Genomic DNA, 112,050 nt, shown 5'->3' on the forward strand with positions numbered 1-112,050 from the left:
CCTTGCCGTCGACGAGGAAGGCTTGGCGGCCGGCGTCATCCTCGATCCAGTAGTCCTCGCCGATGGCGAAGATCTTGTCGCGCACGAGGTATTTCATGGCTGGAATGACTACCCCGCTCCGTGCTGTTGGATGGAGGTATGGCTACACGTGCACGCGTTCGGGCCCCCGAGCTGGTCGGCAAGGGCGGCTGGCTCAACACAGGCGGGAAGCAGTACACCCTTGCTGACCTGCGAGGACGTATTGTCATTGTTGATTTTTGGACATTTTGCTGTATTAACTGCCTGCATGTCCTGGACGAGCTGCGGGAGCTCGAGGAGAAGCATCGAGACACCGTCGTGATCATCGGGGTCCACTCGCCGAAGTTCGTGCACGAGGCCGAGCACCAGGCCGTCGTCGACGCCGTCGAGCGCTACCAGGTGCATCACCCGGTACTCGACGACCCCGAGCTCGCCACCTGGAAGCAGTACGCCGTCCGGGCCTGGCCCACGCTCGTCGTCATCGACCCCGAGGGCTATATCGTCGCCCAGCACGCCGGCGAGGGGCATGCCCACGCCATCGAGCAGCTTGTCGAGGAGCTCGAAGCCGAGCACGCCGCGAAGGGAACGCTGCGGCGCGGGGACGGGCCGTATGTCGCGCCCGAGCCGGTCGCCAGCGATCTGCGCTTCCCCGGCAAGGCCCTTTTGCTGCCCTCCGGGAACTTCCTCGTCTCCGACTCGACCCGGAATCAGCTGGTCGAGCTGGAGCCGGACGGTGAGAGCGTTGTACGGCGCATCAGCGGCACCGGCACCAGCGGCGGCGGCGAGTTCAACGAGCCGCAGGGCCTCGCGCTGCTGCCCGACGGCCGGGTCGCGGTCGCGGACACCGTGAATCACACCATCCGTGCGTACGACCCGGAAACGGGCGCGGTCGAGACTCTCGCAGGCACCGGCAAGCAGTGGTGGCAGGGCTCGCCGACGAGCGGCCCGGCACTCGATGTGTCGCTCTCCTCGCCGTGGGACGTGGCCTGGTGGGGCGGGCAGCTGTGGATCGCGATGGCGGGCGTCCACCAGCTGTGGACGTACGACCCGGCGGCCGGGACCGTGCAGGTCGGGGCCGGTACCACCAACGAAGGCCTCGTCGACGGGCCGGCGGCCGAGGCGTGGTTCGCGCAGCCGTCCGGGCTCGCGGCGACCGAGGACCGGCTGTGGATCGCCGACTCCGAGACCTCAGCGGTGCGCTGGATCGACCGCGATCTGGTGGTGCACACGGCAGTCGGTACCGGCCTCTTCGACTTCGGGCACCGGGACGGCGCCGCCGGGCAGGCGCTGCTGCAGCACCCGCTGGGTGTCACCGCGCTGCCCGACGGGTCGGTCGCCATCAGCGACACGTACAACCACGCGCTGCGCCGCTTCGACCCCGCGAGCGGCGAAGTGACCACGCTCGCCACCGATCTGCGGGAGCCGAGCGGCGCCGTGCTGGCCGGCGACGACATCGTGGTGGTGGAGTCCGCCAGGCACCGGCTGACCCGGCTGCGGCTGCCGGAGGAGGCGGTACGCGTCGAGGCCGTCGCCCACCGCACCCAGCGCGCCGCCACCGACGTCGCCCCGGGCAGGCTCCGGCTGGACGTGGTCTTCCAGGCCCCGGCCGGCCAGAAGCTCGACACCCGGTACGGCCCTTCGACCCGGCTGCTCGTCTCCTCGACCCCACCCGAGCTGCTGAGGGGCGGGGAGGGAACGGGCACCGATCTCTCGCGCGAGCTGGAGATCGACCCGGCGGTGACCGAGGGCGTACTGCATGTCTCGGCGATGGCGGCGTCCTGTGACGACGACCCCGAGAACGAGTACCCGGCCTGCCATATGCACCAGCAGGACTGGGGTGTCCCGGTCCGGGTGAGCGCCGGGGGGACGACGCGGCTGCCGCTCGTACTGGCCGGGATGGACCAGGGGTAGGAGCGTGGGCCTGTTCCACCAGGGCGTGTTTGAGAAGTCCCGCCCTAGTGGAACAGGCCCTGCTTCTCGAGCTGCCGCCCTGCCGCGCCGTCCAGACAGCCGACCACCCACAGCCCGGGGTCGTACGTCGCCTTCAGTCCGCCCCGGCCCTCCGCCCGGAACCGCTCGCACCCGCCGGCCAGCAGGTCCTTCGCCTGCCGGCCGGTCGGGTCGTAGTGCCTGATGCGGTTGCCCTGGATGAAGCCCGCCTCGTACGAGATGTCCTGTGCCCAGGGCGGCCGTTCGTTGTACTGCTGGATCACCAGCCAGCAGCCCGCGAGCAGGACCGCGGCCGCCGAGGCGAACGCGAGGGACAGGGTGCGGCGCGACGGGCCCCGGTGGGGCGTCGCGCCGGCTGTCTGATGACCGAGCAGAACCATGGGCACCACCGTGCCCCGCCGGCCCTTTCCCGGATGTTTCGCGAATAGGCGCGCCAACGCGCCAACACCCGTCCCGGCAGGGTTACTTGACGTCGACGCTGCCCGTGACCTTCGGGTTCATCAGGTGATTCGAGTCCGTGTCGATGTGCAGTGCGAAGATCGTGCCGTCGCCCCGCTCCTTGAAGCTCTTCTTGAACGTGCCGTTGGCCGCGGTCTTCACCTCGCCCAGCAGGTACGACTCCTTCGGCTTGCCCTTGGGCGAGAAGAAGATCATCACCTTCCTGCCGCCGTACGCCTTCCAGGCCGGCGCGGCGTGCTGCAGCGTGCCGGAGACGGCGATCGCGCCGCGCTTCTTCACCTTCGACGTGACCTTGTAGTCCTTGATGCGAGTCTGGATGAGGCTCGCCTTGAGGACCGGGCTCACCGACCCCTGCACATTCGCGGAGCCGGAGTAGACCGCGCGGTAGTAGCCGGACGCGGGTGCGGGGATGTCCGCCAGGAAGTACCTGCCCTTGGTGAGCGTCAGCGTCTTGAGCTTCGCCCAGCCGTCCTTGCCGTTCTTGGACACCTGAATGTCGAGCTTGTTGTGCGGTCGCGGGGCGCCCTCGACTCGAGCAGACCGGACACGGTCAGCTGGAAATGCTGCGCTTCACGTGTGCGTCCCCCCGGACGATTCGAGGGGCGCGTGGGAGAGAGAAACAACAAAGTGGTCAATGAGACGCGCCCCGAGCCTCCCATGGTAATCGGGCCCGGGGCGTGTCGGACAATTGGATCTGTCAGTCCGTCAGGAATGAGACCAGCGCGTTGGCCAGCAGATACGGGTCCTCCGCGCCGCACAGCTCACGCGCGCTGTGCATCGACAGGATCGCGACGCCGATGTCGACGGTCCGGATGCCGTGGCGGGCGGCGGTGATCGGGCCGATGGTCGTGCCGCACGGCATCGCGTTGTTCGACACGAACGTCTGCCACGGCACGCCCGCCTTCTCGCAGGCCGCGGCGAACACGGCCCGGCCGCTGCCGTCGGTGGCGTACCGCTGGTTCACATTGACCTTGAGGATCGGGCCGCCGTTGACACGCGGGTGGTGCGTCGGGTCGTGGCGCTCCGCGTAGTTGGGGTGGACGGCGTGGCCGGTGTCGGAGGACAGACACACCGTGCCCGCGAAGGCGCGCGCCTTGTCCTCGTACGTACCGCCGCGCGCGAACACCGAACGCTCCAGCACATTGCCGAGCAGCGGGCCGTCGGCGCCGCTGTCCGCCTGGGAGCCGTTCTCCTCGTGGTCGAAGGCGGCGAGCACCGGGATGTACGGAAGCTCCGGCAACGCGGAGACCGCGGCGAGCGCTGCCGTACAGGCGTGCACGGACAGCAGGTTGTCCATCCGCGGTCCGGCGACCAGCTCGCGGTCGCGGCCCAGATAGGCCGGCGCCTCCAGGGCGTGCGTCATCAGGTCCCAGCCGGTGACCTCCCCGGCCGCGAGCCCGAGCTCCTCCTCCAGGAAGGAGATCAGATCGCCCTCGTCGGTGACGTCGCCCAGGCCCCAGATGGGCTGCATGTGCCGCTGCTTGTCGAGTTGCAGACCCTTCTCGTGGATCGAGCGGTCCATGTGAATGGCCAGCTGCGGCACGCGCAGCAGGGGCCGGTCGATGTTGACCAGCCGCGTCGTGCCGTCGCGCAGGGAGAGCCGGCCGGCCAGGCCCAGATCACGGTCGAGCCAGGAGTTCAGCAGCGGCCCGCCGTAGATCTCGACGGCGACCTGACGCCAGCCGTGCGCGCCCATGTCGGGCTGCGGCTTGACGCGCAGATTCGGGGAGTCGGTGTGGGCGCCGACGATCCGGAACGGGGTGTGCGGCGCGGCGCCCTCCGGCACGTACCAGGCGACGATCGCGCCGCCGCGCAGTACGTACTTGCCGCCACTCGTGCCGTCCCAGGCGTCCGTCTCCAGCACCTGCCGGAAGCCGGCCTTCTCCAGTCGCTCGGCGGCGGCGGCCACGGCGTGGTACGGGGTCGGGCCGGCCGCGAGGAAGGACATCAGGTCGTCGGTGTGTCCGCGATCGAAGCGGGAGGATGTGCTGCTGCTCATGGGCTCACCTTAACGAGGGGCGCGCGCCGGGTGCGTGGAGATGTGAAGCGGCCCGCCCCGGCAGGGGGCGGGCCGCTTCACACAAGCGCGGGACGGGCCGGGACGGCTAGAACGCCGCCTCGTCCAGCTCCATCAGGGAGTTGTCGACGGTCTCGGCGAGCGCGCGCTCGACCGAGACGCCCGGCAGGATGTTGGCGGCGAAGAACTTCGCGGCCGCGATCTTGCCCTGGTAGAACGGCACATCCTTGGCGGACGCGGTCTCGAGCTTCTCCGCCGCGACGGCCGCGCCGCGCAGCAGCAGGTAGCCGACGACCACATCGCCGGAGGCGAGCAGCAGGCGGGTGGTGTTGAGGCCCACCTTGTAGATGTTCTTGACGTCCTCGCCGGTGGCGATGAGGTCGTTCGTCATCGTGCCGACGATCGCCTCCAGGTCCACCGCGGCCTTGGCGAGCGCGTCGCGGGCCGGGGCCAGCTCCTCGCCGCCGGTGCCGACCGTCAGGAACTTCTTGATCTCCTCGGAGAGGGTGTTCAGCGCCTGGCCCTGGTCGCGGACGATCTTCCGGAAGAAGTAGTCCTGGCCCTGGATGGCCGTGGTGCCCTCGTAGAGGGTGTCGATCTTGGCGTCCCGGATGTACTGCTCGACCGGGTACTCCTGGAGGTAACCGGAGCCGCCGAAGGTCTGCAGCGACTGGGCCAGCTGCTCGTACGACTTCTCGGAGCCGTAGCCCTTCACGATCGGCAGCAGCAGGTCGTTCAGGGTGACGAGGGCCTTGGCATCCTCGCCCGCGGCCTCCTTGACGGCGATCTCGTCCTGGACCGAGGCGGTGTACAGCACCAGGGCGCGCATGCCCTCGGCGTACGCCTTCTGCGTCATCAGCGAACGGCGCACGTCGGGGTGGTGGGTGATGGTGACCTTGGGCGCGCTCTTGTCCGCGAAGTTCACCAGGTCCTGGCCCTGGACGCGCTCCTTGGCGTACTCCAGCGCGTTGAGGTAGCCGGTCGACAGGGTCGCGATGGCCTTTGTGCCGACCATCATCCGGGCGAACTCGATGATCATGAACATCTGGCGGATGCCGTCGTGCTTGTCGCCGATCAGCCAGCCCTTGGCGGGGTGCTGGTCACCGAAGGTGATCTCGCAGGTGTTGGAGGCCTTGAGGCCCATCTTGTGCTCGACGTTCGTGGCGTAGACGCCGTTGCGCTCGCCCAGCTCGCCGGTCTCCCAGTCGAAGTGGAACTTCGGCACGAGGAAGAGCGACAGGCCCTTGGTGCCGGGGCCGTGGCCCTCGGGGCGGGCCAGCACGTAGTGAAGGATGTTCTCCTCCATGTCGTGTTCACCGGAGGTGATGAAGCGCTTCACGCCCTCGATGTGCCAGGAGCCGTCCGCCTGCTCGACGGCCTTGGTGCGGCCGGCGCCGACGTCCGAGCCGGCGTCCGGCTCGGTGAGCACCATGGTGGAGCCCCAGCGCTTCTCGACGGCTATCTCGGCGACCTTCTTCTGCGCCTCGTTGCCCTCCTCGAAGAGGATGCCGGCGAAGGCCGGGCCCGAGGAGTACATCCAGATGGCCGGGTTCGAGCCGAGCAGCAGCTCCGCGTACGACCAGATCAGGGAGCGCGGCGAGGTGGTGCCACCGATCTCCTCGGGCAGGCCGAGGCGCCAGTACTCGGAGTCCATGAAGGCCTGGTAGCTCTTCTTGAAGGACGCCGGGACGGGCGCGGTGTTGGTGGCGGGGTCGAAGACCGGCGGGTTGCGGTCGGCGTCCGCGAAGGATTCGGCCAGCTCGTTCTCGGCGAGGCGGGCGATCTCTTCGAGGATCGACTTGGCGGTGTCGACATCCATCTCCGCGAACGGGCCGGTGCCGTACAGCTTGTCGCGCCCGAGGACCTCGAAGAGGTTGAACTCGATGTCGCGGAGATTCGACTTGTAGTGCCCCATGGCGACGGCTCCGTAAAGATCGGGAGGCGGATTGATCATCCACGTACCAGTAAGTAGCTACGATGATGCTACCCGTCGGTAATAAGAAGCAACCCCTAGTGGGTCATCTGTGACACGGCTCGCTACCGGGCCCTGTCCGAGGATGCCGGGAGACGGCGGTCCGTGTCCCTGATTCGCGGGCGATCGGCGGGCGATCAGGGGTGCGGTGGCGGGGGTGCGGAGGGTGTCGGGGGGCTCAGGTCAGGCACCTCGACGCCGACCGTGTCCTCAGTAGTGCTCTACGGTCTGGCCTTCGGGTACCTGGTAGCAGCCGGACACCACGGTGACGACCAGCGCGGGCGGGTTCTTGTCTCCGCCGCTGTTCTTCTTCCAGAAGCTGATGTTGAGGCCGAACTTCTTCTCGTCGTGGTCCGCGATCAGCTCCAGGTTCTTGGACGCGCTCTTGTCCGGGCCGAACCTGGTGATCTTCCAGCCCTGCTTCGGGAGTCCGTCCTTCAAGCGAGTCATGGCCCGGGCGAGCTCGTCGTCGAAACGGAGCCGAGTGATCGCCGGGGCCCTTCGTCGGTGCGCTCGAGGCGGGCCGGGTCGCACCGTGTGCCCCGGCCCGGCCCATAGGGCCCGGCCGCCTCGGTACTCTTGCGGACATGTACGGCTACGACCAGAACCCGGGTGCCCAGCAGCAGTACGTGCCCCAGCAGCCCTCCTACGGGGAGCAGCCGCTGTACCCCGAGCCGTCGCCGCCCTCGCTCGCCGACGCGGTGCGGGCCTTCACCACCGCGTCGCTGTCCGCGGAGGACTTCCAGCAGATCTTCGCGACCTCGAAGGTCTACTGCCCGCGCGGTGACAACCCCGGCTTCCTGGCGCTGCACAACACCCAGCAGCCCGTCATCCCGATGTTCACCTCGCTCAAGGAACTGCGCAGATACGCGGGCAAGGAGTCCAAGTACTTCGTGATCACGGGCGCCGAGGTGATCGACCTGCTGCCGACCGGGTACGGCTTCGTCCTGGACATGGAGGGTGATCACCGGATGGTCTTCGACGCGAAGGCCGTGGAGCAGATGGTGGACTTCGCGATGCGGCGGATGTACGGCTGACGGTCCGATGTGTGGCTGATGTGCCGCTGACGGGTCTGGATCTCTGGGCGCCCGGGAGGAATTCCTCCCGGGCGTCGCGCGTTCCGGATGACAAGAAGTTCAGTCTTCAACTAAACTGGACGCACAAGGAGGTCCCGTCATGCCTGCAGTGACTGTCGAGAACCCGCTCACCCTGCCGCGCGTCTCCGCGCCGGCCGAGGCCGTGCCGCGCCCCGTGCTCGCCGTGACCACGGCGCCGGGGGGCTTCGAGGGGGAGGGATTCCCGGTGCGACGCGCGTTCGCCGGGATCAACTACCAGTACCTCGACCCGTTCATCATGATGGACCAGATGGGCGAGGTGGAGTACGCGCCGGGCGAGCCGAAGGGGACGCCGTGGCATCCGCACCGGGGCTTCGAGACGGTCACGTACCTGATCGACGGAACCTTCGTCCACCAGGACAGCAACGGCGGCGGCGGAACCATCCAGAACGGCGACACCCAGTGGATGACGGCGGGCTCGGGCCTGCTGCACATCGAGGCGCCGCCGGAGTCGCTGGTCACGTCGGGCGGGCTGTTCCACGGGCTCCAGCTCTGGGTGAACCTGCCGGCGAGCGACAAGATGATGGACCCCAGGTACCAGGACATCCGCGGCGGCCAGGTCCAGCTGCTGACCTCGCCGGACGGGGGCGCGCTGCTGCGGGTCATCGCGGGTGAGCTCGACGGGCACGAGGGTCCGGGCATCACGCACACACCGATCACGATGATCCACGCGACGCTGCGGCCGGGTGCCGAGGTCACGCTGCCGTGGCGCGAGGACTTCAACGGCCTGGCGTATGTGCTTGCGGGGCGCGGTGCGGTGGGTACGGACCGGCGCCCGGTGCACAAGGGCCAGACGGCGGTGTTCGGGGCGGGCGGGTCGCTGACGGTCCGCGCGGACGAGTCCCAGGACTCGAACAGCCCGGACCTGGAGGTCGTGCTGCTGGGCGGGCGCCCGATCCGGGAGCCGATGGCGCACTACGGTCCGTTCGTGATGAACAACCGCGCGGAGCTGCAGCAGGCCATGGACGACTTCCAGGCGGGCCGCCTGGGCACGGTCCCGGTGAACCGCCACTGAGCCCGCGTGGGGCCCGCGTTGCCTCCGGCGGGGGCGCGGGCCGCCGTCCGGTGCGGGCTCCCGCGCCCCTGGCCCGGTGCGCTGGCCCGCGCCCGGTGCGGGTTCCTGTGCCCCCCGGCCCGGTGCGCTGGCCCGCGCCCGGTGCGGGCTCCTGTGCCCCCGGGCCCGACTCCTCGGGCCCGGCGCCGTGGTCCCGCGTTGCCTCCCGCGGAGGGCGCGGGCTTCCTGTGCCCCTCACGGTTCGCCGGTGGAAACCACCCACCGCAGAGCAACCGACAACGCCCCCGGCCCACGGCCACCACATGACCGGGTGACCAACGCCCCCCGGCCCACGGCCACCACATGACCGGGTGACCAACGCCCCCCGGCCCACGGCCACCACATGGCCGGGTGACCAACGCCCCCGGCCCACGGCCACCACATGGCCGGGTGACCAACGCCACCGGCCCACGGCCACCACATGACCGGGCAACTGACCCGGGTGGGTCCCCCAGCAGGCCCATCCCCATGGCCCGTGGTCACGTGGGAGCGTGCAGACTCCGAAGCCGTTTCTGCCCGACGGCGCCCGGCGGGTCGCCGCCTGGTGTGTCGTCGTGCTGCTCGTCAGCGCCGTGGCCGGCGTCGGGATCTGGCTCTGCGCCACCCTCAAGGCCGCCGTCACGCCCGTGCTCCTCGCGCTGCTCGCGACCGCCCTTCTCGGGCCCCTGCAGCGGCGGCTCATCAAGATGGGGGTGAATCGCTCGCTCGCTGCCGCGCTGACCTGTGCCGCCGTCGTCGCCGTCGTCGGCGGGGCCATGTACATCATCGTCACCGCGCTGATCGGGACCGGCGACCAGATCATCTCCGCGCTGCGGCGGGCCGCCAAGGATCTCACCAAGTACTTCGGGGCCGCCGGGACCTCGCTCGACGACGTCGCCGCCAACTCGAAGGATCTGCTGGGGAAGTTCGGCGGGACCGCCGCGTCCGAGGTGATCAGTGGGCTGAGTGTGGTGGGCGAGCTGATCGCCACCGCCGTGCTGGCGCTGCTGTTCAGCTTCTTCTTTCTGCGGGACTCGGACAGGGTCGCGGGCGCTCTGCGGTCCCTCGTGCCCGGTACGAGCGGGGACGTCGTCGAGGCCATGGCGCGGCGGGCCTTCGAGGCCGTCGAGGGGTTCATGCGCGGGACGACGTTCATCGCGCTCATCGACGCGATCTGCATCACCGTCGGGCTGCTGATCCTGCGCGTCCCCGGCGCCGTCGGGCTCGGCGCGCTGGTCTTCGTCGGGGCGTACATCCCCTACCTCGGCGCCTTCATCTCCGGCGCCGTCGCCGTCCTTGTCGCGCTCGCCGACCGCGGATTCGTGATCGCGCTCTGGGCGCTGGGGGTGGTCCTTTCCGTGCAGGTGCTGGAGGGGCATGTGCTCCAGCCGGTGATCCAGAGCCGGATGGTGCGGATGCACCCGGTTGTCGTGATGCTGGCGATCACCGCGGGGGCGACCGTCGCCGGGATTCTCGGGATGCTGCTCGCCGTACCGGTCACCGCCGCCGCGTTCGGCGTGATCCGCGAGCTGCGGACGCGTTACGCGGCCGGGTCGGGGACCGGCTCCGGCACCGCCGACTCGTAGAGCTCGAACCAGATCGACTTGCCCTCGCCCCGCGGATCCACACCCCACGCGTCCGCGAGCATCTCCATATCGAGCGCTGCAGGCCCAGCGCGAGCTCGCGCTCCGACTCGGCGACCCCGGCCCGGGCGAGCGCCTGCGCCAGCATCCGCGCGACCGTCGTCAGTACGGACCGTTCGTCGGGCGTGAAGGCGACCGGGTGCTTGAACGCCGCCATCCAGGCGCCCATGGTGCGTCCGGCGACGATCAGCGGCAGGAAGGCCCAGGACTGCCGGCCGAAGCGCTGCGCGAGCGGCCAGGTGGCGGGATAGCGGCGGCGGTACTCCGCCGGCGTCGGCAGGCAGCTGGCCCGGCCGGTACGCACCACCTCGGCGGCCGGATATTCGGTGTCCAGTGACATGTCCGTGAACGGATTGTCGTCGCCCGCGTTGTGCCCGTGGTGTCCGATGATCGTGAGCCGGTCGCCCGCCGCCCCGAAGACGGCAAGCCCGTCCGGAGAGAAGCCGGGCATGGTCAGGGACGCGGCGACCCGCAGCACCTCCGCGGTGGAGCGGGCCTCGGCCAGCGCCCGGCCCGCGTCCAGCAGGAACGCCTCGCGGGAGCGGCGCCAGTCACCGGTGACGGGGGTGTGCGCAGCGGTGCCCGGCTGTGGCTCGGCGACCTCCTGGAGCATGGCCGGTCGCCCGCCGCCCCGAAGACGGCAAGCCCGTCCGGAGAGAAGCCGGGCATGGTCAGGGACGCGGCGACCCGCAGCACCTCCGCGGTGGAGCGGGCCTCGGCCAGCGCCCGGCCCGCGTCCAGCAGGAACGCCTCGCGGGAGCGGCGCCAGTCACCGGTGACGGGGGTGTGCGCAGCGGTGCCCGGCTGTGGCTCGGCGACCTCCTGGAGCATGCCGGTCAGTTCGTAGTCGCCTTCCCGGAGGACCGGTTTGGAGCGGCTTCGGACGATACGGAGCACATGGCCGACCTCGTTGACGACCCGCAGTCTGGCCTCGGCGATGGTCCCTTCGGCGGCCGCGAGACTGACGATCCCGTTGATCTCGTTCCAGTCGACGGGGTGGAAACGGGAGCGCACGATGGACTCGGGATACTCTCCGGCTTCGGCGGGCAGCTCCAGCAGCCGGGCGGCCTCGGCGTCGAGGGTGACCGTCCCGGATGCGTTCTCCCACCGCCACAGGCCGGTCGCGATCGCGGCCAGAACGTCCTCGGTGCGCATCGCCTCACTTTATTCCGATCTTCACGACGATCACCTGCCGGGGTCCTGGCATGCGTATGTCAATAAGGCGAACGGGGCCCGGGCGGTAACCTTGACGCGGCCCACCCCTCTCGAATCGCTAAGACTGGATGAACGACGATGCATCGGTACAGGTCCCACACCTGCGGCGAGCTCCGCGCCTCTGACGTCTCCGCCGACGTCCGGCTGAGCGGCTGGCTGCACAATCGCCGAGACCTGGGCGGCATCCTCTTCATCGATCTGCGCGACCACTACGGCATCACGCAGCTTGTCGCCCGGCCCGGCACCCCCGCCTACGAGGCCCTCGACAAGATCAACAAGGAGTCGGTCGTCCGCGTCGACGGCAAGGTCGTCTCGCGCGGCGCCGAGAACATCAACTCCGAGCTGCCCACCGGCGAGGTCGAGGTCGAGGTCTCCTCGGTCGAACTGCTCGGTGCGGCGCAGCAGCTGCCGTTCCAGATCAACACCGACGACGGGGTGGGCGAGGAGCGGCGTCTGGAGTACCGCTTCCTCGACCTGCGCCGCGAGCGCATGCACCGCAACATCATGCTGCGTACGGCCGTCATCTCCGCGATCCGGCACAAGATGACCGCCCTCGGCTTCAACGAGATGGCGACCCCGATCCTGACCGCGACCTCCCCCGAGGGCGCGCGCGACTTCGTGGTGCCGTCCCGGCTGAACCCCGGCAAGTTCTACGCGCTGCCGCAGGCCCCGCAGCAGTTCAAGCAGCTGCTGATGATCTCCGGCTTCGACCGCTACTTCCAGATCGCGCCCTGCTTCCGCGACGAGGACGCCCGCGCCGACCGCTCGCCGGGCGAGTTCTACCAGCTCGACGTCGAGATGAGCTTCGTCGAGCAGGAGGACGTCTTCCAGCCGATCGAGAAGCTGATGACCGAGCTCTTCGAGGAGTTCGGCGGCGGTCGGCACGTCACCTCGCCGTTCCCGCGGATCCCGTTCCGCGAGGCGATGGTGAAGTACGGCAACGACAAGCCGGACCTGCGCGCCCAGCTGGAGCTCGTCGACATCTCGGACGTCTTCGAGGGCTCGGAGTTCAAGGCCTTCGCGGGCAAGCATGTGCGTGCGCTGCCGGTGCCGGACACGGCCGGCCAGTCGCGGAAGTTCTTCGACGGCCTCGGCGACTTCGCGGTCGAGCACGGCGCGAAGGGCCTGGCCTGGGTGCGCGTCGGCGAGGACGGCTCGCTGACCGGCCCGATCGCGAAGTTCCTCACCGAGGAGAACATCAAGGTCCTCACCGAGCGTCTCTCGCTCGCGCCGGGCCACGCGATCTTCTTCGGTGCGGGTGAGTTCGACGAGGTCTCCAAGATCATGGGCGCGGTTCGCGTCGAGGCCGCCAAGCGTGCCGGCCACTTCGAGGAGGGCGTGTTCCGGTTCTGCTGGATCGTCGACTTCCCGATGTACGAGAAGGACGAGGAGACCGGCAAGATCGACTTCTCGCACAACCCGTTCTCGATGCCGCAGGGCGGCCTCGAGGCCCTGGAGACCCAGGACCCGCTGGACATTCTGGGCTGGCAGTACGACATCGTCTGCAACGGCGTCGAGCTGTCCTCGGGCGCGATCCGTAACCACGAGCCCGAGATCATGTTCAAGGCCTTCGAGATCGCCGGCTACTCCAAGGAGACCGTCGAGCACGAGTTCTCCGGCATGCTCCGCGCCTTCCAGTTCGGCGCCCCGCCGCACGGCGGCATCGCCCCGGGCGTCGACCGCATCGTGATGCTGCTGGCCGACGAGCCGAACATCCGCGAGACGATCGCCTTCCCGCTCAACGGCAACGCGCAGGACCTGATGATGGGCGCGCCGACCGAGCTGGACGAGTCGCGTCTGCGCGAGCTGAACATCGCGCTGCGCAAGCCGGTCGCCAAGTCCGGCGAGTAGCCGACGGATCGAGTCGTACGCGTCGTAGGCGAGTAATGGGGTCCGGGACCGACAGGTTCCGGGCCCCTTTCCTGTCTCACAGCGACTGACAGTCGCTTCCCATGCCCCTGCCAGGTCCGGTCTCCGGCGTCCTGGCCCATGACGGAAACCCAGGGACGCGCCGGGGAGACGGCACCAGCTGACACGCCCGCCTGCAGGGCCATCCGCGGCACCAACGAGTACTCCGCGCTGCTCGAATGGCGTCCCGGTCCTGGACTCCGCGGTCTTTGCCAGCCGCTGTGTCTCCGGCGACGCCTCCCGCGCTCTGGTCGAAACACGACAGATGATCCTATATGTCCGCTTCAATGCCGCCGGGGCCGAGGTCGCTCCCACCCCGCCTCCGAAGCAGCACATCCAGCTCTCGAACTGAAAGGCCCGCACATGTCCCTCCGCACAGGACCGTTCCCGGCGGTCGCGTTTGCCGTCGCCGGTCTGCTGCTCACCGGCTGCGCGGGCGATCCCGGCGACACAGCGCCCGCGGCCGCGAAGAGGTCCACGGGCGACGCCGCCAAGTTGGGCCCCAACGCGCGCTCCGGCGCCCAGGCGCAGCTCTCCCGGGCGCAGGTCATCCCCGCCCTCGGACCGAAGATCCGCGCCAAGATCACCGCAGCGAACAAGCAGGCGGTCGTGGTGGTCGGCGACGACCCCGACTCCAACAAGTCCGTCGTCACGCTCTACGAGCGTGATCCTGTGCGGGGCTGGAAGCCCGTTTCAGAGCCGTGGCCGGCGCACAACGCGCTCCTCGGCTGGACCGACGACCATCACACGGCCGACCATCGCTCGCCGATCGGGGTCTTCGGCCTCACGGACGCGGGCGGCATGCTGCCCAACCCGGGCACGAAGCTCCCGTACGACGAAGGGCCCGCCTTCGACGCGCCCGGCACCGGCTTCGAGGGGGAGCCGCTCGAGGGGTCGTTCGACTATGTCGTGGCCATCAACTACAACCGCGAGCCGGGGAACACCCCGCTGGACTGGACCCGGCCGCTGGGCTCGGAGAAGGGCGGCGGCATCTGGATCCACGTCGACCACGGCGGGCCCACGCAGGGCTGTGTCGCGCTGCCGAGGGCCCGCATGAAGGAGCTGCTGCAGTGGCTGGACCCGGCGAAGCGGCCGGTGGTGGTGATGGGTGACCTGACGGGGTTGGGCCGCTGAGGCGTACGTGCACCGGGGCTCCGCCCTCCCGAACCCCGGTTGCGGGCGGGGCTGGAGTGCGGCCGCCGGGCGACTGGGGGCAGAAACGGGAAAGGACGGGCCCGGGGATGATCTCCCGGGCCCGCCCTTCACGCACTACGCCTTCTTCGGCTCCTCCAGACGCGGGAACAGCACCGCGCCCTTCGTCACCGTCGCGCCCGCCGACAGCTTGCCCCACTCGCCCGCGTGCTGGACCTGCTGGTCCGCGAGGGCGCCCAGCGGGGCCTCCGCGCCGAGCGAGTCCCACAGGCGCTGCGAGGTCTCCGGCATGACCGGGTTGAGCAGCACCGCGACCCCGCGCAGCGACTCGGCGGCCATGTACAGGATCGTCGCGAGGCGGGCCTGGCCCTCCTCGGACTCGTCCTTGGCGACCTTCCACGGCTCCTGCTCCGTGATGTAGCCGTTGACCTGCTTCACGAAGTCGAAGACAGCCAGGATGCCGCCCTGGAAGTCCAGCTCGTCGCCGATCTTCCGGTCGGCCTCGGCGACCGCCTTGGCCAGGCCCTCCTGGACCGCCTTCTCCGCCTCGCCGGCCGCCGTCGCCTCCGGCAGCACGCCGTCGAAGTACTTGCCGACCATGGCCGCGACGCGCGAGGCGAGGTTGCCGTAGTCGTTGGCGAGCTCCGAGGTGTAGCGGGCGGTGAAGTCCTCCCAGGAGAACGAGCCGTCCTGGCCGAACGCGATCGCGCGGAGGAAGTACCAGCGGTACGCGTCCACGCCGAAGTGCGAGGTCAGATCCTGCGGCTTGATGCCCGTGAGGTTCGACTTCGACATCTTCTCGCCGCCGACCATCAGCCAGCCGTTCGCGGCGACGCGACCCGGCACCGGCAGGCCGTTCGCCATCAGCATCGCCGGCCAGATGATCGCGTGGAAGCGCAGGATGTCCTTGCCGACCAGGTGCACATCGGCGGGGAAGGTCTCTTCGAACTTCGCCGGGTTCTCGTTGTAGCCGACAGCCGTGGCGTAGTTCAGCAGCGCGTCGATCCACACGTAGATCACGTGCTTCTCGTCCCACGGCACCGGGACGCCCCAGTCGAACGTCGAGCGCGAGATGGAGAGGTCCTGCAGTCCCTGCTTCACGAAGTTCACGACCTCGTTGCGCGCGGACTCGGGCTGGATGAAGCCTGGGTTGGCCTCGTAGAACTCCAGCAGCTTCGGTCCGTACTCGCTGAGCTTGAAGAAGTAGTTCTCCTCCTTGAGGATCTCCACCGGCTTCTTGTGGATCGGGCAGAGCTTCTGCCCGGCGAAGTCGCCCTCGCCGTCGATCAGGTCACCGGGGAGCTTGTACTCCTCGCAGCCCACGCAGTACGGGCCTTCGTACCCGCCCTTGTAGATCTCGTCCTTGTCGTACAGATCCTGCACGAACTCCTGCACACGGTCCGTATGCCGCTTCTCCGTCGTACGGATGAAGTCGTCGTTCGCGATGTTCAGGTGCTCCCAGAGGGGCTTCCAGGCCTCCTCCACGAGCTTGTCGCACCACTCCTGGGGCGTGACGTTGTTCGCCTCGGCAGTACGCATGATCTTCTGACCGTGCTCGTCCGTGCCGGTGAGGTACCACACCTTCTCGCCGCGCTGACGGTGCCAGCGTGTGAGCACGTCGCCTGCGACGGTCGTGTAGGCGTGGCCCAGGTGAGGAGCGTCGTTGACGTAGTAAATGGGGGTCGAGACGTAGTACGCCTTCGCCCCCTGCTTCTCGGATCCAGTGGCCGCCATGGTCGAAATCCTATCGGCCCGCGGAAGGTCCACTCACCTCGATAGGCGGGCGGGCCCGTGGGCGGAGACGTCTGCGAAACATCTCGTCCCGTAAAAAGGCGCATCCTGGGAGGAGAGGCGGGCGCAGCGGGTGCAGGGGGAAGAGCAAGGGGACGGGCAAGGGGACGGGCGGGGGGACGGCAATATGCGGGTACTGGTCGCCGAGGACGAGGAGGTCCTGGCCGAGCTGGTCGCCATCGGGCTGCGTCGGGCCGGATTCGCCGTCGACACCGTGTACAGCGGTGACGCCGCGCTCGCGTATCTCGGACTGCACGACTACGACGTCGTGGTCCTGGACCGCGATCTGCCGCGGGTGCACGGGGACGAAGTGGCGCGTGAGCTGGTCGCCACCGCCTCCCGCACCCGGATCCTGATGCTGACCGCGTCCGCGTCCATGGAGGACCGGGTGGAGGGTCTGGACCTCGGCGCGGACGACTATCTGGGCAAGCCCTTCGAGTTTCCCGAACTGGTCTCGCGGGTGCGCGCGCTGCGGCGGCGCAGCGCGCGGCCGGTGCCGCCGCAGCTGGAGCGGCACGGGGTACGGGTGGACACCGTGCGCAGGACGGCCGAGCGGGACGGGCGGGATCTCGATCTGTCGCCGAAGGAGTTCTCCGTACTGCAGATCCTGCTGGAGGCGGACGGGGCGACGGTCTCGGCGGAAGAGCTGCTGGAGCGCGCGTGGGACGCCCACACGGATCCGTTCACGGGCGCGGTCCGGGTCTGTATGAGCAAGCTGCGGGCCAAGCTCGGGGAGCCGGCCCTGATCCGTACGGTGCAGGGTGTGGGGTACGGGCTGTGAGCGACGCACGCGAGGCGGCCGGGGGCGTCAGCGCCGGGGGAGAACGGAACAGCGCGGCGATCGGTCCCGGCTCGACGATCCGTACGCGGATCGCGCTCGTCTACGGCGCTGTCTTCCTGGTCCTCGGCGGCTGTCTGCTGGGGATCGTGAATCTGCTCTCCCGCGCCGGTACGGAGAACGAGGTCGCGGCGATCAGGCAGCGCGCCGTTCCCGCGCTGCCGGTGACGGACGTGCGCGGGGTGACGGTCTACCAGCTGACCGACAGCGTCCGGGACGCGGCGGGGCAGCAGATGCTGATCTGGTCGGTGTTCGCGCTGCTGGGGACGGCGCTGTGCGCGGTCGTGGTGGGGTGGTGGACGGCGGGGCGGGTGCTGCGGCCCGTGCACGCGATGACGGCGAAGGCGCGGCGGCTGTCGGAGCGGACGCTGCACGAGCGGATCGGGGCGAGCGGTCCCGACGACGAGCTGAAGGAGCTCGGCGACACGCTGGACGCGCTGCTGGCGCGACTGGAGAGGGCGTTCGACAGCCAGCGGAGGTTCATCGCGAACGCCTCGCACGAGCTGCGGACGCCGCTGGCGACGCAGCGCACGGCGATCCAGGTGGGCCTCGACGAGTCCGCCTCGGCGGAGGAGCTGGCCCGTACGAAGACGGTGTTGCTCGACAACAACCGGCGCAGCGAGCGGCTCATCGAGGGGCTGCTCACGCTGGCGCGGAGCGAGCGGGGGCTGGCGGAGCGGGAGGACGTCGACCTGGGGGAGGTCGTGGCGGAGGAGGCGGCGCGGCACGAGGTGAAGGCGGCGGTGTCCTCGGGTGGAGCGGGTGGAGCGGCCGGAGCGGGCGGGGTCGTACGGGGGAACCGGATGCTCCTGGCGCAGCTGGCGGGCAACCTGCTGGCCAACGCCGTCGCGTACAACGTGCCGGACGGGACGGTCGACGTGTCCGTCGAGGACGGGGTGCTGACGGTGCGGAACACCGGTCCCGTCATCGCGGAGGCGGACGTCCCGGCGCTCTTCGAGCCCTTCCGGCGGGGCGAGGGCCGCGACCGGATGGGGCCGGGGGCGGGGCTGGGGCTGTCGATCGTACGGTCGATAGCGGAGGCCCACGGCGGCACGGTGACGGCCGAGCCGGGCCCTGAGGGCGGCCTGGCCGTCACCGTGACGCTGCCGACGACTTAGTCGCGCCAGGTGGCGAGGAGCCCCTGGTAGAGGTCGGCGTCGGGGAGCTCGCGGGGTGCGGGCCCGGCGTGGAAGAACGAGGCGTTCTCGGACTGGAGCTTGCGGAGGTAGTCGAAGGCCTTCGCGTCGTGCTCGCCGAACGCGACGAACTGCCAGAAGACCGGCTTGTCGGCGGCCTCGGCGAGGGCGGCGGTGGCGGCCGTCTTGGACTCGGGCGCGCCGTCGGTCTGGAAGATCACGAACGCGGGTGCGTCGGTGTCCGCCTTGGCATGCAGGGCGAGGACCTCTTCCACGGCGAGGTGGTAGTTCGTACGCCCCATCCGGCCGAGAGAGCTGTGGAGCTCGTCGACCCTTCCTTCGTACGCGTCGAGCGTGAGCTCACCGGTGCCGTCGATCTCGGTCGAGAAGAAGACGACGCTGACGGTGGCGTCGCCGTTCAGGTGCGCGGCGAGCGCGAGAGCCTGCTCCCCGAGCCGCTGTGCGCTGCCGTCCTTGTAGTACGGCCGCATGGACCCGGACCGGTCCAGCACGAGATACACCCGCGCCCGGGCCCCGGCGAGTCCCTGCTTCTTGAGCACGGCACCGGCGGCCTTGTACGCCTCGACGAGTTCGGGGGCGCGGGCCTTGACCTGGGCGAGGGAGTGGGCGGGTGCCTTCGGGGAGTTGGTGGTGTCGGGCACGGTGCCCGCCTGCGGCGCGGCGTCGGCGGTCGCGGCGACGGGCTCCGGGGCGACGGCGGCCTTGTCGTCCGCCGGGGCCTTGGCGGGCTCCGCCGCCTCGGGCTCGGCCGGAGCCTCTGCCTGTGCGACGGGCTCGGTCACCGTTACCGGCTCTGCCGGAGTCTCGGTGCCGACCTCGGGCTCGACGGCAGCCGCCGCCTTCGGCGCAGGCGCGGTGTCGGCTCCCAGCTCGGCCGCAGCGGCGGCCTTGTCGTCTGACGGGGCCTTGGCGGGTTCCGCCGCCTCGGCGGACTCGGGCTCGGCGTCGGCGGTGAGCTCGGGCGCGGTCCCCGGGTCGGCCGGGGCCTTGGCGTCGTCCGCCTCGGGCTCGGCCGACGTGGCTGCCTCCGGCGCCGTCTCGGCTTCCGGCTCTGCGGAAGCCGAGATGTCCTCGGCGGCTGCGGGCTCGTTGTCGGCCTTGGGAGCCGCTGCCGCCACGGGCTCGGCGGGAGCCGGGATCTCCGCGGCTGCGCTCTTCGCCGGGGCGCCGGCAGGGGCCTCGATCTCGCGCTCGGCCGGAGCGGTCTCCGCCTCTGCGGATGCGGGAGCCGCGGTCTCCTCGGCCGGGGCAGCGGCCTCCGCGCATGCGGCCTCGGGCTCGGCCTGCGGCTCGCTCACGGGCTCCGTCGCCACGACAGGCTCGGCGGCCGACTCCGCCGCGGCGGTCGCCGAATCCGACTCCGCCGGAGCGCCCTCCGCCGCGGCGGACGCGGGCTCCACCACGGCCGACTCCGCAGCCGCGGGCTCCGGCTCGGCAGCCGCCGGTACCGGCGGCTGTTCCGGAGCGGACTGGGCCGGGACCGACGTACGGCCCCGCGAGGACTGGTTGTCGAAGGCCGCCGAGACCAGGTCCGCCGCGCGCTCCGCCGGCGACGGGGCCGGCACCGTCGCGGTGGCCGGTTCCGTACGCTCGGTCTGGGGCGGGACGGAGGCTGTCGTCGACTCGTTACGCTCCGAACGGTCGCGTCCAAACACCTTGCGCAGCAAGCTCCGAATGCCCATGGGCGAGGCCTTTCGCATGAGTTGAGTGCGGTGATTGTCCGCGCTTGGGCCGGGGGTCCACGGGGTGTCCTGGCCAGGGCGGACACGTAAGGTTAGCCGCCGCCCGCGGCGATCTACGGCAGGGGCGGCTCAGCGCTCCGAGTCCACCGCCAACGCCGCCCGCCCGGCCCCCGTCCGCCCGCCCAACCGGGCCTCGGCCGCGCCGGATTCATCCCCCGTTCACTTCACGGCTGCCGGGTTGCACACACGCGCACCTAGTGTCACGGCCGGACATATTCCGACACCATGTCGGCGCAGGGTGCGCCGTAGGAGGACGAAGTGCGCAAACTGCTGCCGCTGTTGAACACCAACCCCCACGCGGGCGGGCGTTCCGCTCTCACCTGCCGGTACCGCTGCGGCGACGCCTGTTTCCACGAGGTGCCGAACACCAGCGACAACGAGTATGTCGGCGATGTCATAGCGAGCGCGCTCTCGAGACGTTCGATGATGCGCGCCGCCGCCGTCGTGACCGTCGCCGCTGCCGCCGGCACCGCGACCGTCATCGGGACGGGTGGCGGGGCCCAGGCCACCGCCGCGCCCCTCGGCGCCGACGAACGCCTCGGGAACGGACACGGCTCCAAGACCGACGGCGCCCGCGGTCTCCGCTTCGCCGCCGTCGCGCCCAACAAGGACGACCAGGTAACCGTCCCCGACGGCTACTCCCAGAACGTCGTCATCCGCTGGGGCGAGCCGATCCTCCGCGGCGCCCCCGCCTTCGACGCCGACAAGCAGACCGCCAAGGCGCAGGCGGGCCAGTTCGGCTACAACAACGACTTCCTGAGCCTGCTCCCCCTCCGCGGCGAGCGCGGTCGCCAGGTCCTCGTCGCCAACCACGAGTACACCGACGAGATCCTGATGTTCCGGGGCTACGACCCGCTGAACCCGACCCGCGAGCAGGCCGAGATCGCCTGGGCCGCGCACGGCCTGTCCGTCGTCGTGGTCCAGGAGGAGCACCGCAGCGGCAAGCTCACCCCGGTCACCCGCCACCCGCTCAACCGCCGCCTCACCGCGACCAGCGAGTTCAAGGTCACCGGACCGGCCGCCGGCAGCCCCCTGCTGCGTACGAGCGCCGACCGGACCGGCACCAAGGTGCTCGGCACGCTCAACAACTGCGCCGGCGGCACCACGCCGTGGGGCACCACGCTGCACGGCGAGGAGAACTTCAACCAGTACTTCGCCAACGGGTCGAGCGCCACGGACAAGCGGTACGGCATCGCAGCCGGCGCCACCGAGCGCAAGTGGGAGCGTTTCGACAAGCGCTTCGACGTGGCGCAGGAGCCCAACGAGCCGCACCGCTTCGGCTGGGTCGTCGAGCTCGATCCGTACGACCCCGATTTCACGCCCCGCAAGCGCACCGCGCTGGGCCGCTTCAAGCACGAGGCCGCGCAGCCGCGGCTGACCGACGACGGCCGCCCCGTCGTCTACATGGGTGACGACGAGCGCTTCGACTACTTCTACAAGTTCGTGTCGTCGAAGCGGATGAAGAAGGGTTCGAGCCGGGCCGCGCGCGAGCACAACCTCACCCTGCTCGACGAGGGCACGCTCTACGTGGCCAAGCTGACCGGCGACAGCCCGGCCGCGGAGATCGACGGCACCGGCAAGCTCCCGAACGACGGCGAGTTCGACGGCGGCGGACAGTGGATTCCGCTGGCCACCGGCGACACGTCCCACGTTCCCGGGATGACCGCCGAGGAGGTGTACGTCTTCACCCGCCTCGCCGGCGACAAGGTGGGCGCGACCAAGATGGACCGCCCCGAGGACGTCGAGCCGTCCCCGCGCACCGGCCGTGTCTACATCGCGCTGACCAACAACGTCGACCGCGGCAAGCCCGGCAAGGCCGCCGCTGACGAGGCCAACCCGCGCAACCTCAACAAGCACGGCCAGATCCTGGAGCTCGCCGAGCACTGGGACGACCCGGCCGGCGACAGTTTCTCCTGGCGGCTCTTTCTGGTCGCGGGCGACCCCAATGACCCCGCCACCTACTTCTCGGGCTTCCCGAAGGAGAAGGTCAGCCCCATCTCCTGCCCGGACAATGTCGCCTTCGACCCGCACGGCAATCTGTGGATCTCCACGGACGGCAACCAACTGGGCTCCCACGACGGCCTGTTCGCCGTCGCGACCCGGGGCGAGCGGCGCGGTGAGCTCAAGCAGTTCCTGACCGTGCCGACCGGCGCCGAGACCTGTGGACCGCTCGTCCAGGACCGTCGTGTCCTGGTCGCGGTCCAGCACCCGGGCGAGGTCGACGGTGCGTCCGTCGAGAAGCCCGCGAGCGTGTGGCCCGACGGACCGGGCAAGATCGTCCGTCCGTCGGTCGTCGCCGTCTGGCGCAAGGACGGCCGGGACATCGGCGTCTGACCGTAGGCCCGGAACTTGATCACGAGGTGGTGCGCACCTGTGCGCGCCACCTCGTGCTCCTTTACCCCTCGGCTTTACCCCTCGGCTTTACCCCTCGGCTTCACCCCTCGGCTTCACCTCTCGGCTGTCACGCGCCCGGCTTTCGCCCCGCGGCGGCCCGTCAGTGCACGCCCGCCCCGCGCCGGAACCGGGTGAACTGCTCCTCCGCGTCTCCCGTGTACGACCACGGCACCCGCGCCGCCCGCCTCCCCAGTAGTTCGAACAGCTGCCGGGCCTCGTCGTTCAGCCCCGCGTAACAGGCCGCGTGCGTCAGACAGTTCAGCTCACCGATCTCCTCCGGCGCCGCCGGGCCCAGTGCCCGCCCGACGATCCAGCGGTCCCAGGTGCGCCGTACCTCCGTCACCGCCAGCTCGTGGTGCCAGTGCCGCCCGAAGTCCCGCACCGGCGCCCGGCCGCGCGCGCCCTCGGCGACATAGCGGTACTCCTCCACCCGCGCGATCTGCACCAGCACCGGCAGCGGCGACCCGGGAGGCGCCGCGCCCGCCGCGTCCCTGGCGAAGTCGTACATCGTGCCGTGCGTGCCGTGCCAGCGTGCCGAGTAGTAGCGCAGCAGCTGCACATGGCCCTCGATGTTGTACGGGTCGCGGCGGCGCAACTCGTCCCACCAGCGCCGCAGTTCGCGCCGCTGAATGCCCTCCTCGTACAGCCGCGCCACCGTAAGCAGCGACACCCACGGCATGGGGTCGGCCGGGCGGGCGTCGGCCGCGCCCAGGCAGGCCATCACCGCCACATCGAGCCGTGCCTGGTCGAGACCGGCGCCGCGGCCCTGCTCGATCGCGTGGTGGAAGACCCGTACGACCTCCGTCGCCGCCCGCAGCACCGCCACGTCCGGGTCGCCGGGCTCCGCCGCCCGCCAGTTCTCCACGGCCGATGAGTCGGCCGCCGCGTGTGCGAGCAGCCGCAGCCGGTGCGTACGCAGCGGCCAGTCGTCGCCGGTGGCGCGCAGCAGGTCACGTACGCCCTGCCAGCGGCCGATGACCATGTCGTGCAGGGCCTCGGTGAGTGGGCGGTCCCCGAACGCGGGGTCGAAATCGGGGACGAAGCGGCGGCGTGCAGCCATCTGCGGCACTTCCCTACTGCTCAGAAGTCCGTGGCCAGCGACTTGTCGGCGTAGTCGGGGTGCCGGGAGGCGGAGCCGGCGTCACTCTCCCGTGTCTCCATGGCCAGCGCCGCGTCCAGCCGGGCGGGACGGTAGTACGCACTGCCCTGCCGCCAGTACACGATCATCGGCACCAGACCGACGGCGAGACCACCGAGGCCGATCCCTGTCGACGCCGCGCTCAGCTCGCCCAGCGACTCGAAGAAGATCCAGAGCATGAAGAGCGCGCCGAGCAGCGGCCAGGCGCCGCCGAGGACGAAGTCCCGTACCGACGTCAGGAGTGTTCTGCGGTACGCGACGACGGCCGCGATTCCCGCAAGACCGTAGTAGAACGCGATTTGCAGGCCGATGGCGGCGACGGCAGCGGCCAGTACATCGCCGACCGAGCCGAGCGCGGTGGAGGCCACGAACATGGCGAGAGCCACCGCTCCCACGACGGCGATCGCCACCCACGGGGTGTTCCACCGGTGGTGCACCGTGCCGAGCGCGGCCGGCATGGAACGGTCCCTGCCCATCGCGAACAGCGAGCGCGTGACCTGGATCAGAGTGGTCTCGAGCGTGGCGACTGTGGACAGCAGCACCGCCACGACCAGCAGTTTCCCGCCGACGCCCGGCCAGATCGCCTCGCCGAGTGCGCCCAGCACATTGGAGCCGCCGGCCCGGATGTCCTCGGCGGTCAGGGTCACGTTCACCGCGACCGTGTACGCCTCGAAGAGGAGGAAGACGACGCCGACTCCGACAAGCGCCGCGAGACCGGCCGTACGGCGGCTGTTGCGGGTCTCCTCGCTGAGGTTGCTGGTGACGTCCCAGCCCCAGTAGTAGAAGGTCGCGATCAGCGCGCCCGACGCGAAGCCGGAGGCTCCGTCGAAGTGCGAGAAGCCGAGCCAGGACCAGTCGAAGGCGGCCGCGGTGCCGTTGTGCAGCAGCGCGGCGAGGATGAAGAACAGCAGGATCGCCAGCTCGACGCCGGACATCAGCAGCTGCGCGCGTACGGTCAGCCGCGCGCCGCCCAGGACGACCAGCAGCATCGCCAGGAACCAGGCCGCACCGACGGCCGTCGCGAGGACGGTGTTCTCGGCGAGGGACGGATCGAAGAGCGCGAGCGTCATCGCGCCGGCCGGCAGCGAACCGGCCACCATGAATATCGTCGCGGAGACGACCAGCGCCCAGCCGGACAGGAACCCGAGGAAGGGGTGGAGGGTGCGGCCCACCCAGGAGTAGCTGGCGCCGGCGTTGATGTCGATCCGGCCGAGCCTGCGGAAGGCCAGGACGATGCCGAGCATCGGTATGGCGCAGTACAGCAGCGCGGCAGGTCCGGCGAGACCGACGGAGGCGACGAGTACGGCGGTGGTGGCGGCGATCGAGTAGGCGGGAGCGCTGCCCGCGACGGCCATCACGATGGTGTCGAACGTGTTGAGGACGTTGGGCTGAAGCCCTCTGCCGGAGCTGCTGCGCATGGAATTCTCCCAGTGCCCATGGGGCGAATGCCCTTGTGCCGCACGACATATGTCGGCAGGTAAGAAACGAACGCCCGCTCCGGAGTGAAGGCCTCCGTAATGGGAGAACGTGCGCATCGTAGTCGGATGTACGCGGTGTGGTGAGGGGGTGGGGCTGCCCCCATCCACAAGAGGCTGGGGTGACGTCATGGGCCGGTACTCTCGCGCTCCGTAGCGTCAAGCCATGGACATGATGAGGCTCGCGCTCCGCACGCTGCGGTTCCGGAAAGGTGGCTTCCTCGCCACCTTCGTCGCGCTCTTCTTCGGAACGGTGATCGTGCTGGCCTGCGGAGGACTGCTGGAGACCGGCATCCGCAACAACGTCCCGCCGGAGCGGCTGGCCGGTGCCTCACTGGTCGTGGTCGGCGACCGGTCGTACGAACTGCACCCCGGCGACCCGGAGAAGAAGAGCGAGCGGGTCGTCCTGGCGGAGAGGGTGCCGCTGGACGCCGCGCTGGTCGGGGTGCTGCTCGGCACGGTGGCCACGGCAACGACTCTCGTGCCCTTCGCGCACGCGGCAGCGGACAGCTGGCTGCCGTCGGGACCGCTGTGGATCTACGGCACGGTGGTGGGCACGGCGCTGACGCCGGCGCTTTCGGCGACGCTGGTCCCGGCGTGGCGGGCGCTCAAGGTATTGCCGGTGCGGGCGGCGCGGGCGGAATCGTAGAGTCGGTACATGGCTGCAGAGGTTTCGGACGAGGGCACCGTACGGGTCGACGCGTGGATCTGGTCGGTCCGGCTCACGAAGACCCGCTCCCAGGCGGCGTCGGCGTGCCGGGCCGGCCATGTCCGCGTGAACGGTGAACGGGTCAAGCCGGCGCACCTGGTGCGTTCCGGTGACCAGGTGCGGCTGTTTCATGCGGGCCGGGAGCGGCTGGTGGTGATCTCGAAGATCATCCGCAAGCGGGTGGGCCCACCGGTGGCGGCCCAGTGCTACGTGGACAACAGCCCGCCGCCACCGCCGAGGGAGTTCGTGGCGCCGGTGGCGGTGCGGGAGAGGGGCGCGGGCCGCCCGACCAAGCGAGACCGCCGCGAAATGGAACGCCTCCAGGGCGGTCTCCCGAAGCCGTAGGTCAAGGGGGTGTCCACAATGATCTCGGCGGCAAGCCCGTCAGGCACTCTCGGGTGCTGGCCAAGAACTGTGATCCTGACGCTGTTCCCCTCATCGTCGGCGAGCAGCACAAGATCCATCGGATTCATACCGGTCACAACGCCCCCTCAGCCAAAGTACGGGTGATAGTCGAGCACCGCCGCCCACGGCGCCAGCGCTTTTCGGCAGGTCAAGCTCAGCACGCAGTGGCCCGAGCCAGAGGGCCCCGGCGCCCGAAACGAATCCCCGCACCCCGACCTGGCCCGCTAACGTCCCCCCATGCCCCAGCCGCGCCCGCCCGCGCTCCTCGCGCCCGTGCCCTGCGCCCGCATCAGTGCACACGACCGAGCCTTTCTGCGCTGAACTGCGCGAACTCGTGCGCGTCGTGCGACGAGAAGATCCGGATCAGCCTCGGGTCCGCACGTCGCAGCTCCCGCAGCCGCTCCAGCTGCGTCAGCCGCTCGGCGTGGTTCTCCGCGACCAGCCGCTGATGCAGCGTCATCGCGCGCGGGCAGCGAGGCCGGCGCTGGTCGATCTCGCCGTGGAAGAAGTACGCGTCGCCCGCGTGCAGCAGCCACCGCGCCGGCTCCTGCACGGCCACCGCGCAGTGGCCCCGGGTGTGCCCCGGCAGCGGCACCATCAGGATGTCCGGCGAGCGCAGCACCCGCGCCGCGGCGAAGCCGTGCCAGTTGGAGTCCGCCGTGTCGTGGACAACCCACTGCGGACCGTGCGCCCACTGCGCCGGGACATAGCGGCTGGAGTCGAGACGTGTCTCGCGGCGCATCGCCGCCCGGTACTCGTCGGCCATCACATGGACCCGCGCGTGGGGGAAGTCCGCGAGACCTCCGGCGTGGTCCTGGTCGAGATGGGTGATGACGATGTCCTGTACGTCGTACGGGTCGTAGCCCAGCGCCCGGATCTGGTGGACCGCCGTACGCGACAGATCCAGCGTCGGCCGCATGGTCCGCCGGAAGAACGGTCCGAGCCGCCGCGGGTCCGAGACATCCGCGGCGCCCAGACCCGTGTCGACCAGCACGAGGCCGCTGCCCGTCACCACCAGCAGGCAGTGGGCGACCAGTGGGGCGCCGCCGACCGGGTGCATCGGGGCGCAGTCGAGGTGGTGGACGATGGGCTGAGACATGCGAGGCTCCGGCTACGCGGGGAGGGGAAGGGTCGTCGCGAGGCCGAGCTGGGTGAGGATCGTCGCGGTGTCGAAGCAGACGCGCTCGCAGACCAGTTGCTCGTCCTCGAAGAGGGACATCGCCGGTGTCCGTCAGCGTAAGGCGCGTCCGGCGGGCGGGAAGCCGTACTGCTCGCCGTTGCGCCCGTGGAAGACCTGGCCGGTGGCGAGGATCGCGTACCGCGGATGCCCGAAGGTCCTCAGTGTGTCGCCGACCTCGGGCCGGTTCTCGCTCTCCCTGTGCTCGAGGACGAGAGCCTCGCGCGCTTCCTTCGTCATCTTGCGGGCGCCCCCCAGGCCGGATATCCCGTACTTACGCCGTAAGTACGGGACCGAGCGAAGCACTTACGCTGTAAGTCGTCAAGGAGTACGGCAAGAGTCCGCGAAACCCACTCAGGAGCCCCCCGATGTCTGACGGAAGAACCCGTCAACAACCCACGGAGCGCGGCACATCGGCTCACCGGCCGTCATCCCGCGAGCCGTTGTGCCGCGAGCCGTTGTCCCGCGAACGGATCGTCAGCGCCGCGCTCCAGATCATCGACAACGAGGGTGTGGACGCGCTCTCCATGCGCCGGATCGCCGCCACCCTGGGCGTCCAGGCGATGTCGCTCTACAACCATGTGGGCGGCAAGTCGGACGTCCTCGACGGGGTCACGGAGTTCATCACCACGGACATGCAGCTGTCCCGGCGGTCCCCCGGCGGCTGGGAGGAGGGCATCCGCTCGGTCGCGCACGCCTTCCGTCGCTCGTCACTGCGCCACCCGCGCGCCTGCGAGCTGGTTCTCACCCGCCAGCTCTCGTCCCCCGGAGCGCTCCCGACCATCAACTGCTCTCTCTCCGTCCTGCTCGACCACGGCTTCGACGAGGCAGCCGCCGTGCACGCCCTGCGGCTGCTCATCGCCTTCCAGGTCGGCTCACTGCTGCGGGAGTTCCATTCGCCCGGCTTCAAGGGGGACGAGGAGTCGGTCGTACGGGCGCGCGCGGCGTATCTCGAGGGCTCTGGGTTCCCGGCGGTGGCGAAGCTCGCGCCGAAGCTGGCGGTGATCGACCACGAGGCGGAGTTCACCTTCGGGCTCGAGCTGCTGATCAACGCGCTGCGCCAGTACGCCCCCGAGCAGCCCAGGAAGCCCGAGCAGTCCAGGAGGTCCGAGCAGTCCGGGAAGTCGGAGCGACCCGAGGTCCCCAGGTGACTTGCGGCGAATCGCCGCGACAGCCGCAACAAAATCGCCGAGACTGACGTCCTTGACCAGTGGAGTGACTCGACCGTCGGAACATCCCGCGCCGGGAGGCCGGTTTGGACAGCGCCATCTCGACGGCGGCTCCGGCCGCCGAGCCGGACGCCCCCTTCCGCCCCTCCGGCGCACGGCGCGCCGCCGCCTGGCTGGCGGCCCTGCTGCTGATCGTTCCGAGCGTGGTGGCCGGCTACCGCGTCGCGGACGCCGACGGCATCACCCCGGTGCCGCAGCTGCTCGCCTTCCTGCCCTGGCTGCTGCTGCCGGCCGGGGCCGCCCTGCTGCTGGCCCTCCTCGCGCGGTGGCGCACCGGCATGGTCTGGGCGGCCGCGGTGCTCGCCGTCACCGGCTGGTTCGTCAGGCCGTACGACACCGGGCTGACCGACGATCCGCCGGGGCCCGTCGTCGCGCGCCTCGAAGTACTCACGTCCAACGTCGAGTTCGGCAACGCCACCGAGGGACTGCTGGCCGCCATCCGCCGCGAGCGGCCCGACCTGGTGTTCGTCCAGGAATGCGATCCCAGCTGCACGGACGCGCTCGCGGCGAGGGTCTCCCGCGGCGACTATCCGTACCGCAAGGTCGTCGAGGGCTACGCGGCCAGTGGCTCGGCCATCCTCAGCAAGCTCCCGCTGCGCGCCGCTCCGGGCATCGACGGCACGCTCGCCATGCCCGGTGCGGTCGCCGTCGTCGGCGACCGCACCGTGAACCTCCAGCTCGCCCACCCGCTGCCGCCCATCCCCAGCGGCGTCGCCGACTGGCAGCGGGAGCTCGGCCTGCTGCGTACGTACGCCGCCGGGGTGAAGGGACGGCCGGCCCTCGTCGCCGGTGACTTCAACGCCACCCAGGACCACGCCGCCTTCCGCCGGATCCTCGACGCCGGAGATCTGCGCGACAGCGCCACCCTCGTGGGCGCCGCCCGCACCCCGTCCTGGCCGACCGCCGTCCGCCGGCCGCTGGGCGCCCAGATCGACCATGTGCTGATCAGCGAGGACTTCTCGGTGCGCAAGGCCCGCTTCCTGGACCTGGCCGACACCGACCACCGGTCGCTGCTCGTCCAGCTCGAACTGCACGACGTGCGCTGACCGGCCGCCCGGGTGAGAGTGGGACGTGGTGATACCGGGGGGCCGTCCATCAGGAGGCGTTCCCGATGCGCGCTGTCGCCGTCAAGGCGTTCAAGGCCGAGCCCGAGCTGATCCAGGTTCCCAAGCCGGAGCCCGGCGTGGGCGAGGTGCTGGTGAAGGTCGAGTACGCGGCGCTCAACCCGTACGACCGGCAGGCCGCCGACGGAATGCTTCAGGGCCGGGCACCGCATGTGTTCCCGCTGGTCATGGGCGTGGACTTCGCGGGCAAGGTGGATGTCGTGGGCCCCGGCGACAGCCGCTTCCGGGTGGGCGACGCCGTCTTCGGGCAGGCCGCGCGCCCGCCCGTCGGGACCGGGACGTATGCGGAGTACGTGACCATGCCGCAGGACGCCCCCATCGCCTTCGTACCGGACGGACTGCCGCTGAAGACCGCGGCGCTGCTGCCCACCTCCGGGATGACCGCCGCGCAGATCCTTGAGGCGGCGGGTGCAGGGACCGGGCAGAGTCTGCTGGTCGTCGGCGCGGCGGGCGGCGTCGGCAGCTATCTGACGCAATTGGCCGCAGCGGGTGGCGTACGGGTGCTGGCGGCTGTGCGCGGCGACCAACAGCGGCGGATGAGCGCGCTCGGTGCCACCGTCACCGTCGACACCACCGCGCACGATCTGGCCGCCGCGGTACGGTACGCGAGCCCGGACGGCGTCGACGCCCTGGTCGACCTGGTCTCCGGCGACCCGGCCTCCTTCGCCGCGAACGCCGCCTTCGTGCGTCCCGGAGGCCGGGCCCTCACCACTCGTTTCGCCGCCGGACCCGCGCGGCTCCCGGCCGGTGTCGAGGGCGCCGACTTCCGGCTGAACGCGTCGGCGGCGCTGCTCGACATCCTCGCCGCGGCAGTCGCCGACGGTTCACTGAAGGCACCGGTCGACGCCGAATTCCCGCTCGAGAAGGCTCCGGAAGCGCTTGCGCAGAGCCGGGCGGGCGGCGCGCGCGGCAAGACCGTATTCGTCCTCTGAGACTCGTCCTCCGAGAGCAGGTGTCATGGACAACGACCAGATACTCGGCAACATCACCGCGCTCGTCGCGGAGGAACGCTCGCTGCGCGAGCGCTCCGGCCGGCAGCAAGGCCTCGACACCGACGAACAGGCAAGGCTGAACGCCGTCGAGGTCCAGCTCGACCAGTGCTGGGACCTGTTGCGCCAGCGCCGCGCCAAATCGGAGTTCGGCAACGACCCGGACACGGCCAGGGTCCGGCCCGCCGACGAGGTGGAGGACTACCGCGGCTGACCGCCCGGCCCGGCCACCGTGCAGAGGCCCGGCCACCGTGCGGAGGAGTTGCGCCGGACGGCCTCTTCGGGGTCTTTTGATGACCATGGGCGAAGACAAGGGCGGGACGGGGACGCGGGCGGGCCGGCTGACGCCGCCCGACTGGCTGCTGAAGGGCCTGCTGCCGCAGACCGCGCCCATACCCTGGGCCGCCGTCGCCCGCGCCGCCGTCGCGCTGTCCGCGCCGCTCGCGGTCGGGCTCGCCGCCGGGCAGCCCATGTACGGCGCGCTGGTGTCGATGGGCGCACTCTCGGGCGTCATCGGCGACACCGCCGACGCCTACCGGATGCGTATCTTCAACATCGCCGTCCCGCAGTTCTTCGGCGCGGTGGGCGTCACCCTCGGCACCGTCGTGTACGGAGAGGGCTGGCTCGCGGTTGTCGCGCTGACCTTCGTCGCGCTGGTCTCCGGGATGATCTCGTCGATCGGCGCGGTGGCGTCCGTGTCCGGGCTGCTGCTTCTGCTCAACGCGGTGGTGGGCGCCGGGCTGCCGATGCCGGAGCCGTGGTGGAAGCCCCCGCTGCTGCTGAGCCTCGGCGGGCTCTTCGTCCTTGTACTGACGCTGCTGGCCTGGCCGTTGCGCGGCCAGGAGCCGGAACGGGCCGCGGTCGCCGCGGCCTACGAAAGCGTCGCCGAACTCTTCGCGACGGCGGGCACCGCGGCGTACGACGAAAAGCGCCAGGCCGTCACCCAGTCACTCAACACCTCCTACGATCTGATCCTTGCCCGCCGGGCCCGGGACCACGGGCGCAGCAGCCCGATGGTCCGGCTGCTCGCCCAGCTCAATGCGCTCATCCCGCTGGTCGAGGGTGGCGCGGCGGCGCATCGGTACGGCCGGGCCTCCCGGCGGCCCGAAATCGCCGCCGCCGTACGGGATTTGGCGGACGCGGTCGCCGAGGGCCGCAGCGAGGCGCCGGAACTGGTGCTGCCCGAGCCGGAGGGCCCGGCCGACCGCGCCGTCGACGCCGCGCTGCGGTACGCGGCCGCCGTCGTGCACAAGACCGACCCCGACCCGTACAACGTGGACGACCGGCTGGGCCGGCCCGCGGCGCTGGGCGTCCGGGCCCGGCGTGTGGCCCGCAATGTGCTGCTCTCCGAGCCGTCCTGGCGGTACGGGCTGCGGCTCGCGCTCTGCATCGGGCTGGCCCAGTCCCTGGTGTCCCTGGTGCCCGTGTCCCGCTCGTACTGGGTCGGGCTCACCGTCACCTTCGTCCTCAAGCCGGACTTCGGCTCGGTCTTCTCCCGCGCGGTGCTGCGCGCGCTCGGCACGGCGGCGGGCCTGGTCGTCGCGGCGGCGGTGCTCTCACAGGTGCCGCGCGGCTGGTGGGACGTACCGGTGATGATGGTGCTCGCGGCGCTCATCCCCGCGTTCTCCGCGAAGGGGTACGCCTTCCAGACGGCGGCCATCACACCCGTGATCCTGCTGCTCTCCGACGTCCTCAACCACCAGGGCTTCAACCTCGTCGTGCCGCGTCTGGTGGACAGCCTCATCGGCTGCGCGATCGCGCTGGTGGCGGGCTATCTGCTCTGGCCGGAGAGCTGGCACACCCGGATCGGCGACCGGCTGGCGACGGCGGTGGAGGACACCGCGCGCTATGTGGGGCGCGCGTTCGGGGAGGACGAGGATCAGGGGGAGAGGGTGCGCAGGCGCCGCCGGATCTATCGCGATCTGTCGTCCGTACGGTCGGAGTTCCAGCGGGCCCTGACCGAACCGCCGCCGGTGGGGGCGCGGGCGGCGGCGTGGTGGCCGCTGGTCGTCGCGGTCGAACGGATCGTGGACGCGACGACGGCGGCGCGGGTCCGGGTCGACCACGGGGCGGAGCCGCCGACGCCGGTCGAGGTGGCGGCCATCGAGCATCAGCTGCAGGAACTGTCGGAGGGGCTGCGGTCGAACGTGGTCCTGGTTGAGGTGCGGGCGGAACTGGAGGGCGACGATCAGGGGGTGCTGGCGCCGCTGCGTCAGGAGGTAAAGGCGGCGAGGGCGATCGCCTCACCCGAGCGGCCCGCCTGACCCGGCCAGGGCCTGGGCCGGCACCTTGGGCGTCGCCGGCACCCTCTTGCCGGGTCCGGTCCGTGCAGCGGACCCACTCGTCTGCCAACGCGGCGATCAGAGCCGGCCCTTGCCCGGTCTCCTCGTGGAGCGCGGCGGCCCAACACGACGACGGCGTTCCCGCTGCGGACGACATCATCCTGCTCGGCAGTCCCGGCACCGGCACCGGCACCGGCGCCGACAAGCCCGGCACCGGCAAGCCCGGCACCGGCACCGGCACCGGCACTGGCACTGGCACCGGCACCGGCACTGGCGCTGACAAGCCCGGCGCCGGGCACCGGGCGCGTGATCAGAGGGCTGCCAGCACCTCGCCGGCCGCCCGCTCGCCCGAGCGCACGGCCCCCTCCATCAGCCCGTGCATCAGCGTTGCCGTCTCCGTGCTCGCCCAGTGGATCCGGCCCACCGGCCGGCGCAGTGCCGGGCCGTAGTTGGTCAGTACGCCCGTGGGGAAGTAGCCCACCATCCCGCCCAGCGACCACGGCTCGGCGGACCAGTCGGTTTCCAAGTAGCCACTGGGGGTGTGAGCCTGCGGGCCGAACCGCTCGGCGAGCGCGTTCAGCCACACGTCCCGCCGCTCCTTGGGCTCCAGGCGGCCCAACTGCACGGCGCCGGGTCCGAACGCGTAGCTGCTGAGTACCCCCGGCCGGCCCGAGCGCGGCGTCTGGTCGATGGTGACCATGACCGGTGACTGGGGTGCCAGCGTCTGTCCTGACAGGTGCTGCTCCCGCCAGAACGGCTCCGGGTATGTCGTGAGCACCCGGATGATCGCGCCGGGCGCCAGCCGCTGCCGCAGATGGCTGTGGTCGGGGGGCAGCGGCGGGTCGAAGGCGATCCGGCCGGCCAGCACGGGCGGGGTCGCCACGATCACCCGCCGTGCCCGCACGGTGAGCGCGTCGGAGTGGACCTGAACATCGGTGCCGTTGTACGTGATCTGCCGGACCGGGGACGACAGGTGCACCGCCTCACCCAGCCGCTCGGCGATCCGCCGGGCCAGCTCCGGCGCCCCGCCGTCCACCAGGTGGGTCTCGGTCTTCCGGCTGTCGGTGTAGTAGTTGAAGCTGCCGCCGCCACGGGCCAGCACCAGCGCCCCCAGCAGCGAAACTTCCGCCGGATCGGCGCAGAACAACAGGTTCATCGATGACGTGAGCAGGGTGCGGGCCTTGTCCGATGGCACGTTGTGCGGCTGGGAGATCCACTCCCCGAGCGTGCGGGCGTCCAGCCTGCGGGCGCCCCGGGCCTACCAGGGGGCGTCGGCCGGAAGCCGCCGCGCCATCTGGTTCAGGCGCAGGAACGCGAGGCCCAGGGAGGCGACCGCCACCGGTCCGATCTTGGGGATCAACCCCCGGTAGCGGTGGTTGACGCCGTTCAGGCACAGGACCTGATCCCCCTGCTCGTACTGGGGGTACACCTCCATGCCGAGCTCCCGGCAGAGCTGGAACATCCGGTCCTGGCCCTTGCCCAGCCAGGTGCCGCCTGCCGAGACGACCGTGCCGTCCGGCATCTCCCGGTTCCACGCTCGCCCACCGACCCGGTCCCGGGCCTCGAGCACCACCACGTCGCGGCCGGCGTGTGCCAGTTCCCGCGCGGCGGCCAGACCAGCGAAACCCGCACCCACCACGCACACGTCCGCTTCCAGGCGTTCCATGGCTCACCTCCAGCGTGCAGTTTTCCCGCCCCCGGCCTGTCGCGCCCGGCGGGGTCACCCGTCCGAGGAGCATGGCGGGCCCGATGGGCTCAGGCCGCTCGTGCCACTCGTGCCGCCCGTTCCGCTCGGGCGGGGCGGCGGTGGTCCGCCAGCCAGGCCGCCAGCGCCAGCGCGAGCCCTGCCGCCAGGACCCACCACGCCGTCGTGCGCAGCGTCGCCGTCAGCGCGTCGTACACCGCGGCCGCCGCCGGGCGGTCCACATCCGGCGGCAGATCGTTGAGGGCGAGCCCGCGCCAGACCGAGACCGCGATGCGCAGCAGCACCGCGCCCGCCGCGAGCGCGAGGCCGAGTCCGACGAGAGCGCGCATTCTGCGTACGGCGAGAAGCACCCCGCCCGCCGCGATCAGCACCGTCGCCACCGGCAGCCACAGCCCGGCGATCCGCAGCCCGTGGAAGACGTCGCGCACCGTGCCGAGCTTGCCCGACTCCAGGATCGTGATCCGGGTGTGCTCGACGGGGATCTGGTCCACGAACGGCACGTTCTCGTCGGCGAGCTGTTGCTTCACCCGCTCGGTGACGGGCGCCAGATCGATGCTGACCGCACTGTCGCCACCCTCGGCCAGAGCGTCTTCGACGGCGGTGTGGGCGGCGCGGTTGACGGTGTTCCAGACGGTTTCGAAGGCGGCGGTGCCGGCGAAGGAGAGCACGGCGTCCCGCACCAGGCTCTCGACGCCCCCCTGGAACGGGCCGGCGTCGATCCGCTTCTTGACCTCGTCGGTGATCCGGACGGCGACGGCGTTCTGCACACGGGAGTCCGAGGCGAGCGGCTCCATCGTGGCGACGTAGCTGTCGGTGTCGCCGATCTCCCGGTCGACCCAGACGGCGAGCGCGCTCAGCGGAGTCAGGACGGCGACGAGGACGATCAGCAGCGCTGACGCCGTTGAGAGGAAGCTCCGCACTCCTCAAGGGAACGCGGGCGGCGGCGCGGGCGCGAGCGGTGCGCCGCCGACCGGGGGCCGGAGGTTCAGCGCCTTCCAGCCCGGTCCGCCGAATGGGCCCGCCGACCCGGTCCGCCGAATCCGGGGCGGTCTTCCGACTTGCCAGGCGGCAGGTGCGGGTGTGCTCTGAGAGGAGGACGCGGGGGACGAGAGGGAAGGAGCTCTCTGCCATGGCCGCACATGCAGCGGTGCCCGCACGGCACCACGGTTCTCTCGGCTGGGCGATGCCCGCCACCCTGGGCGTGGTCTACGGCTTCTACGCGGCGTTCGTCCAGCGCGACGGCGGTGCCATCACCGGTGGTGACGTCCTACTCGGCGTGGTCGCCGGCGTGGTCTTCGGGGCGCTCGCGTACGCGCTGGGCCGGTTCCAGCATTCGCTGCCGCGCGAACTGCGGGCAGCCGCGTACGGGGCGCTGTGCGCTGCATCCATGGGCTACCTGATCAGCCTCGCCGGGGGGAGTGTGCTCAGGTCGTCGGCCATCGCGCTGGCGACCGGCGCGGGGATGGCCGTCGCCGCCTTCTACATCTTCTACGAGCGGGAGTAGGACCGGCAGAACCGCTGTCCTCTTACCCGTCCTCCTGCCCCCGTCCCTCCTGCGCGCCGCGCGGCCGCCGACTCAGATCCGGCGGCCGCGCGGCATGTCTGTGCTGTCTACCGTGAGCCTCTGCCTTGACCTTCTCCCTCGGGGAAGCCCCAGCATCGGTGGGGCCGGGCGAAGTGCCTGGTACGAGGAGGAAAGAAAGCATGGGATTGCTGACGATCGGGGCGTTCGCCCGCGCTTCCCGGCTGTCCGCGAAGGCGCTGCGCCGTTATGACGAGCTGGGGCTGCTCCCGCCGGCCCGCGTCGACTCGTTCACCGGATACCGGTACTACGACGAGACGCAGCTGGAGCGGGCCCGGCTGGTGGCGTGGCTGCGGCGGATCGGGATGCCGCTGGCCCGTATCCGGGACGTCTGCGACCTGTGCGCGTCGGACACGGCCGCGGCCGCCCGGGACATCCGGGCGTACTGGGCACAGGTGGAGGCGGAGACCTCCGCGCGGCGTGATCTGGCGGCCTTCCTCGTCGAACAGCTGTCAGGGAAGGACACCGACATGATGTCTCAGCTCAGCACGCCTCTGGGGATCCGTTACGCCGCACGGTCGGACCGCGGCCTCGTCCGGGAGACCAACCAGGATGCCGCGTACGCCGGTTCCCGGTTGTTTGCCGTCGCCGACGGCTTCGGGGACGAGGGCGCGCCCGCCAGTGCTGCGGCGATCGATGCGCTCAAGCCCCTGGAGTCCGGGGGGCCGCAGGCCGGGGGGCCCGCGTCCTCCCGGGTCGGAGATCTGCTCAACGCCCTTGAGGATGCCGTCCATCGGGCCAACGCTGCCGTGAACGCCTTCGCCGACTCCGGTACGACACTGACCGCGATGGTGTGGACCGGCTCGCAGCTGGCACTCGTTCATATCGGTGACACTCGCGCCTATCTGCTGCGCGGCGGTGAGTTCTTCCAGATCACGCACGACCACACCGTCGTGCAGTCGATGATCGACGAGGGCGGCCTCAGCCCCGAGGAGGCGGCATCCCACCCTCAGCGGGCGATGCTGCTGCGGGCGCTGGACGGGAGTGAAGGGCTCGCCCGCCCCGATCTGAAGCTGCACGAGGCGCGGGCCGGCGACCGTTATCTCCTCTGCTCCGACGGCCTGTTCACGGCGGTGCGGGACGAGGATGTGCGGCGGACCGCCGGCGTGATCGCCGACCCGGACGAGGCCGTCCGTGAACTGGTGGCACTCGCCCACGGCGCGGGCGGCCCCGACAACGTCGCCTGTGTCGTCGCCGATGTGGTGGCGCTGTGACGGCGGTCGCTGCCGCCCTCCATCTCACTCTGCACCAGCTGCGGGCCCGGCGGTTCGAGGGTGAGGCGGCGGCGCACTGTCTCGCCCGTGCGGCTCGCGGTCCTCGTCGGAGCGGTCGTCGCAGCCGCCGGTCGACCGGACGAGGGGGGCGGTAACGCGGGGCCCGGACTCCGGCCCGTGCCGCGGCTCCCCGGCCTCAGTCCGTCCCGGAGTCCGCCTCGCCCCGCACCACGACCACCGAGCACGGCGCATGCTGGGTGACGTGCAGGCCGACCGAGCCGAGCAGCGTCGCCTTGAAGCCGCTGTAGCCGCGGTGGCCGACCACCAGCAGCGAGGCGCCGTCGGCCTGCTCGATCAGGGCCTGTGCGGCGTTCCCGATCATGACCTTCTGGGTGATGGCGGCGGCCCTCTCCGCGCCGAGGGTCTCCATCAGCGAGTCGGCGAGGATCTGGGTCGCCAGTGCCTCCGGGTCGAAATCCGGGGACACGCCGGGCACCATCGACGCCCAGCCCGCCGCCGGGTACTCCCAGCTGATCACGGCCTCGACCGGGTCGCCGGTCAGCTCTGACTGCCGTACGGCCCAGCGCAGCGCCCTGATCGACGGCGCGGAGCCGTCCACGCCCACGACGATCCTGCCTGCGTCTGCCATACCTGCCACCTCCGGTGCGTAGCTCTGTGTAAACCCTACGCAAAATAAGACAAACTGTGTCACCGATGAGCGGCCGTTCGGCGCACCGGCGGGCACTCCGAGGCTGCGCCGAAAGGCACACCCGCGGTCATCAGCCCGGCGAGCTCGCGCCCCGCGCGCCCGATTCCGGGCGTCGCGCTCCGCGCGCCCGATTCCGGGCGCTCGTACCCTGGTGCGGGGACCACTCGAGGTACCGACCGGCCGGAGGACTGCGGTGAGCGAGAGCGAGAGCGAAAGCTGGAAGGAGCGGGGCGTCGCTCTGCGTGTCTTCGTCTATGTCTTCGCCACTCACCTCTTCGCCGGCTTCGTGTGGATCCTCTTCTACGTGGGGGAGCACGCGCAGAAGTGAGCCGGAGTGACGGCGAGCAGCACCCTGTGCCCGGGCCTCCTGTTCGTGGTCGGCACCGTGCGGCTGCCGGGCAGTCCGGCTCGGCTCAGCTCCGCCCCGTCGCGCTCGTGAACAGCTGCTGGAAGGCATCCGCTGACTCCTGGCCCGACCGCCCGAACGGAGCGTCGAAGTCCCAGACCAGGAAGAGGAGAAACGCGATCAGGGCGCTGAACAGCCCGGCGAGCAGCAGTTCCCGCGGTGTACCGCCGATCTGCAGCGCGAAGATCAGCCCGACCGTGACCAGCGCCCCCGTGATCAGGCCGAACCACACGACGCCCGGCAGTGTCTCCCCGGCGTTCTGCGCACGGGCGTTGCGCGCGTCGTCGGCGACGGCGATCTGATCGACGAGCGGCTGGTACGCCTGCGCCTCCAGCTCATTGGCCGGCTTCCGCTCGGCGATGTCCGTGCGCACGACGCCGAGCAGCTCCGCGCCCCGGCCGGAGAGCTCGTTGTGGTCGATCATCCGCGGCCATTCCTGGTCGACGACATGGGAGACGTAACGGTCGATGTCGCTGCGGAGCTTGTCCTGTACGCCGGCCGGATAGACCTGCGCCCGCTGAGTGATCTCGTGCAGCGCCTGTGCCTCGCGGCGTACGTCGTCCTGTGCGGCGCCGCGCGCCTCCCAGACGCCCGCGATGGCCAGACCGAGCACGATCGCGTACACGACGCCGACCATCATCGTCATGTACTCGAGGACGTCGGGGGTTTCGGCCGGATCGTTCTCCTCCGTGTCCCCGGCCCTGCTGAGCCTGCGCTGCCTGAGCACCGTGATGACAAGGACGACGGCGCAGGCGACGGCCATCGCGCCGGTCAGGACCAGCCATTCCGACATGAGGGTTCTCCGATCGGGTGGGGGCGAGGGCGAAGGCGGTGCGTGGTCAGGCGCGGCCGCGCCGGGATGCGGCGGACCGTGAGCGGGGCCGTAGTACCGCTGCCGCGAGCACGGCCGGAGTGGTGATCACCAGAATCAGGATCACCAGCGGCGTCCCGGTGGCGGCCCGCTTTCCGGCCGCCCGTCGGTGGTTGCGTACGGCGAGGGCGCGCGGTCGCTCGGGACGCGTGCGGGCGACGGGAGCGCGCGGGGGTGCGGAAGACGTCCTGGGCGCGGGCTCCGGGGGCTGCGGCGCCGGCGGCAGTGCCGCGGTCGGCCCCGGAGGGAGCGGGGGCGTCGAGGGCGGCGGGGGCACGACCGGACGCGTCACGGTCGGACCGGGCGCGGGCGGCTCCGGTTCGGGCGGCGGCGGTGTACTGGTCGGTGGAGTGCCGGGCGGTGAGGGTGTCGGCGGCACAGGCGGTGAGGGTGCCGGCGGAACGGTCGGAGTCGGTGTCGGTGTCGGCGTGCAGTCGTCGAAGTAGATCGACACCGATACGGACACCGATATCGACACGGACACCGACACATCGGCCACACCCGGCACTCGGTCGGCGATCCCGGCCCCGACCCCGATCCCCTGCGAGCCGAGAATCGCCGCGATCCCCAGTGCGCTCAACTGTCCATATCCCGCCACAGGGGCACGTTATGTCCGCGGAGCCCGGACCGGCGTCCAGTTTCACCCGTACGACTGATCAGCACATTTGTCGGACCGTCAGGCCAAAGGACGACCCGCCGGTCGGACCGGTCCGCGTGGCGGCAGCCTGTGCGACGCCGGCGGCACTCTTTTGCACTTTGTTGCATAATCGCTCGCGGCCCGCTAGAACTGGACTGACGAACCCTGCGCGAGGAGGCGCCCCGATGAGCCCGACCCCGAGCCCGAGCCCGCTGAGCCCGTACCCCCATCTGCTGAGCCCGCTCGACCTCGGGTTCACGACCCTGCCCAACCGGGTCCTCATGGGCTCGATGCACGTCGGCCTCGAGGAGGCCGAGCGCGGCTTCGAGCGGATGGCCGCCTTCTACGCCGCCCGTGCCCGCGGCGGCGTCGGCCTCATCGTCACGGGCGGCATCGCCCCGAACGACCGGGGCCGTCCGTACGAGGGCGGCGCCAAGCTCACCAACGAGGCCGAGGCGGAGCAGCACCGGGCCGTCACCGCTGCCGTGCACGCGGAGGGCGGCAGGATCGCGATGCAGATCCTGCACTTCGGCCGGTACGCGTACCACGCGGACCTGGTCGCGCCGAGCGCCATCCAGGCCCCCATCAGCCCGTTCGTCCCGCACGCCCTGACCGACGCCGAGGTCGAGGAGACCATCGAGGACTTCGTACGGACGGCAGAGCTGGCGAAGTCCGCCGGGTACGACGGTGTCGAGATCATGGGCTCCGAGGGCTACTTCATCAACGAGTTCATCGCGAGCGCCACCAACCACCGCACCGACCGCTGGGGCGGCTCGTACGAGAACCGGATACGGCTCCCGCTGGAGATCGTCCGCCGCACCCGTGAGCGCGTCGGCCCGGACTTCATCCTGATCTACCGGCTCTCCATGCTGGACCTGGTGCCCGGCGGCTCCTCGCTGCAGGAGGTGATCACGCTCGCCAAGGAGATCGAGGCGGCCGGCGTGACGATCATCAACACCGGGATCGGCTGGCACGAGGCCCGTATCCCGACCATCGCGACCTCGGTGCCGCGCGGCGCCTACACCTGGGTGACCAAGAAGCTGATGGGGTCCGTCTCCGTCCCGCTGATCACCAGCAACCGCATCAACACCCCCGAGGTCGCGGAGCAGTTGCTCGCCGAGGGGCGCGCGGACATGGTGTCGCTGGCCCGGCCGTTCCTCGCCGACCCCGAATTCGTCGCCAAGGCGAAGGCGGACCGCGCGGAGGCCATCAACACCTGCATCGGCTGCAACCAGGCCTGCCTGGACCACACCTTCAGCGGGAAGATCACCTCCTGCCTGGTCAACCCGCGCGCCTGCCACGAGACCGAACTCGTCCTCTCGCCGACCCGGCTGCGCAAGCGCGTCGCCGTGATCGGCGCCGGCCCCGCCGGGCTCGCCTGCGCCGTCTCGACGGCCGAGCGCGGACACGAGGTGACGCTCTTCGACGCGGCGGCCGAGATCGGCGGCCAGCTGAACATCGCCAAGCGGATCCCGGGCAAGGAAGAGTTCAACGAGACGCTGCGGTACTTCCGTACGCAGCTCGAACTGCACGGCGTGGAGGTCCGGTTGGGCACCCGCGTCACCGCGGACGACCTCGCGTCGGCCGCGTACGACGAGATCGTCGTCGCCACCGGAGTCACGCCCAGGACCCCCGAGATCCCGGGCGTCGACCACCCGAGCGTCCTCAGCTACCTCGACGTCCTGCGCGACGGCGCGCCCGTCGGCGAGCGCGTCGCGGTCATCGGCGCGGGCGGTATCGGCTTCGACGTGGCGGAGTTCCTCACCGACGGCGGGGAGGGCGCGAGCCTGGACGCCGGTACGTACTTCCGCCAGTGGGGCGTGGACACCGACTACAGCGCGCCGGGCGGCCTGACCGCCCCCGAGCGGCCCGCGCCGCCGCGCTCCGTTCACCTCCTCCAGCGCAAGGCCAGCAAGGTCGGCGCGGGTCTCGGCAAGACGACGGGCTGGATCCACCGCACGGAGCTCAAGCACCGCGGGGTCCGGATGACCGCCGGGGCGACGTACGAGCGGATCGACGACGAGGGCCTGCACCTGAGCGTCGACGGCGCGGCCAGGGTCCTCCCCGTGGACACGGTGGTGCTGTGCACAGGACAGGAGCCGCAGCGCGCGCTGTACGAGGAGCTGAGCGCCGCCGGCCACTCCGTGCACCTCATCGGCGGGGCGGACGTGGCGGCCGAGCTCGACGCGAAGCGCGCCATCGACCAGGGCACACGGCTCGCGGCCACGCTCTGAGGCGCCGGCGCCGCGTACCTAGGATCGAGCCATGTCCCTCCCGCACGCGATCCTCACGGCCCTGCTCGAAAAGCCCTCGTCGGGGCTGGAGCTGACCCGCCGCTTCGACAAGTCGATCGGCTACTTCTGGTCGGCCACGCACCAGCAGATCTACCGCGAGCTGGGAAAACTGGAGCAGGCGGGCCATATCCGCGCACTGCCGTCGGCGCAGCCGACCCGCGGGCAGAAGAAGGACTACGAGGTCCTGCCCGCGGGCCGCGAGGAATTGACGGCGTGGGTCGCCAGGTCCGAGGACCCGAAGCCCGTCCGTGACCCGCTGTTGCTCCGGCTGCGTGCGGCGGGCGTGGTCGGCAGCGAGGGGCTCGAGGCGGAGCTGGAACGTCATCTCGCGCTGCACCGGCGGCAGTTGGAGGAGTACTCGGCCATCGAGGAGCGCGACTTTCCGCCGGAGCGGCAGTCGAGTGAGCAGGACAGGCTGCGGCATGTGGTGCTGCGCGGGGGCATCGAGCTGGAGACGTTCTGGACGAAGTGGCTCACCGATGCGCTGAAGGAGTTCGGGCGGCGGCCGTGACGTTCGCCGTGGCGGCGGCTGTGACGGTCGCTGTGACGTTCGCCGTAACGAGCGCCGCCTCACCGGACCGGCCGATCGCCGAAATGCGGCATCTGACGACCCATGAGATTGTCGCAAGATGATCGACTCCTTGATCGCCGCCTTCTGTGCGGCCGCGCTCGGCCTGCTCGTGACCTCTGTCCTCGGCCTCTCCCGAGCCGGCGGCGGCGACCCGTCGGCCGAGGCGCGCTCCGTGACGCTCGCGCTGTACGGCGCCGTCGTCGCCTTGGTGACACTCGGCCTGTTCATCGCCCTGACGTGAGGTGACTGCAGACGTCCGAAGTGAGCGGCCGTTGTCAGTGGCTGCTGAGAGGCTCTGTGTCATGACCGACCCCACTGCTGCGATCACCGACTACTGGGACGCCGCCGCGCCCGGCTTCGACGACGAACCGGACCACGGACTCCGCGCCGGACTGACGCGTGCCGCATGGGACCGGCTGCTGCGCTCCTGGCTGCCGTCAGACCCGGTGGACGTTCTCGATGCCGGCTGCGGCACCGGCTCCCTGTCCCTGCTGCTCGCCGAGGCCGGACACCGGGTGACCGGCGTCGACCTGGCGCCACGCATGGTCGACCAGGCGCGTGCGAAGCTCGCGGCCGCCGGCCTCACGGCCCGTTTCCTGGTCGGGGACGCGGCGATTCCGCCGACGGGCGACCGGCGCTTCGACGTCCTCCTCTCCCGGCACCTGGTGTGGACGCTGCCCGACCCCGAGGCCGCGTTGCGCGAGTGGGTAAGCCGCTTGCGGCCCGGCGGCCGGCTGGTGCTGGTCGAGGGCCGGTGGCGCGAGGCCGGGCAGAAGGGAGTGCCTTACGTGCCGGAAGCCGCGTCGCTGCCGTGGAACGGTGGAATCGGTGCGGCGGAACTGGCCGCCGCCGTACGCCCACTCGTGGCGGAGGTGCGCGTCGAACCGCTCAGCGGTGACCCGCAGTTGTGGGGCGGCCCGGTGACCGACGAACGGTACGCGCTGATCGCCGAGGTCTGACAGGCACGTAGCGCGGTTCGTCAGTCGTCGCGGTCGTCCTGGTCGGTGAGGTCGGTGAGGTCGGTGAGGTCGCTGAGGTCGCTGAGGTCGAGCCCGCGGAGGCGCTCGGGGTCGGCGAGGATGTCGATTTCCACGATCTTCCCGTGCGTGAGCGTGAAGCCCATGACCGAGAGCAGCTGTCCCGCGGGAGCCGCGACGATACCCGCGGCTCCGTTGACCAGAGCCGGCTGTGCGTACTGGGCGAACCGCGAGAACGTGATCGCCTGCTCGACCACGGCCAGCGCACCGCGAACCACCTCCGACACGCCCACAGCCGACACACCGCTGTCGGCCCGGAGCACCACATCCGGGTCCAGCAGCGTGAGGAGCGCCTCGAAGTCACCGCCGCGCGAGGCGGCGAGGAAGGCGTCGACCACCTCTCGCTGACGGGCGAGATCGGTGTCGGCAACCGGCGCCGCGCCCTGCACCCGGCGGCGGGCACGGCTGGCGAGCTGCCGGGTCGCGGCCGGAGTGCGTTCCACGATGGAGGCGATCTCGTCGAAGGAGACGGCGAACATGTCGTGCAGGACGAAGGCGAGCCGCTCGGCGGGCGCCAGCGTGTCGAGGACCACGAGCAGGGCGAGACCGACCGAGTCGGCCTGCAGCGCCTCGTGTTCGGGGTCGACCGCCTCCGCGCGGCCGACGACCGGGTCCGGCACATACACGTCCAGCGGGTCCTCGCGCCGTGATGTGCGCGTACGCAGCATGTCCAGGCACACCCGTCCCACGACCGTCGTCAGCCATCCGGCGAGGTTGCCGATGTCGCTGGTGTCGGAGCGGCTGAGCCGTAACCAGGCTTCCTGGACCGCGTCTTCCGCCTCGCTGAGCGATCCGAGCATCCGGTAGGCGACCGCCCGCAGATGGGGCCGCTCGGCTTCGAATCTCTCCGCCAGAAAAACCTTCTCGTCCATCGGTCACATTCTTCCGTCGAGATCCGTCAGAGGAGTGAGGAACGAAACCAGGTGGATACGAGGAGAGCAATCATGGAAGCACGTATGAGCAACCCCGCGGTGGTCATTCCCGAGGCCATGCCCGCCATCCTGAACGTGCTCAAGGCCACGAGGAAGGGTGGCGTGCCGGAGACGACGCTCGAGCTGGTGCACCTGCGCGCCAGCCAGATAAACGGCTGCGGCGTCTGTGTCGACGGGGGCGTGCGCAGCGCCAGGAAGGCGGGCGAAACGGACGAGCGGCTGTTCGCGGTGGCGGCCTGGCGCGAGACGCCGTACTTCACCGACGCCGAACGCGCCGCTCTCGCGCTCACCGAGGCCGCCACCCGGCTGAGCGACCGCTCCGACCCGGTACCGGACGCCGTCTGGGACGACGCCGCCGACCACTACGACGAGCAGCAGCTCGCCGCGCTGATCCTGATGATCGGCGTCACCAATCTCTTCAACCGCCTCAACGCCACCACCAAGCAGGTCGCCGGCGCATCCTGGTAGCTGAGCCGCACGCCGTCACGCCGGGGGCATGCTCCGTCAGCGCAGGAGTATTGCCCCCTATGACGGCCGGTCAGTGTCTGTCGAGTGCCTGACGAACCAGGAGCGGGCGAGATCCGCGACCTGGTCCAGGGCCCCGGGTTCCTCGAAGAGATGCGTGGCACCGGGGACGATCTCGAGCCGGTTCTCGCAGCGCAGCTCCGCCTGCGCGTGCCGGTTGAGATCGAGCACCAAGGTGTCGTGGCCGCCCACGATGAGCAGGGTGGGCGCCCGTACGTCCGCGAGGTGCGGTCCGGCGAGGTCGGGCCGACCGCCGCGGGAGACCACGGCACCGATGTCCGAGTCGGCCGAAGCGGCGGCCCGCAGTGCCGCCGCGGCTCCGGTGCTCGCCCCGAAGTAGCCGATCGGGAGGGACTCGCGGCTCCGCAGCCAGCGGGTCGCGTCCGCCAGCCGCTGGGCCAGGGTTTCGATGTCGAAGACGTTCGCCCGGTCGGCTTCTTCCGCCGGTGTGAGCAGGTCGAAGAGCAAGGTGCCCAGACCCGCCCGGTTCAGGGCCGTCGCCACGTGCCGGTTGCGCGGGCTGTGGCGGCTGCTGCCCGAGCCGTGGGCGAACATCACCACCGCTCGTGCACCGTCCGGAAGGGTGAGGTCCCCGGCCAGCCGGACCCCGCCGACGTCCACTTCGACCCCGGTGACCTCGGCTTCCGTGGTCCCGACGTCCGCGGCCTGCGCGAGCAGCGAGACGACTTCTTCGTCGGGGGTCTGGGAGAAGTCCCGGTACCACTCGCCGACGGCGGAGAACATGGCCGGCGTGGAGAGGCACACCACTTCGTCCGCCTTGGTGCGCAGCCAGGCGGCGGCGTCCGGTGGCGCCACCGGAACGGCCAGCACCACACGGCCGGCGCCCTGCGCCCGTACGACCTCGCAGGCGGCCGCCGCCGTGGCACCGGTCGCGATCCCGTCGTCCACGATGATCGCCGTCCGGCCGTCGAGCGCCACGCGCGGCCGGTCCTCACGGAACCGCCGCGCCTGCCGTACGAGTTCCGCCTCCTCGGCGTGCTCGACCGATGTGAGTTCCTCGCGCCGGAGCCTGCCGCGGCGGACGATGTCGTCGCTGATGACCCGCACTCCGCCTTCGCCGATGGCGCCGAACGCCAGCTCCCGGTGGTACGGGACGCCGAGCTTGCGGACCACGATCACATCGAGCGGGGCGCCGAGCGCCCGCGCCACTTGGAAGGCCACCGGGACTCCGCCCCGGGGCAGTCCCAGGACGACGGGTTTCTCCTCCTGAAGGTGACGTAGCGCTTCGGCCAGGCGCCTCCCCGCGTCCGTACGATCGGTGAACAGCACAGTGGTTCACCCCCAACCCAGGGGAGACAGGAACCACTCCCGCACCTCTTTAAAAATAACCCCATTTGCCGCTGCTGAGGAGGTTGGCGAGGTCCGGAGGCTACGGTCGTTCGTATGGAACGAATCGGCGCGGTCCTGATCGATATCGACGGCGTGCTCACCGTGTCCTGGAAGCCGCTGCCCGGCGCCGTAGCGGCCATGGAACGCCTGCGAGCCGCGGGACTCCCCCTGGCGCTGGTCACCAACAACACCTCACGGACCCGCGCCTCGATCGCCGCGAAGCTGTCCGGTGCGGGCTTTCCGGTCGGTGTCGACGACATCCTCACGGCGCCCGCCGTCACCGCCGCGTACCTGCGCGAGCACTATCCGGAAGCCCGCTGCCTGCTGATCAACACCGGTGACGTACGGGACGATCTCGCGGGCGTGACGCTCGTCGACGAAGGTGATGACGCAGCCCCTGACGTGGTGGTCTTCGGCGGCGCGGGCGAAGAATTCACGTATCCGGTCCTCAACCGTGCCTTCCGCGAGCTGCAGCGCGGTGCGCCGCTCGTCGCGATGCACCGGAATCTGTACTGGCGTACGTCGGACGGGCTCGAGCTCGACACCGGGGCGTTCCTCCTGGGGCTGGAACGGGCCGCCCGCGTCGAGGCGGAGATCACCGGCAAGCCGGCCGAGGCGTTCTTCGCCACCGCCCTGGCCCACCTCGGCGCCGAGGCGTCGGAGACGATGATGGTGGGCGACGACATCGAATCCGATGTACTGGCGGCCCAGCGCTGTGCAATCACGGGCGTGCTGGTGAAGACCGGCAAGTACCTGCCCGAGACGCACGAGGCGGCCGACGGCACACCGGACCACGTTCTCGACTCCTTCGCCGACCTGCCTGACCTGCTGGAACTCTGAGACGCCCGGCCTGCGCTCACGCCGAACCGTTCCCGCGCCTGTTCCCGCGCCCGCTCCCGTTCTCGTTCCCGCTGCCGTCGGAGACCAGTGCCGCGATCTCCGCGGCCGTCCACTGTCCCTCGGCCCCCGGGCAGCCCGCCAGATACTCGGCGGCCCGCAGCGCACTCCATCCGTGTGCCGCGACGACCCCCGCCACGAGATGCCGCAGGTAGGCCGCAGCGGGTGGTTCAACCGCGACGTCTCCGACGCCCCACGGGGCCGTGAACGTCAGCACCGGACAACCGTCCAGCAGACCGGCGCACACCAGCGTCTCGTACCGCCCGGGGCCCGTCTCCGCGCGCCCCCGGCCGAGAACCTCCTTCAGATCGAGATCCGGTCCCGGCTCCCGGTACATCTCCTGCGCTGCGATGTCGGAGAACTGCGCGGCTGTCAGCAAGTAGGCGCGGGCGGGAAGTTCACCGCCGCCTTCGGGGTCGTAGAACGCTCTGCCGCCGGTCCACACCAGCGACTCGGTCGCGAAGTACAGCAGCCCCGGCAGCATGACCGCCACCGAACGCGCGGGCGGGCGGGAGTCCCGGCAACCGGTGAGGTAGTCGTTCAGCCGGTCAAGATCCATGTTGGAGCCGTATGCCGCGTACCAGACGCGAAGGACGCTTTCGCCGTATCCGTCGAGGGCTTCGGGCCGCCGGGCTCTGATCACGTGCTCACTCCGCAGGGACGTTGTATGCCGTGGCCTTCCACTATCCACGGCTGTCTCCACTGCGAGACCGCCGTCCCGTCGTGCGTCGATCACGCGTTGCATCTCAGACATGCCGCTCGGCCGTTGCCGGGGCGGGCCGCTGCTCGCGTACGACTCTGGTGCGGCCGGACGTGCGCGAGCTCTTCCCTGCGCCGGTCGCCGGCGCCGGGCTGTGCGACGAGCCCGGCGCCACCACGTCGGAGGAGGGCGGGGGATGCCGCGCCGCTCCGACCCCTCAGGTGCAGGTGAGCCTGGGTGCCGTCCAGTCGGCGTGGTCGTAGTTGATGCCGTCGCCGCCGTCGGTGACCACCAGCCTGAGTTCCAGGCCGCCGGTGAGAGCCGCGGTGAGGTCTCTGGACGCGTCGGCGCCGGTGAGCCTGCCGCTGTCGGCGACCTTTGTGCCGTCCCGGTAGATCTGGAAGACCACCGACCCGTTCGCGCCCCCCGACTCGTCGTCGACGCCGACGCCGGTGGTCAGCGTCGTACAGCTGCCGCCGAGGTAGTACGTGATCGTGGAGCCCGCGTGGGTGCCGAGGCCCTTGGCGTAGGTGGTGCCGTTGACGGTGAGGGTTCTGCCGTCGCCTGCGGCCTGTTCGGCGTTGCTGCGGTCGCGTTCGACCGGGCCCCAGCCGTTGACCGCCGATGTCCACGACAGGTCGCTGAGTGCGTGCGTACCGGCCGCGGGGCCGTTGCCGCAGGTCAGCTTGGCGTCGGCCCAGTCGGCGTGGTCATAGTTGATGCCGTCGCCGCCGTCGGTGACGACCAGCCTCAGTTTCGTACCGCCTGCGAGGTCGGCAGTCAGTCGGCGGGGCGGGTCCGCGGCCGTGCGCAGCCCGCTGTCGGCGACCAGCGCGGTGTCGCGATAGATCCTGAACACCGCCGAACCGCCCGCTGTCGACTCGTCGTCCACGCCGACATCGACGCTCAACGACCGGCACCTGCCGCCCAGGTGGTACGTGATGTCACTTGCCGCGTGGGTGCCGAGGCCCTTGGCGTAGGTGGTGCCGTTGACGGTGAGGGTCCTGCCGTCGCCTGCGGCCTGTTCGGCGTTGCTGCGGTCGCGTTCGACCGGGCCCCAGCCGTTCACCGCCGACGTCCACGGCAGGTCGCTGAGCTGGTTGACCCCGGCCGGCGGCGGCACCGGAGCGCCTGGCGTCACGCGGTACATCACCGTGCCGTGCGCGGGCACCGAAGCGCTGATGGTGCCCGTGGTGGTGCTGGTCTGCTGGGACCAGAGATCCTTGAGGGCGTACAAGGACGCGCCGCCGATCCCGATCGCCTCGACGGTCGTCGAGATCGTCCTCGTGGAAGTGGTCTCATTCGTGAGAGTCACCGAACGGCCGCCGTCCGCCAGGGGTTTGGACATCACCACCAGGCCGCCTGAGCTTGCCACCACTGTGCCCTGCTTGCCCAGGCTGTCCTGGTCGACCGCGATGACGTCGGTGTTCTTCAGGATCGCGAGGGTCGCGGGGGAGGCGCTGCGCAGATCACTGCCGATCAGCAGTGGGGCGGCCATCTGCGCCCAGAGGCTGAAGTGGGTGCGGTACTCGATGTCGGTCATCCCGCCGTTGCCGACCTCGAGCATGTCCGGGTCGTTCCAGGCGCCGGGCTTGGCGTACGGCGCCAGCCCCTGGTTCTGGTGCGCGATGCCGATCATGCTGGACCAGGAATCGCTGATGTCCCCGGTGGTGCGCCAGGAGTTGCCGAGGTCCGGCGCCCAGTTCCAGGGCTGGTTCTCGCCCCACTCGCAGATGCTGTAGAGGATCGGCCGGCCGGTCGCCTTCAGCGCGTTGGCCATCGCCGTATAGCGCTGCTTGGCGTCGGCGCCGGTGTTGTTGCAGTTGTCGTACTTGAGGTAGTCCACGCCCCAGGACGCCCACAGGTTGGCATCCTGCTGCTCGTGGCCGAGACCGCCGGGAAACCCCTGTACGTCACAGGTCTTGGTGCCGGCACTGGAGTAGATCCCGAACTTCAGTCCCTTGGAGTGCACATAGTCGGCGACTGCCTTGATACCGCCCGGGAAGCGCACCGGGTCGGGGACGAGATTCCCGGCGGCGTCGCGCGAGGGGAGTGCCCAGCAGTCGTCGATGTTGACGAAGGTGTACCCGGCGTTCTTGAGGCCCTGCGAGACGAAGGTGTCGGCGATGCCCTTGACCATCGCCTCGTTGAACTCGGCCCGGCAGTGGGTGGAGTTCCAGTTGTTGAAGCCCATCTGGGGCGTACGCGCCAGGCCGTTGTCGGTGGCCGGCGCCGTGACGGCCGTGACAGCTCGCGCGTCCGTGGCGGTTGCGGCAGCGGCTGCGGCAGCCGGGACGGCGATGAGCGCCCCGCCGCCGGTGAGCAGCGTGAGCGCGGCGGTTACGACGGCCAGGCGCTCTCTGATGGTGTGTCGTTCGGTGTGTCGTTCGGTGTGCATGTTCGGCTCCGGAGGGGGGTGAATGGCGCACAAACAAACGGGGGCGAACGAAAGCGACCACATCTCAGCGCCGAGTCAGGCACATGTCAATAGAGTGGGCGTCAACTGCCCGTCCGGGAGCCGAGGGAAGCCGAGGGAAGCCGAGGGAGTCAGAGCCAGCCGTTGCGGCGGAAGCTGCGGTGGACGACGAAGCAGGCGACGGCCATGACGCCGAGGACGAGCGGGTAGCCGTAGGCCCAGCGCAGCTCCGGCATGTGGTCGAAGTTCATGCCGTACACCCCGCAGACCATGGTCGGCACGGCGATGATCGCCGCCCATGCGGTGATCTTGCGCATGTCCTCGTTCTGGGCGACGGTCACCTGCGCGAGGTGGGCCTGGAGGATCGAGTCGAGCAGCGCGTCGAACGACGTGATCTGCTCGGTGACGCGCGACAGATGGTCGGCGACATCACGGAAGTACGGCTGGATGTCCGGGCCGACCAGCGGCAGCGGCTGGCTGGCCAGGGCGTGCACCGGCCGGTCCAGCGGCGCCACCGCGCGCCTGAGCTCCAGCAGCTCGCGCTTCAGCTGGTAGATCCGGCCCGCGTCGGCATGGCCCCCCTGCTCGCTGAAGACGGCGGTCTCGACGGCGTCGATGTCGTTCTGCACGGCGTCCGCCACGGCGAGATAGTCGTCGACCACCTGGTCGGCTATGGCGTGCAGTACGGCGGCGGGCCCCTTGGCCAGCTGCTCCGGCGTGGCCTCCAGGGCCTCCCGGAGCGGGCCGAGCGAACCGTGCCTGCCGTGCCGGACGGTGATCACGAAGTCGGTACCGGTGAAGATCATGAGCTCCCCGGTGTCCACCACCTCGCTGGTGGCGGTGAGTTCCTCGTGCTCGACGTAGCGGCAGGTCTTGAAGACGGCGAACAGTGACTCGTCGTACCGCTCCACCTTGGGTCGCTGATGCGCGTCCACCGCGTCCTCGACGGCCAGCGGATGCAGTCCGAACAGCTCGGCGACCCCGGCGAACTCCGCATCGGAGGGCTCGTGCAGCCCGATCCACACAAAGCCGCGGCCGGTCTTGCGCACCCGCCGTACGGCCTCGTCGACCGGGTAGTTCTCGGGCTGCCGTACGCCGTCCTCGTAGATCACGCAGTTGACGACCGTGCTGCCGAGCGGGGAGCGGGCCGGATGGCTCAGGTCCACCACGGTCTTGCGGGCGGCGCGGCGCACCGCACGGCGGAGATTGCGGATCATCGGCACGGCGAACTCCTTCGGGCAACAACCGCCAGTGTGCCACCGGCCGCTGCCGGTCCGGCTGCGGCCCTCGCCCAGGCGGGTACCGGCCCTTGCTCAGGCCGGCTGCGGCCCTGCTCAGGCCGGTATCGGCTCCGCACCGTAGGCGGTCACGTTGACCGTGATCGTCAGCGGGTCGCAGACTGTTCGAACGATGGCAACCGATCAGATCGTGACCCTGCGGGGCGAGCGGGAACTGGTGCGCCGGGCCGGGCACCTGTTCACCGGAGCGCGGCAGGAGTTCCTGTGCGCGGCCGCGGACCTGCTGACCTGGTCGTCCGGAGTGAACGCCGCCTTCGCCGGAGGCAAGCGGCCGCCTCTGACGCCGGGCGGTCTGTCGATGCGCAAGCTGTACACCACGCAGGCGCTGGCCGACGCCGAATCCGAGCGTCGTCTGGTGAGGATCGCCGAGTCGGGCGCCCAGATACGGATCTGCGCGGGGCCGCTCGCCCGCGAGGCGATTGTCATCGACCGGCAGGTCGCGATCCTCGCCGGAACACCGGTCCGCGGGGTACGGACCTACACGGTGGTCCGGTCACCGGACGTTGTCGACGGTGTCAGATCGCTGATCCACGCGACCTGGGAGACCGCCGCCGACCTGGCCGACGTCCGGCGCACACGTCCTCCCGTACTCAACGATCAGGCCCGCGAGATCCTGCGGATGCTCAGCGCCGGACACACCGACGAGACGGCATCACGGCACCTCGGCATGTCTCTGCGCACCTACCGCAGACGCGTCGCCGAGCTCATGACGACGCTGGGCGCCACGTCGCGTTTCCAAGCCGGCATCCGCGCCAGGGAATTCGGCGTCGGGGTCTGACTCCGCGGGCCGGCCGATCCGTCGAACGCCCCGCGGCGCACGTTCTGGCTGCGGGCATCCGACCGGTACCGACAGGTGCCGGTCAGCGGCTTGTCGCGGCTTTTCGATCAGCCGCAGCTGGATTCCTGTCACATCTGCTCGGGTTTCGTGGGTCACTCATACGACGTCGCGACGAAGGAATGTGACCGATGGACGAGAACGAGGTTCTGGCGGAGCGCTTCGAGGAGCACCGGGCCCACCTGCGGGCGGTGGCCTACCGGATGCTCGGCTCGTCGGCCGAGGCGGACGATGCCGTCCAGGATGCCTGGCTACGGCTCAGCCGTTCCGACACCGGCGACGTCGAGAACCTGGGCGGATGGCTGACGACGGTCGTCGCGCGGGTCTCGCTCAACATGCTGCGCTCACGCAAGACCCGGCGCGAGGACCCATGGGACGCCCACCTGCCCGAACCCGCCGTGGGCCACGAGGACACCGCCGACCCCGAGCACCAGGCGCTGCTCGCCGACTCGGTCGGCCTGGCGCTCCTCGTGGTACTCGACGCGCTGGCGCCCGCCGAGCGGCTCGCCTTCGTCCTGCACGACATGTTCGCCGTGCCCTTCGACGAGATCGCCCCGATCGTGGAGCGCACTCCGGCCGCGACCCGGCAGCTCGCCAGCCGCGCTCGCCGGCGGGTGCAAGGAACGCCCGGGGTTCCCGAAACCGATGTCACCCGCCAGCGAGAAGTCGTCGACGCCTTCCTCGCCGCCTCACGTGGCGGCGACTTCGACGCGCTGCTCGCACTGCTCGACCCCGACGTCGTACTCCGTACGGACACCGCGGCCGCACTGTCGGGTGCGGGCGCTGCGCGCGGTGCCGCTGCCGTGGCCGACACCTTCGCGGGCCGCGCCAAGGCCGCACAGCCTGCGCTCATCAACGGCGCCGCAGGACTCGTCTGGGCCCCGGGCGGACGTCCGCGCGTCGTCTTCGGCTTCACGATCACGCACGGAAGGATCACCGCGATCGACATCCTCGCCGACGCCGAACGGCTCAGCGGGCTCGACCTGGAGGTCCTGAGCGACTGAGAAGCCGGCGCCTCCGGCTCCCCGGCCCGCCGCCCCCGTGGCCGACCGGTCAAGGCAGGTCAAGGCAGGTCAAGGCAGGTCAGGCCGCCTGGATGAGTCCGATGGTGTTGCCGTCGGAGTCCTTCACGATGGCGGTCAGCTTGCCGCCACCGACATCCTGAATGTCCTGCACCGCTTCCGCACCCGCACCGAGGAGGGCGCTGACAGCACTCCGGATGTCGTCGACGTGCCAGTAGCCGACCGGGCCGGTCATTCCCTTGCTGTGGCCATGGGGGTCCAGACCGATGTCCTGGCCGCCGACCCTGAAGCCGACGTAGTAGGCCTCGTCCATGACGGGCTCCACGCCGAGCAGCTCGCTGTACAGGGCCTTGGCCTCGGCGAGGTCCTTGACGGGGTAGATGATCGTCTTCATGCCTTCAGTCATGGCGTACTCCTCATATCGCGGTCTCATCAGCTTTGACGGAGTCCGGTCCGTCACCGGGCTGACCCGCCGCGCCGGAGGAATGTGACCGGATGGCACAAGAATCTCCGCTATTCGAAGGCCTTATTCGCCGATACCACCGCGAACGTGATGTTGTCAGGCCCGCCCGCCTCGATGGCGGCCTTCCACAACTCGTAGGCGGCCCTGTCGTCGTCGTGCACCCGCAGCAGGCTCTCGATCGCATCGTCCGGCACCGGGTCGGTCAGCCCGTCGGTGCAGATCAAGTAGCGATCGCCCGTGGACACCGGGGCGGCGGTGATGTGCGCCGTGATGGCGCTGAACGCGGGGCTGCCGCCGAGCGTCTGTGTGACGGCTGACGTGGTGCGCCGCCCAGGTGCCGGCGGCGGGCTGTCGTCCACGCTCACCTGGCGAAGTCCGTCCTCAGTCACGTGGAACACTTTGCTGTCGCCGACATTGAACGTCAGCAGCGAATCCGCCAGCACGACGACGCCCGCGACCGTGGTTCCCATGGTGACCTGCTCAGGAACCCCCTCGGCGGCCGCGTACACCGAGCGATTGCAGAGGTCGAGAACGTCACGGACCGCTTGCTCGCCGTCCAAGGCAGGACCGAGCGAGGCGAGTTGGCGGACGACCAGTGAACTCGCCACTTCGCCGGCCGGCTGCCCGCCGAGCCCGTCGGCGACCGCGACGACGAGCGGTGTGCCTGCGGGGAACAGCAGCGTCTGGGGACTCTCGGTCACGGTGCCGCACAGCGTCCACGGTCCGACGACGAGGCTGTCCTCGTTGTGATCCCGGATCAGCCCGTCATGGCTCAAAGCGGTCACAGCTATGTACGGCACCGGCGTTTCCCGCCCTTCCGCAACGGCAGGTGTGTCCCTCACCACCATTGTGACGCCGCGAGGGTGCCGGTCGCAGTGCCGGGGCCCCGCGGAAGCGGTTCAGGGCGCCGTGAAGAGTGTCGGGAAGCGGGGAGCGAGCCAGGGCTTGCGGCCCCAGGTGAGGACGCGGCCCCGGGCCATTGCGCCCCACGGCTCGCAGCGGCCGAGCGCCATGAGCAGGAAGGTGACCGGCTCGGTGAGGATGGTGCAGTCCGGCCGGCTCGGCGGCTGCGCGCTCACGGCCACGGCGCCGTTGGTGAAGGTGGCGCCGAAGCGGGCGCCGCCCCACAGGCGGATCGTGTAGCGGGCGGTCAGCCCGGCGGTGGTGGCGGTGTCGACCACCCGTGGCATGGCCGTGATCAGGAAGGGCAGGGTCAGCTCGACCCGGGCGCGGTCGATCATGTGCGGACGGCCCAGCGCGCGGGCGAGGTCGTAGCCGTGCCCGAGCATGTGCGCCAGCAGGTACGAGCCCAGTTCGGCCTGGCTCATCGGGCCCAGCGGGGTGAACACAGTCCCCTCCACCGTGCGCTGGTCCACCGCCTCGATGAACGCGGCAGCATGCTCCACGATCATCCCGGCCAGCGGATCGGCCGCGCGCTCGTCGAACTCGGCGAGCGCGCGCTCGTTGGCCTCGGCCAGGCTCTGCGCGGTGCCGTTCCCGTAGCTGCGCTCGTGCCCTGCCGCGATATCGGCCATCAGCTCATTGGCCTGGGCCAGATGCGCTGCCGCCGCACCGACGCTCCACTCCGACCCGGGTACCGGAACACCTGTGTCGGCAACCCCGCGCAGCAGCGCGGCGATCTCCTCGGCGGTGTCGCGTATCGCGTCACCGAGTCCCGCGGGCAGAGTGCCTCGTACTTCCTGCCCAGCCACTGGTGCCACGACTCTCCCTCGTCACCCTCGTACCCACAGCGGATACGCAGCCCGTCGGCGAACCTGTTCGAGATCGCCCGGGTAGACAACCAGGCAAAGAGAGCTGCGACAAGAGCTTGGGCACCAAACCGGACGGATCCGGTCCGGGGTCACGTCGGCGCCCCAGGCAGAGGCGCCTTGCTAACGCGAAGCGCCGGGCGCAATCTGGGGGTATGGGTGCTCAAGAGGGCCCAACACTCATCACTTCCGTGCAGCGAGCCTTCCGCTTGATGGAAGCCGTGGGGGCACACGAGGGCGGCGTACCGGCGAAGCAGCTGGCGCGTGAGGTAGGGCTGCCCCTGGCCACCACGTACCACCTGCTCCGGACGATGGTCAACGACGGGTATCTACGGAAGCTGGACGACGGCGGGTTCGTCATCGGGGACAAGCTGCACGTGCTGCATGCCGGAAGCCGTGGGCAGGCGCTGCTCACGCGCATCCGTCCCACGCTCGCCGCTCTGCGGGACGAGATTTCGGCGGCCGCCTATCTGACCTTCTACGAGGACGGCGAGATCCGGGTCGCCGAGATCGTCGACAGCCCCCGGGCACCACGGGCCGACCTCTGGGTGGGATTCGAGGACGCCGGGCACGCCACGGCGCTGGGCAAGTGCGTTCTGCGTGAGCTGGACGACGACTCCCGCGGCGACTACCTCTCCCGGCACCGTCTCGCCGATCTCACGCCACGGACGATCACGCACCGTTCCGAACTGCTCCGCCGGCTCGATTCGTCACCCGCCACCCCGGCCGTCATGGACCTGGAGGAGTACTCCCTCGGTACGGTCTGCGTCGCCGTGCCCGTATACAGCGGGCAGACACTCGGCTCGCTCGGTGTCTCCGTCCGGGCGGACCGGCTCTCCCGAATCGATCAAGTCCTCGCGCAGCTGATCCCGGCAGCGAATCGCGTGACCAGGGGCCTTTCACTCACTATCTGAAAATCCTGCCCTTGTGACCCACCCGCTCATACCTGTTACCTGGACATACCGGGCGATTCAGGCCTCACTAACGGATCAGGGAGTTGCGGACGCGAACATGAGTCAGACCCGAGACGATCAGCACGACCGCCCACGGATCTGGAAGCTCAGAAAGCGGACTGCCGGCACCGGTGCGCCGGCCAGGCCGGACGGCAGCCCGGGGGAAATCCTGGCCGCGGGGGCAACGAAGCTCGACCAGCCGCGCACCGCCGCCCTCCTCGCCGGCGCCCCCGCGCTGATCGTCTTTGCGGTTGCGCTCCTCGCCCTCATCAGCGGAGCCGGGGCGACCTGGTTGCCGCTGCTCGCCGTCGGACCCACGCTGGCCGCCGCCACCAGCAGGCCGTCGGGAGTCCTCCGTATCGGCTTCATCGCCGTGGCACTGGGCGCGGTGTTCGGCGTACGCGGCGGTGCGCCGGGCCGTGAGCAGGCAATCGTGCTGTCCGCACTGATAGCCGTCACCCTCGCGGGCAGCCTGGCCAGCGCGCTGCGCGGGCGTCGCGAACGGGTGCTGGAAGCCGTCCGCTCAGTCGCCGAGGCTGCTCAGCACGCCCTACTCAAGCCCGTGCCTGCCACTGTCGGGCAGTTCCAGGTGGCTGTCCGCTACAGCGCCGCCGCGGCGGAGGCCCGAATCGGCGGGGACCTCTACGCGCTCGTGCCCACCCCTCACGGGATCAGGCTGATCGTCGGTGATGTGCGTGGCAAAGGGCTGCCCGCGGTGAGCACCGCCGCGCTGGTGCTCGGTGTCTTCCGCGAGGCCGCCTATGACGAGCCGGATCTCCTGGATGTCGTCGGCAGGATCGAGCGGAGCCTGGCGCGCAACCTTGGTCCCGACGACTTCGTCACCGCCGTTGTCGCCGGGTACGCCGGGGCCGGGCGCATGGAGATAGTCAACTGCGGACATGCCCCTCCGCTGCTGGTTCGCGGATCCGACGTCAGGGCTGTCGAACCGACCCATCCGGCTCCGCCTCTCGGGCTGAACGCCCTCACCGGTGAGACCCCCAGCCTTCAGGTCCTGACTTTCACCGACGGAGACCAGTTGCTTCTCTACACCGACGGGGTGACCGAGGCCCGCAATCACAGTCGTGAGTTCTACCCGCTCATCGAGCGGGTGGCACGGCATGTGTCGGACGAGCCGTCCCGTACCGTCGCCGCGCTGCACAACGAGCTGCTGGCGCACGTGGGCGGCCGCCTCCACGACGACGCGGCGCTGCTTCTGCTCCGCAAGCCGGCCGTTGACCGAATTCCGGTCGGCCCGTGTGCGGCGGTTCAGGGCGCGTCCACAGAAGCGATGACGCGTCAGGCGCCGGGTGCGCGGTAGTCCACCTTCTGGCGGACCGCCTCGTCGATCTCCTCGGGCGTCAGCAGCACGACCATGCTCGTGCGCACGCCGCCGGCCGCCGACACAACGAGACCCAAGGCCGCGGCGGAGGCGTTGCTCGGCAGGTCCACCGTGACATAGATGTCCTCCTCGCCGAATGCCCAGTACATCGATTCGAGCTGACCCCCCAGGCTCTGGACCATGCGCTCGACGACCTCACGGCGCGCCGTAGCGCCTTCCTTGAGCAGGCCCTTCAGCCCATCCACGGTCAACCTGGCTCTGACAAGGTATTTCGACATCGGCCTCCGCCTTTCACACGGTGCGTCCATCGTCGCCCTGCGTCAGCGCGACTGCATCCCGACAGGCCGCGGGGTGGCCGTCCCTGCGCGTTCTCCGCCCGATCAGCCCCGCCCGTCCTCCGCCGCCGCGGATTCCGCTGCGGCAGCGGCCGACTCGGCGGCATCCACGAGTGCCTTCATGTCGGTGACCTCTGCGGGGCTTGTGGTCACGGGGCCGTCGGGCGTACCGCCGACTTTCTCGTCGCTGTTCTGCCCGCAGCCGGTGAGGGCCGTGAGGAACAGGAGGGTCGCCGCGACGGCGGTGGCGGTGCGTCGGCGGGACATCAGTTCTCGCTCCCGTTGTTGTTCGCCTCGCACCAGGTCTTGACGGCGGTCAGGTCCTTCCGGCGCTTCTCGAGGGTGGGAACGAGCGAGCGGCGGAAGGTGAGCTTGTCGTTGAGGTAGGTCTCGATCTCCGTGTGACCGGCTGCCTTGGCGTTCTCGACCCGCTTCGCCAGCCGCGCGATGGAGCCGCGCTGCGTCGCGTTCCCGTCGAGGCGGGCCAGGGCTCGATCGAGACGCTTCTCGATCTTCGGGACCCGCTTGCAGAGAGCCTGGGCGCCGTCGCCGGTGGGCGCGGCGTCCGGCGACGGTGTCCCTCCGCCGGCGGAGGCCGTGCCTGCCGCGGCGAGCAGCGCGGCGACGGCGGTGAGAGCCAGGGTGGCGGTCTTGACGGTCCTCATGGCGGTTTCTCCTCCGGAACAGGGCGAGGCCCATCTGCCTGCGCCTGCCGAGAAGTTAGGAGCCGTCCTTGTGGAAACCTTGTGGGCGCTGGGCAGTTCCGGTCAGCCAGTCCCGCTCGGCCGGCAGGAGGATCTCGGTCTGCCTGCTCTCCCGCACCGGGAGCCGCACCTCGATCCGCGTGCCGCCGACGCCAGGGCGGTCCTGGACCTGTACACGGCCGCCGTGCAGGGCGGTCTGCTGCGCGACCAGGGTCAGGCCGAGCCCGGAGCCGGGGCTGTCCGGTCTGCGCTCGAAGCGATGGAACACCGCATCGCGGCGTGGCGGCGGGATGCCGGGCCCGTGGTCGTCCACCGTCAGTACGGCGACCGAGCCCGTGGGGTGTCCGCCCGCTCGAAGGCCCAGCTCGATCCGGGCCCGTCCGTCGCTGCCCCGACCGTGAGTCAGGGCGTTGGCCAGGAGGTTGTCGACGATTGTCCGTACTCCGGGCTCCCATGCGTGCACGCTGAGGCGCGGCATCACCGGGACGGTGATCTCCGCTGTGGGATGCCTGCGCCTGGCGTCGGCGACGGAGGCGTCGATCACTTCGGTGAGGTCCACCGGACCGAAGGCATCGGCCTCGACCAGGTCGCCCCGTCCGAGTTCCCTGAGCATCACCAGCAGGCTCAGCAGCCGGGCGTGCTCGGCCCGGAGATCCCTCAGGACCTCGTCCCGGTCAGCCGATGCGAGGTCGGGATGCTCGGCGAGGATCTCCAGGTTCGTCTGCATGCTCATCAGCGGGGTGCGCAGTTCATGCGCCGCGGCGGAAGCGAACGACCGGGCTGTGGTCAGGGCACCCGTGGTCCGCGCGGCCTGCTCGTCATAGCGGGCCAGTACGGTCTGCAGCGTACGGGCGAGGTCGTCGACCTCGGTGACCCCCGTCCGGCTGTGGTCGAGCCGCGCCGCATCCACCCTCGGATCGAGGCCGCTGGTGCGCTGTTGCAGTCGGCGCAGCGGGCGGCCGGCCCGCGAGGCGACAGCCAGAGCCAGCAGCCCGGACAACGGCGCGGCCAGCAGCGCCACGGTCACCACGCGCCGGCGTACGAGAGCCAGTTGGTCCTCGCTCGCGGTATCGGGGGAGAACAGCCACAGTGTGCCGTCGACACCGGGGCGCGAGCCCTGCAGACGCACTGACAGCACCCGCCAGCTCCTGGCCCCTTCCTCGACGGTGACCGGCGTCCGAGTGCTCTGCGGAAGTGGTACGGAAGCATCGGGCTGCGGGCCGCCCGAGACGGTGCCCCGCGGCCCGGTCAGCCGGATACCGACATCCAGGCCGGAGGCGTACAACTGCCGCTCACGGGCCTGCTCGACCGCAGCGGGACGGTCGGCGGCGGTGGCCCGCAACAGCCGGCGGGCGTCCCCCGCGGCCACTGCCGCACGCTCCCGTAGATGCGCGTCCTGCTCCGCATGCAGATCACGGGCGACCAGCCGGAGCAGCAACCATCCCGCCGCCAGTACCAGAACCGGCACCGTCACGCCAATGGCGAGTGCGATACGCGTCGACAGCTTCACGCGCTCCGGCCCCCGTTGTCCGGGCGCAGGACGAAACCGACGCCCCGCACGGTATGGATGATCCGTGCCCGGCCGCCGCTCTCCAGCTTGCGCCGCAGATAGCTGACGAAGGTGTCGACGGCATCCGTGCGCACCTCGAAGTCGTACCCCCAGACCCGCTCCAGCAACTGGTCCCTGGTGAGCACGATCCCCGCGTTGCGCGCCAGGACCTCCAACAGCTCGAACTCCCGCCGGGTCAGCACCAGCAACTCGCCGTCCAGCCTTGCCTCCCGGGCCGCCGGATCCAGCACCAGAAGGCCGATGCGGACCATGTCCGTGTCCCTCGGCGGCCGCCGGCGCAGCAGCGCCTCCAGCCGCAGCACCAACTCCTGCAACGCGAACGGCTTGATCAGGTAGTCGTCGCCACCGGCCTGCAGCCCCGCGATGCGGTCCGCCGTCTCGTCCAGCGCCGACAGCATCAGTACGGGCAGGTCGTTGCCGTCGTCGCGCAGCGCCCGGCACACCTGGATTCCGTCGAGATCGGGCATCGAAATATCGAGCACGACCACATCGGTCGGCTCCCGGCGCACATGGACCAGGGCGGGCCGCCCTCCCTCGGCCAGCGCCACCGCGAAACCGGCCAACCGCAGTCCCCGCTCCAGCGAACGCCGGATCGCCGGATCGTCGTCCACCACCAGCACCCGTCCCCGACCGACGTCACCACCCATCCGCGCCTCCCGCCCTCTCGGCTCCCTGCACCACACCGGCACCCACCCCATCGTGTACCAGCAAACAGCCGGATCTGCGTCCGTCAGGATCCGGTCGGCTGCGGATGTGGGCCGCCCAGGGCCGTGGGCACGGCCGCTGCGTTACGAAACGGTGGCGTACGGTGCCCGCCGCGGCCCGGCCTCCTGTGAACCAGTAGCAACCAGACCCTTACCCCCGAGAAACCACGCCGGGCACCCCGGTTCGTAACGTCGTCGGATGTGATGCGCATCCAGCGACGCCTGTTACAGCAACCGCCCGCTCTGCCCGGCTGGGGCACGATCCGCGGCCGTGTGGCCATCGTGCTCGCCGTCCCCACCTGTCTGCTGCTGGTCGTGACCGGCCTCGGCGTCGCCGACCGGGCTGCCGACTGGTCCGCGGCGCGCGAGACCGCCGGCCGAGTCGAGCTCCTCCTCAAGGCCCAGGACCTGGTGCGTGAGCTCCAGCGCGAACGTGGCCTCACCAATGGCCTGCTGGGCGGCGCCGCGAAGTACCGCGACGACGTCGATGTCCAGCGCGCACGCACCGAAACCGCCCGTGCCGGATTCGACGCCCTGCTCGGGGCGGGGGCCGCGGGAGCGGACACCGCAGACGCCTTACGGGAGGCGCTCGCCCCGGTCGCGGCACTGGCCGCCGTACGCCGCCAGGTTGACGGCGGCACTGGTCAGCGCGCCCCAACCCTGGCCGCGTACACCAGGGCGATCGATGGACTGATCGACGCCGCAGCCGCGGAACCGGCTCGCGGTGACCGCCGCCTCGCCGAGGCGATGGGCGCCTGGCAGGCCCTCGTCCGAGCCACCGAGGCCGTCGCTCTTGAGCGCGGCTCCCTCAACGGGGTCTTCGCGGCAGGGCGTTTCAAGGGGAGCGAGTTCCTCGACTTCACCGAGGTGCGGGCGGCCCGGCTGGCCTTCCTGGCCCAGTACGCCGAACTCGCCACCCCCGCCCAGCAGTCCGCGCTCGACGCCGCCTTCGCCACCGCGGGCGCCCGGCGGGCCATCGGCTACGAGAAGCGGGCCGAGGGCGGAGCCGATGGCAGCCGGCTCGCCGTGGACCCCGGCACATGGTGGTCGTCGATGACCGCGCTCGTCGACCAACTCCATGGCGTTCAGCGGCAGATCGGCGCCGAAGTCCGGGTTCGCGCGGACCGGTTCGGGGACGAGGCCACCGGCCAGCTGGGCGGCTTCATCGGCCTCGGTGTGCTGATCCTCGCGGTCGCGGCCGCACTCGCCGTGCTCTCCGCCCGCTCGATCACCCGGCCGCTCGTCGCACTCGCCGATGAGGCCGACTCGGTCGCCCGTACCGGGCTGCCCGCCGCTGTCGCCCGGATCCAGGAGGCCGAGGCGGACGACGAACTCGACTCCGGACCGTCCCGCAGGGTGCCTGACAGCGCCCGCGAGATCACCCGGCTCGCTACCGTCCTGCACAATGTCGAGCACACTGCGATAGGTCTTGCGACCGAGCAGGCTGTGCTGCGCCGCAACAGCTCCGAGTCGCTCGCCTCCCTCGGCCGCCGCAATCAGGCACTGCTCTCCCGCCAGCTCGGCCTGATCACCACGCTGGAGAGTCAGGAGATCGACCCGGACGCACTCGGCGAGCTCTTCGAACTCGACCACCTGGCCACTCGCATGCGCCGCAATGCCGAGTCGCTGCTCGTGCTCGCGGGGGAGGAGCTGCCGCCGCGGACCTGGTCGGGACTGGTGTCGGCGGCCGAGGTGGTGCAGTCGGCGATCGCCGAGGTGGAGCAGTATCAGCGCGTCGCCGTGGTCGACGTACAGGAGGGCCGGATCCGCGGCCGGGCCGTCGCCGAGCTCTCCCATCTGCTCGCCGAACTCATCGAGAACGCCCTGCTCTTCTCACCGCCTACGCGTCCGGTCGAGGTCTACGGCTGGCGCGACGGCGGCGAGTACTGCCTCGCGGTCGTCGACCGCGGCTCCGGGATGACCGCCGAGGAACTGACCCGTTCCAACGCCCGGCTCGCGGGCCGGGAGTCCTTCCTGGTCGCCCCCACCCGCTATCTCGGCCACTTCGTCGTCGGGACCCTCGCAGCCCGGCTCGGCGCCCAGGTCGAACTGCGCCCCACCCAGGGGCAGGAGGGAGTCTGCGGAGTCACGGCGTACCTTGCCCTGCCGACCACTCTCGTCGATGTGCCGCAGGCGCAGCCGGCGACGGCCGGCTGATCGTGTCCGCCGCGCCACGGTCGGTCCGGGGCCATGTCTCCAGTGGCCCCGGAGGCAGGGGGGAGTCCGGCGGCGGTGAGCGCCGCGGCGGTCTCAGGCGGAGCCGACGCCGAGCTCGCGGCCGCGGTAGAAGCCTTCGCGCTCCTCTACGACGTAAGGGGCCATGGCCGCACGCCGCTGTGTCTCCGCCTCGGAGGCCCGCCAGGAATCGCACGCCTCTCTGGTGTCCCAGAACGACACCCCGGTGATCTCCCGTCCGTCCTCGGACCAGTACGCATAGGCGCGGCGCAGGCCTTGCGGGTGCGGAGCAGGGCGCCAGACCCTCTCGAACTCCTCCAACGCGCCCGGCTTGATGCGGCGCGTCGTCACCCAGACGAAATGCTCCTCCATCGCAGCCTCCTCTGGAACGCCGGTTCGACTCGACGGTCATCTCATCGTAGGTCCGTGGCTCCGCTTCCGCCCGCCGCCAGGACCGACGGCGTACGGCTCACTGTCCGGCCCAACGCGGCCGCTGCCCGGGCGAATTTCGCGGCGTCCACGACCGCCGCACCGCCCAGGTCGTTGTTGAAGTACACATACACATCGTCCTCGTCCGGCCAGGCGTCGGAGATGCGTCGGGCCCAGGACTTCAGCGCTTGGCGGCCGTAGCGCGGCGGGGGCTCGGCGATGCCGCCGTGCAACCGCACGTACCCCCACGAGGCTGTACGCCACAGTGGTGTCACCGGGCGGGACCCCCGATCCGCCCAGCACAGTGCGCTGCTGTGCCGTTCCAGCAACTGCCGAAGCTCCCGCTCCGCCTCCCACCACGAGGTGTGGCGGAATTCGACGGCCACCCGGACCGTGCCGGGAAAGCAGCTCAGGCAGGCATCCAGAGCCCCGATGTCCTGCCGGAAGTTGGGCGGCAGTTGCAGCAGGACGGGCCCCAGCCGATGGCCCAGGCCCTCGGTCCGGTCCATCAGCCGGCGGACCGGCTCCTCGGGGTCGTGCAGCCGCTTCACATGGGTCAGATAGCGACTGGCCTTGACCGCCATGACGAAGCCCTCCGGCGTCCGCTCCCGCCAGGAGGCGAAGTTCTCCGTGGTGGGAAGCCGGTAGAAGGCGTTGTTGTTCTCCACAGTGGCGAAGTGCCGGGCGTACTCCTCCAGCCACAGCCGCTGCGGTTGCTCGGGCGGATAGAGAACGCCGCGCCAGTCCTTGTACTGCCACCCCGAGGTTCCGACGAGCATGGGCATGGTCAGATCCCTGCCCATGAGGCAGCGGAATGTCGCCGATCAGCACTGCAATGGCCCTGCATGTTGAGTCACCTGGGAACGAAGGCGACCCGGAACATCTTGGGCCACCACTTGCCGGTGAGCAGGAACTGATGGGTCCCGGGAATGGCCGCGATACCGTTCAGGACGTTCGCGCGCCGCCTCTCGGCTGCGCTGAGCAGTGCCGGAACATCAATGTCGCCGGTCACCGTGCCGGTGTTGGCGTCGATACGCACAATCCGATCGGCAGACCAGACGTTTGCGTACACGAGGTCACCGACGCATTCCAGCTCGTTCAGCAGGCTCACGGGCCGCCCATGAGCGGTGACGGCAACCTCCCCTGTCTTCGCGAGTGTTCCGGGGTCCCGAAACGTGAGGCGGGAGGAGCCGTTGCTCGTCACCAGCCGGTCGCGGTGCCGCTGGTGGCACACTCCCCAGCCTTCGTCCCGGTAGGGGACACGGCGCAACTCGGCCAGCGTCCTCGCGTCCCGTTCGACCGCGACACCGTCCTGCCAGGTGAGCTGCCACAGAGTCGGCCCCATAACGGTGATTCCCTCGCCGAACAGCGGCAGGGGCAGATCGGCGCGGACCGCGGGAGGCTTGCCGAGCGGCCCCGCCCGAACCGACGACTGTCCGGCCACGCCTGTGCTCTCGTACAGCATGCCGCCGGTCATCTCCAGGCCCTGGGTGAAGGCCTTCGGGTCATGGGGCAGGACCTCGACGACCTCCACCTTCAACCGCTCGACCCCTGCCGCGGCCCGCCCATGCATGCCCGGGCCGCGGCCCTCGGCTCCGCTACCCGTCCCGCACGACGGGACGAGCATCCCACTGACCAGGGCCACGACCACGACAGGGATCGCCGGTGCCAGACGCATGACGCCTCACACCGGCACGGTGGCCGACAAGAGCAACCCTGCCCCGCCCGACCGGCTCACGGACGCTCGCTCCCAAGGCGTAGTTGCCCCGGCGTCGGCTCGCCGCCGTTGGGGGGCGAGGGGACGACCGAAGGGGACAGGCTGTCCACGAACACCGGCCGGGTCACCTGGTTCTGCGGTCGTGTCGTGGCCGAAGCCGGCGTCCCGTGCCTCTTGGCAGCGGTCCCTCGGCCGGGGACCACCGCCGCAAAGCGCGACGACACGAGCGCGGTGAGTCGTTCTGTCGTGTTCTGCTTCGGCCGGTACTTGTACGCATAGCCGTATGCATCGCCCTCCCCGCGTGCCGGAGCGCCATTCATGACGGCCCCCAGCACAGGGACGTTGACGCGTTCGAGGATGCGCAAGGCGTCGACGACCTGGCTCCTGCTTGTCCGCCCGGCGCGCGCCACGAGCAGGTAACCGTCAATTGCGGGTGCCATCGCTGCCGTGTCGGCGAAGGGGAGCACCGGAGGGGTGTCCACCACGACATGGTCGAATTGCTCGGCAAGAGTGTGCAGCAAGGAGCCGAACTGGGTGCTTCCGAGGAGCTGCGTCGGGTTGGGCGGAATCATCCCACTGGTGAGCACGGAGAAGGACCCGGCCGACTGCAGTACCTGATGCAGTTCGGCCTGGCCCACCAGAGCTGTGGTGAGCCCGGCATCCCTGACCAGGCCAAGGGCTGGAGCAATCGATGGGCGGCGCAGGTCGCAGTCGATCAGACACACCCTCGCGCCCTCTTCGGCCAGTGTGGCGGCCAGGTTGACCGACACGCTGCTCTTGCCCTCACGGGGCAGCGGGCTGGTGACGGCGATCACCTTCGGCCGCTGGTCCACGTCCGCGAACTGCAGATTGACCCGAAGCTTCCGGAAGCCCTCCGCACGAGGACCGTGCCTGTCGTCGCGCAAGGAGACCGGCTGCCGTACAGCTCGCGGGTCCTGCACGATGCTGGACAGCACGGGAGGCCCCCCGGCCCCTGCCAGGCACTCGGCGAGGGCTTTGGAATCACGCATCGACGTGTCCACTGTCTCCAGTGCGACACCCAGGCCCAGCCCGAGAACCAGGCCCACCGCCAGACCGAGCGCGACATTGAGAGTGGTGTTCGGGGACGAAGGCGCGGACGGCACGGTGGCAGGCTGGGTGACGGTGAGTCGCACCGGGGAAGCGGACTTGCTCTTCTCCGGACGTTCCAGCTCTCTGATCACCTGTGCGAAGCGAGCGGCGACCGCGTTGCTCATCCGGGCAGCTCGTGACGCCTGGGTGTCGGTGACGGTCAGACGGACCAGCACCGTGTTGAGCGGCGCCTCGGCCGAGATCCGCTCAGCCAGCTGAGACGGCGTCAAATCGAGCTGGAGGGATTTCACGACCGGCTTGGTCACCTCCGGGCTGGCCGCCACATCGGCGTAGGACTGGACTCTCGCCTGGGTGAACGCGTTCCCCTGATTCAGCTGGGACGTGTCGGCACCACCCTGGAGGGAAGCGAACAGCGTGGTCGTTGCCCGGTACTCGGGAGTGGCCAAGGCACTTGTCAGGATGCCTGCCCCCGTCCCCAGCAAAGCCACAAGGGTGATGACGTGCCATCGGCGGGAAAGGACTCGTAGGTATTCGCGCAAATCCAAGGCCATCCCCGATCGGAGTGAGTGAGTGGACAGTCACGCTAGGACCACGCTGAGGGATTTGGGGCACATGGCATGCATGCTCGCGCTTTAGTACCCCAACGGAGTGCACGGGCGTCCCCTCGGCGGCGCCCCCATGTGATTCAGCGCGGTCTCCACGAAACTCGGGTCGGGGACGCCGTCCTTCAGGGGGCGGACACCGTGATGACGCAGACATTGTTGCCGCCGACACGGTGAGACCTCTATCTGCTTGCCAACCAGAATGTTTCGGAGGAATATGCCTGACACTCGCTCGACGCGGTTCCCGTCCATCTCTTGAGTGACACTTGTCAGGCGAATGGAGCCATCTCGGCCGCCAAGGGGGCACGAACGGGCTAATTGCGGGTTCCATTCATTCTATTTGCGTTATCCCCGGTTATCGTTGCCATGCGTCGCCGGTGCACATGCCCCCGGCAACGCCCCACCCGCAAACCTGGAGTGACGGCGTGATGGATCGTCCGAAGTACCTGGTCACCGGAGGAGCCGGCTTCATCGGTTCCCATCTCGTCGATGCGCTGCTGGCACGTGGTGAGCCGGTCGTCGCACTCGATGACCTCAGCACCGGACGCCTGGAGAACCTTGCGCATGCGCGCGAGCAGGGTAACTTCCAATTCATCCAGGGCTCGGTACTGGATGCGCCGCTCGTAGACGATTTGGTGCGTGCATGTGATTTTGTAGTGCACCTGGCGGCAGCCGTAGGCGTGAAACTCATCGTCGAACAGCCGCTGAATTCCTTCACTATCAACACCAAAGGCACCGAAACCGTCATCGGGTCCGCTCACCGCTATGGCCGAAGGGTAATCCTGGCCAGTACATCGGAGATCTACGGCAAGAACTCCTCCGGACCGCTGAACGAGACCTCCGACCGCATCCTGGGCAGTCCCTCCGTCCCGCGGTGGTCCTACAGCACCGCCAAGGCGGTCGACGAAATCCTCGCCGAGCTGTACCGCAGGGAGTACGGACTGCGTGCCACCATCGTGCGGTTCTTCAACACCGTCGGTCCCCGGCAGAGCCCCGCCTATGGCATGGTCATCCCGAGATTCGCCCGTCAGTCGGTCCGGGGAGAACACCTCACCGTCTACGGCACCGGGCAGCAGAGCCGCTGTTTCCTGCATGTCGCGGATGTGGTCGAAGCGCTCCTGTCGCTGATCGACCTTCCGGATTCCGTAGGTGAGACCTTCAATGTCGGCAGCGACGAGGAGATCAGCATTCTGGATCTCGCGGAGCGGATCATTGCCTGCGCCGAGAGCACTTCGTCCGTGCACCGTCTCTCGTACAGCGAGGCCTACGGACCGGGGTTCGAAGACATGGAGCGTCGCGTCCCCGACACCACGAAACTAAGGGCCTTCACCGGCTGGCAGCCGCAACGGAACCTCGACGATGTGCTGGCGGACGCCGTCGCGGATGCCCGAAGCGAGGTGAGGCGGCAGGTACTCGGGCTTGTCGCCGACGGCCAGGCCAGGGGGGAAACAGACAATTCCACCGGCCAGACCGTGTTGGCGGGTCCATGTCCGGTCTGAGCCCCTGGTTGGTGTCGGCAGTCGCGGGGCTGGGGGCTCTGCTCATCGCTGCCCTGCTGACCGAGCCACTGCGGCGGCTGGCCCTGCGGCGCGGATACACCGACCAGCCGAATGCACGCAGAATCCATGTCCACCCCACGCCTTATCTCGGCGGCATCGCGGTCGCGTTTGCCACCCTGTGCTCCGCGAGTGTGGCGACACTCGCCGCGAAGGAGCACGACACCACGGTTGGCGTCGTGCTCACATGCGCTGCGCTCATCGCCGTTCTCGGCCTCGCAGACGACCTGCGTCCGCTCAGCATCCGTCTTCGTGTCTGCATCGAGGCGGCGGCAGCCCTGGTGGTGGTTCTGTGGTGCGGCCATCCCGTGCTCTTCGGTACATGGCTCGACGTGGTCGTCGCGGTCGCGTGGATCCTCTTCACCACCAACGCCTTCAACCTGCTGGACAACATGGACGGCGTGGTCTCCACCGTGACCGTGGTCACCGCGGGATTCCTCTGCTGCGCCGCTCTCTCCGGCGGTCTGGTGGGCACTGCCTCGGTCATGGCCGCCCTGGCCGGGGCGTGCGCAGGCTTCCTCTTCCACAACTGGCATCCGGCGCGGATCTTTCTGGGTGACGCGGGCTCGCTTTTCGTGGGCTTTCTGGTGTCGTCCGCCACGGTGTCTCTGCACAGGGACAACGGCGCCCTGTCCGGGTACACCAGTCTGTTCCTCGTCACCTTGGTCGTCACCGCGGACACCGGACTGGTCATGGTCGCGCGACGCAGGGAGGGCAGACCTGTGCTGCAGGGCGGTAGGGATCACATCGCCCACAGACTCCGTCGCTTGGGACTGACGGTTCGTCAGGTAGCCGTTGTCATCGGGGGCTTCGCGGCCATGACATGCCTGACAGCGGTGCTCGTCATGTTCAAGGTCCTCCCGCAGAACGCCGTGCTGGTCACGGTTGTCTCGGTCACCCTGGTGGCCTCGGGGCTGCTTCTGAGGGTCCCTGTGTATGCCGTGAGCGCGGACGCACAGAGCTGAGGGGAGCCACGGTGTGTCGCCGTGGCTCCCCTCAACTCTGTCGTCAGCCCACTTCCACCGTGAGGGACTTGGCCGGTGGCAGCTCGGCGTACTCGGGCAGGGTACGGAACCAGCGCACCGTCTCGGCCAGTCCACGCGGCAGCGGCACTTGGGCGACATCGGGGAAGAGCTCGCGCAGCAGACCATCCGCGGCCTGGGAGTGGCGGACGTCTCCCGCCCTCGCCGCCTCGTGCCGGATGTCGGCCGGCGACCCGATGATTTCCGCGAGCTGCTGGGCGATGTCGATGAGGGGCACCCGGGTACCGAAGGCCAGGTTCACCGGACCGGGGTACGCGACCTTGCGCAGGACCGCATCGGCCAGCACCCTGACGACGGTTCCCACATACGTGAAGTCCCGCGTCTGCAGGCCGTCGCCGAAAACCCTCGCGGGCGTGCCGCGCAGCATGGCATCGATGAAGGCCGGGATCACGGCGGCATAGGCATGGCCGGCCGGCTGCAACGGCCCGTAGACGTTGAAGAACCGAAACGCCAGAACCCGGAGGCCGAACGAGGCGCCGTAGGCGAGGGCATAGGACTCGGTGGCGAGTTTGCTCGCGGCGTAGGGGCTCATGGGCTGGGTCGGCAGCTCCTCATGCTTTGGAAGCACGGGAACGGCACCGTAGACCGAGGAGGACGAGGCGGCGACCACCGGGAGGCCTGCGCGTCGGCAGGCCTCGAGGACGTACACCGTCCCGGTCGCATTGACGTGATGACTGGCGACCGGGTCCGCCAGCGAGCGCGGCACGGACGGGCGGGCTGCGAGGTGGACGACAGCGTCCATTCCGGCGACGACGCTGTCGAGGAGGTCGGGGTCGAGAATGCTGCCCTCGATCAGCTCCGCGTCGACTCCCGCCAGGTTGGCTGCGAAACCTGTGCTCAGGTCGTCCAGAGCGATGACCTTGCCCACAGTCGGGCGGGATGCAAGCTCTCGGCAAAGGTTGGCGCCGATGAAGCCGGCGCCTCCCGTAACAAGGACGTTCAACAGTGCTCACCTTTCGAACGGGGATGCGGTCCACCAGCCGCGGGCGACGGCGATGGAGGTGTAGAGAGCCTGTGTGTCGGCCACCAGACGTTCCTCGCTGAAGCGCCGGCTGGTGAACGTACGCGCTCGTGCCCCCATCTCCTGGCGCAGTTCCCCGTCGCGCAGCAGAGTCACGGTGTGGCGAGCGAGTTCACCGGACGACAGCCCGGCCAGGAGCCCCGTCGTTCCGTCCTGTACGACCTCCGCGACGCTGCCGACGTTTGTGGCCACCGCCGGCAGCCCCGCCAGGCCGGCCTCGATCAGACTGACGGGCATGCCTTCGTTGTCCGAGGTCAGCAACACCAGGTCGGACGCCGCGTATACGGTCTCCACGTCTGCACGCCAGCCCAGCAGGTGGAGCGAGTCACCGAGGTCGGTGACCGCTTCCGGATCCGGCTGGAAGTCGCCCGATCCACACACCACGAAATGCGCTGCGGGTACGGTGCGGCGCACCTCGCGGGCTACGGCGAGAAAGCGGTCGGGTCGCTTGATTCCGGTAATTCGTCCCACATAGGCAACCACGGGACAGCCCTGCGGGAGTCCGAGTAGTCGCCGGGCTTCCGAGGGCTCCGGTGCGGTTGCGAGCCTGGTGCCGGGCGGCACGACCGTGAATTGGTCCGCCTTTCCGATACCGGCGGCGACGAGATCGTCCCGCACCCGGCTGCCCACGGCAACCAACCGATCGCTGAGGGCTGCCAGCCTGCGCTCGGTCTGCACCAGGACGCGGGTCTTCGTCGGGGAGAAATAACCATGCAGGAGATGGCCGTGAAATGTGTGCACCCTTGAGGGGACACGCGCCAGCACGGCAGCCGCCCGCCCCAGCGCACCCGCCTTCGCTGTGTGCGTGTGGACGATATGGGGCCGGAATCGGCGCATGGCTGCCGCCAGTTCGAGCAGGCAGCGCGCATCGTCCGTGGGCCGCACAGTCCGGCCCAGGCCATTGAGCCGATGGACCGGAAGGTCGGGCGCCCGCTGCTCCAGATAGTCCGCCTCACCCGCACCCACAAGGCCGGCAATCAGCTGATGGTCGAATCGCTCGGTATCCAGCCCCCGCATGAGGGCCGAGACCTGGACGGCCGGACCTCCGATATTCATTCGCGTGATGACTCTCATCACGCGAAGGCGTGGGATGCCGAAACCAGTGCGTTGGTGCGTGGCAGTCGACATGTGCCAGATATTAAGCCGAGCGCACTCCGGTATCTGTCAAGGGCGCGAAGTATGTGTCCGCTGCTTTGGGCAACCCTGTCGGAATGATTTTGGGAGGCATGGCGGGAGCGCCGAGGTCCCGGTATTCGGTCGGTTCTTGTGTCCATCACCGCAGCGTCGAGCCCCTTTTCGGCCGACGTCTGATATACCCGCGTCAGTACGCACGTTACCCCGTTGCGCACACGTTTGCCGGAATGCGCGGTACATGGTCCCAGGAGGAAGGAGACCATGAGGTGATCGACTGCTCCAGCGAGGTAGAGCAAGGTAAACGCTTCGCCTTCGGCCGCAACTGGCAGAAGTTCAGCAGGCTGGTCGACGAGGACCGTATCGCTGCCGCTCGGGAGTCCCTCGTTGCGGCCCTGGGAACCGGCGACCTTGCCGGGCGCACTTTCTTGGACATCGGCTGTGGCAGCGGGCTGTTCTCGCTTGCCGCTCGCCAGCTCGGTGCGAAGGTGCACTCCTTCGACTACGACCCTGACGCCGTGGCGACCACCAGGCAGCTGCGTAACCGGTACGCGCCCGACAGCGACTGGCGGGTGGAGCACGGTTCGGTGCTGGATTCCTCCTTCGTCTCCCGCTTCGGGCAGTTCGACATCGTCTATTCCTGGGGAGTGCTGCACCACACCGGCGCCTTGTGGGAAGCGTTGGACACTGCCTCCCGACTGGTTGCCCCCGGCGGGTTGCTGTATGTGTCGATCTACAACGATCAGGGCCTGCGCAGCCGCGCCTGGAGGCACGTCAAGCGCACCTACAACTCCTCCGGCCCGGTGGCGCGGGGGTTGCTGGTCGCCGGCAGCCGGATGTATCTGAAGGCTCCTGAACACGCGGCCGCCTTGTTGAAGCTGGCCAAGACAGGGCGACGTCCTGTCGGCGGCCGAGGCCGACGTGCTCGCGGCATGTCCGTTTGGTACGACCTCATCGACTGGGTCGGAGGCTATCCCTTCGAAGTCGCCGCTCCGGAAGAGGTGTTCCGCATGGGTCGGCGCCATGGGCTGGAGCTGCGCCATCTCAAGACCTGCTGAGGGGGCCTGGGCTGCAACGAGTACGTCTTCGCCTCATGTGATGCCCAGGACCCGGCACAGACGTCACCCGCGGCTCGCAGCGCGACGTCGGTGACCTGACCGTCTTCCGAACCGACAGCCTCCGCGGACGGCGGCAGGACCTCCCGGCGCCTCCGTCGGTGCCGGTACTGCTTCTGCGCACCGCGCGCAGACTTCGGCGTGAAGCGAGGCTGTATCCGGTCCACGGCGATCGACATCTGCTCACGCCGGATGGTGGGCCGGTCGATCGCCGGCCCCGGGTCGGATCACGCTACGGCGATGCCATTGCGGGCCGTCCGGCCTTCTACTTCGTTCCACGGACGACATAGAGCCCGCGAATGCGTTCGATCGCGAATTCACTCAGGCGAAGGTCCCTGCACCAGCGTTCGAGGCGGCGGCGAGGCTGGGGCCGCTCGAACTGAGGTGAGAGCCAGTCGAAGGTGTCCAGAATCGACCAGGTCCGCAAGGTTTCGGCGTCGGTCAACCCGAGGTGGCGGTGATTGGCGACGGGAACGAGCCGCGTCAGATAGTCGCCCACCCGTGGGATTGCGCCGAGCCGCATGGAAAGCGGCAGGAGGCGAGGGGTGGCGGTTTGGACAACGCTGTAGAGCTTGTTCGGAGGAATGCGTTTGGTGACGGGCCGCAGCAGTTGCCGCAGATGCGGATAGGCGACGATCGCTGCGTACACGTCGATGCAGAATTTTCCCCCGGGACGCAGATAACGGAAGATGGTCTTGAAGGTCCGCTCGACGTCAGGTGTGTGCTGGACGACCCCGAGACAGACGAGGTGGTCGAACGACTCATCCACCAGAGGAAGGTCGTAAATGCTGGCTTGAAGCAGCCTCAGGTTGGCGAATCGGCCATTTGATGTGGCGTTGGCGTCCACCGCGTTGGAGAGGTCGAAGGAGGTAACGGCAGCGCCGGTCTGGCACAGCACCTCGGTGAAGCGTCCGGCACCGCTTCCGCACTCAAGAACCTCACGGCCCTGAAGTTCATCAGCGGTCCAGCCGCTCTCCCGCAGAAGGCGATCTCTGGATACGGGGAGCCCCACATACGAGTCGAGCTGGGTGACCCGATGTACATTCCATTGATACCCGAATGATTTCCCGTAGTTGTCCTCGGGAACGAATCGCGGGATCCCCTCGCGTACCGGATAGTTCCGTCCACAATCTTTGCAGGACAGAGTGGTCTCTCCGTGTAGCCGCACACGGCAGTTCGGGCAACGAAGGGTCTCGAACCAGGAACGGTCCCGGTTCTTTTCCGCAAGGCCGTCAGCCAATCTCCTGTGCATGCGGAAAATGCTAACCGGTGGTTAGCTTTCAGGCGGGCAAGGACCGCGTGTCGAGTTCTTGCCGGACTCATGAGTCGGATGCTTCCCGGCGCGGTTTCATGCTTGTTCGCGAGCACGGATCACTCTGGCAGGGTTTCCCGCAACGACTGCTTCAGGGGGAACATCCTTCGTCACCACGCTGCCCGCGCCCACGGCAGCCCCGCGGCCAATGGTCACCCCGGGCAGGATGGTCACCCGGGCGCCGAGAAAGACATCCTCCTCGACGACGATGTCCCGGTGAACCGAGGCGTGGTCACGGAAGTTCCCGCCCGCTCGGGGAACAGGATGATCCCCCGTGATGAACAGGCACTCCGGCCCCATGGTCACATGCGGGCCCAGGGACACGGTGCCCAGGCCGAGGAAGATGGTGCCTTGCCCGATGCCGGCGTACGGTCCCATCCGAAGGGTGCGCGGCAGCCACACGCCGGGGTTGATGGTGACCGGCAGCTGCACGTCCTCGCAGATCTTCTGGGCGCACCAGCCTCGCAGCCGAAGGGCACCCGGGGCACGCAAGTGCAGCCGCTGCCCGATCAGCATGTAGAAGCAGCGGACACCCCAGAACGTGAGCGAGGTCTTCCTCACTTCGGTTTTCCTTCCGTCAACACTCACACGATGGGTGGCGGAACTCGTTCCGCTCGATGACGTACTGAAACCGGCGCCGCGCTCACCTGAGGCTTCTGCGCTCCAGCAGTTCCCGGTAGAGGGTGACGTGCCGCTCCACCATGGTGTCCGCGCTCAGGTTCTCGAGCGCCCACTGCCGGGCGGCGTTGCCGAGCCGTGCGGCTGATGCGCGGTCGGTGAGCATCTGGTGCACTCCCTCGGCCAGGGCCTCCGCGTCCGCGGGCGGCACCAGTACCCCGCGACCTCGCAGCAGTTCGGGAGTGCCGCCCACCGCGGTCGCGACGACGGGCCGGCCGGCCGCCATGGCCTCCATGACCGCGTTGCTCAATCCCTCCTGCAGGGACGGCAGTACGACGACGTCCGCTCGGGCGAGGAAGGCAGGCACATCAGTGCGCTGGCCCAGAAAACGTACGTCGATGTCCAGCCCGTCGGCCTGGCTCTGCAGCCGGGAGCGCTCCCCGCCTGCTCCGATCAGCACGAGTGTGCACGGCACCCCGCGCTGCTGCACCCGGCTGATGGCGTCCAGCAGGTACCGGTGCCCCTTGTAGACGTGGAGGTTGGCCACACACACCACCACGGGGAGCGATGTGTCCAGTGCTGCGGGAGGCGCCGGATGGAAGTCCTCCTCCTCCATCCCGTTGTGAATGACGCCGATCTTGTGTTCGGGCAGGCCTTCCTGGCGCCGGGCTTCCGCCGCGACGGCATGCGCGTTCGCCACGACGTAGTCCGTGATGCCGTTCGCGGCCCGTTCCACGGCCCGTTCCGCGGCCAGAAACCTGCGGTGCCCCAGATGGGAGGTGCCCAGACTGCGCCGCCCGGCCACACACAACGGAACCCGTGCCAGACGGGCCGCGGGCGCCGCCGCGATGTAGCAGTGGAACAAGTAGGCGTGCAGGACCTGCGGTCGTGTGCGACGCAGGTGCGCCACAAGCTGGGCGAACGCCCTCACGCCGATCGCCGTCCGTTTCACGGCGGTGCGGAGATTCACCCAGGGCCGGATGCCCTGGTAGCCCAGTCGGATCACCGTCACTCCGGAGCCGGCAAGTTCCGCCTCACGCGGCCCTCCGTCGGACAGCAGCAGCAGGGTGGTCTCGATGCCTCGTGCGGCCAGCCCCCGGGCGAGCATGACGATTTGCTTCTCGGCACCGCCCAGTCCCAACTGCCCGATCATCAGGCAGACCCGGGACGGTGTGTCATTGGCGCTGACGTCGGCGATCGGCCTTGTCCTGGCGTCGCGGTACACGGTCACAGATACCAGCTCCATCCGGCCAGAAGTTCAGGCGCGGCACTGCGCGCTTCTCTTCCTGTCCAGCCTCTCAATCCGATTCACCCGTATATCAACCGAAACGCTCGGTCGATCGGGTGATGCTGCGTTCCGGCGGCACCCGGCGGCCTCGGACGGCTATCCGGGCGGAGGGGATGCCGCGGCCTGCCTGCGCGGCACGCAGCGGAGCAGGGCGGCACGGAGGACGATCAGGTCGGCAGGCACGGGGACCAGGTCCCGTGCGGCCGTACCCGTCGCCCTGGCGAAGAGCCATGTCTGGCAGACGGCCAGCAGGAGGAATGCCAGCGAGGAGGCCGCCGCACAGCCGACGGCGCCCCACAGCGGAATCAGCACCAGGCTCAGTGCCACATTGACCGCGAGGGCGCCGAGGGACGGCACGACGACCAGCCGCGCACGACGCAGTCTCAGCAAGTAGGCGCTGGGCAGCCGGCTCGCCCCCAGTGCCAGCACGCCAGGAGCCAGCAGGGTCACGAGCGGCACCGCATCGGCGAAGGCCGCACCGTACACGGCGGTGACCATCACCGGCGCACTCAGCACCAGAACCAGTGCCGAGGCGACGGCCAGCAGAATCGCGAACCGGGTGATCCGCACAGTGACGTGCACGGATTCGTCCTGGCTCGACTCGAACTGCCGGTTGAGCATGACCTGCGAGAGGACGTCGATCAGGAAGCGTCCGTATGCGACAAAGGTGGCCGCCAGGGTGTAGATGCCCACCTCTTCCGCGCTGGTGTACGTGCCCAGGAGGAAGACGTCCACGTACAGCAGCAGGAAGGCCGCGGTGGGACCCGGGTGGTAGCGGGCACCGGTCAGCACGGTCGTCCGGGCCAGCCCCAGGTTCGGGCGGCCCGCCATCGTGCCGCCCATGATGATGAACACCAGCAGCGGGACCGACTCGGAGGCGACCCAGACCCACACGACCGAGAGGGGTGTCAACGCGCCTGCGGCTGCGAGAGCCAGCAGGACACCGCACTGCACCAGGGCGCGCGCCAGATTGGCCCAGGCCACCACGTGCGAACGTCCCCTCAGGAGCACGATGTTGTTGGCGTAGTTCACCGCCACCCCCAGCGGCACACCCAGGCACGCCGTTGCCACGATGGACAGTCCCGGCAGATGGAGCGTTTCGGGACCGATGGCGGCCACGCACGCCGTGCCGGCGATTCCGCCCAGCGTTCCCAGGGCCAGGGCGAGCGGGACGCTGTTCCCGGTGAGGGCATCCCGGAGCTCGGTCTCTGTCCACAGTGCACTCTGCGCCTGCTCGACCGACAAATGCGCAAAGACGGTGGCAGTGGTGGCAATGGTGACGGCCATGAAGTAGATCCCGCGGCCCGCCGGCTCCAGAGACCGGGCGATGACGGCGCTGGTGAGCACCAACATCACCAGGCAGACGGCCCGGCTGCCCAGCATGCCGAGCGCCTGCCGCGCGGTGTCAGCCACAGTGCCCCTGGGCAGGTTGGGGAGCGGCAGTCGTCGAGGAGTTCCCCGTGCGGTCGGCGCAGGCTCGGTGCCACAGCTCGAACTGCAGCAGTGCCCACAGACAGTTGGCGCGGTCGCGCCCCTCCACGTGGTCCTGCAGCAGTCCTCGTACGACCTCGGGCCGGAAGAGGCCGCGGGAGCGAGCGGTGTGGTCGGTCAGCAGATCGAAGGCCATCGGCCGCAGTTCGTTACGGAGCCAGTCCGCGAGTGGCACGCCGAAGCCGGCTTTGGGCCGGGTGATCAGTTCGGGTGGCAGCCAGGGAGCCATCGCCTTTTTCAGCAGCGCCTTGGTCACCTGGCCGTCGACCTTCCACCGGCCGGGGAGGCCGGCCGCCCACTCCATCAGATGGTGGTCCAGGAACGGGGAGCGGGCCTCGAGGGAGTTGGCCATGGTGGTGATGTCCACCTTCACCAGTAGGTCGCCCGGCAAGTAGGTGTTCACATCGACGTCCATCAGCCGGTTGACGTCCTCATCGGCGCGAGACGTGTCGAACGCCCGGCTGATCAGGTCATAGCTGTCGATGCCGGCCACCTGCTCGTGCAGCGCCGCGGTGTACAGGGCGTCCTTGCCCTCGTTGGTGAAGTAGGACATGAGGCTGGCGTAGCGGTGCTGTGGTGTCTCGCCCAGCAGTCGCAGCCCGCGGCCGAACCTCCGCAGCCGGGCCGGGGCCTTCCCCTGCATCAGGGCGGAACCGACGCTGTTCAGCATTGCGTGCAGTTGTCGCGGGGGCTGCATCCGGCCCACCCTCTTCATGAAGGCATAGCGCCGGTAGCCTCCGAAGCTCTCGTCCCCTCCGTCTCCGTTGAGGACCACCGTCACATGACGGCGGCTCAGTTCTGCTACGAAGAAGGAAGGAATGGCAGACGAGTCGGCGAACGGTTCGTCGAAGTGCCGGGCCACTCTGGGCAGGACTTCCAGCGCGGACGATCCGGCCACCACGAACTCATGGTGGTCGGTCCCGTACCGGCGGGCCACGGTGGCCGCGTAGGACCGCTCGTCGTAGCGCCGGTCGTCGAATCCGATGCAGAAGGTCTTCACGGGCTGGTCGCTCAGCCGGGCCATGGCGGCCACCACCGCGGAGGAGTCGACGCCGCCGGACAGAAACGCCCCGAGCGGGCGCTCGCTGACCATGCGCACCCGGGTGGCGTCGAGCAGCAGCTGCCGCGCCTGCTCGGCCGCGTCCTGCTCGCAACCCACCGGCCGCGGTGTGAAGTCCAGCTTCCAGTAGCGCCGCAGGCGCACATCCCCTTCGTGCCAGACCAGGAGGTGCCCGGGGGGCAGCTTGCGGACACCGCGGTGGATCGACCAGGGGGCGGGCACGTACTGGAAGGTCAGATAGTGATGCAGAGCGACCGGGTCCACCTCACGGGACACCGCCGGATCGGCCATCAGGGCCTTCAGTTCGGACGCGAACGAGAGGGAGGACCCGGACTGCCGGTAGTACAACGGCTTCTTGCCCACCCGGTCGCGTGCGAGCAGCAACCGGCGCCGGGCGATGTCCCAGATCGCGAAGGCGAACATACCCCGTAGGTGTGTGACCAGGTCCTCGCCGTGTTCCTCGTACAGGTGGACGAGTACTTCCGTGTCGCTGTCGGTGGCGAACCGGTGGCCGCGCGCGACCAGTTGTCGGCGCAGCTCCATGAAGTTGTAGATCTCGCCGTTGAAGACCGCGGCGACGGTGCCGTCCTCGTTGTACACGGGCTGGCCGCCCCCGGCCACATCGATGATGGCGAGTCGGCGCATGCCCAGTGCAGCGTGGGCATCGCTGTAATAACCCTCCCCGTCGGGGCCCCGATGGGTGATGCGACGGCACATCGCGCGTACCTGTTCGGGGTCGGGCGGGCTGGTGGACACGATCCCGGCTACACCGCACATGAGGGCTCCCAACGTGACGCACCGTCGGACAACCGGCCCGGCACCATCGCCGACCCTCTGCCTGTCGGTGCACTACTGGGGGCTGACCGTCAAGTCCTGCAGATACATACCACATGAATGCGGACATTTTTCCAAGCCTCGCCTGCGCGGTGGTCTGCCCGCCCCCCCGGGAAACAGCACCGTGTGCTCTGATCCGGTGACCTCTTCTGCCCGGCACCGTCAACGCCGTGAGCGGGCCCGGACGGCGGGTTATGGTCGCCGAGCCCTGACCGGTGGACGCACATGGGAGCTGCACGGTGACCAATGCCCCTGGAACGCCATGAGACCTCTCGCCGCCACCGTCATCGGCTGGGTGTGTCTCGTGGTCGCCGTGCCGGCCGTGACGTACATGCTGCTGCACCACGGCGCAAGCACCGTCGCCGCGGGTGTTGTGCTGTGCCTCGCCCTGGTGGTCGTGCCGCGCCCCGACCTGGTGCTGCTGGCACTGCTCGGGATCGTCACCCTGGTCGCCGTCGTCGATCCCGACGGCGGGGCCCTGCCGGTTCTGGTGGCCGCGGGAGTCGGCCTCGTCCTGTTCCGCGCCGTGCTGACGGGCTTCCGGCAGCGCGTTCATCTCGCGCTGATCGTGGCTCTGGCCTTCGTGGTGACCGCGAGCTTCCTGCTGCCCCAGGTGACGCTGCTGACCGACCGTTCCTGGAGCGAGCTCGCGTCCCTGCTGTTGGGTCTCGGCCTGCTGGCGGCCTCCGCCGCCGCGCCTCCCGGCCCCCGGCCCGTCGCGTGTCTCGTCACCGGCTCCGGCGCCTGCGCCGCCGGGTACCTCCTCGTCCGCGGAGAGTATGCCGACGACCGTCTCACGGGGCTGGGCCTGAACCCCAACTACCTGGGAGCAGCACTGGCACTTGCACTGGTCGCGGCCGTCGGCCTGGCGCGGCTCGACCGTTCCTGGGTGTGGCTGCTGCCCGCGCTGCCGTGCGCCGTCGCCATCCTGCAGACCCGCTCGCGAGGCGCCTTTCTGATGGTCGCGGCAGGGCTGGCCTGCATCCTCCTCGTCGGCCGTCCACTGCGGCACAAGGTGCTCATCTCACTGACGATCCTCGCCGCAGCGCTGGCCCTACCGGGATCGCTCGACGCGGTCGGGGAAAACCTGACGGGGAATCGGACGTCGACCGAGCTGACCGCGAACACCGAGGTGCGGAAGCAGGCCGCCCTGCTGGCCGTGCGTGTGGCGCTCGACCACCCCTTCCGCGGCATCGGGTACGGGGGGTTCGCCGGCTACGCCCAGTCCTCGTCCGGCCTCGGCATCAACATCAACACCCACAACGACTACCTTCGCCTGGCGGCCGAGGCCGGACTCGGCACGCTCGCCCTCCTCGTGGCTCTCCTGTGGCTCGGCCTGGGCCGCCGGTACGCCGAGGACCGGGCGATTCTCCAATCGCTGGGAGTGGCCTACTCGGTGGGACTGCTGTTCGCCAACACACTGGGGAGCCTGGTGGTGACCGCTCCTTTCTGGGTCTCCCTGGGCTGCCTCCTCGCGTCCAGGCAGGGACGACGGACGCCTTCGAGCCCGGCCCCTGCCTTGACGGAGGAGCCGGGGATTCCGACGGCGAGGCAGCTGCCGGCCGGGGCGGTTGTGCACCCTCCCGCCGGACCCGGCGTCACCGTGGACGGCTGATCGACGGGAACATGTCTCCGCCGCCGGAGCCCCGGCGGCCCCGACCGGGGCGGTGCGCCTCAGTGCGCGCGCAGCGCGGCAGCGATCCGCTCCACCGACTCCTCGATCCGTGTCACGCACTCCCGCGTCTCCGCGGGGCTCGCACCGAGAGGATCGGCCACGTCGTCATCGGTCACGTCCACTCCTGCCGCACCGCGCCGGGCCGCCGCACCCACCACGAGCGCGGCGAACCGGGCGGCCGGGTCCGTCACACCCGCCGCGTCCTCGGCCCGGACCAGCCGGGCGAACTCACGCAGGCTGAAGGCCCGGGACAGGGCCCGTACAGGGGAGAGCCGTACCGCTGCCTCGCGATGCTCCCTCGCGGCCCCGAGCAGCAGATCCGCGCCCTCGACCAGCCCGGCCGACAGCCGGCGCGTGACCGTCCCGGACGGGTCCGCGCCTCGTTCGGCGACGATGGACGCAGCCGTGGCCGCCATCGGTGTGCCCGGGACGGCCTCCGTGCCTGCACTGCTCACATGGACCGCCTCCCGCAGTGCGGTCAGCCGATGCCGCAGAAGGCATTCGGCGACGGGCGACCGGTAGAGATTGGCGGTGCACACCGTGAGTACCCGAAACGGGGCCGGGCGCATGGCGGCGGAGGGCGGGGCGAAATCGGACATGGCGTCAGTATCACCCCCGAACCGCCCACTTGGTGGCCGGACTCGGCAGCTGTACCGGACCGGGCCGGAGAGAGGTCACTCAGTCCCCGGAGCACCCGGGTGAGGGATGCACCGTGGCTCGCAGCGGGCGTGGCAGTCGCTGGTGGAAGACGACGGGTCCGTGGTCGGTCGGGGGCTCCAGCAGGTGCAGCGTCAACGTCCGGCTGCTGCCTGCGGGTACTTCGACGTCGAACGTGTACACCGGATGGCCGCGCTCGACACCCGGTGTCAGGAAGGCGCGCCGCCCGTCGAGGGCAGCCTTGACCAGCTGTGCCCGGCCGGTCGCGAAGTAGGAGACCAGCAGGCGATTGTCCCCCTGATGCGTCGGATAGGGGGGCTTGTCGAGACGATCGGTGACGTAGGTGGGAAGCCCTGCGGACGGTGCACCGTTGGAGAAGACCGCCTTGACGGTGACCTCGCGGCCGTCGGCGGTGCAGCGGCCGGGGTACCAGTCCAGGGTGCGGTCGAGGTAGTAGTCGAGCTTGGTGCCGGCGGCATTGTTGACCACCAGCCCGGCGTAGGGCTCCGGACGCTGCGGCAAGGAGCCGCCGACCGGGCGTGATTCCAGCTCCTGCTGCTCCTTCGCGTGGGCGCTCCAGGCGGTCACCTGCCCGTTGCCCAGCAACTCGTACAGGCCCAGCAGCAGCGAGGGCCGCAGTTGGGGATCCTCGGCGGCGGTCATCAACCGCCCGGCGGCGGCGCGGGCCACGTCCAGCAGGAAAGCCTTGCGCTTGAGCGGGTCCGGGTACGTCATGTAGTTGGTGCGCTCGCTGATATCCACCACGTTGTCCGCGCTGACGACTGTGCCGTCGGTCGTGCGCGCCTGCCCGGAAGCTGCGAGCAGCCGGGCCAGCGCGCCCGGATCCAGTGCGAGTACGCCATCGACACGCTCGCCGCTCTGGTAGAGCCAGGTGGCCGACCAGATACGCGCGGCGTAGGGGAAGTGCGGGCTCATGTTGGAGTTGGCCCACGTGTTCACCGCATCGCCACGTCCGTACATGGTGGCGAACTCCGCACCGAGGTCCACCTCGGGGTGAGCGCCCACCATCTCGGCGTCACTTCCGAAATGCGTCAGCTTCAGCGCCCCCCGGTCGGCTGTCAGCATGGCGAAGGCACCGGGCATCCCACCGGTTCCACGTGCCTCCGCTGGGTTCTGGAACATCACGAGGTAACGCCGCGGACCGTCCGCCCCCAGCATCTGCGGCAGGAGCCGGGCACCGGTGGCAGCGTTCTCCACGGCGGGCGCCATCCGGTCCAGCTGGCTGAGGAGTTGGTCGCGGACCCGGTCCACGGCGGGGAGCCAGGTGTGGCGGGGCAATCTGCGGGCCTCCGTACGAGTTGCCGCCACCTGTCGTGAGGCCTGCTCGAGAGCTGGGGCTGCACTGCGCAGTTCCGCGAGGTTCAGGTGCCCGCCACCGGCCTCTGCGCCGTTCGTGATGTTGCCGGCGGCGCTTACGACGGCCGGCAGCACCTCGCCGGTCAGCCGGTCGACGGCCTTGGCCGTACCACGGACGGTCGCGAGAGGGCCTCCGAGGCCGGGCAGGTGTGCGGCCAGGGACCACGCGGGTCCGCTGGTGAGCCGGTGTGCCCGGGCCGCGTGCGCCGCAGCGGAACGGCCCGCTGCTTCGGTGCGCGCCCTGCGGCCCGTGGCGCCACTCGCCGTCGAGACCGGCGAGGGGGACGCCGTCACCGTGTTCCGCAGCGTCTCCAGGTCGAGTCGGGCCGCGAGCAGCTCGCTACGGGCGTACAGGCCCGTGACGAGCACCCAGCCCGAACCAGCGAGAACGAAGCCTGCCGCCACCCACATCACCGGCCTGGTGCGACGGTGATTCCGTCGCACCAGGCCGGTGACATAAGACAGAACGGCGCTGGCCGAGAGTCTTTGGGTGGTCCACGGCATCGTTGGTCTCAGCCGCGTTCAGCGTCAGTACGCCGACGCCTGGCGATCACCAGTGTCCCGCCACCGAGAAGAAGCAGACCACCTGCCGCGGTGAGCAGAGCCACCGGCGCATCCGAGGAACCGGTGTCCGCAAGCCCGGAAGTTCCGTTGTCGTGACCGGAGGAGCCGTTGTCGTGACCTGAGTTGGAGGAGCCCCCATTCTCGTCACCGTGCCCGGGTTGTCCGTGCCCGTCGCCGTCGCCGTCGCCGTCGCCGTCACCGGGTTGTCCGTGCCCGTGCCCGTCGCCGTCGCCGCCACCGGGTTGTCCGTGCCCGTCGCCGTCGCCGTCGCCGTCACCGTCACCGGGTTGTCCGTGCCCGTCACCGTCACCGTCACCGGGCGGATGCGTCCCACCGTCGCCGGGCGGATGGCTCCCGCCACCGCCCCCGGGGGCACGGGACACGGTCACCCGCGCGGACAGCGTAAGTCCGGATGTCTGGCCGACGAGCTGGTAGAGGTAGACGCCCGGGCGGACGCCCGCGGGGATGGTGATCCTTCCAGTAACCTTGCCGTTGGCGTCGGCGGTGAAGGTGCCGAGCACCACGCTTCCTCCGCCTCCGCCTCCGCCACCCCCGCCCCCGCTTCCTCCGCCATCGCCGTTCGGTGTGGCTGACGCAAGGGGCCGTACGGACGCGGGCGATGCCCTCAGCGCGCCCGCAGCTGCGGCTCCAGGTGCGGGGACGAGGCTGACGACAACCTGCTCAAGGGGTTGGAAGCCGGTCGCGGTGTGGTTGATCGGATCACCGGGGGCCACGGTGTTGTCGTCGATCACAACACCGGGAGCTGGTGGGTACTGTGCGACCGCCGGCTGGGCGGCCACCAGTGAAGCGGCGGCAATCAGGCTTGTGGTGGTGGCGGCCAGGGCGACACGCCATCCAGAACGTCTGGGCATCGGGTCGGGGCTCCTTCGGAAGGCGCTTGATGAGTGATCGTCCGTTGTTGTCCGCGTGGGGAGAGTCGAGCGATCAATGCCGGACAGGCTGTGGGAAGTTTCTGTTTCAGGCCGTGGCCCCGCGGCCGGCTATGCGGACGCAGAAGCCCCACCGCGTTGTCGTCGAGCAGCTCGGTGCGGACGGCCATCCGGACCGGCCCCAGTGTGAAATCGACTCGGTACGTGTTCGCGCACTCCAGGGGCGCACCATGGCGTGGGTGAACAGGTCCGCCGTCTGCACCTCCTCCACCGACAACATCGCGATGATCACTCCCTTGCCTCAATCGGCACTGCCGCAGGTCTTCTGCCATCGCCGACTGCCCGATTTCGGACGACTTCCGGGCCATGACTCATCGGCAGCAAGGCCATCGACCGAGATCAAGCAACAGGATCCATAGACGTGAGCGGCTCCGGCAAAACAGGCTCACCCGGGGCTCCACAGGACGGCGCAGTGGATGCACTCATGTGGCCCTCACCGCTCGCGGCCGCGGCCTGACTCTGGTGGGGCCTGTCGCGAAGCGGGAGACCTTGGACTGAGGCGTGCCCATGCCCCCGGCGACACCGGCGGATGGAGGGAGGGCAGGCGCGGCCGGATCAGCCCTCGGCGATCTCGCGGACCTCGGAGGTGACTGTGCCGCCGGACCAGGTGACCCGGGTGCCCTCGGAGGCCGCGGTGAGCCCGGCCGTGTCCAGTACGGCAGCTGCGCGTCCGGTTCACGGGCGTCGTGCCGACTGAAACCACAGTGAAACCGCGGTGAAGCTCACCGCTCGCACGCTCTGCGGCATGACTTCAAACCAACGCCTCACCCCAACCCGACCGGCCATCGTGGCCACCGGGCTGCGCAAGTCGTACGGCGACAAGGTCGTGCTCGACGGCATCGATCTGAACGTCGCCAAGGGAACGATCTTCTCGCTGCTCGGCCCCAACGGCGCCGGAAAGACCACCGCGGTCCAGATCCTGTCCACACTGATCACCGCCGACAGCGGTCGGCTGAGCGTTGCCGGGCACGATCCGGCCTCGGACCCCCAAGCGGTACGCGCCGCGATCGGTGTCACCGGCCAGTTCTCCGCGGTCGACAACATGATCACCGGCGAGGAGAACATGACCCTCATGGCGGACCTGCACCACCTGGGCCGCCGCGAGGGCCGCCGGCTCGCCGCCGAGCTGCTCGAGCGGTTCGATCTGGTCGACGCGGCCAAGAAGCCCGCATCCACCTACTCCGGCGGTATGCGACGCCGGCTCGACATCGCGATGACCCTGGTCGGCGCCCCGAGCGTGATCTTTCTTGACGAGCCGACCACCGGGCTCGACCCGCGCAGTCGCCACAACATGTGGGAGATCATCCGCGACTTGGTGGCGGGCGGCGTCACGGTCTTCCTGACGACGCAGTACCTGGAGGAGGCCGACCAGCTCGCGGACCGGATCGCGGTACTCAACCAGGGAAAGCTCGTCGCTCAGGGCACTCCGGAGGAGCTCAAGCGCCTTGTCCCCGGCGGTCACGTCCGGCTGACGTTCGGCGACGGCAGCGCATTCGAGGCGGCCGCCCGTGCCTTTGGCCTGGGTCTGCGGGACGCCGACGCGCTCACGCTCAACGTCCCGAACGACGGCAGCGTACGCGGACTGCGCGCCGTTCTCGACGTACTCGACGCCGCGTCGATCGAGGTCGAAGAACTGTCCGTGCACACCCCCGATCTCGACGACGTGTTCTTCGCGGTCACCGGCCGCCCCGACAACGAGAAGGTGCAAGCCCGATGAGTTCCACGATGAGTTCGACGTCGTACGCCCTGCGCGACTCCGCCACCATGCTGCGGCGCAATCTGCTGCACGCCAGGCGCTACCCCTCCATGACGATCGGCGTCGTGGCCATGCCGATCATCATGCTGCTCCTCTTCGTGTACGTCTTCGGCAGCGCGCTGAGCAATGGGCTCGGCGGCGGCGGGGACCGCGGCGCGTACATCGCCTATGTCGTACCGGGAATCCTGCTGATCACCGTGGGCTCGGGGGCGACGCCGACAGCGGTGGCCGTCTGCACAGACATGGCCGAAGGGATCGTCGCCCGCTTCCGCACCATGGCGATCTCCCGCGCCTCCGTCCTGATCGGCCATGTGGTCGGCAGCGTGATCCAGACCGTGGTCAGCCTGACCCTGGTGGTCGGAGTCGCTCTCGCGATCGGATTCCGGTCCAGCGCGACGCCCGTCGAGTGGTTGGCCGCGGCCGGGATCCTGACCCTGATCGCCTTCGCGCTCACCTGGGTTGCGGTCGGCCTCGGCCTGAAGAGCCCGAACCCCGAGGCGGCGAGCAACGCCGTGCTTCCGCTCTCGTTCCTGCTGCCCTTCATCAGCAGCGCCTTCGTACCGGTGGACTCGATGCCGTCCTGGATCCGCTGGTTCGCCGAGTACCAGCCGTTCACCACCGTCATCGAGACCCTGCGCGGACTGCTGACGGGGACTGAGATCGGCAACAACGGGCTGATCGCCGTCGCCTGGTGCCTCGGTATCACCGCGGCCGGTTACCTCTGGTCGAAGAAGATCTTCAACCGCGACCCGCGCTGACCCGAAACCCCAACTCCCCTGCAGCTGGGCCCCCTCCGCAGCTCCGACCCCTCCGCCCGGAAAGGCACATCATGGCTCCGCCATGTCACCCTCGTACGGATCGGCGCCTCGATGTATGCCACCGAGGACTTCGAGTTCGCCGGGACCGCGCTGAAGAAGGGCGAGACGGTGACGGTGGCCCTGCTCGCCGCGAACCATGACCCGCAGGAGTACGGGGACGCCCCGGAACGGCTCGACATCGCAAGGGAGTTCGGCCGCGGTGACGGTCATCTCGCCTTCGGCCACGGTGCCCACTACTGCCTGGGCGCAGCCCTCGGCCGCCTGGTCACCTCGGTGGTCCTCGACCAGTTGCTCGTCCAGCGGCCGGACACCGCGCTCGCCGTGGGCCGGGACGAGCTGGAGTTCGGGCACTGGCCGGCGGACGGCTTCCACCTGATCCGGTTGCCGGTGCGTCTCCAGGAGGTGTCGGGTTCCTAGGGGGTGTCCCGTTCCTCCAGTGCCGTCAGCGCGGCGGCCCGCAGTCCGTCCCCGTCCAGGGCGGCGTACTCCGACACGGCGTCGGAGTACGCCGCCCTGTCGGCCTGTTCGGCCGCCTGCCGCGCCCGGACGGAGGACATGGTGGGCCGGAAGTGGCGAAGATGACGGAAGCGATCCGCCAGGGCGAGAAACCGCGCCCCCGACCTCGTACGGCCGTGGTCGAGGTCGACCGCGCCGAGCGCGAGCAGCAGCGCACCGCAGACCGGAAGGTTCACCAGGGTCGGCAGGCCGTCGCGGCGCGTCAGCAGCGCCCCGAGCCTGTCCTCCACAGCGCCGTTGATCTCCTCCACGAGGTCGAGCCGGCCGTGCCACGCATGAGCGGTCAAAGCGACGGCCTGGACTTCCAGGAGCCAGGGTTCCAGGTCCCGTTCGGCGCCGAACACCGGGCCCGCGCTGTTCTTCACCTGATCGACGGCCCGGCGCCACAGACGCAGACCCGCTTCGGTCTCGCCACGCGCGAGCGCGATCTCCGCGCGTGCCCCGAGGCCGGGCGTGAGCACGTCCGAGGTCTCCCGCGGCTGGTTGAGCATCATCTGCTCGAGCCAGCGCTCCGCCTCGTCGACCGCGCCGGTCTGCAGACCGGCGAGCACCATTCCCCAGCGGATCCCGAGCGAGTCCGTCCCCACCCCGAGCTTCTCGAGGACGTGCAGGGCCGACTTCATGTGGGGCAGTGCCGCATCTCCCCGCTCGGCCTGCAGACACAGTTCGGCCATCCGGCAAGGGGCCATGACCTGCACCCACGGGATGCGCCGGTCCTCGAAGGCCTTGAGCATCCGGTCGGCCGCCGTCAGCGCGCGGTCCAGGTCGTACTCGCTCTCCCACACATAGCTGGCGACGCAGTTGGCGACGCCGGCGAGCAGGGGCTCGTCGCTGTCGCACAGCGCGTTCAGCGCCGAGTGCTCCGGGCCCAGGAGCTCGGGTGCGGCGCACAGCACGATCGAGAGGGCACCGATCAGGGTGTCCGGCGAGGCCGGCGGCAGCCGGCGCAGGGTGACGAGGGGACGTATCGCCCCGGGACCGACGCCCAGGAACAGATTGGCGGTGCACATGACCGCGGCGGTCCGGGTGGCCTCGACGAGGCCGGGCCCGGGCCGGAAGTGGGAGAGCAGCGGTCCGGTGTCCTGGGTGAGCGGGACGAGGCGGGTGTAGTTGGCCTCGGTGGTCCACAGACTCCCGAGCACCGCGGTGGTCGCGGCGACCGTGGCGCCGTCACCCCGGGCGAGGCCGAGGCGCAGCGCCTGGACGAGGTTGTCCTGCTCGGCCCTGATCAACTCCCAGGACACGAAGGGGTCGGGCCCGAACAGCGCATCGTGGTGGGTCGCCCCGAAGTCGCCTGCCCACGCCAGGAATTGGCCGGTCACTTGGCCGTCCTCGCCGGCCTCCGCCCGACGGGCCGTACTGAATTCACGTACGGTCTCCAGCATTCCGAAGCGTATGCCGGACGCGGTGTCGGTGACCTTGAGCAGGGACTGGTCGACCAGGTCCTCAAGCACCTGCGGGACGTCACTGCCGCCGGGCGGGCCGCCGAACAGCTCGTCGGCACCGAGCAGTTGCTCGGCCGCGTCCGCCGTGAAGCCGCTGGGAAAGACCGACAGCGCGCGCAGCGCCGCCCGCCCGGCCGGGTCCAGGAGGTTCCAGCTCCAGTCGACGACGGCGTGCAGAGTGCGGTGGCGCTGTGGTGAGTCCCGTGCCCCGCCCCGCAGCAGGGCGAACCGGTCCTCGAGCTTACGGGCGATGTCGCCGACCGACATGACCCTTACCCGCGCCGCCGCCAGCTCCGCGGCCAGTGGCAGCCCGTCCAGCCGGCGGCAGAGTTCGGCCACCGTCCCGGCGGGCAGCTCGACACCGGGGCGGGCGGCCCGCGCCCGCTGCTCGAACAGCTCGACGGTCGTCGGCAGGTTCAACTCCGGCAGCGGATACACCGATTCGGAGGAGATGCCGAGTGGGGCCCGGCTGGTGGTGAGCACCCGCAGATCGCGGGTCATCGACACCAGGGCCTGCACCAGCTCTGCCACGCCGCGGATGACATGCTCACAGTTGTCGAGAACCAGGAGCGCGGGACCGGGACCGAGGGCGCCCACGATGCCGGTGAGGACATCTGCCGGGATGGCGAAGCGGCTCACCGGAGTGCGCAGCGACTCACCGACGCCGAGGACCGAAGCGACCTCTCCGGCTACGTCGTCGTCGCTGGTGAGACCGGCGAGCGCGACGAGATGCACCTCCCGCTGCTCCGCCTCGCGGCTCACCACATGCGCGAGCCGGGTCTTGCCCAGGCCGCCCGCCCCGACGATCGAGGTGACCCGGGACGTGCGCAGCAGCTCGGCCACCGCGGCGATGTCGGCGTCGCGGCCGAGCAGCGGGTTGGGCTCGTGCGGCACCCCACGGCGGACGGCGGGCGCCTCACCCTGCAACAGCTCCTGGTGCACGGCCTGCAGCGCGGGCCCCGGGTCGGTGCCGAGCTCGTCGCGCAGCGTTCGGCGATAGCTGTCGTACGTCGCCAGAGCGGCGGACGGCCCCGCGGTGGCCGCCTCGCAGCGCAACAGCTCGAGCAGCACCTCCTCGTCCCGCGGCAGCTCGCGGACCAGGCCGGCGAGCGGCTCCACCGCCTCGGCCCGGCGGCCGAGCCGCGCGAGGGCCAGGGCGCGGACCCGCATGAGCGACCGATACGCCGGGGCCCGCTCCGCACGCAGCGCGGACACCGGGTCGTCGGGTATGGCGTCCTCATGGAACACACCACCGCCACCGCCGTCCCACAGCGCAAGCCCCGCCTCGGCGTGCGCGAGCGCCGCCGCATGATCCCCGGACCGGGAGCGCTCCGCGCCCGCGGCGGCGCGGAGAAGGACGGCGGAACTGTCCACCTGGTCCTCGCCCAGCGCGAGGCGGTAGCCGGTGGGGGTACTGGCGATCACGTCGGAGCCGAGGCGTGCCCGGGCGCGCGAGACAAGGATCTGCAGCGCCTTGGTCGGATTCTCCGGTTGCTCGTCCGGCCAGAGCCCGTCCACCAGGAGCGCGGTGCTGCATCCTGTGCGCAGCTCGCCCGCGAGGAGGGCGAGCAGGCCGCGCAGCCTGGGCGCGGTGATCTCCTGGTCGCGGCATGAGACCCGCGACAGCAGGGTCAACTCGGTGGTCATCAGAGAAGGTTAGCCAGCTGTCCGCCGGCGCAGCTCTGCCCCGTCGCAGAGGACTGTGACACCGGCACGCTCAGTAGCCATTGCTCTTCGGCGGGGTCTTGTTCACGGGCGCATCGGTACCACCCACGGTGATCTCCGTCTTCATGCCCAGGTCCTTGTGCCCGTCGACGGGGCAGTAGATCTCGTAGGTGCCGGACTTCAAGGTCACCTCGAGCGTCTCGGAAGCTCCGGGAGTGAGGGTCTTGGTGCGGTGCTCTCCGGCGGGGCCTTCGATCTCCAGGGCGTGGTCGTGATGGCCGTTGTTCTTGGCGACGAAGGCGTAGGCGCCCGGCTTGAACGTTTTCTGTGACAGTGCGATGTGGAAGTCGATCAGGTCCGCTTTCACCTGCGTCACTGCTGGTTCGACGCTCTTCTTCGGCGGTGTGGAAGTCGTCGAGCCGCCTCCGTTCCCACCTCCGCAGCCCGCGAGCACGCCCGCCAGCGCTCCGGCTGCCAGCCCCAGCACCACACGGTTCCGGGTGAGTGTCCTTGTCATGGCTCGGCCCTCGCTGGAAGTTCCGTCGTGCAGGGGTTACGGATGAACCGCGCCGAAAGATTGGCAGGTCGGACCACGGACGCCTTGGGCGAACGGAGGAGGAGAATAGGAGGGTGATTTCCCGCGGAGCCGGAGCAATCCCTTCAGGGAGGCCCACCGTATCCACTGGTATGAGGAGAATGGGCCTCTCTCTCGACCACGCGTCGGACGAGGCACTGCTGTCCGGACTGGCGACGGGCGATCCGGAGATCGCCGTTGCGTTCGTGCGCCGCTTCCAGCGCACGGTCTTCGGCGTCGCCATCGTGGTTGTCGGCGATCTCCAGCTTGCCGAGGACATCGCGCAGCAGACGTTCGAGCGGGCGTGGCGGCACGCCCAGATCTACGACTCCCGCCGCGGTTCCGTGAAGACCTGGCTGACGACGATCGCGCACAATCTGGCGATCGACACGGTGCGTGCGCGCAGAGCCAGTCCTGTCGCTCCCGAAGACCTGGACGCGCTTCTCGACATCGTGACCGACACCCCTGAGCAGCGGGCGCTCGCCGACGAGACGTCCGTCCGGCTACGGACCGCGGTGGCCGCTCTGCCACGGGATCAGGCCCGCGCCCTGGTGATGGCGGGGATCTACGGGATGACCGGCCAGCAGATCGCCGAATTCGAGCGGATTCCGCTGGGCACGGCCAAGACCCGGATCAGAACGGCGATGGGCAAGCTGCGGGTGACCCTGGAGGCCGAGGGGAGCCGATCATGAGCTGCATGACCTGCGATCGGCTGGAGGAGCTCGCCCCCGAGCTGGCGCTGGGCGTTCTGCCGGCCCGGGAGCGGGCCGAGGCGGTCGCACACCTGGACCGCTGTCCCGGCTGTCGGGAACAAATCGAGCAGCTGACCCTCGTCGGGGACGGCCTGCTCGGTCTGCTTCCGGGCAGTGAGCCGCCGGTCGGCTTCGAGACCCGCGCCGCGAACCGGCTGAGCCCGTCCCGGCCGCCGGCGCGCCGGCGCCTGTGGTCGCGCCTGCGTGTCGCAGCCACCGCGGCTGCCCTGGCGATCGCCGTCGGCTTCGGCGGCTGGGCCATCGGCACGGCCGTCGACCACTCCGTCGCCCCCGCCTCGCAAACGGCCCAGGCGAACCAGGCTCTCCTGCAGGCGTCCCTCGTCGCGGACGACCAGGAAGTGGGCCGGATATTCGCCTATCCGGGTTCGCCGGGCTGGGTGTACATGTCGGTCGACCTGGAGGGTGGCGTCGGAACGGTCAACTGCCGGCTCGTACTCTCCGACGGCAACACGGTTCCGATCGGCTCGTTCGCACTCAAGGACGGCTACGGCTACTGGGGCGCCCCGGCCGCCGTGGACCCCGCGACGGTGTCCGGCGCCCGGCTGACGGCCCCCGACGGTTCCGTCATCGCCACCGCACACTTCCCGCCGCAGAACCGCTAGGTCACGGGGAACGACGCCGGTCGGTCCCGGCCCCCTGTCCCGCCGCCTTCCTGGCGTCGGCGAGCAGGCCGAGTCCGATCTTGTCGGTGCGGCCCGGCGATCCGCCGAGCCGGTGGACGACCACCCAGTTCCCCGTCTGCGGGAGCACTCCGGTGAAGGCCGAGGCATCGCGGGTCGCCCCGTTGTGCCACAACAGCGGCCCCGCCGACTGCCAGGACGGCGCCGGTTCGCCCAGAGAGCGCTCGAGCAGCAGCCGGGTGACCACGGTCGCCAGCGCTCGAGGCGTGGCCCACAACCCGCCTGCGGGCAGGATCGGCCCGTCCATGGTCCACCGGGCGCGTTCCCTGCCGAACAGGTTCCGCGCGCTCAGCAGTCGGTCGGCGGGCGGATGCGCGGTGACCTCGTCCACCCCCAGCGGTGTGAGCACATGCTCCCGCACCAATTCCTCGTACGGCCGCCCGGCCGCGGACACCAGGGCCGCACCGAGCACGGCGTAGCCGAGGTTGGAGTACTCCTCTTCCCGTCCCGGTTGCCTTACGGCGATCTCCCCGAGTCGGCCGAGGACGGACCGGAGCGCGTTCTCGTCGAAGGCCGCGTAGGGATCGCGGCCGTTCAGGCCGGGTGGCAGCCGTGGCAGGCCCGACGTGTGGTCTGCCAACTTCCCGAGCGTGATTCCTGATCCGGGCGGTGTCGGGAGCCATTGCTCCACCGGGTCGTCGAGGCCGAGCAGGCCCGCCCGGACCATCCGTATCAGCAGGGTGCCGGTGAGCACCTTGGTCAGGGATCCGATCTCGACGAAGGCGGCCGGATCGTGCCCGTGCCGGGCCAGCGGCGGAGCCGAGCCGCTCAGCACGCAGACAGGAACGGGCCGCAATGACAGGCCCGCCATCAGGACTTCGCCCACTGCTGGAGAACAGCCTTGCGTTCGGCGGGGCGCGCCGACTCGCCGGGTGGTGCACCGAGGTGGATCGCATCCTCGGTGACCCAGAACAGCCCGACCATTGCCACAGTTGATTCCACCGTTCGCGTATTGCCATGGGTTCGACTGATTCGACTGAAAGGCGTTCTCGGGGAGCCCGTCTGACGATCAGCCAGTAGTTTCCACGGCGCCCATGGCGCCCGCCTCACCGGCGTGCCCATGGAGGGCGGCACCGCAGCCGGGGCGGCCCCATGAGCGGAATCCGTCGACAGGGGCGAGAGTGGCAGTGGTGCACCCCCGCGGATCGGAGGCCTCCATGAGCAGCCGGGACACCCGGAGCCCGCACTGTCTGGTGACAGGCGCGACGGGGTACATCGGAGGCCGGCTGGTGCCCGAATTGCTGGATGCCGGGTACCGCGTACGGTGCATGGCCCGGTCTCCGGACAAGCTGCGCGACCACCCCTGGGCAGGTCGGGCCGAGGTGGTACGCGGGGATGTGACCGATCCGGATTCGGTAGACGACGCGCTGCGCGGTATCGACGTCGCCTATTACCTCGTGCACGCCCTGCGGGCCGGAGACGACTTCGAGGAGACCGACCGGAAGGCCGCCCGGGTGTTCGCCGAGCGTGCCCGCGCCGCGGGCGTACGGCGCATCGTCTACCTGGGCGGGCTGACCCCGGCCGATGTGCCGGAGCGCGAACTGTCACCCCATCTGCGCTCCCGCGCCGAGGTCGGCGAGATCTTCCTCCGCTCGGCTGTGCCGGCGACCGTGCTCCGCGCCGCGGTGATCATCGGCTCCGGTTCGGCGTCCTTCGAGATGCTGCGCTACCTCACCGAGCGGCTGCCGGTCATGGTCACACCGAGCTGGGTCAGCACCCGCATCCAGCCGATCGCCGTCCGGGATGTGCTGCGGTATCTGGTGGGCAGTGCCCGGATGCCCGACGAGGTGAACCGCGTGTTCGACATCGGCGGGCCCGACGTCGTGACATACGAGCAGATGATGCGGCGGTACGCGGTGGCGGCCCGCCTGCCCCGCCGCTTCATCCTGCGCGTACCGATGCTGACACCCCGCCTCTCCGGCCTGTGGATCGGCCTGGTCACTCCCGTTCCCGCCTCCCTCGCCCGGCCGCTGACCGAGTCGCTGCGGCACGAGGTCGTCTGCCGCGAACATGACATCGCCCAGTACGTACCCGATCCGCCTGGTGCACCGATCGGCTTCGACCAGGCCCTCACCCTGGCCCTGCAGCGCGTACGCGACGCTCAGGTCACCACCCGCTGGTCCTCCGCCTCACTGCCCGGCGCTCCGAGCGACCCCCTGCCCTCGGACCCGGACTGGGCCGGGGGCAGCCTCTACATCGACCGACGCGCGCTGGCCGTCGATGCCTCACCGAAGGCACTGTGGCAGGTCATCGAGGGGATCGGCGGTGACAACGGCTGGTACTCCTTCCCGCTCGCCTGGGCGGTACGAGGCTGGCTCGACCGGCTGGTCGGAGGCGCCGGACTCCGCCGTGGCCGCCGGGACGCGGCACGGCTGCGGGTGGGGGACTCGCTGGACTTCTGGCGTGTGGAGGAGATCGAACCGGGCCGGCTGCTGCGGTTGCGTGCCGAGATGCGGCTGCCGGGGCTCGCCTGGCTGGAGATGTACTCCGACCGGGACGAGCAGGGCCGGACCCGCTACCGGCAGCGGGCGCTGTTCCATCCGCACGGTCTGCTCGGGCATGTCTACTGGTGGAGCGTGTCGCCGTTCCACGCGGTCGTGTTCGGCGGCATGGCCCGCAACATCGCGCAGGCCGCGCTCCAGGCGGACGCCGCGCATGACGGCCGGGGCGCGAATCCGGGCTGACGCGGTGCATCCGGCCGTGCGGACCTGGCGGAGCATCTGGGCCGTCAGGGCGACGGCGGGATGTTCGACAGGTTCGCGGAACACTCCGAGGAACTGTGGAGCCGGGCGGTGCCCGTCCCATCCTGAGGGGCGAGCGACACCTGGGCGGTCGCCTGGGAGCCCACACACGGTGTGCAGTTCGCGACACGCTGCTCCGCGGCATGTGTCGGCCGCGCAGCCGCGGGTGGGACGGGGCGCGTTTCCGTCAGCGCGAGTTGATGTCGGCGGTGATGGTCACCGAGCGATCAGCCGATGCACAGAACGATCAGGCACACCTGCGTCGGTGATGTCGGATTGCCCGGCGACGTCGACGGCGGACGAGTCGCAGCCGGTGTGTCTGCGCCAGGGCGTTCGGTGGACGCGGGCGCGGGCGGCGCCGTCGTATCCGGGGCTGGGGCGCCGACCTTGCCCACGTGCGTCGCCCTCTTGGCCGACTCGGCTGTGATGTGCGGCGTTGCGCTCGGAGCGGCGAGGGGGCGGGCCGTGGCGGCGGAGTTCTGCTGCCGGCTCGTCGTCGCCGTGGGAGGCGTGGCGACGGTGGTGCTGTGCTGCCGGTTGGTCGTCGTGGGTGGGCGGGTGCTGGGATGCCGCGAAGCCGGGGTGTCCGGTTGCTCCAATGACGAGTCGGCGGTCGCTGTCCGCATGTCCGCGGTCACCGGCTCCGGCGGTGAGGCCGCGTGCGTGTGGCTGGTGGAAGGCCTGGTGGTCGGCAGCGCGGCAACGGTCAGGCCGCCACCGACAAGGGCAACGGCCGTTGCGGCCACGGCCCGACGCCGGTTCTTCTTCCAACGTGCCAGCTGCCGACGCCGAGCCGCCCGGCCCTGACCGGTGGAGGCCGCGCCGTCGAAGCCACTGGACGAGTCAGTGCCCGACGGATCCGCCACCGTGTCCTCGGATGCGTTGCTGCCGATCGGTGCGGCATCCGAGTGATGAGTGCCGGGGTAGGACCCCGGAGCGGGGACCTCCTCCGCGCGCCATGCCTGCCTCGTCGTTGCGGTAGGGGCGAACGCGCTGTGGAGGCGATGGGCAGGCGGGGCAATGTCCGGAGCGTATGCGCCGCACCCTGGGCACACGAGTGCCCCATTGAGAGTGCGGCGGCATGCGGAGCAGTAGTCCATCTGCGATCTTTCTGTGCTGACTGCGCCGCCAGGGACGCCGGCGACCTGTTTTTCAGTTCGCACGCGGGATCGAGAGGCCAGTAACGCTACTGGCACCCGTCGAAGGTGGCGCGCAGCCCTTGTGATGCTGCTGCAAAGATTTACTGACGGTTGTGCCTCGTACTCCCGGACATGTCGTTACGAATGCCGGGATGAGAGGCGTGCCGTTCATGGTGAGGTCCGCGTCATCCTGCATGGTTTGATCACGGACCTCACGACATACATGCCGCGCTCGACCCGAATTCGGTCAGAGGCGGCGTACCCGTGCAGCGATCCCATGGCCGAGTAGAAGGTAAATAACGGCGGGCAGGCCGTAATTGAGGAAAACCCGCAGACCTTCCGTCTCCATGGTGAAGATGTCCTGGGACCAGCCGGCGAGCCAGTCCGCCATGCCGTGCACAAAGCCGACGAAGACATTCCCTTGGTTGGCGTCGAGGAGATACAGCAGAATCCACAGGCCCAGAAAGCCTGCAGTTATGTCCGCGATCGTGTGGATGACCAAGGCTGCCCGGTTTGTTCCGGCGCCGTCCCGACTACGCCCATAGGCGTCCCGGTTACGGTCATAGGGGTTGTAGGTGTCATTTACGGGCACGGGTTCATGGGGATTACTCATGCCTTCCCTGCTTGCCTTGCCGGAGTGCGCGAAACGCTGCTCAAACCTGCGATTTCATAACGACTTTAGGCTCTCGAGTATCACCGAGGTCTGTGCCGCCAACACAGGCGTCCCAATTCGACACGGGGAGCGCGGACTTGGGCTGGACCGATCATCGATCCCGCCATCCAACGGCTACGGCACGGGCACCCATGTCACCCGAAGGTCTGCGGGCCGACGGCGCAGAGCAGTGTCAGGGCTTGGTGGTCGGGTGTGCCCGGCGCGGCGGTGTAGATGACCAGGCGGAGTGCCGAACCCGTGGCCTCCAGCACATCGCAGTCGAGCGTCAGCCGCCCTACTTCGGGGTGCTCGACTCTCTTCAGCTGCGAGGTGCTCGAGGCGACGTCGGTCCGTGCCCAGAGTTCCGCGAAGCGCGGGCTGGCCGACTGCAGTTCGTCGATGAGCCCGAGCAGGTACGGGTCGGCGGGGAACCGCCCGAGGCTCGCGCGCAGGTCGGCGACGGCGTACGCCTCGAAGTTCGCGGCTTCTGCGGGTGTACGGATCACCCGCGAGGGCCGCCCGGTGAAGTGCCGGCGCAGGACGTTGCGCTCACCGTCCTCGCCTGTTGCGTCGTCGCCGAGGAGTGTGATCGCCAGCGGGTTGGCCAGGACGACACTCCAGGCGCGGTCGACCGCCACCACCGCGGCATCGTTCAGCCGGTCGATGATCCGCTGGAGCCCCGGTGTGATGTGCGCGGACGCGACCCCGGGCGCGGGCGACGAGTGTCCGGCCAGCCGGTAGAGGTGGTCGCGTTCCTCCTCGGTCAGCCGCAGGGCACGTGCCAGCGGCCCGAGAACGGAGGTTGAGGGCCGTCCTGCGCGGCCCTGTTCGAGCCGGGCCAGGTACTCGACCGAGAGCCCGGCCAGGGTGGCGAGCTCCTGGCGGCGCAGCCCGGGGGCGCGCCGGCGCGGGCCGGCCGGCAGGCCGACTTCGGCGGGTGGCAGGCGGTCGCGCCAGGCGCGCAGGCAGCTGCCCAGGTCGGCGTCGCTCATGACTTCATTCTGGCGGCTGGGGGTTCGCGGAGGGTCGCCCAGCGAGTACCAGGATCATTTCGGCCTCCCCGGCCTGGACGGTGCTCCCACGATGGGCTCCGGGAACCCGCCGGCTCCGGACCCCCGGGGGCGACTGGCGGACCACCGGGGGGTAGTTCGCAATGGATTCAGTGGAATAGCGATGCAGAAGCAACTGATTTCGCGGATCGATGGCGTAGGTTCTGCGATATCAGTAGCATGCGGTGGGTAAGGGCGACAGTCCTCAGGTATGCCGATGTGTGGCCCCCGGGAGGGGATCCGTGCCCGCAGCCGACAGTGCCGGATGGCGTTCCCCGCCAGGTCGGCCGTTCGTCTCGTCCGGCCCGGCCCACGTCGGTGCGCGGCTTGCACACCGCCCACCGCGCGCCAAAGGCCCCCATTCAAGGGTTACTTGGAAGAGGTCACGTGAACCAGAGCCCACTGCCGCCCACACTGCCCGCGACCGACCGCACCCGTCACCGCCGTCTGCGGGAGCAGGCAAGCCTTGACCGCGCAGCCCTCAACGCGATCCTGGACGCCGGCTTCATGTGCCACTTCGGAGTGGTTGTCGACGGGCATCCCATGGTCGTCCCGACCGTCTACGGAACCGACGGGCGGAACCTGTACTTCCATGGCTCGGTGGCCAGCCGGAGCCTCGTCGCCGCGCCGAACGCCGAGGTATGCGTCACGGTCACGCATGTGGACGGCCTCGTCCTCGCCCGGTCGGTGTTCGAGCACGGCGTCAACTACCGCAGCGCGATGATCTATGGCACGCCCCGCCTCGTCACTGATCCCGAGACGAAACTCGCCGGTCTTCGCTGCCTGACCCAGCACGCCACCCCCGGCCAGTGGGAGTACGCACGTCAGCCCAACCGCAAGGAGCTGGCGGCCACCGCGCTTCTCGCCCTGTCGCTGGAGGAAGCCTCCGTCAAGATCCGTACCGGCGGCCCCGACGACGGCGACGGACCCGACGCCGAACTCGGGATATGGGCCGGCGTCCTGCCCATGGTGACCTCCTTCGGTGAGCCGGAACCTGATCCGGCGCTCAAGGAGGGCATCACTCCGCCGCCCCACATCACCGCCCGCAGCGGCACCAGGGCGGGGTGACCACGGGCGGGCCCCGCCACCCGAACGGACCGGGACGGGGCTGCTGGTGGCCGTGGCGGTTTCCACCGAGGGGCTGCCCGCCCCCAGCTGGCAGCTGTTCTTCGGTGCCATCACCATCTTGGCGGGCATCGTGCTGAGCATCTCCCCGTTCGGCTCGCTCGCCGCCCTCACCTTGGTGTCCGGCCTGTGGCTGATCGTCCTCGGCGTGGCCGAGGTGGTCCACGCCTTCCGTGTCAGATCCCTGGCGGCCCATCAGACCCCCTGATCGGGCACGCCTCGGGCACGTCGGCAGACGGGCTACGACCCGGGCACCACGGGCGGGGCGGGGGGCACCGGTCCTTTTGCCCCTCCTGTTCTGTGGCCGGCCGGGGCCTGCGGTGCCCGCTTCACCTGCTCGATCGCCGCTCTAGTTCCCTTGCCCCGGCGGCGGTTTGGCGACCGCCGGGTCCAGGTAGGCGGGTCCGGCCAGGCCTTTGCGGCGCATGGCGATCCCGGTCAGCGCCTCGAAGATGGCTCGGCGGGCGTTCATTGTGGTGGTGTAGCCGGGATCCAGGTGGGGCGCGACCTCGACGATGTCCATGCCCACGACCGGCGTCTCGTGACAGATCCGGCGGATGGCCGGCAGCAGTTCGCGGTTGGTCAGGCCGGGTGGCTCCGGCGTGCCGGTGCCGGGCGCGAAGGCCGGGTCCAGCACGTCGATGTCCAGCGACACGAACAGAAATTCCGGCCCGTCCAGGGCCTCGTCGATGGCTTGCTGGAGGACCACATCGAATCCGCGGCGGTCGATTTCAGCCATGAAGTGCGCGCGGAGCCCGCGCTCGCGCATCCAGTCGAGCAGTTCATCGTCGGGCGCGATCGCACTGCGCAGCCCGATCTGGATGAAGTTGCGTCCGGGTACGTGTTCGTCCTCGATCAACCGGCGGATCGGTGTGGCGTGCGAGACGGGATGACCGAACAGTTCGTGGGAGCAGTCCGGATGCGCATCGAAGTGGATCACGCCGACCTTGCCCGGCCCGTACACATCGGCCACGGCTGCGGCATCCGGCCACAGGATCGAGTGGTCCCCGCCGAGGACGATGGGGATCGAGACCAGGCGGGCCGGCCTGCCGGAGTGCGCGCTGTTGACCGCGGTTCTCTGTCGTCCTGTGGCTTGGGCCCGGACACCACCCGCTTTCTACGGTCTTCGTCACACGGGAGACACCCTGTCGACCCGTTCCGGGGCCACTCTCAAGGACACGATGGTCCGGGCGGGCCAGTCCTCGGAGAAGGCCACGTCGACCGCTGTCACGCGTACTCTTTCCACGTCCGTCGGTGGGGTGCTGGACCTTGCACGGCGGCGTTCACCTGCGTTCACGTCGGGCCGGCCGCCAAGAAGGGGTCCTCACGATGAACGCGTACTGAAGACGTACTGGAGGCCGATACCGAAGGCGTTCAGTCGTTCACAGAGCGCGGCTGCGCACAGCAGCAGCCCCGGCCCGAACAGCATGCCGGGCCCTCGGTGTGCGCGTGGCTCGCCGCACCCCCTCCCCCGGGAACGCAGATGACCCGCAGGGTGAACGCCGGCCCGCGCGGTCGGCTCTAGAGGCTCAGCACGATGGCGGCGCCAATCCCTCCGAGACACAGTGCGAAGGCGGCTTCACCCCAGCCGCCCTTCCCCCAGCGGAAGGGCCGGTCGAGGGCGAGCCGGCCGGGGCCGATGGCGGCGATGGCGAGGGCGACGACCGCGATGCACACGTTGAACTCCACGCCGCCGTTCGCGTCCCACAGACCGTGTGCCGCGGTAACGGTCACCATGGCGTTGATCATCACGCCGATCAGGGCAGCCGCCGCCAGTGGGGTGAACAGCCCCAGAGCCAGTCCGAGGCCTCCGAGGAACTCCGAGCCACCGCCGATGGCGGCGTAGACCTTTCCGGGGCTGTAGCCCAGTGCGGCGAACCCTTTCCCCGTGGCGGTGAGGCCTTCGCCACCGAATATCCCGAAAAGCTTTTGACAGCCGTGTCCTGCCATCAGCAGGCCGAACGTGATCCTGATAAGAAGCAGACCGGCGTCACCGGCGGACACCGACCGCCGTGCTGTGACCTCGGCCGCAGGCCCGGGAGAGGCCCGCAGTTGGTCAGCGATTTTCATCTTGGGGAACTCTCTTCTGCCCCGGGGTCCCCGGGCGGTGCCGACTGACCGCTCAAGGAACCGGCAGAGTGGGTTGTGTAAGTCGCCATGGCGTTCTCAAGCGCATGCGATGCGCGGAAGACCCGCGACCTTGCCGGGACGCAGCCGGCACGGGAAACCTGCGGAACCATCGCCACCGTTCCGGTCAGGCCGCCGGTCGACCTCGTTACGAGGAGGTGCGTGACGTCGGCGTGTCGTCTTCAATCATCGCTCACCCCGTTCACGTTTCGCGGTGACCGGACCGCCGTCGTGTGATCCAAAGCAGTAGGGCCGGGTTTCCCGGAAGCGGCCGGGGTGGTGGTCTCCAGAGGCTGTTCCAGGAGACCGCGGGCCCAGAGCCCGGCGACCGGGCCCGACTGCCCCCTGCCAGAATCGCCACATGGCTGAGCACGACACGGATCACGGCTACCTGCTGGACAACCAGCGTGGACGACGTTCAGGCCGACGCGTACTTCCCGATCACCTCGCCGGCATGTGCCGTCCTTGAGGCAGCGACCGTGCGGCAGATCCGCCGCCGTCTGGTGGCGGAAGGACTCGCCACCGACGAGGAGATCGACCGCCACCTGGCGAACGTCGCCACCGGACGCCTCGACCTGGCCACCGCTCCGATGATCTCCGCGTGGGGACGCCGCCCGTAACCCTCCCCCGAATGCCCGCCTCCTCTGTTCGCCCCTCACGAAGATTCGTCGCCACCAGTACGGCTTCGACCTCCTCAGGGGGAAGGACGGCCGCTGCCTTGCCCGCCAACGGAAATGCTCAGCCCTGCCAACTCAAGCGCTCATTCGCCAACCGAAGCACTCAGGCACATGTGTGTGTCCTGCTGTCCTGTGCCATCAAAGTTTGATCGCTGTCACTGTAGGCTGGTGACCAGCAGGTTCGTGCCACCGAACGTTGAGTGACCGGGGATGTTCGGGGCCAGGGGTGACCTCTCGGCAGTGGACGTGAATGTCGGCGTGGTGGTCCCTGCTGCAGTGCGGGAGGGGAGACGCAGGTCACAGGCGTGCATGTCACATCCTGCCGACCTGTGCCGTCGTAAGTGTGTAAGCACCGACAACGGCAAGAGGAGATCGCCATGAGTGCCCGTTTGGACGCCTTCAGCAGCCCGACCGTAGGCAAGGTCTTCAAGCACATCATTGCGGCAGGCAAGGTGCTCGAGGACTCGACGCTGCCGGCCGCGACGCAGGAGCTGGTCAGGCTCCGCGCCAGTCAGATCAACGGGTGCGGCTTCTGCACCGACATGCACAGCAAGGACGCCGCCGCCGCCGGTGAGACCTCGGTACGTCTCAACCTGGTCGCGGCGTGGCGGGAGGCCACGGTCTTCACCGAGGCCGAGCGGGCCGCGCTGGAGCTGGCGGAGCAGGGCACCCGCATCGCGGATGCGGCCGGTGGGGTCACGGACGAGGCATGGGCGAACGCCGCCAAGCACTACGACGAGGAGCAGTTGGCCGCCCTGGTGTGCGGGATCGCCCTCATCAACGCCTTCAACCGGGCGAACGTCATCATCCAGCAGCCCGCCGGCGACTACCGGCCCGGCCAGTTCGCATAACGGCGACTACCGGCCCGGCCAGTTCGCATAACCGAGTGCCTGGCCGGGACTGCTGGTGCCCCCGCGGCTGCAGCATCACACGCCCCGGGCGCCCCTCGCCGGGGCCCGGGGTGTTGTTCTGGTCCCCGGCTCAGCGAACGTTGACTGGTCTCACCGAAGGTTGACCGGTCGTGCCCCTCTGTTCGCGTGTGGCGCCGTCCGGGTGAGCCGACATGGGTGACCGACAGATGAAAGGGACCGCAGAGGAAAGGATGGACGGAGGACGGCACCAGACGGTCGCGCCCAGGGAGATGTGATGAGCGGACGATCCGGCCTGTTTTGGGATGCAGTGGACGGGCGCTCGCCGTTGCCGCGTGCGGCGGCCACCCTGGGGTTGGAATTCATCGACGCGGACGTCGAGAACGGTACGATTCGTCTGGCGTTCAACGCGACCGAGGACTTCACCAATCCGACGGGCAACGTGCTGGGGGCCTTTCTCGCCGCGATGCTCTACGACACGGTCGGCCCTGCTCTTCTCGCCACACTCCAGCCCGACCAGTTCCAGTCCACCATGGAGCTCAAGGTGTCCTTCCTCCGCCCGGTCCGCCCAGGGCGGCTCTTCGGGAACGGCCGCGTGGTGCATCGGGTGGGTGATATCGCCTACCTGGAAGCTTCGCTGTCCGACTCGGACGACATGGTGATCGCAGTCGCCAGCGCCACGGCTCGCGTCATCCCTCTCAGCGGCGCGGAAACCGCGGCGTGACACCGCTCAACCTGAGACGAAGTCAGAGGCAGGCAGGCGGTACGTCGTTCTGCCGGGGTTTGCACACGGACCTTCGACGTCATGTCGACTGGTCCGCGGAGAAGGAGCCGGACGGACTGCTGTTCGTAACGGACTGCTGTTCGTAGGGGAGAAGGACGCTCCCTTCCGGCGCTCCTCCCGGACGGCTTCTGCTTCTGCGGCCTTCGCCACACCGGGCACACGCTGTCCACACGGTCCGGAGCCACGCTCAAAGACACGATGGTGCGCGCCGGACAGTCGTCGGAGAAGGCAGCGCTGATCTACCAGCACTCAGACTGCGAGCGTCAGAAGGAGGGGGCGGACATACCTGCTGACCTGTGGAAACGACACGAATCGGGGTGTGCTCCAGCCTCGCCTTGTGACCGTGGTTGGCCGGTGAACGCTGCCCTATCTGGTGCGTATCTGGTGCGCTCGCCGTGCAGACGCATCCTGCGTCATTGCTGAGCTAGTGGGGCTTCCCCCGGGCCCGTCGTCTGCGCTTTTCCCTTGGACGGCGGAAGTTGGCACCCGGCTCTGACATCTGACGCCAGCCGAGACGCACGGCCAGGGACCGCCGTGCCCGCCATGGGCGACAACCCTGATGGGCAGCCACCTACTTGTGCACGGCCGCCGCCTTCCCCTCACGCCCCTGCCTCTACCCTTGAGGACTTCGGATTGATGGTTCACGAACAACCACGGAACGGAGCGTGCGGTGACGGCGGGGGAAGCGCATGGCGGAGAGCTGACGGGCAAGGTACTCGGGGGGCGTTACCGGGTGACCTCCGTGATCGGGCGCGGCGGTATGGGAGTGGTCGCCCGGGCGGTGGACGAACTCCTGAACCGAGAGGTCGCCGTCAAGGTCCTGCGGGCTTTCACCGACACCTCCGCAGCCGAACTGGCCGACGTGCGGACCCGGATGCAGCGGGAGGCGCAGGCCGCCGCCCGTATCCGGCACAGCGGCGTGGTCACTGTGCACGACGTGACCGAGGAGCAGGGCCTCCCGGTCATCGTCATGGAACTCGTCGACGGGCCCTCGCTCGACGACGTGCTGATGGAGCGCGGCACTCTGGAGCCGCACGAGGCTGCGGCGATCGGCGCCAAGCTGATGGACGCGCTCGACGCCGCGCACCGGGCCGGCGTACTCCACCGGGACGTCAAGCCGGGAAACGTGCTGATCGAGCACGGCGGCAGGGTCGTGCTCACCGATTTCGGCATCGCCAGCATGGAAGCCTCCGGCGACGACGCCATGGCCAAGCTGACCCAGAGCGGTCAACTCGTCGGTTCCCTCGACTATTTGCCGCCGGAGCGCGCGCAGGGCAGGGAGCCCGGTCCCGCGTCGGACATCTGGTCGCTCGGCATGATGCTCTACGCAGCCGTGGAGGGCACTTCGCCGTTCCGTCGCACGTCCGCGTGGTCCACCCTTTCGGCGATCGTCACCGAGCCCCTGCCGGAGCCCCGCCGGGCGGGACCGCTCACGCCGGTGCTCCAGGCGCTGATGGCGAAGGAGCCGGGGAACCGGCCCACCGCGGAACAGGCGCGCGGCATGCTGGAGCGCGTCGCCTCGGGCGGGACGGTGCACCTCCCATCCGCCGCTCCGACGCCGACACCCGCTCCCGCTCCCGCTCCCGCTCCCGCTCCCACGGTGGGTCCCGGGGCGGCGGCCGCCGCCGCACCTGCCCCCGGGTTCGGTCCCCCGCTGTTCCCCCAGCCTGAGCCTCCGCACGCCGGCTACGCGCAGCCCGACCTGCCGCCGCACGGCGCGCCGGTCGCGGGCCCCGCCGGAGTCCCCGCTCCCGAGACGAGCCGGACGGCAGCCCGTCGCGCACAGCGCCGCAGCAACCGCACCGTCGTCGCGGCAGCGGCCGCCGTCGTGCTCCTCGCCGCAGGCGGCGGAATCACCTACGCCCTGACTGCCCAACAGGGCGGCACGACCACGGGCGGCGCGCAGGTCAGCTCCCCGGCGGGCAGCCACCGGCCGACTGGGGGCAGCACCCCGTCGTCCGCCGGTTCTCCCGGAACGTCCTCGAAGCCGTCGACCTCGGAGGAGCCGGACGGTCACGAGGACGAGGAGCTGGGCCCCACGAAGAAGCCCGGCGTCGAAGGCGACAAGCCGACCGAGAGCCCGTCGGCCTCCCCAAAGACCAAGCCCAGCCCGACGGTGAAGGAGCCCACCCCGGTGTCGACGGCCTGCACCGGCTGGGGCCACGAGAACCGCAGCGACGGCTACGGCTACCTGGCCGAGACGTCCCACCTCTACACCGGGCCGTACGCGGAATGCCAGAACGTGACCGTGGTCAAGACCGGTGTGAAGCTCTACTACCACTGCTACATCACCAACGCCTACGGCAACAAGTGGATCTACGCCCGTATCGATGGGACGAACACCGAAGGCTGGGCTCACAGCACCAAACTCACCAAGGAGAGCGGCACCCTGCCCCGCTGCTACTGAGCTACGCCGCGTGATGTCGCGGGCTGGCGGCGCGCGCTGAATTGCGGGGACGGGCATACATCGCGCAGCAGCACACGAAGATCACTAGCGGCCCAACAGGAGCCCTGTCAGGCCGTGGTATGCAGTGGTGGCTACCTTGCCGGTTCGGCCGCAGGCTGCTGGGCCAGACCGTGCAGGGCCGCGATGACCTCGCGTCCCGTCGGGGTGGTGAAGTCGCGTACCAGGTCGGTGGCGAAGCTGGCGACGCTGGTGATCCGACCTCCGGCCGTTTCGATCTGGTGGAAGGCGGCCTGTTCGGTGCGCGGCGAGAGTCCACCGCAGGCGTCGAGGAGCACGGAGACCTCAAAGCCTGCGGCGATGGCGTCAAGTGCCGTGTGCAGTACGACGGTCTCGCTGGTCACGCCGCAGAGGGCGAGGTTCTTCCGGGGCTGGGCGGTGATGCCTGGCGGGTGGCCGCATCGTCCCAGGCGCACGGTCCGCTGCGGACGAAGACGGGAGCTGCGGGGATGGATGCCTCCGCGGGGCGCGGCTGTCGGGCGGCCAGCGATAGCGACTGGCCATCGCCCGCGCCCTCATCCGCGACCCCCGCGTGCTGGTCCTGAGCGAGGCCACCTCGGCGCTCGACACCCACTCCGAGGCGCTGATCCAGCAGGCGCTGACCCGGCTCGTCGCCGGGCGGACGGTCCTCATCGTCGCGCACCGGCTGTCGACCGTCAGGAACGCGGACCGGATCGTCGTCCTGGACCACGGCAGGATCATGGAGGAGGGCACACACTCCGAGCTGCTCGATCGCGGCGGGCCCTACGCGGGTTTGTACCGGGCCCAGTTCCCCCACTCCCGCAGCGAGGAGCGGCACGGCTCGTCGCGGCGCTGAGGTGAACGGCCCCGAGCGCGCAGCCAGTCCCGGGGGCGGCCCGGCTGCTGCTGGGCGGGCACGCGAGATGCCGCCTGACGTGGGCTTCGACCGTCAGGCGCCTCGATCTCGCCGCGCTTTCACCCGAGGACGCCGTCCCGGCAGGGTAGAACCCTGCCGGGACGGGCGCGTCGGGCGTCGGACCGCTCAGCGGTAGCGGGCCGCCCGACGGCGCCGGGAGGGCTCCGTCACGTCGGGTACCACCCCGGCACCCGCGCCCGGAGTTTCGTCCCAGGCCCGGATCTTGGCCGCGACCCGCTCCAGACGTGCGTCGCCCGGACGCACGGTGAGGTAGAACAGGCCCTCGTAGGGGCGGCGGTCGTCGGGTGTCGGCGATGATGTCGCGGATGATCAGCTGCTGTCCTGTGGTGAAGCCGCCCCGCACGCCGGGCGGGTAGAAGTCCGGCCGGATCACGACAGCGGTGCCGGACGCCTGGTTCGACTCCGGGAGCCGGCTGTCGCGGACCGCCGAGGGTGCCACCCAGCCCTCGACCGGGTTCGGTTCGCCGTGCAGGCCGAGGGCGTCGACCTCGTAGTGGAAGCGCCGGATCACATGGACCAGGACCGTTTCGGTGTCTCCCATGCGCACGGAGACGTTCAGGCCGGTGCCCGGCACGTCACGAGTCACGATGTCACCGCCGTCGTCGACTGCCTTCTGCATCTCCCACCGGTTGGCGGACGGCCGGCCGGTGAGAAGGCGGCGGCGCCGCGCTTCGACGCGGCGCAGCGCCTCCTTCAGTTCGTCGTTCCTGAGGGGCTGCGGCGCGGCGACGGCCGGGGTGGCGAGGAAACTGGTGGAGGCGAGGCTCGCGGCGGCGGTGACACCGGCCGCAGCGGTGAGGGCGTGTCTGCGGGTCATGTCGGTGGGGCTCAACAGGTCAGCCTTTCTTCCGTGTTGTCGTGCCCTGCTTGTGGTGGAGAAGGGCGGAGGTGAGGGCGCAGGCGAGCGTGAGCAGCAGCAGGACGGCGACGGTCGGATTGATGTAGTCGGGGATGATGACGGAGTAGTCGCGGCCGTCCGACGCCTCGCACACGAGCCGCAGCGGGATGAAGTCGCCTCTGCGGCCGACCAGGGTTGGTGTTCCCTCGGGGCGCTGCCGCTCGCACTCCTCGGCCTGTTCCTGGTCCTCGAGGAAGAGGACGTGGAGACACCCCCACAGGTAGAGGGCGAGCGCTACGGCGGCCGTCGCCAGGGACACGTCCCGCCATACGGCGAACTGGGTGTACTGCTCGCGGGCTTGTCGTGTGAACCGTGAGCACAGGTACGCGGTGAGGCCCAGCACGGTCGCCGCACCGGCGACCAGGATGGAGAGCAGCGCTGCGAAGTCGTGCCCTTGCCAAGGGTCGGATGTCATGATCATGACCTGTCAGGAATCGCGAATGAGGCGGTTGTACTTCTCGAAGATCGCGTACAGCGGCATGCGGAGCGTCGCGTCACTGAACGCGGGCTCCAACGGGCCCTGGTAGCGGCGCAACACCTCGTAGATCTCTGTGTCGGTGTAGTCGAGGCCCGGGCGGCGTATCGGAGTCTCTTCCCCGTCACCGCTCTTGCCGTCGGCGGACCAGATATGGACGTGCGCCACGGTACGGACGTTGAACGCGTTGTCATTGAGGAGCCGTATCCACATCTTGTACCTGTCGGCGTCCGGGCTGGGGCGGTCGTCGGCGGGGTCGAGGACCGTTCCGTCGACGAGACCGGTGCGTATGGAGTTGTTCCACGGTACGGGCCGGTCCGGCTTTCGCCCTGGCACGCGGTGCACGGTCGCTTCCCGGTGTACGAGGGCCCTTCGAGGGCGATGATCTTCACAGCGACTCCGTCCGGTAGAAGCGTTCCGCGTAGGTGTCGGTGCCGGCCAGGAGATCGGCAGCGGTGGTCCACGTGTGCCGGATCGGGTGGTGCATCTTCCGGGCCGGGCGCATCCGCATCACTAAGGGTGCAACCGCGATCACTGCGCGTGGATGTATCCACCACGACAAAGGGTGGTTGCGTCCATTTCCGACCTCAACGTGCAGAAGGTATCCGGCGAGCCCAGGAAGTGGACGTCGAGCTTTGTTCGTCGTCGCGCGCTGAGCCAGAGGGGAATTAAGTGTCAAATCCCCATATGGAGCGCCGGCTTGGCTAGCGAGATCGTCGAAACGTGGCGGGGGTGGTGGCAGGAAGCCCCTTGGTGGGCATGTGATGCAGGACATGTCCCGTTGCTTCGTGTGGCTCCAGGTGACACTCAGCGGTCTAAATGCCGCATATGGCTCGCATATGGCTAGAGCGCCGGTGCGCTACGTAGCTCTCCGTAGCTGCAATTGCTACTAGGGAGCCGATGGCCGGTCTAGACCCCTTGGGGACGGCGCGAGCGCCTCCTAGGCTCTCGTCTGGTCGTGAGAGGGCGCACGCCGCGGACTGGGGGTCTGGGAAGTCCGGGCAACCTTCAACGGCCTCTTGCCAATCCGGTCAAGATTATTCATTTGCACTTGGTGCATCCATGAGGGGGGAACTACATGCTGGCCATTGCCAGATCCACCACTCGCTTAGCGGTTGCCGCAACCACGCTCGCTGCCCTGGCTGTCGCTGCGCCTCAGGCGTATGCCGCTGAGGATCCCGCTGGCACCGACGTGAAGATGTCCGTCGAGGCGTCCAAGGAGACTCGCGAGTTCGCCGCGGCCAACCCGGGGGAAGTCGCGGCTGCAGCGAACGCGTGCGGCTCGGGATACACATTGAACAAGGCCATACCCCTGCCGGTGGGTACGGACCCCAGCCAGCGCCTTGCAACTGTGTTTACCTACAACAGTCGGGCAGGCGGGTGCCTCATCTTCGACAACAACACGGGCAGAGCCCAGAGTATGACGGCGAAGGTTTGCGACGGGTATCCGGGCACCAAGTGCGACACCGACAGTGGCACCTTCAGCGAGTACGCCGGCCCCGTCTACACCAAGTACCCCGTGTGCGCCACCGTCACCGCAAAGTTGTCGAACTTCATCAACTACACCTCCCAATATGCCTTCTCGTGCAACTAGGCGGCGGCCCGCGCCGCGCCGTCGGACTGTCGCCTGGGGCGGAGCCCTGGTGCTGACAGCGGCAATAGCAGCTGGAACAGTCGTTGCTCTCACTGGAGGGGACGGGGGCAGCGACAGAACGGCCGACGGCCCGCCCGGTTCATTTGCGCCCAGTGGGCCCCCGTCTGTCGGTCGATCGACAGAGCCAGCGGCAGGGGCGGAGTCGCCTTCGAAGTCTGTCGAGGCGACGCCTGCGCCCACGCCGTCGTCATCTCAGTCTGTGGCGCAGGATCGCATCAGCGCCGCGATCAATGAGCGGCGGGCTGCGGCTGCCAGCGGCGACCCCATCACCCGCAGCACACCGACAGGCACGGCTCAAGGCAGTGAGGAGTTCGGACAGCCAGCCCTTGTGAGTGGCGATGTCACGGTCTTCAAGCCCCGTCGTGACGGGGGATCGTTGACGGTGCCGCTGAGCATCACCAACAGCGGCAAGAAGCGTGCCTTCTACCAAGTCGAGGTACGCATTACCGGGCCGGGCGGATTCGACGCGACGGTACGACTGGACACCGGCGCGGTCGCCCTCTACCCCGGCACGTCGTGGCCCACTGAGCTCACCGTGAAGGACCCCGGCAAGCCCCTGCCGGACAACCCGGTCGTGTCGATCGTCAAGAACTCCAAGCGAGAGCTGCAGAGCTGACCAGCAGCAGACGGCCCCCGCAAGTTCCTGCGGGGGCCGTCTGCGCTGATCCACTGCCCGGCTACGACCGCGAACTTCTCAAGGCGAACCCGGCCGGGACGCCGAGGCGGAGCCGTCAAAAGCCCTCGACGAGGGACGCAGGGCAGAAGCTGCGTCTCGCCATCCGAGACGATCGCCGACTCCGGCTCGTACGTGGTGC

General features: G+C 69.8%; 104 protein-coding genes and 7 pseudogenes (1 of these 111 only partly in view). 51 read left to right on the forward strand and 60 right to left on the reverse strand.

What is annotated here, in order from left to right; translation table 11 throughout:
* Nucleotides 1-97 carry the 5' end (the start) of an LURP-one-related family protein gene (locus AB0D12_RS06065; protein ID WP_362677543.1) on the reverse strand. It extends 404 nt beyond the left edge of the window, so the window shows 97 of its 501 coding nt (coding positions 1-97); it begins with the start codon at nt 95-97; the stop codon falls past the left edge of the window.
* Nucleotides 98-138: 41 nt separating this feature from the next.
* Between AB0D12_RS06065 and AB0D12_RS06070 the strand changes: the two genes are divergently transcribed.
* Complete coding sequence (locus tag AB0D12_RS06070) at nt 139-1,929, forward strand: NHL domain-containing thioredoxin family protein (protein WP_362677545.1); 1,791 nt, start codon at nt 139-141, stop codon at nt 1,927-1,929.
* A 44-nt stretch (nt 1,930-1,973) separates the two neighbouring features.
* Here AB0D12_RS06070 and AB0D12_RS06075 read toward each other — a convergent pair whose 3' ends face one another.
* The 5 genes from AB0D12_RS06075 to AB0D12_RS06095 form a co-directional block, all read right to left on the reverse strand.
* The gene (locus AB0D12_RS06075; protein ID WP_362677547.1) at nt 1,974-2,348 is read right to left on the reverse strand and encodes a hypothetical protein; all 375 of its coding nucleotides are present in this window, start codon (nt 2,346-2,348) and stop codon (nt 1,974-1,976) included.
* A gap of 82 nt (nt 2,349-2,430) precedes the next feature.
* Nucleotides 2,431-2,916 (reverse strand): hypothetical protein, encoded by a 486-nt coding sequence (locus AB0D12_RS06080; RefSeq protein ID WP_362677549.1) that lies wholly within the window; start codon nt 2,914-2,916, stop codon nt 2,431-2,433.
* A 208-nt stretch (nt 2,917-3,124) separates the two neighbouring features.
* A complete protein-coding gene (locus AB0D12_RS06085) occupies nt 3,125-4,426 on the reverse strand; it encodes a M18 family aminopeptidase (protein ID WP_362677551.1) in 1,302 nt (433 codons plus the stop codon).
* 106 nt (nt 4,427-4,532) lie between these two features.
* Entirely contained in the window at nt 4,533-6,359 is a 1,827-nt protein-coding gene (locus tag AB0D12_RS06090; protein WP_362678003.1) for an acyl-CoA dehydrogenase, read from the reverse strand.
* Between the two features lie 267 nt (nt 6,360-6,626).
* Nucleotides 6,627-6,866, reverse strand: coding sequence for a hypothetical protein (locus AB0D12_RS06095; RefSeq protein ID WP_362677553.1), 240 nt, complete (start codon nt 6,864-6,866; stop codon nt 6,627-6,629).
* A gap of 137 nt (nt 6,867-7,003) precedes the next feature.
* On the opposite strand from AB0D12_RS06095, the gene AB0D12_RS06100 reads away from it, so the two are divergent.
* From AB0D12_RS06100 to AB0D12_RS06110, 3 genes are all read left to right on the forward strand, one after another.
* Nucleotides 7,004-7,453 carry an SseB family protein gene (locus AB0D12_RS06100; RefSeq protein WP_326651263.1) on the forward strand — a complete coding sequence of 150 codons (450 nt, stop codon included), beginning with the start codon at nt 7,004-7,006 and terminating at the stop codon, nt 7,451-7,453.
* A gap of 139 nt (nt 7,454-7,592) precedes the next feature.
* Complete coding sequence (locus AB0D12_RS06105) at nt 7,593-8,546, forward strand: pirin family protein (RefSeq protein WP_362677555.1); 954 nt, start codon at nt 7,593-7,595, stop codon at nt 8,544-8,546.
* 530 nt (nt 8,547-9,076) lie between these two features.
* On the forward strand, nt 9,077-10,150 hold the full coding sequence (locus AB0D12_RS06110; protein ID WP_362677557.1) for an AI-2E family transporter: 1,074 nt from the start codon (nt 9,077-9,079) through the stop codon (nt 10,148-10,150).
* Between the two features lie 67 nt (nt 10,151-10,217).
* Here the strand turns inward: AB0D12_RS06110 and AB0D12_RS06115 are convergent.
* Together AB0D12_RS06115 and AB0D12_RS06120 are read right to left on the reverse strand one after the other, a co-directional pair.
* Nucleotides 10,218-10,817, reverse strand: a pseudogene (locus tag AB0D12_RS06115) (GAF domain-containing protein); the annotation flags it as partial.
* Between the two features lie 5 nt (nt 10,818-10,822).
* Nucleotides 10,823-11,362: pseudogene (locus AB0D12_RS06120) on the reverse strand (phosphatase); the annotation flags it as partial.
* A gap of 138 nt (nt 11,363-11,500) precedes the next feature.
* Between AB0D12_RS06120 and aspS the strand changes: the two are divergent.
* Nucleotides 11,501-13,273: an aspartate--tRNA ligase gene (aspS, locus tag AB0D12_RS06125; protein WP_362677559.1), complete on the forward strand. Its 1,773-nt coding sequence runs from the start codon at nt 11,501-11,503 to the stop codon at nt 13,271-13,273.
* Nucleotides 13,274-13,693: 420 nt separating this feature from the next.
* A complete protein-coding gene (locus tag AB0D12_RS06130; protein ID WP_362677561.1) occupies nt 13,694-14,464 on the forward strand; it encodes a L,D-transpeptidase family protein in 771 nt (256 codons plus the stop codon).
* Between the two features lie 135 nt (nt 14,465-14,599).
* On the opposite strand, the gene metG is transcribed toward AB0D12_RS06130, so the two are convergent.
* The gene (gene metG / locus AB0D12_RS06135; protein ID WP_362677563.1) at nt 14,600-16,216 is read right to left on the reverse strand and encodes a methionine--tRNA ligase; all 1,617 of its coding nucleotides are present in this window, start codon (nt 16,214-16,216) and stop codon (nt 14,600-14,602) included.
* A gap of 184 nt (nt 16,217-16,400) precedes the next feature.
* On the opposite strand from metG, the gene AB0D12_RS06140 reads away from it, so the two are divergent.
* Together AB0D12_RS06140 and AB0D12_RS06145 are read left to right on the forward strand one after the other, a co-directional pair.
* Complete coding sequence (locus AB0D12_RS06140; protein ID WP_362677565.1) at nt 16,401-17,054, forward strand: response regulator transcription factor; 654 nt, start codon at nt 16,401-16,403, stop codon at nt 17,052-17,054.
* 59 nt (nt 17,055-17,113) lie between these two features.
* Entirely contained in the window at nt 17,114-18,229 is a 1,116-nt protein-coding gene (locus AB0D12_RS06145) for a HAMP domain-containing sensor histidine kinase (RefSeq protein ID WP_362678005.1), read from the forward strand.
* On the opposite strand, the gene AB0D12_RS06150 is transcribed toward AB0D12_RS06145, so the two are convergent.
* A complete protein-coding gene (locus AB0D12_RS06150) occupies nt 18,226-19,950 on the reverse strand; it encodes a VWA domain-containing protein (protein ID WP_362677566.1) in 1,725 nt (574 codons plus the stop codon). The genes AB0D12_RS06145 and AB0D12_RS06150 overlap by 4 nt on opposite strands.
* A 318-nt stretch (nt 19,951-20,268) precedes the next feature.
* Between AB0D12_RS06150 and AB0D12_RS06155 the strand changes: the two genes are divergently transcribed.
* On the forward strand, nt 20,269-22,344 hold the full coding sequence (locus AB0D12_RS06155) for a PhoX family protein (RefSeq protein ID WP_362677568.1): 2,076 nt from the start codon (nt 20,269-20,271) through the stop codon (nt 22,342-22,344).
* Nucleotides 22,345-22,504: 160 nt separating this feature from the next.
* On the opposite strand, the gene AB0D12_RS06160 is transcribed toward AB0D12_RS06155, so the two are convergent.
* Together AB0D12_RS06160 and AB0D12_RS06165 are read right to left on the reverse strand one after the other, a co-directional pair.
* Nucleotides 22,505-23,464, reverse strand: a complete 960-nt coding sequence (locus tag AB0D12_RS06160; protein ID WP_362677570.1) for a hypothetical protein — start codon at nt 23,462-23,464, stop codon at nt 22,505-22,507.
* A gap of 20 nt (nt 23,465-23,484) precedes the next feature.
* Nucleotides 23,485-24,960, reverse strand: a complete 1,476-nt coding sequence (locus AB0D12_RS06165) for an APC family permease (RefSeq protein ID WP_362677572.1) — start codon at nt 24,958-24,960, stop codon at nt 23,485-23,487.
* A gap of 223 nt (nt 24,961-25,183) precedes the next feature.
* Here AB0D12_RS06165 and AB0D12_RS06170 point away from each other — a divergent pair, with 223 nt between their 5' ends.
* Nucleotides 25,184-25,666, forward strand: coding sequence for a hypothetical protein (locus tag AB0D12_RS06170; RefSeq protein ID WP_362677574.1), 483 nt, complete (start codon nt 25,184-25,186; stop codon nt 25,664-25,666).
* Nucleotides 25,667-25,675: 9 nt separating this feature from the next.
* A complete protein-coding gene (locus AB0D12_RS06175) occupies nt 25,676-26,071 on the forward strand; it encodes an RNA-binding S4 domain-containing protein (RefSeq protein WP_362677576.1) in 396 nt (131 codons plus the stop codon).
* Nucleotides 26,072-26,420: 349 nt separating this feature from the next.
* On the opposite strand, the gene AB0D12_RS06180 is transcribed toward AB0D12_RS06175, so the two are convergent.
* Together AB0D12_RS06180 and AB0D12_RS06185 are read right to left on the reverse strand one after the other, a co-directional pair.
* Entirely contained in the window at nt 26,421-27,230 is an 810-nt protein-coding gene (locus AB0D12_RS06180) for an MBL fold metallo-hydrolase (protein ID WP_362677578.1), read from the reverse strand.
* 132 nt (nt 27,231-27,362) lie between these two features.
* Nucleotides 27,363-27,548, reverse strand: a complete 186-nt coding sequence (locus AB0D12_RS06185) for a hypothetical protein (RefSeq protein ID WP_362677580.1) — start codon at nt 27,546-27,548, stop codon at nt 27,363-27,365.
* 128 nt (nt 27,549-27,676) lie between these two features.
* Here AB0D12_RS06185 and AB0D12_RS06190 point away from each other — a divergent pair, with 128 nt between their 5' ends.
* The 5 genes from AB0D12_RS06190 to AB0D12_RS06210 all read left to right on the forward strand — a co-directional run bounded on the left by AB0D12_RS06190 (nt 27,677) and on the right by AB0D12_RS06210 (nt 32,914).
* A complete protein-coding gene (locus AB0D12_RS06190; RefSeq protein WP_362677582.1) occupies nt 27,677-28,459 on the forward strand; it encodes a TetR/AcrR family transcriptional regulator C-terminal domain-containing protein in 783 nt (260 codons plus the stop codon).
* Nucleotides 28,460-28,575: 116 nt separating this feature from the next.
* Nucleotides 28,576-29,583 (forward strand): endonuclease/exonuclease/phosphatase family protein, encoded by a 1,008-nt coding sequence (locus AB0D12_RS06195; RefSeq protein WP_362678007.1) that lies wholly within the window; start codon nt 28,576-28,578, stop codon nt 29,581-29,583.
* A gap of 65 nt (nt 29,584-29,648) precedes the next feature.
* The gene (locus AB0D12_RS06200; protein WP_362677584.1) at nt 29,649-30,593 is read left to right on the forward strand and encodes an NADP-dependent oxidoreductase; all 945 of its coding nucleotides are present in this window, start codon (nt 29,649-29,651) and stop codon (nt 30,591-30,593) included.
* Between the two features lie 25 nt (nt 30,594-30,618).
* Nucleotides 30,619-30,864 (forward strand): DUF2630 family protein, encoded by a 246-nt coding sequence (locus tag AB0D12_RS06205; protein WP_362677586.1) that lies wholly within the window; start codon nt 30,619-30,621, stop codon nt 30,862-30,864.
* Between the two features lie 79 nt (nt 30,865-30,943).
* Nucleotides 30,944-32,914: an FUSC family protein gene (locus tag AB0D12_RS06210; protein ID WP_362677588.1), complete on the forward strand. Its 1,971-nt coding sequence runs from the start codon at nt 30,944-30,946 to the stop codon at nt 32,912-32,914.
* A gap of 328 nt (nt 32,915-33,242) precedes the next feature.
* Here AB0D12_RS06210 and AB0D12_RS06215 read toward each other — a convergent pair whose 3' ends face one another.
* From AB0D12_RS06215 to AB0D12_RS06225, 3 genes are all read right to left on the reverse strand, one after another.
* Nucleotides 33,243-34,127 (reverse strand): FAD-dependent oxidoreductase, encoded by an 885-nt coding sequence (locus AB0D12_RS06215; RefSeq protein ID WP_362677590.1) that lies wholly within the window; start codon nt 34,125-34,127, stop codon nt 33,243-33,245.
* Nucleotides 34,128-34,190: 63 nt separating this feature from the next.
* Nucleotides 34,191-34,598 (reverse strand): FAD-dependent oxidoreductase, encoded by a 408-nt coding sequence (locus tag AB0D12_RS06220; protein WP_362677592.1) that lies wholly within the window; start codon nt 34,596-34,598, stop codon nt 34,191-34,193.
* Between the two features lie 89 nt (nt 34,599-34,687).
* Nucleotides 34,688-35,557 (reverse strand): hypothetical protein, encoded by an 870-nt coding sequence (locus tag AB0D12_RS06225; protein ID WP_362677594.1) that lies wholly within the window; start codon nt 35,555-35,557, stop codon nt 34,688-34,690.
* Nucleotides 35,558-35,766: 209 nt separating this feature from the next.
* Between AB0D12_RS06225 and AB0D12_RS06230 the strand changes: the two genes are divergently transcribed.
* Both AB0D12_RS06230 and AB0D12_RS06235 read left to right on the forward strand, forming a co-directional pair.
* Entirely contained in the window at nt 35,767-36,141 is a 375-nt protein-coding gene (locus AB0D12_RS06230) for a hypothetical protein (RefSeq protein ID WP_362677596.1), read from the forward strand.
* Between the two features lie 200 nt (nt 36,142-36,341).
* The gene (locus AB0D12_RS06235; RefSeq protein WP_362677598.1) at nt 36,342-37,433 is read left to right on the forward strand and encodes a MerR family transcriptional regulator; all 1,092 of its coding nucleotides are present in this window, start codon (nt 36,342-36,344) and stop codon (nt 37,431-37,433) included.
* Between the two features lie 196 nt (nt 37,434-37,629).
* Here the strand turns inward: AB0D12_RS06235 and AB0D12_RS06240 are convergent, their stop codons facing one another.
* Nucleotides 37,630-38,082: a universal stress protein gene (locus AB0D12_RS06240; protein ID WP_362677600.1), complete on the reverse strand. Its 453-nt coding sequence runs from the start codon at nt 38,080-38,082 to the stop codon at nt 37,630-37,632.
* Nucleotides 38,083-38,335: 253 nt separating this feature from the next.
* On the opposite strand from AB0D12_RS06240, the gene AB0D12_RS06245 reads away from it, so the two are divergent.
* The gene (locus AB0D12_RS06245) at nt 38,336-38,470 is read left to right on the forward strand and encodes a DUF6126 family protein (protein WP_362677602.1); all 135 of its coding nucleotides are present in this window, start codon (nt 38,336-38,338) and stop codon (nt 38,468-38,470) included.
* Between the two features lie 85 nt (nt 38,471-38,555).
* Here the strand turns inward: AB0D12_RS06245 and AB0D12_RS06250 are convergent, their stop codons facing one another.
* Both AB0D12_RS06250 and AB0D12_RS06255 read right to left on the reverse strand, forming a co-directional pair.
* The gene (locus AB0D12_RS06250; protein WP_362677604.1) at nt 38,556-39,341 is read right to left on the reverse strand and encodes a hypothetical protein; all 786 of its coding nucleotides are present in this window, start codon (nt 39,339-39,341) and stop codon (nt 38,556-38,558) included.
* A 46-nt stretch (nt 39,342-39,387) separates the two neighbouring features.
* Entirely contained in the window at nt 39,388-40,017 is a 630-nt protein-coding gene (locus tag AB0D12_RS06255; RefSeq protein ID WP_362677606.1) for a hypothetical protein, read from the reverse strand.
* Between the two features lie 224 nt (nt 40,018-40,241).
* On the opposite strand from AB0D12_RS06255, the gene AB0D12_RS06260 reads away from it, so the two are divergent.
* From AB0D12_RS06260 to AB0D12_RS06275, 4 genes are all read left to right on the forward strand, one after another.
* Nucleotides 40,242-42,290, forward strand: coding sequence for an NADPH-dependent 2,4-dienoyl-CoA reductase (locus AB0D12_RS06260; RefSeq protein ID WP_362677608.1), 2,049 nt, complete (start codon nt 40,242-40,244; stop codon nt 42,288-42,290).
* Between the two features lie 31 nt (nt 42,291-42,321).
* A complete protein-coding gene (locus AB0D12_RS06265) occupies nt 42,322-42,861 on the forward strand; it encodes a PadR family transcriptional regulator (protein ID WP_362677610.1) in 540 nt (179 codons plus the stop codon).
* A gap of 118 nt (nt 42,862-42,979) precedes the next feature.
* Nucleotides 42,980-43,162: a hypothetical protein gene (locus AB0D12_RS06270; protein WP_362677612.1), complete on the forward strand. Its 183-nt coding sequence runs from the start codon at nt 42,980-42,982 to the stop codon at nt 43,160-43,162.
* A gap of 61 nt (nt 43,163-43,223) precedes the next feature.
* Nucleotides 43,224-43,880: a class I SAM-dependent methyltransferase gene (locus tag AB0D12_RS06275; protein WP_327324940.1), complete on the forward strand. Its 657-nt coding sequence runs from the start codon at nt 43,224-43,226 to the stop codon at nt 43,878-43,880.
* A gap of 20 nt (nt 43,881-43,900) precedes the next feature.
* Here AB0D12_RS06275 and sigJ read toward each other — a convergent pair whose 3' ends face one another.
* Nucleotides 43,901-44,830 carry an RNA polymerase sigma factor SigJ gene (sigJ, locus tag AB0D12_RS06280; RefSeq protein WP_362677614.1) on the reverse strand — a complete coding sequence of 310 codons (930 nt, stop codon included), beginning with the start codon at nt 44,828-44,830 and terminating at the stop codon, nt 43,901-43,903.
* Between the two features lie 72 nt (nt 44,831-44,902).
* On the opposite strand from sigJ, the gene AB0D12_RS06285 reads away from it, so the two are divergent.
* Nucleotides 44,903-45,358, forward strand: coding sequence for a carboxymuconolactone decarboxylase family protein (locus tag AB0D12_RS06285; protein WP_362677616.1), 456 nt, complete (start codon nt 44,903-44,905; stop codon nt 45,356-45,358).
* Nucleotides 45,359-45,415: 57 nt separating this feature from the next.
* Here AB0D12_RS06285 and AB0D12_RS06290 read toward each other — a convergent pair whose 3' ends face one another.
* Nucleotides 45,416-46,705, reverse strand: a complete 1,290-nt coding sequence (locus AB0D12_RS06290; RefSeq protein ID WP_362677618.1) for an alpha/beta family hydrolase — start codon at nt 46,703-46,705, stop codon at nt 45,416-45,418.
* A gap of 114 nt (nt 46,706-46,819) precedes the next feature.
* On the opposite strand from AB0D12_RS06290, the gene AB0D12_RS06295 reads away from it, so the two are divergent.
* Nucleotides 46,820-47,605 (forward strand): TIGR01458 family HAD-type hydrolase, encoded by a 786-nt coding sequence (locus AB0D12_RS06295; RefSeq protein WP_362677620.1) that lies wholly within the window; start codon nt 46,820-46,822, stop codon nt 47,603-47,605.
* 16 nt (nt 47,606-47,621) lie between these two features.
* On the opposite strand, the gene AB0D12_RS06300 is transcribed toward AB0D12_RS06295, so the two are convergent.
* From AB0D12_RS06300 to corA, 4 genes and pseudogenes are all read right to left on the reverse strand, one after another.
* On the reverse strand, nt 47,622-48,305 hold the full coding sequence (locus AB0D12_RS06300; RefSeq protein WP_362677622.1) for a histone deacetylase: 684 nt from the start codon (nt 48,303-48,305) through the stop codon (nt 47,622-47,624).
* Nucleotides 48,306-48,579: 274 nt separating this feature from the next.
* The gene (locus tag AB0D12_RS06305) at nt 48,580-49,047 is read right to left on the reverse strand and encodes an NPCBM/NEW2 domain-containing protein (protein ID WP_362678009.1); all 468 of its coding nucleotides are present in this window, start codon (nt 49,045-49,047) and stop codon (nt 48,580-48,582) included.
* Nucleotides 49,039-50,760: pseudogene (locus AB0D12_RS06310) on the reverse strand (NPCBM/NEW2 domain-containing protein); the annotation flags it as partial. The pseudogene AB0D12_RS06310 and the gene AB0D12_RS06305, both read right to left, overlap by 9 nt.
* A 149-nt stretch (nt 50,761-50,909) precedes the next feature.
* Entirely contained in the window at nt 50,910-51,995 is a 1,086-nt protein-coding gene (corA, locus tag AB0D12_RS06315; RefSeq protein ID WP_362677624.1) for a magnesium/cobalt transporter CorA, read from the reverse strand.
* A 193-nt stretch (nt 51,996-52,188) separates the two neighbouring features.
* Between corA and AB0D12_RS06320 the strand changes: the two genes are divergently transcribed.
* Together AB0D12_RS06320 and AB0D12_RS06325 are read left to right on the forward strand one after the other, a co-directional pair.
* Nucleotides 52,189-52,854, forward strand: coding sequence for a DNA-binding response regulator (locus AB0D12_RS06320; protein ID WP_362677626.1), 666 nt, complete (start codon nt 52,189-52,191; stop codon nt 52,852-52,854).
* A 188-nt stretch (nt 52,855-53,042) separates the two neighbouring features.
* Complete coding sequence (locus AB0D12_RS06325; RefSeq protein ID WP_362677628.1) at nt 53,043-53,915, forward strand: sigma-70 family RNA polymerase sigma factor; 873 nt, start codon at nt 53,043-53,045, stop codon at nt 53,913-53,915.
* A gap of 79 nt (nt 53,916-53,994) precedes the next feature.
* On the opposite strand, the gene AB0D12_RS06330 is transcribed toward AB0D12_RS06325, so the two are convergent.
* The 3 genes from AB0D12_RS06330 to AB0D12_RS06340 form a co-directional block, all read right to left on the reverse strand.
* Nucleotides 53,995-54,339, reverse strand: a complete 345-nt coding sequence (locus AB0D12_RS06330; protein WP_362677630.1) for a VOC family protein — start codon at nt 54,337-54,339, stop codon at nt 53,995-53,997.
* Nucleotides 54,340-54,446: 107 nt separating this feature from the next.
* Nucleotides 54,447-55,196, reverse strand: a complete 750-nt coding sequence (locus AB0D12_RS06335; RefSeq protein WP_362677632.1) for a PP2C family serine/threonine-protein phosphatase — start codon at nt 55,194-55,196, stop codon at nt 54,447-54,449.
* A 99-nt stretch (nt 55,197-55,295) separates the two neighbouring features.
* The gene (locus tag AB0D12_RS06340) at nt 55,296-56,117 is read right to left on the reverse strand and encodes a maleylpyruvate isomerase family mycothiol-dependent enzyme (RefSeq protein WP_362677633.1); all 822 of its coding nucleotides are present in this window, start codon (nt 56,115-56,117) and stop codon (nt 55,296-55,298) included.
* Nucleotides 56,118-56,320: 203 nt separating this feature from the next.
* Between AB0D12_RS06340 and AB0D12_RS06345 the strand changes: the two genes are divergently transcribed.
* Both AB0D12_RS06345 and AB0D12_RS06350 read left to right on the forward strand, forming a co-directional pair.
* The gene (locus AB0D12_RS06345; protein ID WP_362677635.1) at nt 56,321-57,079 is read left to right on the forward strand and encodes an IclR family transcriptional regulator; all 759 of its coding nucleotides are present in this window, start codon (nt 56,321-56,323) and stop codon (nt 57,077-57,079) included.
* A 97-nt stretch (nt 57,080-57,176) separates the two neighbouring features.
* Nucleotides 57,177-58,436: a PP2C family protein-serine/threonine phosphatase gene (locus tag AB0D12_RS06350; RefSeq protein WP_362677637.1), complete on the forward strand. Its 1,260-nt coding sequence runs from the start codon at nt 57,177-57,179 to the stop codon at nt 58,434-58,436.
* Here the strand turns inward: AB0D12_RS06350 and AB0D12_RS06355 are convergent.
* The 5 genes from AB0D12_RS06355 to AB0D12_RS06375 form a co-directional block, all read right to left on the reverse strand.
* The gene (locus AB0D12_RS06355) at nt 58,415-58,735 is read right to left on the reverse strand and encodes a GYD domain-containing protein (protein WP_362677639.1); all 321 of its coding nucleotides are present in this window, start codon (nt 58,733-58,735) and stop codon (nt 58,415-58,417) included. The two genes, AB0D12_RS06350 and AB0D12_RS06355, sit on opposite strands and share 22 nt — an antisense overlap.
* A gap of 102 nt (nt 58,736-58,837) precedes the next feature.
* Entirely contained in the window at nt 58,838-59,059 is a 222-nt protein-coding gene (locus AB0D12_RS06360) for a hypothetical protein (protein WP_362677641.1), read from the reverse strand.
* Nucleotides 59,059-59,457 carry a hypothetical protein gene (locus AB0D12_RS06365; protein ID WP_362677642.1) on the reverse strand — a complete coding sequence of 133 codons (399 nt, stop codon included), beginning with the start codon at nt 59,455-59,457 and terminating at the stop codon, nt 59,059-59,061. The genes AB0D12_RS06360 and AB0D12_RS06365 overlap by 1 nt, the downstream gene beginning before the upstream one ends.
* Nucleotides 59,458-59,512: 55 nt before the next feature.
* Nucleotides 59,513-61,006: a HAMP domain-containing sensor histidine kinase gene (locus tag AB0D12_RS06370; RefSeq protein WP_362677644.1), complete on the reverse strand. Its 1,494-nt coding sequence runs from the start codon at nt 61,004-61,006 to the stop codon at nt 59,513-59,515.
* The gene (locus AB0D12_RS06375) at nt 61,003-61,713 is read right to left on the reverse strand and encodes a response regulator transcription factor (RefSeq protein ID WP_362677646.1); all 711 of its coding nucleotides are present in this window, start codon (nt 61,711-61,713) and stop codon (nt 61,003-61,005) included. Before AB0D12_RS06375 ends, AB0D12_RS06370 begins: the two co-directional genes overlap by 4 nt.
* 261 nt (nt 61,714-61,974) lie before the next feature.
* Here AB0D12_RS06375 and AB0D12_RS06380 point away from each other — a divergent pair, with 261 nt between their 5' ends.
* On the forward strand, nt 61,975-63,927 hold the full coding sequence (locus AB0D12_RS06380) for a nitrate- and nitrite sensing domain-containing protein (RefSeq protein WP_362677648.1): 1,953 nt from the start codon (nt 61,975-61,977) through the stop codon (nt 63,925-63,927).
* A 93-nt stretch (nt 63,928-64,020) separates the two neighbouring features.
* Here the strand turns inward: AB0D12_RS06380 and AB0D12_RS06385 are convergent, their stop codons facing one another.
* From AB0D12_RS06385 to AB0D12_RS06400, 4 genes are all read right to left on the reverse strand, one after another.
* Nucleotides 64,021-64,317: an antibiotic biosynthesis monooxygenase gene (locus tag AB0D12_RS06385; protein ID WP_362677650.1), complete on the reverse strand. Its 297-nt coding sequence runs from the start codon at nt 64,315-64,317 to the stop codon at nt 64,021-64,023.
* 41 nt (nt 64,318-64,358) lie between these two features.
* Nucleotides 64,359-65,159 (reverse strand): DUF72 domain-containing protein, encoded by an 801-nt coding sequence (locus tag AB0D12_RS06390; protein WP_362677652.1) that lies wholly within the window; start codon nt 65,157-65,159, stop codon nt 64,359-64,361.
* A gap of 68 nt (nt 65,160-65,227) precedes the next feature.
* Nucleotides 65,228-66,052, reverse strand: coding sequence for a glutaminyl-peptide cyclotransferase (locus AB0D12_RS06395; RefSeq protein WP_362677654.1), 825 nt, complete (start codon nt 66,050-66,052; stop codon nt 65,228-65,230).
* A gap of 56 nt (nt 66,053-66,108) precedes the next feature.
* On the reverse strand, nt 66,109-67,713 hold the full coding sequence (locus tag AB0D12_RS06400; RefSeq protein WP_362677656.1) for a polysaccharide biosynthesis tyrosine autokinase: 1,605 nt from the start codon (nt 67,711-67,713) through the stop codon (nt 66,109-66,111).
* Between the two features lie 434 nt (nt 67,714-68,147).
* Between AB0D12_RS06400 and AB0D12_RS06405 the strand changes: the two genes are divergently transcribed.
* Both AB0D12_RS06405 and AB0D12_RS06410 read left to right on the forward strand, forming a co-directional pair.
* Nucleotides 68,148-69,263 (forward strand): NAD-dependent epimerase/dehydratase family protein, encoded by a 1,116-nt coding sequence (locus AB0D12_RS06405; protein WP_362678011.1) that lies wholly within the window; start codon nt 68,148-68,150, stop codon nt 69,261-69,263.
* Nucleotides 69,264-69,274: 11 nt separating this feature from the next.
* Entirely contained in the window at nt 69,275-70,285 is a 1,011-nt protein-coding gene (locus AB0D12_RS06410) for an MraY family glycosyltransferase (RefSeq protein ID WP_362677658.1), read from the forward strand.
* 43 nt (nt 70,286-70,328) lie between these two features.
* Here the strand turns inward: AB0D12_RS06410 and AB0D12_RS06415 are convergent, their stop codons facing one another.
* Nucleotides 70,329-71,306 (reverse strand): NAD-dependent epimerase/dehydratase family protein, encoded by a 978-nt coding sequence (locus tag AB0D12_RS06415; protein WP_362677660.1) that lies wholly within the window; start codon nt 71,304-71,306, stop codon nt 70,329-70,331.
* Nucleotides 71,307-71,312: 6 nt separating this feature from the next.
* The gene (locus AB0D12_RS06420) at nt 71,313-72,440 is read right to left on the reverse strand and encodes a glycosyltransferase (RefSeq protein WP_362677662.1); all 1,128 of its coding nucleotides are present in this window, start codon (nt 72,438-72,440) and stop codon (nt 71,313-71,315) included.
* Nucleotides 72,441-72,745: 305 nt separating this feature from the next.
* On the opposite strand from AB0D12_RS06420, the gene AB0D12_RS06425 reads away from it, so the two are divergent.
* Nucleotides 72,746-73,573 carry a class I SAM-dependent methyltransferase gene (locus AB0D12_RS06425; protein ID WP_362677664.1) on the forward strand — a complete coding sequence of 276 codons (828 nt, stop codon included), beginning with the start codon at nt 72,746-72,748 and terminating at the stop codon, nt 73,571-73,573.
* Between the two features lie 322 nt (nt 73,574-73,895).
* Here AB0D12_RS06425 and AB0D12_RS06430 read toward each other — a convergent pair whose 3' ends face one another.
* The 5 genes from AB0D12_RS06430 to asnB all read right to left on the reverse strand — a co-directional run bounded on the left by AB0D12_RS06430 (nt 73,896) and on the right by asnB (nt 80,176).
* Complete coding sequence (locus tag AB0D12_RS06430; protein ID WP_362677666.1) at nt 73,896-74,882, reverse strand: methyltransferase domain-containing protein; 987 nt, start codon at nt 74,880-74,882, stop codon at nt 73,896-73,898.
* A gap of 96 nt (nt 74,883-74,978) precedes the next feature.
* The gene (locus AB0D12_RS06435; RefSeq protein WP_362677668.1) at nt 74,979-75,503 is read right to left on the reverse strand and encodes an acyltransferase; all 525 of its coding nucleotides are present in this window, start codon (nt 75,501-75,503) and stop codon (nt 74,979-74,981) included.
* An 82-nt stretch (nt 75,504-75,585) separates the two neighbouring features.
* Nucleotides 75,586-76,791, reverse strand: coding sequence for a glycosyltransferase (locus AB0D12_RS06440; RefSeq protein WP_362677670.1), 1,206 nt, complete (start codon nt 76,789-76,791; stop codon nt 75,586-75,588).
* Between the two features lie 153 nt (nt 76,792-76,944).
* Nucleotides 76,945-78,261, reverse strand: coding sequence for a polysaccharide biosynthesis C-terminal domain-containing protein (locus AB0D12_RS06445; RefSeq protein WP_362677672.1), 1,317 nt, complete (start codon nt 78,259-78,261; stop codon nt 76,945-76,947).
* Nucleotides 78,254-80,176 (reverse strand): asparagine synthase (glutamine-hydrolyzing), encoded by a 1,923-nt coding sequence (gene asnB, locus AB0D12_RS06450; protein WP_362677674.1) that lies wholly within the window; start codon nt 80,174-80,176, stop codon nt 78,254-78,256. The genes AB0D12_RS06445 and asnB overlap by 8 nt, the downstream gene beginning before the upstream one ends.
* A 319-nt stretch (nt 80,177-80,495) precedes the next feature.
* Between asnB and AB0D12_RS06455 the strand changes: the two genes are divergently transcribed.
* Nucleotides 80,496-81,848 carry an O-antigen ligase family protein gene (locus tag AB0D12_RS06455; RefSeq protein ID WP_362677676.1) on the forward strand — a complete coding sequence of 451 codons (1,353 nt, stop codon included), beginning with the start codon at nt 80,496-80,498 and terminating at the stop codon, nt 81,846-81,848.
* A gap of 59 nt (nt 81,849-81,907) precedes the next feature.
* Here the strand turns inward: AB0D12_RS06455 and AB0D12_RS06460 are convergent, their stop codons facing one another.
* The 3 genes from AB0D12_RS06460 to AB0D12_RS06470 all read right to left on the reverse strand — a co-directional run bounded on the left by AB0D12_RS06460 (nt 81,908) and on the right by AB0D12_RS06470 (nt 85,378).
* Complete coding sequence (locus AB0D12_RS06460) at nt 81,908-82,507, reverse strand: low molecular weight phosphatase family protein (RefSeq protein WP_362677677.1); 600 nt, start codon at nt 82,505-82,507, stop codon at nt 81,908-81,910.
* A 79-nt stretch (nt 82,508-82,586) separates the two neighbouring features.
* A complete protein-coding gene (locus AB0D12_RS06465) occupies nt 82,587-84,386 on the reverse strand; it encodes a DUF4012 domain-containing protein (RefSeq protein WP_362677679.1) in 1,800 nt (599 codons plus the stop codon).
* Between the two features lie 68 nt (nt 84,387-84,454).
* A complete protein-coding gene (locus tag AB0D12_RS06470; RefSeq protein WP_362677681.1) occupies nt 84,455-85,378 on the reverse strand; it encodes a hypothetical protein in 924 nt (307 codons plus the stop codon).
* An 823-nt stretch (nt 85,379-86,201) separates the two neighbouring features.
* Here AB0D12_RS06470 and AB0D12_RS06475 point away from each other — a divergent pair.
* Genes AB0D12_RS06475 through AB0D12_RS06485 form a run of 3 tightly spaced genes read left to right on the forward strand, consistent with a single transcriptional unit; the run spans nt 86,202 to nt 88,447 of the window.
* A complete protein-coding gene (locus AB0D12_RS06475) occupies nt 86,202-87,173 on the forward strand; it encodes an ATP-binding cassette domain-containing protein (RefSeq protein ID WP_362677683.1) in 972 nt (323 codons plus the stop codon).
* A gap of 8 nt (nt 87,174-87,181) precedes the next feature.
* Complete coding sequence (locus AB0D12_RS06480) at nt 87,182-87,970, forward strand: ABC transporter permease (protein ID WP_327328418.1); 789 nt, start codon at nt 87,182-87,184, stop codon at nt 87,968-87,970.
* Between the two features lie 24 nt (nt 87,971-87,994).
* Entirely contained in the window at nt 87,995-88,447 is a 453-nt protein-coding gene (locus tag AB0D12_RS06485) for a cytochrome P450 (protein ID WP_362678013.1), read from the forward strand.
* On the opposite strand, the gene AB0D12_RS06490 is transcribed toward AB0D12_RS06485, so the two are convergent.
* Together AB0D12_RS06490 and AB0D12_RS06495 are read right to left on the reverse strand one after the other, a co-directional pair.
* Nucleotides 88,444-91,638 carry a BTAD domain-containing putative transcriptional regulator gene (locus AB0D12_RS06490; protein WP_362677685.1) on the reverse strand — a complete coding sequence of 1,065 codons (3,195 nt, stop codon included), beginning with the start codon at nt 91,636-91,638 and terminating at the stop codon, nt 88,444-88,446. The genes AB0D12_RS06485 and AB0D12_RS06490 overlap by 4 nt on opposite strands.
* Nucleotides 91,639-91,708: 70 nt before the next feature.
* Complete coding sequence (locus AB0D12_RS06495) at nt 91,709-92,173, reverse strand: copper-binding protein (protein ID WP_362677687.1); 465 nt, start codon at nt 92,171-92,173, stop codon at nt 91,709-91,711.
* Between the two features lie 170 nt (nt 92,174-92,343).
* On the opposite strand from AB0D12_RS06495, the gene AB0D12_RS06500 reads away from it, so the two are divergent.
* Complete coding sequence (locus AB0D12_RS06500) at nt 92,344-92,922, forward strand: sigma-70 family RNA polymerase sigma factor (protein ID WP_362677689.1); 579 nt, start codon at nt 92,344-92,346, stop codon at nt 92,920-92,922.
* On the forward strand, nt 92,919-93,605 hold the full coding sequence (locus AB0D12_RS06505; protein ID WP_362677691.1) for a zf-HC2 domain-containing protein: 687 nt from the start codon (nt 92,919-92,921) through the stop codon (nt 93,603-93,605). The genes AB0D12_RS06500 and AB0D12_RS06505 overlap by 4 nt, the downstream gene beginning before the upstream one ends.
* 1 nt (nt 93,606) lies before the next feature.
* Here AB0D12_RS06505 and AB0D12_RS06510 read toward each other — a convergent pair whose 3' ends face one another.
* Complete coding sequence (locus AB0D12_RS06510) at nt 93,607-94,509, reverse strand: serine hydrolase domain-containing protein (protein WP_362677693.1); 903 nt, start codon at nt 94,507-94,509, stop codon at nt 93,607-93,609.
* Between the two features lie 331 nt (nt 94,510-94,840).
* Here AB0D12_RS06510 and AB0D12_RS06515 point away from each other — a divergent pair, with 331 nt between their 5' ends.
* Together AB0D12_RS06515 and AB0D12_RS06520 are read left to right on the forward strand one after the other, a co-directional pair.
* Complete coding sequence (locus AB0D12_RS06515) at nt 94,841-96,367, forward strand: SDR family oxidoreductase (protein WP_362677695.1); 1,527 nt, start codon at nt 94,841-94,843, stop codon at nt 96,365-96,367.
* Between the two features lie 33 nt (nt 96,368-96,400).
* A pseudogene (locus tag AB0D12_RS06520) lies at nt 96,401-96,493 on the forward strand (XRE family transcriptional regulator); the annotation flags it as partial.
* A gap of 158 nt (nt 96,494-96,651) precedes the next feature.
* Here AB0D12_RS06520 and AB0D12_RS06525 read toward each other — a convergent pair.
* The 3 genes from AB0D12_RS06525 to AB0D12_RS06535 all read right to left on the reverse strand — a co-directional run bounded on the left by AB0D12_RS06525 (nt 96,652) and on the right by AB0D12_RS06535 (nt 99,207).
* Complete coding sequence (locus AB0D12_RS06525) at nt 96,652-97,290, reverse strand: hypothetical protein (protein WP_362677697.1); 639 nt, start codon at nt 97,288-97,290, stop codon at nt 96,652-96,654.
* A gap of 520 nt (nt 97,291-97,810) precedes the next feature.
* On the reverse strand, nt 97,811-98,176 hold the full coding sequence (locus AB0D12_RS06530) for a hypothetical protein (RefSeq protein ID WP_362677699.1): 366 nt from the start codon (nt 98,174-98,176) through the stop codon (nt 97,811-97,813).
* Nucleotides 98,177-98,370: 194 nt separating this feature from the next.
* A complete protein-coding gene (locus AB0D12_RS06535; RefSeq protein WP_362677701.1) occupies nt 98,371-99,207 on the reverse strand; it encodes a helix-turn-helix transcriptional regulator in 837 nt (278 codons plus the stop codon).
* A gap of 444 nt (nt 99,208-99,651) precedes the next feature.
* Here AB0D12_RS06535 and AB0D12_RS06540 point away from each other — a divergent pair, with 444 nt between their 5' ends.
* Nucleotides 99,652-100,332, forward strand: coding sequence for a pyridoxamine 5'-phosphate oxidase family protein (locus AB0D12_RS06540; protein ID WP_362677703.1), 681 nt, complete (start codon nt 99,652-99,654; stop codon nt 100,330-100,332).
* A 46-nt stretch (nt 100,333-100,378) separates the two neighbouring features.
* Nucleotides 100,379-100,597 carry a DUF308 domain-containing protein gene (locus AB0D12_RS06545; RefSeq protein WP_362677705.1) on the forward strand — a complete coding sequence of 73 codons (219 nt, stop codon included), beginning with the start codon at nt 100,379-100,381 and terminating at the stop codon, nt 100,595-100,597.
* A 141-nt stretch (nt 100,598-100,738) separates the two neighbouring features.
* On the opposite strand, the gene AB0D12_RS06550 is transcribed toward AB0D12_RS06545, so the two are convergent.
* Both AB0D12_RS06550 and AB0D12_RS06555 read right to left on the reverse strand, forming a co-directional pair.
* A complete protein-coding gene (locus AB0D12_RS06550) occupies nt 100,739-101,425 on the reverse strand; it encodes an agmatinase family protein (RefSeq protein WP_362678015.1) in 687 nt (228 codons plus the stop codon).
* A gap of 485 nt (nt 101,426-101,910) precedes the next feature.
* Nucleotides 101,911-102,459, reverse strand: coding sequence for a DoxX family protein (locus AB0D12_RS06555; RefSeq protein ID WP_362677707.1), 549 nt, complete (start codon nt 102,457-102,459; stop codon nt 101,911-101,913).
* A 464-nt stretch (nt 102,460-102,923) separates the two neighbouring features.
* On the opposite strand from AB0D12_RS06555, the pseudogene AB0D12_RS06560 reads away from it, so the two are divergent.
* The 5 genes and pseudogenes from AB0D12_RS06560 to AB0D12_RS06580 all read left to right on the forward strand — a co-directional run.
* Nucleotides 102,924-103,136 (forward strand): annotated as a pseudogene (locus AB0D12_RS06560) (SAM-dependent methyltransferase); the annotation flags it as partial.
* 434 nt (nt 103,137-103,570) lie between these two features.
* Nucleotides 103,571-104,044, forward strand: coding sequence for a carboxymuconolactone decarboxylase family protein (locus tag AB0D12_RS06565; RefSeq protein WP_362677709.1), 474 nt, complete (start codon nt 103,571-103,573; stop codon nt 104,042-104,044).
* A gap of 295 nt (nt 104,045-104,339) precedes the next feature.
* Complete coding sequence (locus AB0D12_RS06570; RefSeq protein WP_362677711.1) at nt 104,340-104,786, forward strand: PaaI family thioesterase; 447 nt, start codon at nt 104,340-104,342, stop codon at nt 104,784-104,786.
* Between the two features lie 13 nt (nt 104,787-104,799).
* Nucleotides 104,800-105,269, forward strand: a pseudogene (locus tag AB0D12_RS06575) (hypothetical protein); the annotation flags it as partial.
* Nucleotides 105,270-105,516: 247 nt separating this feature from the next.
* Nucleotides 105,517-107,253, forward strand: coding sequence for a protein kinase (locus AB0D12_RS06580; RefSeq protein ID WP_362677713.1), 1,737 nt, complete (start codon nt 105,517-105,519; stop codon nt 107,251-107,253).
* 131 nt (nt 107,254-107,384) lie between these two features.
* On the opposite strand, the gene AB0D12_RS06585 is transcribed toward AB0D12_RS06580, so the two are convergent.
* Nucleotides 107,385-107,654, reverse strand: a complete 270-nt coding sequence (locus AB0D12_RS06585; protein WP_362677715.1) for an isochorismatase family protein — start codon at nt 107,652-107,654, stop codon at nt 107,385-107,387.
* A gap of 116 nt (nt 107,655-107,770) precedes the next feature.
* On the opposite strand from AB0D12_RS06585, the pseudogene AB0D12_RS06590 reads away from it, so the two are divergent.
* Nucleotides 107,771-108,127: pseudogene (locus AB0D12_RS06590) on the forward strand (ATP-binding cassette domain-containing protein); the annotation flags it as partial.
* 917 nt (nt 108,128-109,044) lie between these two features.
* Here AB0D12_RS06590 and AB0D12_RS06595 read toward each other — a convergent pair.
* The 3 genes from AB0D12_RS06595 to AB0D12_RS06605 are packed head-to-tail and all read right to left on the reverse strand — an operon-like array spanning nt 109,045 to nt 110,116.
* Nucleotides 109,045-109,521 carry a hypothetical protein gene (locus AB0D12_RS06595; protein WP_362677717.1) on the reverse strand — a complete coding sequence of 159 codons (477 nt, stop codon included), beginning with the start codon at nt 109,519-109,521 and terminating at the stop codon, nt 109,045-109,047.
* A 12-nt stretch (nt 109,522-109,533) separates the two neighbouring features.
* Nucleotides 109,534-109,917 carry a hypothetical protein gene (locus AB0D12_RS06600; protein WP_362677719.1) on the reverse strand — a complete coding sequence of 128 codons (384 nt, stop codon included), beginning with the start codon at nt 109,915-109,917 and terminating at the stop codon, nt 109,534-109,536.
* 52 nt (nt 109,918-109,969) lie between these two features.
* Entirely contained in the window at nt 109,970-110,116 is a 147-nt protein-coding gene (locus tag AB0D12_RS06605; RefSeq protein ID WP_362677721.1) for a hypothetical protein, read from the reverse strand.
* A 543-nt stretch (nt 110,117-110,659) separates the two neighbouring features.
* On the opposite strand from AB0D12_RS06605, the gene AB0D12_RS06610 reads away from it, so the two are divergent.
* Nucleotides 110,660-111,175 carry a hypothetical protein gene (locus AB0D12_RS06610; protein WP_362677723.1) on the forward strand — a complete coding sequence of 172 codons (516 nt, stop codon included), beginning with the start codon at nt 110,660-110,662 and terminating at the stop codon, nt 111,173-111,175.
* A 259-nt stretch (nt 111,176-111,434) separates the two neighbouring features.
* Nucleotides 111,435-111,851 carry a hypothetical protein gene (locus tag AB0D12_RS06615; RefSeq protein WP_362677725.1) on the forward strand — a complete coding sequence of 139 codons (417 nt, stop codon included), beginning with the start codon at nt 111,435-111,437 and terminating at the stop codon, nt 111,849-111,851.
* Nucleotides 111,852-112,050 lie beyond the last annotated feature (199 nt).

Source organism: Streptomyces sp. NPDC048479 (assembly GCF_040651435.1).
In the GTDB taxonomy this organism is placed as follows: Bacteria; Actinomycetota; Actinomycetes; order Streptomycetales; family Streptomycetaceae; genus Streptomyces.

Bases quoted from the DNA above. Each gene is read 5' to 3' on its own strand.
- AB0D12_RS06130 (WP_362677561.1), top strand. From the start codon at position 13,694: ATGTCCCTCCGCACAGGACCGTTCCCGGCGGTCGCGTTTGCCGTCGCC.
- AB0D12_RS06375 (WP_362677646.1), bottom strand. From the start codon at position 61,713: ATGGGTGGTGACGTCGGTCGGGGACGGGTGCTGGTGGTGGACGACGAT.
- AB0D12_RS06090 (WP_362678003.1), bottom strand. From the start codon at position 6,359: ATGGGGCACTACAAGTCGAATCTCCGCGACATCGAGTTCAACCTCTTC.
- AB0D12_RS06260 (WP_362677608.1), top strand. From the start codon at position 40,242: ATGAGCCCGACCCCGAGCCCGAGCCCGCTGAGCCCGTACCCCCATCTG.
- AB0D12_RS06475 (WP_362677683.1), top strand. From the start codon at position 86,202: ATGACTTCAAACCAACGCCTCACCCCAACCCGACCGGCCATCGTGGCC.
- AB0D12_RS06355 (WP_362677639.1), bottom strand. From the start codon at position 58,735: ATGTCGAAATACCTTGTCAGAGCCAGGTTGACCGTGGATGGGCTGAAG.
- AB0D12_RS06140 (WP_362677565.1), top strand. From the start codon at position 16,401: ATGCGGGTACTGGTCGCCGAGGACGAGGAGGTCCTGGCCGAGCTGGTC.
- metG (WP_362677563.1), bottom strand. From the start codon at position 16,216: ATGGCGGCCACTGGATCCGAGAAGCAGGGGGCGAAGGCGTACTACGTC.
- AB0D12_RS06275 (WP_327324940.1), top strand. From the start codon at position 43,224: ATGACCGACCCCACTGCTGCGATCACCGACTACTGGGACGCCGCCGCG.
- AB0D12_RS06425 (WP_362677664.1), top strand. From the start codon at position 72,746: ATGCGCGGTACATGGTCCCAGGAGGAAGGAGACCATGAGGTGATCGAC.
- AB0D12_RS06405 (WP_362678011.1), top strand. From the start codon at position 68,148: ATGCCCCCGGCAACGCCCCACCCGCAAACCTGGAGTGACGGCGTGATG.
- AB0D12_RS06070 (WP_362677545.1), top strand. From the start codon at position 139: ATGGCTACACGTGCACGCGTTCGGGCCCCCGAGCTGGTCGGCAAGGGC.
- AB0D12_RS06165 (WP_362677572.1), bottom strand. From the start codon at position 24,960: ATGCGCAGCAGCTCCGGCAGAGGGCTTCAGCCCAACGTCCTCAACACG.
- AB0D12_RS06270 (WP_362677612.1), top strand. From the start codon at position 42,980: ATGATCGACTCCTTGATCGCCGCCTTCTGTGCGGCCGCGCTCGGCCTG.
- AB0D12_RS06295 (WP_362677620.1), top strand. From the start codon at position 46,820: ATGGAACGAATCGGCGCGGTCCTGATCGATATCGACGGCGTGCTCACC.
- AB0D12_RS06400 (WP_362677656.1), bottom strand. From the start codon at position 67,713: ATGGCCTTGGATTTGCGCGAATACCTACGAGTCCTTTCCCGCCGATGG.
- AB0D12_RS06200 (WP_362677584.1), top strand. From the start codon at position 29,649: ATGCGCGCTGTCGCCGTCAAGGCGTTCAAGGCCGAGCCCGAGCTGATC.
- aspS (WP_362677559.1), top strand. From the start codon at position 11,501: ATGCATCGGTACAGGTCCCACACCTGCGGCGAGCTCCGCGCCTCTGAC.
- AB0D12_RS06350 (WP_362677637.1), top strand. From the start codon at position 57,177: ATGAGTCAGACCCGAGACGATCAGCACGACCGCCCACGGATCTGGAAG.
- AB0D12_RS06460 (WP_362677677.1), bottom strand. From the start codon at position 82,507: ATGTCCGATTTCGCCCCGCCCTCCGCCGCCATGCGCCCGGCCCCGTTT.
- AB0D12_RS06480 (WP_327328418.1), top strand. From the start codon at position 87,182: ATGAGTTCGACGTCGTACGCCCTGCGCGACTCCGCCACCATGCTGCGG.
- AB0D12_RS06565 (WP_362677709.1), top strand. From the start codon at position 103,571: ATGAGTGCCCGTTTGGACGCCTTCAGCAGCCCGACCGTAGGCAAGGTC.
- AB0D12_RS06100 (WP_326651263.1), top strand. From the start codon at position 7,004: ATGTACGGCTACGACCAGAACCCGGGTGCCCAGCAGCAGTACGTGCCC.
- AB0D12_RS06490 (WP_362677685.1), bottom strand. From the start codon at position 91,638: ATGACCACCGAGTTGACCCTGCTGTCGCGGGTCTCATGCCGCGACCAG.
- AB0D12_RS06190 (WP_362677582.1), top strand. From the start codon at position 27,677: ATGTCTGACGGAAGAACCCGTCAACAACCCACGGAGCGCGGCACATCG.
- AB0D12_RS06495 (WP_362677687.1), bottom strand. From the start codon at position 92,173: ATGACAAGGACACTCACCCGGAACCGTGTGGTGCTGGGGCTGGCAGCC.
- AB0D12_RS06185 (WP_362677580.1), bottom strand. From the start codon at position 27,548: ATGACGAAGGAAGCGCGCGAGGCTCTCGTCCTCGAGCACAGGGAGAGC.
- AB0D12_RS06175 (WP_362677576.1), top strand. From the start codon at position 25,676: ATGGCTGCAGAGGTTTCGGACGAGGGCACCGTACGGGTCGACGCGTGG.
- AB0D12_RS06500 (WP_362677689.1), top strand. From the start codon at position 92,344: ATGAGGAGAATGGGCCTCTCTCTCGACCACGCGTCGGACGAGGCACTG.
- AB0D12_RS06325 (WP_362677628.1), top strand. From the start codon at position 53,043: ATGGACGAGAACGAGGTTCTGGCGGAGCGCTTCGAGGAGCACCGGGCC.
- AB0D12_RS06455 (WP_362677676.1), top strand. From the start codon at position 80,496: ATGAGACCTCTCGCCGCCACCGTCATCGGCTGGGTGTGTCTCGTGGTC.
- AB0D12_RS06360 (WP_362677641.1), bottom strand. From the start codon at position 59,059: ATGTCCCGCCGACGCACCGCCACCGCCGTCGCGGCGACCCTCCTGTTC.
- AB0D12_RS06085 (WP_362677551.1), bottom strand. From the start codon at position 4,426: ATGAGCAGCAGCACATCCTCCCGCTTCGATCGCGGACACACCGACGAC.
- AB0D12_RS06320 (WP_362677626.1), top strand. From the start codon at position 52,189: ATGGCAACCGATCAGATCGTGACCCTGCGGGGCGAGCGGGAACTGGTG.
- AB0D12_RS06365 (WP_362677642.1), bottom strand. From the start codon at position 59,457: ATGAGGACCGTCAAGACCGCCACCCTGGCTCTCACCGCCGTCGCCGCG.
- AB0D12_RS06385 (WP_362677650.1), bottom strand. From the start codon at position 64,317: ATGGAGGAGCATTTCGTCTGGGTGACGACGCGCCGCATCAAGCCGGGC.
- AB0D12_RS06075 (WP_362677547.1), bottom strand. From the start codon at position 2,348: ATGGTTCTGCTCGGTCATCAGACAGCCGGCGCGACGCCCCACCGGGGC.
- AB0D12_RS06230 (WP_362677596.1), top strand. From the start codon at position 35,767: ATGGCCGCACATGCAGCGGTGCCCGCACGGCACCACGGTTCTCTCGGC.
- AB0D12_RS06530 (WP_362677699.1), bottom strand. From the start codon at position 98,176: ATGAGTAATCCCCATGAACCCGTGCCCGTAAATGACACCTACAACCCC.
- AB0D12_RS06250 (WP_362677604.1), bottom strand. From the start codon at position 39,341: ATGTCGGAATGGCTGGTCCTGACCGGCGCGATGGCCGTCGCCTGCGCC.
- AB0D12_RS06330 (WP_362677630.1), bottom strand. From the start codon at position 54,339: ATGACTGAAGGCATGAAGACGATCATCTACCCCGTCAAGGACCTCGCC.
- corA (WP_362677624.1), bottom strand. From the start codon at position 51,995: ATGATCCGCAATCTCCGCCGTGCGGTGCGCCGCGCCGCCCGCAAGACC.
- AB0D12_RS06610 (WP_362677723.1), top strand. From the start codon at position 110,660: ATGCTGGCCATTGCCAGATCCACCACTCGCTTAGCGGTTGCCGCAACC.
- sigJ (WP_362677614.1), bottom strand. From the start codon at position 44,830: ATGGACGAGAAGGTTTTTCTGGCGGAGAGATTCGAAGCCGAGCGGCCC.
- AB0D12_RS06430 (WP_362677666.1), bottom strand. From the start codon at position 74,882: ATGCACAGGAGATTGGCTGACGGCCTTGCGGAAAAGAACCGGGACCGT.
- AB0D12_RS06470 (WP_362677681.1), bottom strand. From the start codon at position 85,378: ATGCCCAGACGTTCTGGATGGCGTGTCGCCCTGGCCGCCACCACCACA.
- AB0D12_RS06395 (WP_362677654.1), bottom strand. From the start codon at position 66,052: ATGCGTCTGGCACCGGCGATCCCTGTCGTGGTCGTGGCCCTGGTCAGT.
- AB0D12_RS06210 (WP_362677588.1), top strand. From the start codon at position 30,944: ATGACCATGGGCGAAGACAAGGGCGGGACGGGGACGCGGGCGGGCCGG.
- AB0D12_RS06595 (WP_362677717.1), bottom strand. From the start codon at position 109,521: ATGACATCCGACCCTTGGCAAGGGCACGACTTCGCAGCGCTGCTCTCC.
- asnB (WP_362677674.1), bottom strand. From the start codon at position 80,176: ATGTGCGGTGTAGCCGGGATCGTGTCCACCAGCCCGCCCGACCCCGAA.
- AB0D12_RS06515 (WP_362677695.1), top strand. From the start codon at position 94,841: ATGAGCAGCCGGGACACCCGGAGCCCGCACTGTCTGGTGACAGGCGCG.
- AB0D12_RS06505 (WP_362677691.1), top strand. From the start codon at position 92,919: ATGAGCTGCATGACCTGCGATCGGCTGGAGGAGCTCGCCCCCGAGCTG.
- AB0D12_RS06555 (WP_362677707.1), bottom strand. From the start codon at position 102,459: ATGAAAATCGCTGACCAACTGCGGGCCTCTCCCGGGCCTGCGGCCGAG.
- AB0D12_RS06535 (WP_362677701.1), bottom strand. From the start codon at position 99,207: ATGAGCGACGCCGACCTGGGCAGCTGCCTGCGCGCCTGGCGCGACCGC.
- AB0D12_RS06105 (WP_362677555.1), top strand. From the start codon at position 7,593: ATGCCTGCAGTGACTGTCGAGAACCCGCTCACCCTGCCGCGCGTCTCC.
- AB0D12_RS06345 (WP_362677635.1), top strand. From the start codon at position 56,321: ATGGGTGCTCAAGAGGGCCCAACACTCATCACTTCCGTGCAGCGAGCC.
- AB0D12_RS06285 (WP_362677616.1), top strand. From the start codon at position 44,903: ATGGAAGCACGTATGAGCAACCCCGCGGTGGTCATTCCCGAGGCCATG.
- AB0D12_RS06220 (WP_362677592.1), bottom strand. From the start codon at position 34,598: ATGGAACGCCTGGAAGCGGACGTGTGCGTGGTGGGTGCGGGTTTCGCT.
- AB0D12_RS06170 (WP_362677574.1), top strand. From the start codon at position 25,184: ATGGACATGATGAGGCTCGCGCTCCGCACGCTGCGGTTCCGGAAAGGT.
- AB0D12_RS06235 (WP_362677598.1), top strand. From the start codon at position 36,342: ATGGGATTGCTGACGATCGGGGCGTTCGCCCGCGCTTCCCGGCTGTCC.
- AB0D12_RS06420 (WP_362677662.1), bottom strand. From the start codon at position 72,440: ATGAATATCGGAGGTCCGGCCGTCCAGGTCTCGGCCCTCATGCGGGGG.
- AB0D12_RS06240 (WP_362677600.1), bottom strand. From the start codon at position 38,082: ATGGCAGACGCAGGCAGGATCGTCGTGGGCGTGGACGGCTCCGCGCCG.
- AB0D12_RS06380 (WP_362677648.1), top strand. From the start codon at position 61,975: ATGCGCATCCAGCGACGCCTGTTACAGCAACCGCCCGCTCTGCCCGGC.
- AB0D12_RS06160 (WP_362677570.1), bottom strand. From the start codon at position 23,464: ATGGCTGCACGCCGCCGCTTCGTCCCCGATTTCGACCCCGCGTTCGGG.
- AB0D12_RS06390 (WP_362677652.1), bottom strand. From the start codon at position 65,159: ATGCCCATGCTCGTCGGAACCTCGGGGTGGCAGTACAAGGACTGGCGC.
- AB0D12_RS06180 (WP_362677578.1), bottom strand. From the start codon at position 27,230: ATGTCTCAGCCCATCGTCCACCACCTCGACTGCGCCCCGATGCACCCG.
- AB0D12_RS06150 (WP_362677566.1), bottom strand. From the start codon at position 19,950: ATGGGCATTCGGAGCTTGCTGCGCAAGGTGTTTGGACGCGACCGTTCG.
- AB0D12_RS06205 (WP_362677586.1), top strand. From the start codon at position 30,619: ATGGACAACGACCAGATACTCGGCAACATCACCGCGCTCGTCGCGGAG.
- AB0D12_RS06265 (WP_362677610.1), top strand. From the start codon at position 42,322: ATGTCCCTCCCGCACGCGATCCTCACGGCCCTGCTCGAAAAGCCCTCG.
- AB0D12_RS06095 (WP_362677553.1), bottom strand. From the start codon at position 6,866: ATGACTCGCTTGAAGGACGGACTCCCGAAGCAGGGCTGGAAGATCACC.
- AB0D12_RS06570 (WP_362677711.1), top strand. From the start codon at position 104,340: ATGAGCGGACGATCCGGCCTGTTTTGGGATGCAGTGGACGGGCGCTCG.